The organism is Streptomyces sp. NPDC030893 (genome assembly GCF_055571535.1).
In genome coordinates, this window is sequence record NZ_JBVIFC010000021.1 from 1 (window position 1) to 102,355 (window position 102,355).

Below are 102,355 nucleotides of genomic sequence, written 5' to 3' on the forward strand. Positions count from 1 at the left end.
GCCGGGACGGATCCCCCCCCCCCCCCCCCCTTCTCTCCCCCCCCCCCCCCCCCCCCCCCCCCCCCCCCCCCCCCCCCCCCCCCCCCCCCACACCGGTGGGGCGTCGGGACAGCACAGGACCCCGGAACCGGCGCAGGGGTCCCGGGGCCCGGTCAGGGAGCGGGGCCGTGGCCGGACCCGCGCGGTGCTCAGACGCGGCGCAGTACGGCCACCACCTTGCCGAGAATGGTCGCGTCGTCGCCGGGGATCGGCTCGTAGGCGGCGTTGTGCGGCAGCAGCCACACATGGCCGTCCTCGCGCTTGAAGCGCTTGACCGTCGCCTCGCCGTCGAGCATCGCCGCCACGATGTCGCCGTTCTCCGCGACCGGCTGGCGGCGGACCGTGACCCAGTCACCGTCGCAGATCGCGGCCTCGATCATGGAGTCGCCGACGACCTTCAGCACGAACAGCTCACCGTCACCGACGAGCTGCCGGGGCAGGGGGAAGACGTCCTCGACGGACTCCTCGGCGAGGATCGGGCCACCGGCGGCGATACGGCCGACCAGCGGCACGTAGGACGCGGCCGGCTTGCCGGCGGTGTCGGTGGGCTGCACCGAGGCGGCCTGGTCGGAGCCGCGCACCTCGTACGCCCGGGGGCGGTGCGGGTCGCGGCGCAGGAAGCCCTTGCGCTCGAGCGCCATGAGCTGGTGGGCCACCGAGGAGGTGCTGGAGAGGCCGACCGCCTGGCCGATCTCGCGCATCGACGGCGGGTACCCCCGTCGCTGCACCGAGTCCCTGATGACCTCGATCACCCGGCGCTGGCGGTCGGTGAGTCCCGAGCTGTCCGCCCGGATGCCGGGAGGTCGGCCCGGCAGGGAGCGCTTGGGCCCCTCGGGATTCGTGGCTTCGTTCATCGCGTGCACCGGCTCGAGCCGGCCCGGGGAGCGGTCCTGGGCGGTGATGGCGGCACTGTCTGCGGTGGTGGTCACGTCGGCCCCTCTCGATGGTCTCCCTGCAGCACAACGGTAGTAGCTTTCGAAAGGTTGCGCCAAACACACGTTCGAGTGAAAAATCGCGAATTGCGGTACGCGATCTCTCGGCGCGGTGTATTGGTCGCCCCGCTCCCGGCCGGACAAACGGGCTTATTGTTGTACTCTTCACCGCCGAGGTGATGACCTCCCGGGGTGCCGGGCCCAGTCTGCCATCGGGTGTCGCTCCGGGCGGGAAGCGGCCCCCGCTCTCTTCCCGAGTCGCACACCTCCTCCTCCCCGGGGGCGCGGGATCTTCCCCTCGCAGGGCGCCCCGCCCCGTTGTCCACGCGACACGCGTGCAGGGCATGAATGTATGAGCCAATCCCCACATGTAGTGGTTGGATTGCGACGGCAGCCCAGAAGTTGTGGTCCCCCGGGTCTTCGCACCCTCCGCGATCGCCTATGCTGGTGCTGCTTCGTGAGGCCCCTGAGGCCCAGCGAGGCCGTTGAGTCTGCTGTGAGGAGGGTTGGGAATTCATGCACTGCCCCTTCTGCAGGCACCCCGACAGCCGAGTCGTCGACAGCCGTACGACCGACGACGGCACGTCGATCCGCAGGCGCCGCCAGTGTCCGGACTGCTCCCGTCGTTTCACGACCGTGGAGACGTGTTCGCTCATGGTGGTCAAGCGGTCCGGAGTCACCGAGCCGTTCAGCCGCACCAAGATCATCAATGGTGTGCGCAAGGCCTGCCAGGGGCGGCCCGTCACCGAGGACGCCCTCGCCCAGCTCGGCCAGCGGGTCGAGGAGGCGGTGCGGGCCACCGGAAGCGCCGAGCTGACCACCCACGACGTGGGGCTGGCCATACTCGGCCCGTTGCAGGAACTCGACCTCGTCGCCTATCTGCGGTTCGCGTCCGTCTACCGGGCGTTCGACTCGCTCGAGGACTTCGAGGCCGCGATCGCGGAACTCCGGCAGGCGGAACGGCCCGCCGAGGGCGACGGGGACGGCGACGGGGCCGTTCCGGGGAGCCAGGAAGACGACGGCGGGCCCGGAGGGACTGCCCAGGTCCCCCAGCCCGCCCCCGCCGCCGGCTGACCGGCGGGCCGGCCCCGGACGCCGGAAGGCGGGGACCGGCCGGGCGGCGGCGATGAGAAGACCTGTTGCGGGCAGGCGAGTGGGTGCCCGCAGCACCAGACAGAACACCGTGCCACGGGAACAATCGGGGCACTTCAGGGCGTTTTTGCCCGTACAGGGAGGCGGCATGACAGAGACGGCGAGCGGTCCGGCACGGAGTTCCCGAGCCAAGAGCAACAAGGCCGGCAAGGGACTGCGTGTCGAGCGCATTCACACCACCCCTGGAGTCCACCCCTACGACGAGGTGGCCTGGGAGCGCCGTGACGTCGTGATGACCAACTGGCGCGACGGCTCGGTCAACTTCGAGCAGCGCGGCGTGGAGTTCCCCGACTTCTGGTCGGTGAACGCGGTCAACATCGTCACCAGCAAGTACTTCCGCGGTGCCGTGGGCACCCCGCAGCGCGAGACCGGCCTCAAGCAGCTGATCGACCGGATCGTGAAGACGTACCGGAAGGCCGGTGAGGACCACAAGTACTTCGCCTCGCCCGCCGACGCCGAGATCTTCGAGCACGAGCTGGCGTACGCCCTCCTGCACCAGATCTTCAGCTTCAACAGCCCCGTCTGGTTCAACGTGGGCACGCCCCAGCCGCAGCAGGTCTCCGCCTGCTTCATCCTGTCCGTCGACGACTCCATGGAGTCGATCCTCGACTGGTACAAGGAAGAGGGCATGATCTTCAAGGGCGGCTCCGGTGCCGGCCTGAACCTCTCCCGGATCCGCTCCTCCAAGGAGCTCCTCTCCTCCGGCGGCAACGCCTCCGGCCCGGTCTCCTTCATGCGCGGAGCCGACGCCTCCGCCGGAACGATCAAGTCCGGTGGCGCCACCCGCCGCGCCGCCAAGATGGTCGTCCTCGACGTGGACCACCCGGACATCGAGGGGTTCATCGAGACCAAGGTCAAGGAAGAGGAGAAGATCCGCGTCCTGCGCGACGCGGGCTACGACATGGACCTGGGCGGCGACGACATCGCCTCCGTCCAGTACCAGAACGCCAACAACTCGGTCCGCGTCAACGACGAGTTCATGCGGGCGGTCGAGGAGGGCGGCAAGTTCGGCCTGCGCGCCCGGATGACCGGCGAGGTCATCGAGGAGGTCGACGCCAAGGCGCTCTTCCGCAAGATCGCCGAGGCCGCGTGGGCGTGCGCCGACCCGGGCATCCAGTACGACGGCGTCATCAACAACTGGCACACCTGCCCCGAGTCCGGCCGGATCACCGCGTCGAACCCGTGCAGCGAGTACATGCACCTGGACAACACGTCCTGCAACCTGGCCTCGCTGAACCTGATGAAGTTCCTCAAGGACGACGGCCGGGGCAACCAGTCCTTCGAGACCGAGCGGTTCCAGAAGGTCGTCGAGCTGGTCATCACCGCGATGGACATCTCGATCTGCTTCGCGGACTTCCCGACCCAGAAGATCGGCGAGAACACCCGCGCCTTCCGCCAGCTCGGCATCGGCTACGCCAACCTCGGCGCCCTGCTGATGGCGACCGGCCACGCCTACGACTCCGACGGCGGCCGCGCCCTCGCCGGTGCCATCACCTCCCTGATGACCGGCACGGCGTACCGGCGCTCCGCCGAACTCGCCGCGATCGTGGGCCCGTACGACGGCTACGCCCGCAACGCCGACGCACACAAGCGCGTCATGAAGCAGCACGCCGACGCCAACGGCACGGCCGTGCGCATGGACGACCTGGACACCCCGGTGTGGGCCGCCGCCACCGAGGCCTGGCAGGACGTGGTCCGCCTCGGCGACAAGAACGGCTTCCGCAACGCCCAGGCGTCCGTGCTCGCCCCGACCGGCACCATCGGTCTGGCGATGTCCTGCGACACCACCGGTGTCGAGCCGGACCTGGCGCTGGTCAAGTTCAAGAAGCTGGTCGGCGGCGGCTCGATGCAGATCGTCAACGGCACCGTCCCGCAGGCCCTGCGCCGCCTGGGCTACCAGGAGGAGCAGATCGAGGCGATCGTCGCCCACATCGCCGACCACGGCAACGTGATCGACGCCCCCGGTCTCAAGCAGGAGCACTACGAGGTGTTCGACTGCGCCATGGGCGAGCGGGCCATCTCCCCGATGGGCCACGTCCGCATGATGGCCGCGATCCAGCCCTGGATCTCCGGTGCCATCTCCAAGACGGTCAACATGCCGGAGTCGGCGACCGTCGAGGAGGTCGAGGAGATCTACTTCGAGGCCTGGAAGCTCGGCGTCAAGGCGCTGGCGATCTACCGCGACAACTGCAAGGTCGGCCAGCCGCTCTCCGCGAAGACCAAGGAGAAGGAGAAGGCCGAGGTCACGGAGAAGGCCGAGGAGACGATCCGCGCCGCGGTCGAGAAGGTGGTCGAGTACCGCCCGGTCCGCAAGCGGCTCCCCAAGGGCCGTCCCGGCATCACCACCTCCTTCACGGTCGGTGGCGCCGAGGGTTACATGACCGCCAATTCCTACCCGGACGACGGTCTCGGCGAGGTCTTCCTGAAGATGTCGAAGCAGGGCTCCACCCTCGCGGGCATGATGGACGCCTTCTCCATCGCCGTCTCCGTGGGCCTCCAGTACGGCGTGCCGCTGGAGACGTACGTCTCGAAGTTCACCAACATGCGCTTCGAGCCGGCCGGTATGACGGACGACCCGGACGTGCGGATGGCGCAGTCGATCGTCGACTACATCTTCCGCCGCCTGGCGCTGGACTTCCTGCCCTTCGAGACGCGTTCCGCACTCGGCATCCACTCCGCCGAGGAGCGTCAGCGTCACCTGGAGACCGGTTCGTACGAGCCGTCCGACGAGGAGCTCGACGTCGAGGGCCTGGCCCAGTCGGCGCCGCTGGCCCAGGAACTGAAGGCGGTCGCCGCGCCGAAGGCCGAGGCCGAGCCGGCCAAGCCCGCGCCCAAGCAGGCCCACACCAGCGCCGAGCTGGTCGAGATGCAGCTGGGCATCCAGGCGGACGCCCCGCTGTGCTTCTCCTGCGGTACGAAGATGCAGCGGGCCGGTTCCTGCTACATCTGCGAGGGCTGCGGCTCGACGAGCGGCTGCAGCTGACACCGGTCACAGCCCGGGCGTGATGTCGCCCGGCCAGGGCGGTGGGGCCGGTTTCCGGCGCCACCGCCCTCGGCGTATCCGCGCTGCCGGGCGGTCGCGTGCGCCCAGCCGGGGAGACCGAGAGGCTTGTCGCGGAGGGGGCGGCGGTGGCAGGATTCCGGCCATGATCAAAAGAATCGAGTCCGCCACCCACCGGTGAGCGGCACGCCCGGGACCGGACTGTCCGATACCCGCACCCCCTTGTTCCTGCACGCCCTCCGGCTGCACCGTCTGACGCCGGACGAGCCCCTCTTCCGCGGCGGAGAGCCCTTCCCCGGCACGGAGCGGCGCCGACAGCGGACGCGGCCGTCCGACCTGGACCGCGGAAGCGTCGAGGCCGCCGGGATCCTCGCCGACTTTTTCCTCGACGCCCGCATGCCGCCCCATCGGCTGGCCCTCGCGCTCCGCGACGTCCCGTCGCACTCCCGGCACGACGAGCGCATCGCGGCCGTCGCCCGCGGAGCACCGGCGGCCAGGGCCCGGGAAACCGGACGGTGGCTGGTCAGACACGGGACCGACCTCGCTCCGGTGGCCGTCGGGCTCGCGCTGCTCGCCGAGACCGCCACGGCGGGTGACATTCCCCGGATCCAGACCATCGGCCTCCTGTCGAACGCCTTCGGACCTCTGGCGGTACGCGCCCTGGACCGCCTGCCGGGTGGGGTCGAGGCACTGATCTGGCTCGCCGACCGGGTCACCGCCTGGGGACGCGTCCACGCGGTGGACGCGCTCATCCGGCACGTGGACGACCACCCGGCCGTCCGGCCGTGGCTGCTGCGCGGAGCCGTGGACGGCGATCATCTCAACGGCTACTTCGCCGCCCAGGTCGCGCGCGTCACCCTCCTCCACGAGGTCATCGGGTGGTGCGGGGACGACGCCGAGGTCGTGGACCACACGGGCCGCATCCTCCACGTCATGAAGTACTGCGAGGGAATGGGCACTTCTCTGCGCCACTACCCGCACGCGCTCACGGTGCTGGAGGCCCACGCCGGCCACATCGCGAAGCTGGGGCCGACAGCCGGGCGCTACTTCGCGGCGGCGAGCGTCGCCCAGTACCTGACCGCTCAGGCACCTGCCTGGTCCGACGACGCCGAGGACAAGCGGCGTTGGGACGCGGTCCGGACGTCGTATCTGACCCTGGTCGACCGTGCGGACTGGTGCCGGACCGCGCGGGAGGGCCTGGCGGCCGGGGACTGGCGGATGACGTGGCTCGCGGAGTCCATGGCACCGGAACTCGACCTGCGCGCCTTCCGCGACGAAGGGCCGAACGCCTGAGGGCGGTGGCACCGGAACGCCGGTGCCACCCCCGGCGTTCCACGGTGCCGGGCCCCGCGCGGAGTCCGCCTCGTCAGCCCGGGCGCCGGGCACCCATCGCGCGGGTGAAGTCCGCGGGGTCGCCCTCGAAGCCGTGGACCCCGGGCCGGAACTCCCACGGGCCCGTTCCCTCGCGGACAAACTCCGCGACCGTCGCGGCCGTGGCCCCCGGGACGCCGCCGAAGTCGTCCTCGACCAAAACGGTGTATCCCTCACGGATGCGCAGACCGGGGTTGCGCACCCCGGAGAAGGTCCGCCGCGACCGGTGCTGCTGGATGACCACACCGACCACCACGCGCGCGTACCGCTCGTCGAGGCGGGCCAGTTCCAGCGTCATCACCTCGTCGTGACCGAAGCCCTTGCCGTCCTTGCTGTCCCGGTTGAGGATGATGGTGCCGTCGGGGGAACGGCTGTCGAAGTGCACCAGATACGCGGGATCACCGTGCGGGTCACCCGCCGGATAGGGCGCGGCGACGAGGTCCAGGTCGGTGGAGGGTTCACCCGAAGGACTCGGGTCCCACCTCAGTGCGATCTCGACCTTGCCGAAGCCCTTGCTGAGGCCGTTCACCAGTCTTCCCCTTCCCGTGACCGTCCTGCCCGAGTCACCCCAACTGCCGGACGTTCGTGGCAGGTTGTCCATCCTGCCACGTGCGCGGTGACGGAGGCCGGGAAGCAGTCCCCGTGAGAGTGACCGACGCCACGCTCCGGGGCCTTACGATGGCGCGGTGCTGGTCAAGTGGATTCGCTGCACCGTGGTGGACCGCCGCGGGTTCGAGCGGGGGCAGCGGAAGTGGGCGGGGCTTCTGGGGGAGCCGGGGTTTCGGGGGCAGGGCGGGGGCTGGAGCAGGGGGCGGTCCGACGTGGCGCACATCTTCTCCTTCTGGGAGAGCCGCGCCTTCTACGACTCCTTCATGGCGCGCTCCCACGACCGGCTGGCCTCCACCCAGTCGGGCACTTTCAAGGACGCCCAGGTCAGGCTCTTCGATCACCGTTTCGACGTGAAGACCGGGTTCGAGCCGCGCTTCACCGACGCCGACCTGCTCAGAGTGGCCCTGTGCCGGGTCCACGAGGAGCGGGCGGAGCACTTCGTCCTGATGCAGGAGAAGGTCTGGAACCCGGCGATGGCCGGCTCGCCGGGCATGGTCCGGGGGCTGTTCGGCGAGGCGCCCGGGAGCGAGTTCCTGGTGCTGTCGATGTGGCGTTCGGCCGCCGAGCACGGCAAGTACCGCACCGAGCGGGTGGAGCGGCTCGCCCTGCGGGCACAGACGGAGGCCGACGTCGCGGCCCTGGCGGGGGACATCGTCGACATGGAAGCGGCCTGGACGGTCTGAGCCGCGAAGCGTGTGCGTGCGGTGCGGGACCTGTGTGACGTACGCCGTATGGTGCCCGCACGAGTGCCCGTTCGGACGTCACCCGATCTAGGGTCTTGGCATGGCACGACCACGGCGCATCGTCCTTGTCCGGCACGGCGAATCAACGGGCAATGTCGACGACTCCGTCTACGAGCGCGAACCCGACCACGCCCTGGCCCTGACCGAACGGGGCCGGCGGCAGGCGGAGGAGACGGGGCAGCGGCTGCGGAAACTGTTCGGCCACGAGCGCGTCAGCGTCTACGTCTCGCCGTACCGCCGGACGCACCAGACGCTGAGCGCCTTCGGGTTCGACCCGGGGCTGATACGCGTGCGCGAGGAACCGAGGCTGCGCGAGCAGGACTGGGGCAACTGGCAGGACCGCGAGGACGTACGGCTGCAGAAGGCCTACCGGGACGCGTACGGGCACTTCTACTACCGCTTCGCCCAGGGCGAGTCCGGAGCCGACGTCTACGACCGGGTCGGCGGCTTCCTGGAGAGCCTCTTCCGCAGCTTCGAGGCCCCCGACCATCCGCCGAACGTCCTGATCGTCACGCACGGGCTGGCCATGCGGCTGTTCTGCATGCGGTGGTTCCACTGGTCCGTGGCGGAGTTCGAGTCGCTGTCGAACCCGGGGAACGCCGAGATGCGGATGCTCGTTCTGGGGGAGAACGGCAAGTACACTCTCGACCGGCCCTTCGAACGCTGGCGCGAACCGGAACCGTACGGGATCACCGGATAGACAGGGGGTCACGGATAGAGTGGCAGGGCGATGACCGCTGATTCCTCTTCCGCCGGGCGCCTGGAGCGCGCCCTGGCCTGCCTGCGCGGACTGTCCGTGGGCGACGCGCTCGGCTCCCAGTTCTTCGTACCGGTGAACTATCCGCTGCTCAAGCGCCGCGAGCTGCCCCCGGGGCCGTGGCAGTGGACGGACGACACGGAGATGGCCTGTTCCGTCGTCGCCGTCCTGGCCGCGCACCACCGGATCGACCAGGACGCCCTCGCACGTTCCTTCGCCGATCATCACGACTTCGACCGGGGGTACGGGCCCGCGGTCAACCGGCTGTTGCGCCTGGTCCGCGAGGGCGGGGACTGGCGCGAGCTCTCCGCCGCGCTCTTCAACGGGCAGGGGTCCTGGGGCAACGGCGCGGCGATGCGGATCGCGCCGCTGGGCGCCTGGTACGCGGACGACCCGGAGCAGGCCACCCACCAGGCCGAGATCTCCGCCTACCCCACCCATCAGCATCGCGAGGCCGTGGTCGGGGCCATGGCCGTCGCCGCGGCCGCCGCGCTCGCCGCCGCCCCGGGCGGGCCGCCCGGCGCGGGCGCCCTCCTCGACGGTGTCATCGGGCTGGTGCCCGCGCGGAGCGCCGTCGGCGCGGGGCTGCGCCGGGCTCGCGACATGCTCGACTACGGCGACGCGGCGACCGTCGCGGCCGTGCTCGGCTGCGGACGGCGTACGACGGCGCATGACACCGTGCCCTTCGCGCTCTGGTCGGCCGCCCGTTCCCTCGGGGACTACGAGCGGGCCTTCTGGACGACCGCGCAGGTCGGCGGGGACGTCGACACGACGTGTGCGATCGTCGGCGGGGTGGTCGCCGCGGAGAAGGCCGGAGCGCCGCCCGCCGAGTGGGCCGAACAGGTCGAGCCACTGCCCGAGTGGCTGCGGGTCACCGACTGAGACCACGGGGACGGCCGGTCACCCCTCGTGGGTTCCGGGTCCGGGTCGCTGTGGTTCAGAACTCTCCGTGCATCTCGGGAACTCTCCGTGACCGGCCGCTCGTTGTCGGGACAACCACTGTGTGAGGCATGAGGCCCGACGGGTTCGGGCGCCGCGTCCGCCGTGGGTGCCGTGCGGGTGTCGTCGGGTCGGGGAGAGGGGGCGGTAGCCGTGACGACGGGTACGTGGCTTGCGGTGCTGCTCGCTCTCGTGGCCGTGGCGCGGTGCCTCGCGGTCCGGCCCGGCGTTCTCCGGCCCACCCCCGTGGTGTCGGTCGGAGAGCCGCCGGGCCGGACCCGCGGGACCCCTGGCTCAGCCCATGCCGGGTCCGGCCGATCCGGACAGGGCCTCCAGGTCGCTCTTGCGGACCCGGATGACCAGCCACGCGGTGGCCACGGCGAGGACGGCCATCGCGGCGGCCGGGATGAAGGCCGTGGAGATGCCCTCCGCGAGCACCTCGTGCCCCCAGGGCGCGGGCAACTGCTGCGTCCGGGCGAACTCCGCCTTCTGTTCGGCCGTCGCGTCGGCGAGGAAGGACGGGACCTGCTTGTCCGCCTCGTCCCTGCTCGCCGTGCCGAACACCGTCGTCAGGAGGGCCAGGCCCACCGACCCGCCCACCTGCTGGGTGGCGTTCAGGAGCCCGGACGCCGCGCCGGCCTCGTGCTGGGCGACTCCGGAGACGGCGGTGAGGGTCAGCGTCACGAAGTTCAGGCCCATACCGAAGCCGAAGACCAGCATCGGGCCCAGGATGCCGGTGACATAGGAGCTGTCCGAGCTGATCAGCGTCTGCCAGGCCAGACCGGTCGCGGCGAGCGCCGAACCGACCAGCATGAACGGCTTGGGGCCGAACACGGGGAGGAACCGCTGCGACAGACCGGCCCCGAGCGCGATCACGACCGTCACCGGCAGGAAGGCGAGACCGGCCTCGATCGGGGTGTATCCGAGGACGTTCTGTACGAAGAGGACGATGTAGAAGAACATGCCGAACATGGCCGCGGCCAGGCTGAGCATGATCACATACGTGCCCGCGCGGTTGCGGTCGGTGAACATCCGCAGCGGGGTGATCGGTTCCCTGGCCCGGGACTCGATCAGTGCGAAGGCCACCAGCAGTACGACGGCGGCCGCGAAGGAGCCGATGGTCAGGCCGTCCCGCCAGCCTTCCTCCGCCGCGCGGATGAAGCCGTAGACGAGGGAGGCCATACCGGCCGTCGAGGTCACCGCGCCCGCGATGTCGAAGCGGCCGGTGTGGCGCTCGGACTCGTTGATGTACATCGGTGTGAGGACGGCGATCAGCAGGCCGATCGGCACGTTGACGAAGAGCACCCACCGCCAGTCGAGCCACTCGGTGAGCATGCCGCCGGCGAGCAGGCCGATGGCGCCACCACCCGCGGAGACGGCGGCGAAGACGCCGAAGGCCCGATTGCGCTCGGGTCCTTCCGGGAACGTGGTGGTGATGAGCGCCAGCGACGTGGGCGATGCGATGGCACCGCCCACACCCTGCAGTACGCGCGCCGCGAGCAGTTGCCACGGCTCCTGGGCGAACCCGCCGAGCAGCGAGGCGAGGGTGAACAGCAGGATGCCGCTCATGAAGACACGGCGGCGGCCGAGGATGTCGCCCGCGCGGCCGCCGAGCAGGAGCAGACCGCCGAAGGTCAGGGTGTAGGCGCTGACCACCCAGGTGAGGTCGGTGGTGCTGAACTGGAGAGCGTTCTGAATGTGCGGCAGCGCGATGTTCACAATCGTCGCGTCGAGTACCACCATGAGTTGGCAGGCCGCGATGACGGTGAGCGCGATGCCGGGGCGCCCGCCCCGGCGGGCCGCACCTGGCTTCTGGTCCTGAATCAAAGGAGAGGTTGTCACTATGGGTCCCCCACGAGTGCGTCAGTGAACGCTCGCGTTCACTGTTGCGTCAACGGTAGGAGTCCCCGACAGTGAACGCAAGCGTTCACTTATGGAGTTGTCGCTCGGCGCGTCCCCCTCAGTCGCCGTGCGGTATTCACTTCATCCCCGAATGCCCGTTTCCGCTGCTCGTTGGAGAGAGTCAGATGGTTACTTCGAGCTGGGCGGCGGCCCAGGCTCAGACGGCCGCCTCCCGTCGCCGGGGCGCCGTGCTGGAACGCGCGATCCTCGATGCCGCGCTGGAACAGCTCAGCACGGTCGGCTGGAACGGCCTGACGATGGAAGGCGTCGCCACCGCCGCCCAGACCGGCAAGGCCGCCGTCTACCGGCGCTGGCCCTCCAAGGAGGACCTGGTCGCGGACGCCCTGCGGTCCGGGCTGCCGCAGGTCGAGGCCGTGCCCGACCTCGGGAGCGTGCGCGAGGACCTGCTGGACCTGTGCCGGCGGGCGCGCGACGCGATGTTCTCGCCCTCCGGGTTCGCGGTGCGCTCGGTGATTTACGAATGCGACAGCACGCAGGCCGAACGCTTCCACGCCGTCATCTTCGACGGAGTCGTGGAGCCGACCATCAGAATGCTGCGCGAGGTCATCGAGCGCGGAATCCAGCGGGGCGAGGTGCGTCCGGACGCGGCCAACGGCTATGTCTTCGACGCCGTCCCGGCGATGATGATGTACCGGTCGAAGATGTGCGGCAGCGAACTGGCCGACGTCGATCTGGAGGAGATGATCGACCAGTTGATGGTTCCGCTGCTGCGGCACACGGGCGCGTGATCCGCGCGCCGCGCGGATGCCGGCGCCACTCGGGGACCGGGGTGTCGCGCCGCCTGGCGCACGGCGTACGCTAAGGGCGCCATGCCGTACGAACCACCCACCCACACCGTCGAGCGCTCTCTCCGCGCCACGACCGGGGCGAAGGTCATTGCAGGTGTCGACGAGGTGGGTCGCGGCGCGTGGGCCGGTCCCGTCACCGTCTGCGCGGCGATCACCGGACTGCGCCGGCCTCCGCTGGGGCTCACCGACTCCAAGCTCCTCACCGTCAAGCGGCGCACCGAGCTCGCGGAGACACTGCGGACCTGGGTGACCTCGTACGCCCTGGGGCACGCGTCCCCGGAGGAGATCGACGAGCGGGGGATGACCGCGGCGCTGCGGCTGGCGGCGGTGCGCGCGCTGGACGCGCTGCCGGTCCGGCCCGACGCGGTGATCCTCGACGGCAAGCACGACTATCTCGGGTCGCCCTGGCAGGTCCGTACGGTCATCAAGGGCGACCAGTCCTGCGTCGCGGTCGCCGCCGCCTCGGTGATCGCCAAGGTTCAGCGCGACAAAATGATGGCCGAACTGGGCCTCGACCATGCAGACTTCGGTTTTGCGGACAACGCCGGGTATCCGTCACCCGTGCACAAGGCCGCACTGGAGGTCCGGGGACCCACTCCGTACCACCGGTTGTCGTGGGCGTATCTTGATGCGCTGCCCCAGTGGCGGCACCTCAAGAAGGTCCGCAGCTGGGTGGACGGGCCCGTTCCGGAGATCGAGGGCCAGCTCGGCTTCGACTTCTGACCGGCCACTCGTACTCATGTGCCCACCCGGCGGCGCGTGCCGTACCAACGTTTGATAAAAATCAGCTCATGCCTCTCATTCCCGAGGAGCCTCAGATTCACGAGAGTGCCCAGGGTCCCCGCGCCACGCCGGCCAGCGGCCGCACCGCGCCGACCCCCCGCCCCGTACCCGGTCCCCGCCCCGCGGCTCCGTCGCGTCCCGGTCGTCCCGGCCCTCCGCGGCCCGCGCCGCCGGCACAGCGGACGTCGCGTGATGCGGCACCCGCGGCGAAGCCGGCCCCCGCGGCCAGGCCCGCCCCCGCCGCGGCCGCCCCGCAGCTCCAGCTGATCCCGGCCTCGGCCCAGGGGGCGCTCGACGCCGCCGAGGAGGCCGTGGACCTGCTGCTGGACGCGGGACGCGCCCCCGGCGACGTACTGGTGATCACCACCGGTGAGCCGCACCCGTGGGCCACCCACGAACTGTCCTTCGGCGAAGCGTCCTACTGGGCCCAGCACGACGCCGGCGACGATGTCTTCTACACCGACGCCCGGGCCGCGGACCGTGCCGGAGCGCGGCCGGTCGTCGTGGTCGCCGTCAACGGCGGTCCGGAGGCCGCGGCCGCCTCGGCCCTGTCGGCGGCCCACACCCGGGCCGGCGCCCTGCTGATCGTCTGCGGAGACCCGCAGCAGATCAACTCGGTGCTCGGCACGGAGCTCTGACCCGGCGCCACCGCGCTCGGCCGGAAGCCCGGCAGGTGACGCGAACGCCGCGGCGGCGGCGTTCGCACGGCCGTCGCCCCGGCATGCCCGGGGCAGGGCGTGAAGTCCCCGTCGTCTCCGGCGGCCGGGTGCGGACATGCCGTCCGGCCCCGGCCGTACGGGCCGTCCGGACGGTGTCCGCGTGACGTCAGCGTGCCGCCGCGCGGCGCAGCACCTCCGAGGCGGCACCGCCGGTGCGCGGTATTCGGGGCGGTGCCTCGGACATGGCGAACGGCTCCGGTGCCGAGCCCGCGCTGGGGTGGCGGCCGCCACGCCCTTCGCCGAGCACCTGCCAGCCGTCACGGGTCAGCGTGATGTAGGCCCCGCAGCGCAGCCCGTGCAGCGTGCAGGCGTCCCGCAGCCCCCACATCCACGCACCGTCCTCCTGTGTCCAACGGGCGTCGCCGTCACGGCAGTAGAGCAGCACCGCGGTGCGCACCGGGGTGCGGCGGCGCAGGTCGTGCGGGATGACCCGGCGCAGCTGGGCCAGCAGCACGTTGCGGAACATCCAGCCGTCCGCGGAGGCGGCGCGGCGGGTGAACGAGGCGCTCGCCCGCAGGCGTTCGTCCGGGTCCAGCACGGCGACCACCGCGGTCGCCGGACCGGGTCGATGCCGGGCGTGCAGTCCACTGACGACCTCACGCGGACTGCGCAGCAGCGGGATTCCCGCGGCGGCCCACTCCGCAGGCTCGAGCACACGGGTGGCGGAAGCGGCGGACGTCGACAGCGATGCCGCCGAGGACGGAGCGAATCCGAAGGTCACGGTCCTCCCTTCGGCTACGCCCGGACTGCGGGCGGGGTCGGATTCGGGGAGCGCGCACGCAACGGAGCCCTACCTGATCGGCGGGCGGGCCGTGCGGGTGCGGACTTCAATTCTTCCTGTCGAACTGGGATGCGGCAACGAGCAATTGGCGGAGCGGACCGGTATCAGGTGTTCCACGGCTAATATCCCCACCCGCGGGGTGCGGCGAACCTTCAGCCCTGTACGGCCAGCACCAGCGGCAGTACGCCCTGTGCACCGGCACGCCGCAGCAGACGCGCCGCGACCGCGAGGGTCCAGCCCGTCTCCGTGTAGTCGTCGACCAGAAGCACCGGCCCAGGCGCCTGGGCGAGCGCGGCCGCGAGGTCGGGCGGCACGGTGAGCGCCCCGTCCAGGACCTTCAGACGCTGGGCACTGTTGCTCCGCGGGGCGGGGCGCGCCTCACCCGTGCAGGCCACCGCCCCCAGCAGCGGCAGCCGGCCGACCTCCGCGATGCGCGCCCCCAGCGAGTGGACCAGCCGGGGCCGGCTGCGCGAGGCGAGGGTCACCACCCCCACCGGCCGGGGCTGGGCGTCCGCCGCCCCCGCCGCCCATCCGCCGGGCCCCTTGGCCCAGTCGGCCAGTACGCCCACCACGGCCCGGGCGACATCGTCCGGCACCGGTCCGTCCGGCGCGTGGGGCGCGAACATCGGCCGCAGCCGGTTGCCCCAGCCGATGTCGGACAGCCGGCCCAGCGCCCTGCCCTGCGCGGCCTGTTCCCCGGCCGGGATGCGGCCCTTGAGGTCCATGCCGATCGCCGGCAGCCCGGTGGGCCACATCCGCCGGGGCTCCACCTCGACGCCCGCCCGGCCGAGGTCCACGCGGGCGGCATCGAGCGCGGCCGCCGAGGCGTCGGCGGTGTAACGCGCACCGGCGCAGTTGTCGCAGCGGCCGCAGGGTTTGGCGCCCTCGTCGTCCAGCTGGCGCTGCAGGAACTCCATCCGGCAGTCCGTGGTCGTCGCGTAGGCGCGCATCGCCTGCTGTTCGGCCTTGCGCTGGCGGGCCACCCACGCGTACCGCTCGGCGTCGTACGTCCACGGCTGCCCCGTGGCGATCCAGCCGCCCTTGACCCGCTTCACCGCCCCGTCCACGTCGAGCACCTTGAGCATGGTCTCCAGCCGGGAGCGGCGCAGTTCGACCAGCGGCTCGAGGGCCGGCAGGGAGACGGGCCGCTCCGAGGCCGCCAGGACGTCGAGCGTGCGGCGCACCAGGTCCTCCGAGGGGAAGGCGAGCGACGCGAAGTACTCCCAGATCGCCTCGTCCTCCTTCCCCGGCAGGAGCAGCACCTCGGCATGCCGGACACCGCGGCCGGCGCGGCCCACCTGCTGGTAGTAGGAGATGGGGGAGGACGGCGAGCCGAGATGGACCACGAAGCCCAGGTCGGGCTTGTCGAAGCCCATGCCGAGGGCGGAGGTGGCGACCAGGGCCTTCACCTTGTTGGCCAGCAGGTCCTCCTCGGCCTGCTGCCGTTCCGCGTTCTCCGTACGGCCGGTGTACGAGGCGACGGTGTGACCGCGCTGCCGCAGGAAGGCGGTGACCTCCTCGGCGGCGGCCACGGTCAGTGTGTAGACGATCCCCGAGCCCGGGAGGTCGTGCAGGTGGTCGGCGAGCCAGGCCATCCGGTGCGCGGCGTCCGGCAGGGCCAGCACGCTCAGGCTCAGGCTCTCCCGGTCCAGCGGCCCCCGCAGCACCAGCGCGTCCGACGAGCCACCCGTACCGAGCTGCTCCGCCACGTCGGCGGTGACGCGCGCGTTGGCGGTGGCGGTGGTGGCGAGCACGGGTACGCCGTCGGGGAGGTCGGTGAGCATCGTGCGCAGCCGGCGGTAGTCCGGGCGGAAGTCGTGCCCCCAGTCGGAGATGCAGTGCGCCTCGTCGACCACCAGGAGCCCGGTCGCGGCGGAGAGTCTGGGCAGGACCTGGTCACGGAAGTCCGGGTTGTTCAGCCGCTCCGGGCTCACCAGCAGCACGTCCACGTCGCCCGCGGCGATCTCGCCCTGGATGGAGTCCCATTCCTCGCTGTTGGAGGAGTTGATGGTCCGGGCGCGGATACCTGCCCTGGCCGCGGCCTCCACCTGGTTGCGCATCAGGGCCAGGAGGGGAGAGACGATCACGGTGGGGCCGCTGCCCCGCGCCCGCAGCAGCGACGTGGCCACGAAGTAGACCGCGGACTTGCCCCAGCCCGTGCGCTGCACGACCAGGGCCCGGCGCTTGTCGGCGACCAGCGCCTCGATCGCACGCCACTGGTCCTCGCGCAGCCGGGCCTCGCCCGAGGGGTCCCCGACGAGACGGGCGAGGACCGCGTCGGCGTCCGCCCGGAGATCCGCGTTGTTCGTGTGCTCCATGGGTTCCATACAACAGGACGGCACCGACATCCGGGCGGCGCGCCTGTGGATACGGGCGCGAGGCGCCCCTGGGAAGGGATGGGTGGCATGTCCCTGATGCCACTTATCCACAGGGAGAACCGGAATGTGGCGATCTGCGAGATCGTCTTGGCATGACGAACCACAGCGAGACCACCGGATCCCCCGAGAACAGCGACCTCCCGCAGCGCGAGGGACACCGGCACGCCGGCCTTCCGTCGCGGGACCGGCCCGCGGACCGCCCCGGAGCCACCGGCCCTGAGGCGGACGGCGGCGGGCGGCGGGAGCGCACACCCTTCCCGGAGGACTTCGCCTGCACCGCCTACGACAGCCACGGCGACGAGCAGCAGGTCACCCTGCGCACTCCCGCCGAACTCGCCGACGCCCTGCCCTACCTGCTCGGCTACCGCCCCGAGGACAGCATCGTGCTGGTCGCCCTGCACGACACGGAAGGGCGAGGCCGGTTCGGTGGCCGCGCCCGGCTCGGCATCCCCGGCGACGCGGACGACTGGCCCTCCGCCGCCCGCCGGCTGGCCCAGGGCCTGGTGACGGGCAGTGAGCGCCGAGGCACCCGGCCCGGGCAGATGGTGGTCTTCCTCTGCCAGGAACCGGGCCGGGGCGAATCGGGCCGGCAGGTCAAGGAGCGGCTGGGCCCGCTCGCCCACACCCTCCGCCTGGCGTGCGGTGCCCTGGACGTCCCGGTGGTGGAGGCGCTCTGCGTGTCGGACGGCCGTTTCTGGTCGTACTGCTGTGACGACGAGGGCTGCTGTCCGGCCGAGGGGACCCCGATGGGCCTGCCCGGCACCTCGGTGCTGGCCGCCGCAGCGACCTACGCAGGGCTCCAGATCCGCGGCACCCTGAGCGAACTGCGGGCCAGGTTCCTGCCCTGGGAGAACTCCGCCGCACTCGAACAGCAGAAGTCCCTGGACGCCGCCGGTATGGTGCTGGTCCCCAGGATCCTCGACGAGGCGAGCCGCCTGGAGGTGGCCGGGGAGACCCTGACCCTGGCCGAGCGGATCATGAACCGCCTCGCCGGCGCCCCGCCCGCACCCGGCGTGCTCCCGGCGGACCTGCGGGACGACGACCTGATCGGCCACGACGAAGCGGCCGCACTGATTCTCGGCCTGCAGGACCGCACGACCCGCGACCGTGCGGCGGAGTGGATGGAGGGCGCCGAGGCGGGCCCCGCCCTGCGCCTGTGGCGCGCCCTGGCCCGCCGGTGTGTCGGACCGTACGGCGAGCACGCCGCGGCGCCCCTCACGCTGGCCGGGTGGGTCGCCTGGTCCACCGGTGACGAACTGGAGGCCAGGGAGGCACTCGCCATGGCCCTCGGCGCCGACCCCGACTACCTCTTCGCCCGTCTGCTGCACCAGGCGTGCAACGAGGGCCTCGACCCGGAGTCGGTCCGCCGCTGCCTGCGCACGGAGCGCGCGGAGCGTGGGCCGAGCGCGCCCGGGGGGCCGGCCGGGTCGACGGGCCCGGCGGAAAGGGGCGACCACGAACCCGTGAAACCCGCACCCGCTGGTCCCGGCCCCGGCGCGGGTGTGCCTCCCTCGCCTCGCCGGTACCGCGCGCGTGGGTCCGGTGCCGGCGGTGGTTCACCTCGTCGGGCGCGTGCGCAGGGCGGCGGGCCGAGCGGGCGGCTCCCGCGTCCGCGAGCCGCGGTGGACAGGACACGTCCGGGCGGAGGCGCGGCGGCCGGCGTGCGCCCGGGCGGCGCGGACACGCACGGGGCCCGTCCCGGTGGCGCGCGTCCGGGCCCGGCGGCTCCGGGCGCCTGCGGACGGGGCGGTGTCCGGCCCGACGGCGCGCGGACCGGTCGTCGGGGCGATGACGGGGAGGAGTGACATCACGTTCGGGTCCGGGCCGCCCCGCCTGCGGGCGCACGCGGCGTCCTCACCCACCCCGGGGGACGGTGGGCGGACGTCATCCGGGCCCGCTCGGGGGCGGCTTCCGCCCGGCAGGGGAGCCCGGCCGGCCCCGGGACACCGGACGCCGCTTCGCGCGGTCCGGCCCTGCCGCCGACCGCCTCCGTCCGCCGACCACCGCGTCGGGGTCCGCCCCGACGTTCCGGCCGGAAAGGCCGCGCTGCAAACCGGTGGGCGGCGCTCCGCCGGGCGAGATCGTTCCCACGGGACCGCACGGCATGGGCCCCGCGCCGTACGGCCACGTACGACGCGGTTCCGCCGAAGTCCGGGAAGCAGCCGAAGCGCTCACACCACGGCCGTGACCTGCGACCGCGCGACGGTACCGGTGGCAGGAAGGCCCGTGAGCGGTGGCTGCCCGCCCGGGGTGCGGAGCCGTGCGGAACGGAAGTGGATCAGCCACCGATACGACCGGCGAAGGGAGTGTTTATCGTCAGGCAGACGACTATGATCGCCGCATGCCCTACGACCCGTCAGCCTTCCCGCCCTTCGCCGTCACCGTGGACCTGGTCGTGCTGACCGTGCGCCGCCACTCCCTGTGCGCACTGGCGGTACGCAGGGGCGAACCGCCGTTCCAGGGCCGCTGGGCGCTGCCCGGAGGGTTCGTACGGGACGACGAGGACCTGGCGCGGGCGGCGGCGCGCGAGCTGGCCGAGGAGACGGGGCTGCGCGTGCACGACCCGGCCGTCCCCGCCCAGGACAACGGCGCTCACCTGGAGCAGCTCGCCACCTACGGCGATCCCGAGCGCGACCCCCGGATGCGTGTCGTCAGCGTGGCGCACCTCGCCCTGGCTCCCGACCTGCCCGCGCCCCGGGCCGGGGGCGACGCCAGCAACGCGCGCTGGGCGCCCGTGGAGGAGCTGCTGCTGCAGGGCGGCTACGGCAGGGACGGAGAGCCGGTCGCGCCGCTCGCCTTCGACCACGCCCAGATCCTGTCGGACGGGGTGGAGCGCGCCCGTTCCAAGATCGAGTACTCCTCGCTGGCGACGGCCTTCTGCCCTCCCGAGTTCACCGTCGGCGAGCTGCGCCGGGTCTACGAGGCGGTCTGGGGCGTGGCACTCGACCCGCGCAACTTCCATCGCAAGGTGACCGGCACCCCCGGCTTCCTGGTCCCCACCGGCGGCACCACCACCCGGCAGGGCGGTCGCCCCGCCCAGCTCTTCCGGGCCGGCGGAGCCACCCTGCTCAACCCGCCGATGCTGCGACCCGAGGTCTGAACCAGGGGGCGCCCGGGACGCCCGGCGCGGCCGGCCGACCGGCCAACGGGCCCGGGAGGACGCGGGTCTCCCTCCGCAGCAAGCCGCGCGATGCCCGAAAAACCCGATATGGCACGCTATCTTGCATCGCGTGATCCAGGCCATCGGACTGACCAGCAGCCCCCGCACAGAGCGTCCGCCCGCCGTCGAGGACGTCTCCTTCGAGGCGCACGCGGGCCGCGTCACCGCGTTGCTCGGAGCGCCGGGATCCGGCAAGACGGCGGCGCTCGGGCTCATGCTCGAACTCCAACGCGGCCGTGGCGTCACCTACTTCAGAGGCCGCCCCCTGCACCGCATCCCCCACCCCGCACACGAAGTCGGTGTGCTGCTGGGCGACGTACCCGGGCACCCCGCCCGCACCGTACGCGGACATCTGCGCATGCTCTGCGCCGCCTCCGGCGTACCGGGGCGCCGGGCCGACGAAGTCCTCGAAGCGGTGGGGCTCGTGAGCCTGCGCGACGAACGCCTCGGCACCCTCTCGCGCGGCATGGACCGCCGCCTGGGGCTGGCCTGCGCGCTGCTGCCGGACCCGCACACACTCGTGCTGGACGACCCCGCACGGGGACTGTCCGCCGGGGAGCGGCGCTGGCTGCACGGCATGCTCCGGGCCCACGCGGCCCAGGGCGGCACCGTGCTGTGCACGACGGCGGACCCCAAGGAGGCCGCACGGACCGCGGACCACGTGGTCACACTGGAGGGCGGAAGGCTCGTCGCCGACCAGGAGGCCAGGGAGTTCGCACGCACCCGGCTGCGCCCCCGTGTCGCCGTGCGCAGCCCGCACGCCGCGCGGCTCTCCGCACTGCTCACGCAGGAGGCCCGCTCCGCCCAGCGCTCCGTCGAGGTGGTGCGGGAGGGCGGCAACCGCCTGTGCGTCTACGGCAGTACCTGCGCGGACGTCGGCGAGACGGCGTTCCGCAACGGCATCGTCGTGCACCAACTGGCCGACGAGGTCGGCGACATGGGCCCCGGCGCCGGGGCGGACGAGAACGCCGCGGGCGCCCGGGAGGCCGCAGCCGGGGACCGGCGGCCCCCGCCCGCCGCCGCTCCGGCCGTCACGGCGTCCCTCACACCGGTGCCCGAGGACCGCAACCCCCCGGAGGGGACCGGGACCGAGGACGCCGGACCCCACCGGGAAGGAGGCTCGCGACGGGCCGGCCGCACGCCCCGCGCCGACCGCGCGGTCCCCGCCGGGGACGGCCTGCCGCCCCCCATCTCCGTCCGCCCCGCCCCCCGTCCGCTGCGCCCCGTCCGCTACGAGATCCGCCGTGCCACCGGCGTGCGCACGGGGTTCCTCGTCGGGGCCGGCGTGCTCGTCGTGTCCGCGCTCACCGCCGTACTGCTGGCGCGCGTCGGGCACACCCCGCAGCCGCGCCTGCTGGCCGCCTGGCCGAGGGAGCTGCCGCTGCCGCCGGCGGCCCTCGGCGCCGGACTGCTCGGCGCGCTCGCCTTCGGGGACGAGTTCCGCCACCCCGCGCTGGCCGCCGACCGCGGCACCGTGCCCCGGAGGCTGGGCCTGCTGACCGCGAAACTCCTCGTCGCCTCGGCCACCGCGCTGGTGCTGGCCGTCCTGACCGTCGGCTGCGACGCCGAGCTGCTCTACCTCGTATACGGACCGGAGGTCGTGGAGGTTCCCGCCGACTGGCTCCCGCTGAGCGCGGGTTGGCTCGCACTGGTGACGGGCTGCGCCTGCGCCGGCGTACTGGCGGCGGGTGTCTTCCGGTCCACCACCGCCGGGATCGCCGCGGTCGTCGCCGTGCCCCTCCTCGTCGTCCCCCTCGTGCACAAGGTGCTGGACGGGCCGTCGGTGCGCACCCCGGCCCTGTTCTCGGAGCGGCTGCGCGAGGGCGTGCCGCTCCGGTGGCCGTTCGGGGGCGAGCGGTACCTGGACGCGGTGCTGCGTCTGGTCGCCCAACCCGTGGGCGGGGCACTGACGTTGTCACTGGCCGTGCTGCTCTGCGCGTATCTGTTCACCGGGCTGCGGAGCCGCGTCCGATGATGACCGCCCACGAACACATCGGCCCGTCTCTGCCCACAACTCCCCTCAGGAAGCCCATTTCTTTCCGATAAGGCGTCAATTGCGACGGGGTGAGCGATCACCCTTTCGTGTGCTTTTCACCAAAGACCTCAAGGGAGTTGGAAGCGACGCCGACAAAGGATCCGTGAGTACCCTTGCGCACACCATGATGACCGCCGCCCGCTCCGCAGACTCCGGCCTCGCGAACCCGGGCGAACTCGACCGCTACCCCTACGGCGAGGCGCCCGCCGCCGACCGCGTCGGGGCCCCCGTCTGGGAGGGTCCGGACCCGGAGCTCGGCCGTGTGGGCCGCCGCGCCGCGGGCAGCCGCGGACGCGGGCTGCACGGCCAACTCGTCCAGCAGTTGGGGCAGATGATCGTCTCCGGGGACCTGGGCGCCGACCGCCCGCTGGTGCCGGAGGAGATCGGCCAGCGCTTCGAGGTCTCCCGCACCGTCGTCCGCGAGTCGCTCCGGGTCCTGGAGGCCAAGGGCCTGGTCAGCGCCCGGCCGAACGTCGGCACGCGCGTGCGCCCCGTCAGCGACTGGAACCTCCTCGATCCGGACATCATCGAGTGGCGGGCCTTCGGGCCCCAGCGGGACGACCAGCGCCGTGAGCTCAGCGAGCTGCGCTGGACGATCGAGCCGCTCGCCGCACGCCTGGCGGCCGGCCACGGGCGGGAGGAGGTCCAGCAGCGCCTCTCCGACATGGTGGAGATCATGGGGCACGCGATGGGGCAGGGCGACGCGCTGACGTTCGCCCGCGCCGACTCCGAGTTCCACTCCCTGCTGATCCAGGTCGCGGGCAACCGCATGCTGGAGCACCTCTCCGGGATCGTGTCCGCCGCACTGCAGGTCTCGGGCGGCCCGGTCACGGGCTGTGAGCGGCCGAACGAGACCTCGCTGGGGCACCACGCGCGCATCGTCGACGCCCTCGGCAGTGGCGACGGGGCCGCCGCCGAGGCCGCCATGCGGCAGCTCCTCACCGTCCATCCCGAGGTGGAACGCGTGGTGCCCGCTCCCCGCGAGCACTGACCGCGTCTCCACGGACGGCGCGGTGCGGCATGCCATCCCCCTCCTGTGGCAGCGCCTCACCGGTGAGCCGTCCCCCGTCGGACCCTGTGGGATCGTCGGCCGATCCCACAGGGTCCGACGGCGAGAAGGGCACGCGTCAGCCCCGGAGAGACGACCTCCTCGCCCCCCGGTGAACGTGTTTGTCCTCGCCTGTCGCCTTTTGATCGCTTACGGGGTGTGACTCGGGCCACGCGAATTGGGCGTAACGCTCCTGGGGAGAACGCGATGACCTAAGAGGTGACAGCCGCGGAGGGAATACGGACGCCAGACATGGCGCTGTGCATCTTCCCGGCTCGCGCCCGCACCGCCGGCCCATCCCCAAGCCGGTGGTCGGCTCCTGTCCGTCGTGGACGGGGCCGGAAGCCGTTTATCAACGTTCCGAGAGGTTGTTCGTGTCGGCCAGCACATCCCGTACGCTCCCGCCGGAGATCGCCGAGTCCGTCTCTGTCATGGCTCTCATTGAGCGGGGAAAGGCTGAGGGGCAGATCGCCGGCGATGACGTGCGTCGGGCCTTCGAAGCTGACCAGATTCCGGCCACTCAGTGGAAGAACGTACTGCGCAGCCTCAACCAGATCCTCGAGGAAGAGGGTGTGACGCTGATGGTCAGTGCCGCAGAGCCGAAGCGCACCCGCAAGAGCGTCGCAGCGAAGAGTCCCGCCAAGCGCACCGCCACCAAGACGGTCGCGGCCAAGACGGCGACCGCACGCAAGACGACCGCCACCGCCACACCGGCGGCGCCCGCCGCCGAGTCCGCCGCCGAGGAGGAGGCACCCGCCAAGAAGGCGGCTGCCAAGAAGACCACCGCCAAGAAGGCGACCGCGAAGAAGGCCACGGCCAAGAAGACGGCCGCCAAGAAGACCGCGGCCAAGAAGGACGACGCCGAGCTCGCCGACGAGGAGGTCCTCGAGGAGACCAAGGCGGCGGATGAGCCCGAGGGCGCCGAGAACGCCGGCTTCGTGCTCTCCGACGAGGACGAGGACGACGCGCCGGCCCAGCAGGTCGCCGCCGCCGGCGCCACCGCCGACCCGGTCAAGGACTACCTCAAGCAGATCGGCAAGGTCCCCCTGCTCAACGCCGAGCAGGAGGTCGAGCTCGCCAAGCGCATCGAGGCGGGCCTGTTCGCCGAGGACAAGCTGGCCAACGCCGACAAGCTGGCGCCGAAGCTCAAGCGCGAGCTGGAGATCATCGCCGAGGACGGCCGCCGCGCCAAGAACCACCTGCTGGAGGCCAACCTCCGTCTGGTGGTCTCCCTGGCCAAGCGCTACACCGGCCGCGGCATGCTCTTCCTGGACCTCATCCAGGAGGGCAACCTCGGTCTGATCCGCGCGGTGGAGAAGTTCGACTACACCAAGGGCTACAAGTTCTCCACGTACGCGACCTGGTGGATCCGTCAGGCGATCACCCGCGCGATGGCCGACCAGGCCCGCACCATCCGCATCCCGGTGCACATGGTCGAGGTCATCAACAAGCTCGCGCGCGTGCAGCGCCAGATGCTCCAGGACCTGGGCCGCGAGCCCACCCCGGAGGAGCTGGCCAAGGAACTCGACATGACCCCGGAGAAGGTCATCGAGGTCCAGAAGTACGGCCGCGAGCCCATCTCGCTGCACACCCCGCTGGGCGAGGACGGCGACAGCGAGTTCGGTGACCTCATCGAGGACTCCGAGGCGGTCGTCCCGGCCGACGCGGTCAGCTTCACGCTGCTCCAGGAGCAGCTGCACTCGGTCCTGGACACCCTGTCCGAGCGTGAGGCGGGCGTCGTCTCCATGCGCTTCGGTCTCACCGACGGTCAGCCGAAGACCCTCGACGAGATCGGCAAGGTGTACGGCGTCACGCGCGAGCGCATCCGCCAGATCGAGTCCAAGACGATGTCGAAGCTGCGCCACCCCTCGCGCTCGCAGGTGCTGCGCGACTACCTCGACTAGTCCGGGACCGCCCGCGGCGCTCCGCCGCCGCGCCGCGTCCGCGAAGGCCCGGCTCCCGCCTCGGGAGCCGGGCCTTCGCGCTGCCGCGCGGGTGCGCGCCCCCGCGAGGTCGATCACTCTGGGTGCTTCAGGATCACCCCAGTGTAAGGAGCGTGCATGCGACGTCGTCTTGCCCGGGCCCTGGCCCGGCCGCTGGCCCTCGCGGCCATGGGGACCGTCATACCGCTGGCCTCGGCCCTTCCGGCGGCCGCCGACAGCATCGTCGTCGGCGGCTTCCCCGTCGATGTCTCGCAGAGTCCGTGGACGGTGGCGCTGTCCAGCCGTGACCGGTTCGGGGGTACGCGGGCGGGACAGTTCTGCGGGGGTGTGGCGGTCGGACGGACCACCGTGCTCACCGCCGCCCACTGCATGGAGAAGGAGGTGCTGGGAGCGCCACCGGAGCGGGTGCGCGACCTCAGGGTGATCACCGGGCGTACGGAGCTGCTCTCGAAGAACGGCAAGGAGATCGCCGTGCGCGACACCTGGGTGAACCCGGGCTACGACGGCGCCACCGGTTCCGGCGACTTCGCCGTGCTCAGCCTGGCCGAGCCGCTGCCGACGGGCTCGGTCATAGGCATGGCCGGGGCGGGAGACCCCGCCTACCGCGCCGGTACTCCGGCCACGGTCTACGGGTGGGGGGACACCACGGGGTCCGGTGCGTACGCCGGCAGTCTGCGAGCGGCCCGCGTGCGGGTGCAGCCGGACGCGCAGTGCGAGCGCGCGTATCCGGGCGGCTCCGAGGGCACCTACCGCGCCGAGACGATGCTGTGCGCGGGAGAGGCGGCCGGGGGGCCCGACGCCTGTCAGGGGGACAGCGGCGGACCGCTGGTGGCACAGGGACGGCTGATAGGGCTCGTCTCCTGGGGCGCCGGCTGCGGCTGGGCGGGCAGCCCGGGGGTCTACACGCGCGTCTCCGACGTTCTGCGCACCCTCGGGTGGCCACACGCCTCAGCGGGGCGGAAGGGCGCCTGAGGGGCCCTGAGCAGCCTCGCACGAGGCCGGGCACGCGAGACGGGCGACCGCCTCCGCAGCGGAGGCGGTCGCCCGTCTCGCCGGCCTGTGCCGGTCTGCTCGTCGTCGGACGTGAGGCGTCAGCGCTCTTCGTCGGGAGTGCTCGCCGGAGCGGTCAGCCGCTCCGTCTCGTCCTGTATCTCAGCGGCGATCTTCTTGAGTTCCGGCTCGAACTTGCGGCCGTGGTGGGCGCAGAAGAGCAGTTCTCCGCCGCTCAGCAGGACGACGCGCAGGTATGCCTGGGCGCCGCAGCGGTCGCAGCGATCGGCGGCCGTCAGCGGGCTCGCGGGGGTCAGAACAGTAGTCACGTCGCCTCTTCTCTAGCTCGACGAGCTGTCGTACCAGGGTCAACATCCAACCAGCCCCAAAACGTTCCCGCTCGTGGCTTTTCCTCGAAAAAATCTTTCCGAGGCGGTCGGCTGCTGCCGGTTGGCGGCGAATGTGCCGTAGTGCGTGTCTGATGTGTCGTACGGATTCGCGTTCGTATCGGTGGTCGGCCCTCCCGGCTGGCTTGCCGGTTGTTCATGAGGACGTGCCCGGAGCCTAAATGGTTCATGCCTCGAAGGGAACGTGATGTGTGCTTCACTCCATCGAGGGATCGAACAGGTATGCGACCCTCGACTAGGGTGTGAAGGGGACGAGGGTGGCGTTACAACGGCTCTACCAGGCCTCGGTACCCTCTCACCGGTGACTCAGGCCCTGCCCTTACCCGTGAGGGCCCCATCTGAAATTCAGCGAGGAGCGAACCGCGTGACCGCCGAGACGTCCGTGCCGTCCACAGCGCTGCTGGCAGGAGCAGACCGGGACGGTTCCAACTACACCGCGCGGCACCTGCTCGTCCTCGAGGGGCTCGAGGCCGTGCGGAAGCGCCCCGGCATGTACATCGGATCCACGGACAGCCGTGGTCTGATGCACTGCCTCTGGGAGATCATCGACAACTCCGTCGACGAGGCCCTCGGAGGCTACTGCGACCACATCGAGGTGGTCCTCCACGACGACGGCTCGGTGGAGGTCCGGGACAACGGCCGGGGCATCCCGGTCGACGTCGAGCCCAAGACCGGCCTCTCCGGGGTCGAGGTCGTCATGACCAAGCTGCACGCCGGCGGGAAGTTCGGCGGCGGCTCGTACGCCGCCTCCGGCGGTCTGCACGGCGTCGGCGCCTCCGTCGTCAACGCGCTCTCCGCGCGGCTCGACGTGGAGGTGGACCGCGGCGGGCACACCCACGCGATCAGCTTCCGCCGAGGCGTCCCCGGCGCCTTCGCCGCCGTGGGCCCGGACGCGAAGTTCGAGCCCGGGAGCGGACTGCGCAAGGCCAGGAAGATCCCCAAGACCCGCAGCGGCACACGCGTGCGCTACTGGGCCGACCGCCAGATCTTCCTCAAGGACGCCAAGCTCGCCCTGGAAACGCTGCACCAGCGTGCCCGCCAGACCGCGTTCCTGGTGCCCGGCCTGACCATCGTGGTTCGTGACGAGTACGGGCTCGGCGAGGGCGGCAGCAAGGGCGAGGAGTCCTTCCGCTTCGACGGCGGCATCAGCGAGTTCTGCGAGTTCCTCGCCGCCGACCGGCCCGTCTGCGACACGCTCCGCTTCACCGGTCAGGGCACCTTCAAGGAGACCGTCCCGGTCCTCGACGAGCGCGGCCAGATGACGCCCACCGAGGTCACCCGCGAGCTCGGCGTCGACGTCGCGATGCGCTGGGGGACGGGCTACGACACCACGCTCAGGTCGTTCGTCAACATCATCGCCACCCCCAAGGGCGGCACCCATGTCGCCGGCTTCGAGCAGGCCGTCGCCAGGACGATGAACGAGGTGCTGCGCACCAAGAAGATGCTGCGCGTGGCCGAGGACGACATCGTCAAGGACGACGCCCTCGAGGGCCTCACCGCGGTGGTCACGGTCCGGCTGGCCGAGCCGCAGTTCGAGGGCCAGACCAAGGAGGTCCTGGGCACCTCGGCGGCCCGCCGCATCGTGAACACCGTGATCTCCAGGGAACTCAAGGCGTTCCTGACCTCCACCAAGCGCGACGCGGCCCAGCAGGCCCGCGTCGTCATGGAGAAGGCCGTCGCCGCGGCCCGGACCCGGATCGCGGCCCGCCAGCACAAGGACGCGCAGCGCCGCAAGACGGCCCTGGAGTCCTCGTCGCTGCCCGCGAAGCTCGCCGACTGCCGCAGCGACGACGTCGACCGCAGCGAGCTGTTCATCGTCGAGGGGGACTCCGCCCTCGGCACCGCGAAGCTCGCCCGCAACTCCGAGTTCCAGGCGCTCCTGCCGATCCGCGGAAAGATCCTCAACGTCCAGAAGTCCTCCGTGACGGACATGCTGAAGAACGCCGAGTGCGGTGCGATCATCCAGGTCATAGGAGCCGGCTCGGGCCGGACCTTCGACATCGACACCGCCCGCTACGGCAAGATCATCATGATGACCGACGCCGATGTCGACGGCTCCCACATCCGCACGCTGCTCCTGACGCTCTTCCACCGCTACATGCGGCCCATGGTCGAGGCCGGGCGGGTCTTCGCCGCGGTGCCGCCGCTGCACCGCATCGAGCTGATCCAGCCCAAGAAGGGCCAGGACAAGTACGTCTACACGTACTCGGACCGGGAACTGCGCGACAGGCTCATGGAGTTCCAGAGCAAGAACATCCGCTACAAGGACTCGATCCAGCGCTACAAGGGTCTCGGTGAGATGGACGCCGACCAGCTGGCCGAGACCACCATGGACCCGCGCCACCGCACCCTGCGCCGGATCAACCTCACCGATCTGGAGGCCGCCGAGCAGGTCTTCGACCTCCTCATGGGCAACGACGTCGCCCCGCGCAAGGAGTTCATCTCCAGCTCCGCCGCGACGCTGGACCGCTCCCGCATCGACGCCTAGCCCACGCCCCACGCCCCACGCCCCACGCCCCGCGCATAGCCGCCGCGCGGGGCGTGCGCACGGCGCAGTCACCTGATGGGGTGAAGGGGAACGGGAAGAAGAGTCGGGGATCTTCCCGTTCTGTCCATCCTTGGGCATGCAGCCAAGCAATTCGGGGGACGTCGGCTACGACGATCCCTGGTACGACGCCCTGGCCTCGGGCTGGGGCGAGTCCGCCGAGGCGGCGGTGGAGCCGGCGCGACGCGAGCGGGACTCCGTGCCGGCCGCCGACGTGTACCTCGAAGTACAGCGCAGCGCGGCCTTCCAGGAGGTGCGCGGCAGGTACCGGCGGTTCGCGGTCCCGGCGACCGCCGCCTTCCTCGTCTGGTACGTGGCGTACGTCGTGACCGCCACGACCGCGCCGGGCCTGATGGCACGGCCCGTCGCGGGCGCGGTGAACCTGGGAATGCTGGCGGGACTCGGCCAGTTCCTCACCACCTTCCTGCTCACCTGGGCCTATGTGCGCCACGCGCGGCTGCGCAGGGACCGCGCGGCGCTGGAACTGCGCTGGGACACCCAGGAACTGACGCGGGGCGGAGGCGGTCCGTCATGACGGCCGATCACCAGACGACGGCGCTGCTGCTGTTCAGCGTGTTCGTCGCGGTCACCCTGGCCATCACCACCTGGGTGAGCCGCCACCGGCAGGGCTCGGCCGAGGAGTTCTACGCGGGCGGACGGCTCTTCTCGCCGATGGAGAATGGTTTTGCCATCGCGGGCGACTACATGTCGGCCGCCTCCTTCCTCGGCATCTCCGGACTCATCTGCCTCGTCGGTTACGACGGGATGCTCTACTCGGTGGGCTTCCTGGTGGCCTGGCTGGTGGTCCTCTTCCTGGTCGCGGAACTGGTCCGCAACTGCGGGCGGTTCACCCTCGCCGACGTGGTCGCGACGCGCATGCGGGAGCGGCCGGTGCGGATCGCGGCGGGAACCTCCTCGGTCACCGTGTCCGTTCTCTACCTGGTGGCGCAGATGGTGGGCGCGGGCAGCCTGGTCGCGCTGCTGCTCGGCGGCACCGGCGAGGCCGCGCAGTCCTGGACGGTCGTCGGCGTCGGCGTCCTCATGGTGATCTACGTGTCGTTGGGAGGGATGCGGGCCACCACCTGGATCCAGATCGTCAAGGCTGTCCTGCTGCTCGGCGGCACCGTGGCGCTGACCGTCCTGGTCCTGCTGCGGTTCCACGGCGACATCAACCGCCTGCTGCACACGGCGGCCGAACGCAGCGGCCACGGGGAGGCGTTCCTGGCGCCCGGGCTCGGCTACGGCGCCGACTGGACCGCGCGGCTGGACTTCATCAGTCTGGGCCTCGCCCTGGTGCTCGGCACGGCGGGGCTGCCGCACATCCTGTCCCGCTTCTACACGGTGCCCACCGCGCGGGCGGCACGGCGGTCGGTGGTCTGGGCGATCGGACTCATCGGCGGGTTCTACCTGATGACGATCGTGCTGGGCTTCGGCGCCGCCGCCCTCGTCGGACCGGACACCGTCCGTGCCTCCAACGCGTCCGGGAACACCGCGGTCCCGCTGCTCGCGCTCGACCTCGGCGGCGGCGCCGGCACCACGGGCGGCACGGTCCTGTTCGCGGTCGTCGCCGCGATCGCCTTCGCCACGATCCTCGCGGTGGTCGCCGGCATCACGCTCGCCTCGTCCGCGTCCGTCGCCCACGACCTGTACGCCTCCCTGCGGCGCCGGCGCGGAAAGCCGTACAGCGAGGTGGCCGTGGCCCGGGTCGCCGCGGTGGGCATCGGCCTGTTCGCGATCGCCCTCGGGCTCCTGGCCCGCGACCTCAACGTCGCGTTCCTCGTGGGCCTCGCCTTCGCGGTCGCCGCCTCGGCCAACCTGCCTGTGCTGCTCTACTCGCTGTTCTGGCGCGGCTTCACCACCCGCGGTGCCGTGTGGTCCGTCTACGGAGGTCTGGTCCCGGCCGTGGCGCTGGTGCTGCTCTCGCCCGTGGTGTCCGGCAGCCCCGGATCCCTCTTCCCCGGCGCCGACTTCCAGCTCTTCCCGCTGCAGAACCCGGGGCTGGTCTCCATACCGCTGGGCTTCCTCGCGGGCTGGCTCGGCACGGTCACCTCGGCCGAGGTCCCCGACGAGGCCCGGCACGCGGAGACCGAGGTGCGGTCACTGACCGGTGCGGGGGCGGTGTAGGCATCCGGCGGAGACGGAAGGGGCCGGTATCCGTATGGGAAGGGGGCACGGTTCCTTCCCCCGCCCCCATGGGCCGTGCCCTCAGGCGCGGGTCGCCCACACATAGCGGTGCTCCGGGCGGCCCGCGTCGCCGTACTTCAGGGTCAGTGTGGCCCGTCCCGTGCGTTCCAGGAGCTTCAGGTAGCGCTGGGCGGTCTGGCGGCTCACCCCCGTGCGCTCGGCGATCTCCTGGGCCGACAGCGGCCCGCCGGCGTCCCTCAGGGACTGCCGCACCAGCTCCGCGGTGGTGGGGGAGTGCCCCTTGGGCAACTGCGGCTCGGAGGGCGCCGACAGCGCGCCGAAGATGCGGTCCACCTCCGCCTGCTCCGCCTCGCCGCCGCCGTCGAGCGTACGGCGCAGTTCCGCGTACGCCTCCAGCCTGGCGCGCAGTCCGGCGAAGGCGAACGGCTTGACCAGGTACTGCAGGGCGCCCTGGCGCATCGCCGCCTGCACGGTGGCCACGTCACGGGCCGCCGTCACCATGATCACGTCGGTCTGGAGGCCCCGCCGCCGCATCTCCCGGACGACCTCGAGCCCGGTCTCGTCGGGCAGGTAGTGGTCCATGAGGACCAGATCCGGCCGCGGCGGCGTCTCCAGCCGGGCGAGTGCCTCCGCCGCGCTGTGCGCCTGCCCGGTGACGTGGAATCCGGGCACCTTCCCGACGTAGGCCGCGTTGACCCGCGCGACCCGGACGTCGTCGTCCACCACCAGGACCTCGATCATCACGCCTCCTCCCCGGTGGCCCCGCGGCCCGGCGCCCCGGTGAGCGCGGGCTCCGCGCCCGGCTCGGTCAGGGCCTCGGGCAGGACGACGGTGAACTCCGCGCCTCCGCCACGCGCCTCGCCCACGCGTGCGCTGCCCCCCTGCCGTTCGGCGAGGGTGCGCACCAGGGACAGTCCGATGCCCCGTTCGCGGTGGGCCGGCGGTTCCTTGGTGGACCAGCCCTCCGTGAAGATCAGTTCCCGCTGCTCCGGGGGGATCCCGGGTCCGGTGTCGCGCACCACCAGCACCGCCGTACGGCCCTCGGCGCGCAGTTCGACCTCCACGCGCGCGTGCGGTGTCCCGGCGACGGCGTCCAGGGCGTTGTCCACCAGGTTGCCGACCACGGTGACGAGACCCCGGGGGTCGATCAGCCGGTCCGGCAGCCGGGTCCGGTCCGAGACCCACAGGGCCACTCCGCGCTCGGCCGCGACCGTCGCCTTGCCCACCAGCACCGCCGCGAGCAGCGGGTCCCGGATCTTCTCGGTGACCTGTTCCGAGGTGGCCCGGTGATCACCGACGACCTCGCCGACGAACTCCACCGCGTCGTCGTACATCTCCAGCTCCAGCAGCCCCAGCAGGGTGTGCATGCGGTTCGCGTGCTCGTGGTCCTGGGCGCGCAGCGCGTCGATCAGCCCGCGCGTGGAGTCCAGCTCCCGGCCGAGCCGGTCCAGCTCCGTGCGGTCACGCAGCGTGGCCACGGCCCCGCCGTCGTCCGTGGGCATCCGGTTGGCGACCAGGACCCGCCGGCCGCGGACCGTGAGCAGGTCGGTGCCGGTCACCCGCCCGGCCAGCACGTCGCAGGTGCGGCCCGCGCCGAGCGCCTCGTCCGGGGAGCGGCCGACGGCCTCCTCGCCGACCCCCAGCAGGCGCTGCGCCTCGTCGTTGACCAGGCGGATACGGCCGCCGCGGTCCAGGGCCACGACACCCTCCCGGATGCCGTGCAGCATGGCCTCGCGCTCCGCGAGCAGCGCCGCGATGTCGGAGAAGGCCAGGTCACGGGTCTGCCGCTGCACCCGGCGGGAGATGAGCCAGGCGGCGAGCGCGCCCACGGCCAGGGCGCCGCCCGCATGGGCGAACAGTCCCGGGATCGCGTGGATCAGCCGGGCCCGCACGCTGTCGTAGGCGATGCCGACGGAGACCGCCCCGACGATCTCGCCGTCTCCGTCACGCAGCGGTACCTTGCCCCGCGCGGAGCGCCCCAGGGTGCCGTCGTCGATCTCCATGACCTCGTGCCCGGCCAGCGCCTCGCCGGGATCGGTGGACACCAGGCCGCCGATCCGCTCCGGATCGGTGTGCGACCAGCGCACGCCCCGCACGTCCAGCACCACGACGTACTCGGCGCCGGTCGCCTCGCGGATCCGTTCCGCCTCCCGCTGCACCGGCCCGTCCGGCGACGGCTCGGTGCTCCGCACGTCGTCCGCGATCCGTGTCTGCTGGGCGGTGGTCTGCGCGATCGCGAGCGCGCGGCGCATCGCCTGGTCGTCCAGCTGCTCGCCGAGGGGCGCGAGGAACAGCCCGGTGGCGAGCACCGCGACTCCCGCGGCGATCGCCAGTTGCATCAGCAGGACCTGCGAGAACACCCGTCGCGGCAGGCCGAGGCGCAGGCGGCGCGCGGAGGGAGAGGGACTCATGCCCCCGACGGTACGCGGGCGGCCGCGGGGCGCCGCCGGGGTGTGGCGGGGATCTCCCGGTTCCCGGGGACCGTCAGCTCGCCAGCGCGGCCACGGTCACCTCGCGGACGTCCACGACGTCCATCCGCGCGGGGGAGCCGAGCACGGACCCGCAGCTCTCCGGACGCGGCGGCAGGGAGGCGCCCTGGGCGACCTCCACCCGCCAGCGCCGCCCGTCCGCGTGGGCGACGGTCACCGCCCAGCGGGGCGCTCCGCCGTCCGTCGTGACGACGGTCAGGGCCCCGGCGGCGTATTCGCCCACCGCGCGCCGGACGGCCAGCTCGGCCGCCTGGCCGGGCCGCTCCCAGGCGGAACGGCCCCGGCACCCCTCGACGACGATCCGGCCCTCGTGAGCGCCGTGCAGCACCTCCTTGACGGCGTGTGCCTCCGCCCGGCCGTACGCGTAGCCGTGGGGCAGTACGAGCACCGTGGGCGAGAAGCGGTGACCGCCGAGGTGGGTGACCTCCCAGACGCCCTCGACCCCGGACGCGGCCAGCTCCGCCGCCAGGGGCCGGCCGAGCAGGGCGCAGCAGCGGTCGCGCTTGCCGTTGGTGCACACCAGGGCGAGCGGGTCGCCCTCGTGCGGCACTCCGCCGAGCGCCGCGTCGAACGTCCCGGGCTCGCCCCCGCCCAGCGCGGCGAAGTCCAGATCGAGCAGCCGTTCGGGGTCCGTGACCGTGGCGGCGCGCAGCCATACGTTCCCCGGAACGGTGTGGGCCGCGTACACCTGGCGCAGGGCGGGCATCCGGCAGTCCGCGTGCCGCCCGGCACGGCGGATGAGCGCGATCCGCACCCCGGTGTCCTTCGCGGCGGCCTCCAGGGCCCGGCCGAGCGCGGGATCGAGATGACTCGACGTGAGCGCCTTGGCACCCCAGGGGCCGGGCTGCTCCAGCAGCAGCCAGGTCCTCGCGGTGGCCGCGGTCCCCGCCACCGGCTCGTCGAGCTCGCGGGAGACGGTCGAGCACGTGCTACTCACAGAGGTGAGCCTAACCTGACTTGCCGCAGGGCTGCCTGTCGGCCCGCCCGTGTCCCGCTCCCCGGCGGACGGCCGGCTGCGCCCCGGCGCACGACGGGGCACGGCGGGCGCCCGCCGCGGGACGTCCCGGGCCCTCACCGCCGTACGACGGGCGCGCGGTGCCGCATGGTCGCGGAACCGAACGGGTAAGTCCCGCCCGGCAGGGCTTCTGCGAGGACGGCCGGGGGGACCGTATGGGAGTCGGCAGCTTGCTCGGCACCGCCGATCGGTACACCTGGAGGGCGCGCATCCGCCCCGTCGCGCTCACGCTGCTGCCGCTGGCCCTGCCCGCCGCGGCCGTCGCCCCCGACTGGTCGGGCGGCGGCGGGGTGTGGGCGCTGGTGCTGAGCGTCGTGGTGCTGCTGCTCGCGGAACCCCTGGGCCGCGCCCGGGGCAAGCGGATCGAGCAGGCGCTGTTCGCCGGCTGGGGCGGCAGACCCACCGTCCAGCTGCTGCGCTGGCGCGGCCCCATGAACCGGACCCAGCTCGTCTACCTGCGCGGCCGGGTGCAGGAGATCGTGGGCACCTCCCTGCCGCTCCCCACCGAGCAGGAGGAACGCGACGACCCGGCCGGGGCCGACGAGATCTACGAGACCGCGGGCACCGTCCTGCGCGCCCGTGCCCGGGCCCTGACCGGCACGGGGCTGCTCGCCGAGCACAACTGCGAGTACGGATTCCGGCGCAACGCCCTCGGTCTGCGCGGCTGGGCGCTGCTCACCGCCGTTCTCGGCACGGCGGGACTCGTCTGCGCGATGGTGTGGATGGGCGGGGCCGCCCCCGGACGGATCGCGCTGTGGGCGGCGCTCGTGGCCGCGGACCTGTGGCTGATCACGTTCTGGTACGCGACCGTGCGGCCGGGCTGGGTGGAGTCCGCCGCGTGGGAGTACGCGCGGCAGCTCTACGAGACGGTGAACATACCCGACGCCGGACCCACGGCCGCCGCCCCCTGATCCCGTTCACCCCAGGAGCGACATGACGACCCCCCTCCGGCTCCGGCAACTCCTCGCCGCGGTCGACCTCACCGGCCCCCACGGCGTCGGGGAGGCGCTGCGGCTCGTCGAGGAGCTCTGCGCCGCGGTGGACGCCGGCGACCTCGGGGAAGCGCCCGGACCCGAGGCCCGCGACGGCGCACTGCGCACCCTGTGCGCCCTCCTGGAGCACCCGTTGCCCGCGTACGAGAGGGCGCTGGTGACCGAGTTCTCCGTGGACGAACTGCTCAGGCGCCACGACGAGCGGCACGCGCCGGAGGATCTGGTGACGGCGCTGCACCTCCGGCGGCGGGCGGCCGGATCCGCCGGCCCGGAAGAGGCCTGCGCGGCCTGGTTCAACCTCGCGTCGCTGGCGATGGAGGCATGGGACCGGACCGGTCGGGAGGAACATCTCGCCGAGGCCGGGACGGCACTGGCGGCGGCCGCCGGCCACGCGGCCACCGGCGTGGAGCGGGCCCTGGTCGCCGGCGCACGCGGGAACCTGTGCTCCCTGCTCCACCAGGTGCGCCCCGACCCGGCCCGCCTGCGGGAGGCGATCGACGCCTTCACCGTGACCGCCGCATGCGAGGACCCCGCCGTCGCCGCGAAGGGACAGGCGTCGCTCGCCGCCGCCCACCTCGAGCTCCACCGCGCCTCCGGCGACGGCGGCGACCACGGTCTGGTGGAGGCCGAGCGGCTGGCCCGGCAGGCGCTGGACGATCCCACGACGCCACCCACCACCTGGCGGCGCGAACTCCTCGTACGCGTCCTGCGCGAGCGCTGCGCGCGGGACGGCGACCGAGCCCGGCTGGACGAGGCGTGGCAGCGGATCTCCGCCCTGCTGGAGGAGGCGGGCGAGGACCCGCAGGCGCGCGCGGCCCTGGTGGGAACGGCCGCTTCCGTGGCTCACCTGCGCTACCTCACCCACCATGACCGTGCCGTGCTGGCGGAGACGATCGACCTCGCCGAGGAGGCCCTGGGCGTGGAGGACGGCGCTCACCGCCCCGACCCGCAGGCGCGGGCGGTCCTGGCCAACGAGGTCTGTCTGCTGCTCACCGAGAGGTTCACCCTCGACGGCGACCGGCAGGACCTCGACCGGGCGGTCGACACGGCCCGGCGCAGCCTGGACGACCGACTGCCGCCGGGCATCGGACTGGGCCTGCGCACCAACCTCGCGGGCGCCCTCTACCGGCGGTACGAGTCCTACGGGGAGATCGAGGACCTGGAACGGGGCATCGCCCTCATGCGGGGCGTGACGAGCCGCGCGTCCGGTGCCCCGGACCGGGCCGACGCACTCACCACCCTGGCCCTGTTCCTCGACGAGAAGGGCCGCCTGACCGGTGACGACGACGACTTCCGTGAGGCCCTCGCCCATATCGACGAGGCGATCGCCCTGACCCCCGGTCCCTCCTCCGACCGGGCGGGCTCCCTCATCGACAAGGCGACGGTGATCGGCGACCGGGCCGAGTCCCGCGCGGCCCGCACCGGCCGGGCCGAACCGCCGCTCGACGACATGATCGCCCTGCTCGACGAGGCGAGACGACAGGCCCCCGAGGGCTCCGCCGTACGGGCGCGCGCGGCCCATCTGCTCGGCTCCCGCCTCGCGCGGCGTGCCGGGCTGCACGAGCTGGCCGCCGTCCCCGACGCGACCCTTTCGCCCTCCACGCTCGGTGCCGCCGAGGCGGCCGACCTGCGCGTCGCCTTCGAACGGTGGAACGAGACGCTGTCGCTGGACGAGCCGTTCGTGACCGTCGAGACGGGCCAGGAACTCGGCAACGCCGCCTTCTCGCTGGGGGAGTGGGGCACGGCGGCCCTCGGTTTCCGGGCGGCCCTGGGCGCGGCGGACGAACTGACCGACCGCCGAACCCTCGACGCGGACCGACGGCTGGCCCGGTTCCCCGTGCAAGGCGTGGCCGCGGCCTGCGCCCTGTCCGAGCTGAGGGCCGGATCCGCCCGCGAGGCGGTGCTGCGCCTGGAGGAGGGCGCCGCCACCCTGTCGGCCCGCTCACTGGGCGGACGCGCCCGGCCGACCGGGTACGACGACGTCGTCGCGGCGGCGGAGCTGCTGGGCGGACCGCTCGTCTACTGGGCGGCCACCCTGGCGGGCGGGTTCGCCGTCGTGGTCCGGCCCGACGGCAGTACCGACGCGCACGAACTGCCGGAGGCCACCAGCGTGCGGGCCGAGTCCCGGCTCGACGCCCTCAGAACGGCTTTCACCCGGTACCGCGGGCCGGACGAGCGCGTGCTGGCGGACTGGGACTCGGCCGTGCGGGACGTACTGGCGTGGACGTGGGACGCCATGGTCGCCCCGGTGGCGGACGCCCTCGGGGACGCCCCCACCGTGGGACTCGTACCGGTCGGCCGTCTCGCCTCCCTGCCGCTGGCCGCCGCGGGCGCGGCCCCGGCCGGGTCCCTGCTGTCCAGAACGCTGCCCAGGCTGCTGCCCGCCGCCCGCGCCGTCCGGCCCCCGACGCCCTGGCCGGAGGCTCCCGGCGTCGTCGTGGGCGTCGACCCGGGCGAGGGCGGGCGCAGACTGCCGTACGCCGCTGCGGAGGCCGGTCTGGTCGCCGACTGCTACACACGCGTACGGCACGTTTCGGTCCCCCGCCCGGAGGAACCCGCTGCACGCCGGGAGGGGCGGCGGGTGCTGCGTGCCCGGGGCACGGCCAGCGGCGCGGGATCGCCGGGCTCCGCGGCCGAGGACTGGGCGGAGGTGTTCGGCGGTGCCGAGATCGCCCACGTGATCTGCCACTACGACCTCGATCCCGAACGGCCCTTCGACTCCGTGCTGCGCTTCGGCGACGGTGTCCGGGTGGCCGACCTCCTGCGGCAACGCCTGCCCGGCGCCCCGCACCTCGTGCTCAGCGCCTGCGACACCGGACTCGGCGGCATCCGGCTGCCCGACGAGGCGCTCGGGCTCGGCACCGCGCTGCTCGCCGCCGGGGCGCGGTCCGCCGTCGCCGCGCTGTGGCCGCTGGACGACGAGCTCGCCGCCGGTTTCATGGCCGCCTACCACCGCCGACTGGCCACCGGCACCGACCCGGCGGAGGCACTCGCCGCCACCCAGCGGGAAGCCGCCGCCGAGGGACCGGCGGTGGTGTGGCCGGGCCTGGTCCACCTGGGCTGAGACACCCGGTGCGCCGATCGCGGTCCGCGGCCGAGGAGCAGCGGGACGCCGGGGCCCGGGCCCGTACGGCGGCCCGTGACCGGCGGACGGACGGGGGCTGTCGGCCGGTCACGGGACCCGGCGGACGCTGCCGGGGCCGACCGCCAGGGCGATGCCCTGGGTGCCGCGCGGCGGATACCGTGCGCGGAAGCCCAACTCCTGCTGGAGGAAGGCGTCGTCGTACCGCTCGGTGCTGGGGACGCGGTGGTTGAACCACAGCGTGGGCCACCGGGCCGCGAGGGCGAGACGGGACATGGCCCGCAGGCTCGGGTGCACGCCCTCGCCGGGCCGGTACCTCGCCTCCGCGCCCCGGACCCGCGGTCCGCCGTCGGTGCTGATCAGCCACTGGTCGCAGTCCAGCAGCGACAGCAGCTCCGGACTGGTGTTGTGCGCGCTGCCGTGGTGCGCCACCTTGCACAGGTCGACGCGGAACCGGCCGTCCGGAGCGAGCCGTCTCAGCGAACCGGCCAGCACCTCCGCGTGGGCGTCACCGGTGAACAGCACCCGGGTGCCGTCGAGCGTGTGCTCGGCGCAGAACGCGATGCTCGAACCGTTGCCGGCTCCCCTGTCCGGGCTGTACTCGCCGGCCAGCCGCCGCCACGGGATCTCCTCGTCCGTCCTCTCGGGGCCCAGGAGGTCCGAGGCCGCCGCGGCCGGCGCCTTCCGCCGTCTCGCGTCCCGGGCGTCCCAGTCGCGGCGCAGAGCGGTCAGACCGTCCCGGGTGGGGGAGAGCAGGGTGAGGGTGAGGCCCGGCAGCTCGATCACCGGCAGCGGTCCGTGCCCGTCCGGGGGGACGACCAGCGGACCTCCCCCGACCGCCGCGTTCCACGGCGTATCGTGCCGTGCCAGCAGCTCCGTCAGCCGCTCCGCCCGGAGCGGCCCGAGCAGATCGGGCGGCAGCAGGTGCCGGTGGCCGTTGAACCAGACGTCGCGGGTGCTGAACCCGGGCTGCGGCGCGCCCAGCAGACCGACGAGCCCGCCGAGGTGATCGTCGTCGAAGTGCGTGCAGACCACCAGTTCGAAGTCCCGCAGCTCCGGGGGCTGACGCCTGATCCGCTCGGTGAGTGCCGGGCCCGCGCCGACCGTGCCGCCGTCCACGAGCATCCGCCGCTGCCGGGCACCGTCGTGCCACTCCACCCACAGACAGTCACCCGACCGGGCCGGCAGGGCCTCCACGGTGATCATGTCGTCGCCTCCCAGTCGGTGTCGCCGAACCCCACCAGCGCGAGCACGCACGCGTCCCCGCGCGTCAGCAGCTTCCGCCGGGATCTCATCAGCGCCAGACCCAGCGGCGACCCCGCGGACCCGGCCGCCGCGGCCCGCAGCTCCGCCAGCAGCCGGACCCCGACGGGCACGATGTGCCGCCCTCGCACCGGGACCGCGGTGGCGACGACGCCGGGCGCGCCGTCGGCGAGCAGCGCCCCGGACGCGTCGGAGAACGGCGTGGCCCCGCCCGCGGTCGCACACCCGAGCAGGAGGACCAGGGGCTGCGGCCGGTCGTCCCGACCGAAGAGGAACTCCAGCCCGTCCCTGATGTCGACGGTGTCGCCCTCGGCGAGGCTGAGTTCCGTCACGCCGTCGTCCTCCTGGGTGTGCGGGAAGAGGAGCACCGCGCCCGGCGGTGTGCCGTTCTCGCGCAGGCGGGTCACGAGCGCCTCGAGCCCCGCCCAGTCGTCCGCCAGCCGCACGGCCTCGGACCACTGCGCCGTCAGGGCGGCGGCCGCGGCGGTCCACGCCCGGACGTCGTTGTGGTCGGCCCGCTCCGCGGCCGCCGCGCACACCCGCGTGAGCGGCACGGAGTGCCGGCCGGGGGCGGGATTGACGGCCAGGGCGTACCCGGAGCCGTCCGATCCGCGGACGATGTGACGCTCGATCACCTTCGAGGCGCCCCAGAACCCGAAGGGGCACACGGTCGACGGATCGTCCCGCCGCGGGCAGCCCGCGCAGTCCGCGGCGTTCACGAGCGCGGGGGCATCGGGGCACAGTCGCGGGGAGCGCCCGCGGCCGGCGTCCAGCTCGCGGTCGTACACGAACTCCAGGGGGAGGATCATGTCCGTCCCGGCCGAGGACACCGTGATGCTCCGCGCCTCCCGCAGGGTCCGGACCCAGCCGTCGCCGTTCCAGTCCCGCACGCCGAACAGCGTCCTGCCCAGCCGCCGGCCACTGCGTGCCAGATCCGTCATCAGCTCGCCGAAACCGGGGCTCTCGTAGCCGTCGAAGTCGTCGAAGCCGTCGGGGTCGTCGACGAGGCGTTTCAGGCGTCTGAGCAGCGTGCGCAGGGTCCGCCGCGGGTCGGGGACGCTGCCGCGCCCGATGAACCAGGGGGTGCTGGTGGTGACGACCGTGCGGCCGTCCGCCGCCCGGTCCAGGAGGACGGCGGCGTCGTGGGGTTCCGCCAGGTCCAGGTCGTCGGTGGCGGCCCGGGGCACGGAGTCGACGCGGAACACCGGTGCCTCCCGCGCCCCCACCCGCCCGGTCAGCAGCCCGGACTGCAGCAGACGCGACCGGTGGGCGACCGCGATCCTGATCCGGATCGCGGCCCCGTCGGCACCCGCCTTGAACCGCAGGAGCACGGCGGTGCTGTCGTCGTCGTCCGTCAGGACGATCGTCCCCATGACGGAACGGGAGCCGGACCCCGAACCGAGGTCCGAGGCGATGACGGTCAGGTCGTGGGACGGACCCGGCGGCAAGGCGTCGGCGGGAAACCGCGGCTGCCCGGAACCGGCCCGGAGGCCGGCGACGAGACGCACCTTGACGTGGAAGTCGTCGTACGGCCTGGTCACCCCGTAAGGGCCGCTTCCGTCCGGTCCCGTGACACCGGCCCACAGGAACCGGGTCGGGAGGGTCCGGGCCCGGTGGGCCGACGCCCGCAGGTCGGCGGCCGTCTCCGGGAGCGGCCCGTCCGGGCCGGCCGGCGAGCCGCCCCGCAGCATGCGGCCGACCCGGGCCTCGGCGGCGGGCGGGAGGGCGTCGCGCGGGAAGGCGGCGAGGACCGGGCGTATCCGGGTGGAGTCGAGGAAGCGCGGGTCCGCCGCGACGACGGGCGCGAACGCCGCACAGGCCCGGGCGGCACCGTACAGGGCGATGTCCAGCGGCAGGTCCTGGGCGAGGCCGTCGAGGAGGGCCTCCAGCCAGCGCCGGGCCGACGGGCCGCAGTGGGCCCGGGCGGCCACGGCGGACCGGTGCCGGACGGCCAGTGAGCGCATCTCCTCGACGGTGGGCACCGGCCCGGGCGACTCGCTCACCACGACCACCGCGGTGGCGGGCGGCCCGTCGGGCGGGGCGGCCGGGCCGTCGTCCGGGGCGTGGGGGAGCAGCAGCAGCGACGGGCGGTTCCAGCGCCCCGTGACGGCGACCGGGGTGATCAGCTCCGATCTGGCCCCGGCAGCGGCGAGCAGCCCCCGCCGCGGTTCCGCGGCCCCGCCCGGGCCGGGTGCCACCGCGAGCCGCACCGGCCAGCTCCACCGGTGCGGTGCCGACGGGTCCGCCCGCAACGTGTGCACGACGGAGGCGACATGGGTGCCGAGCGAGAGCAGCGCCGCCGTCTCCGTGCCCGGGCCGGCCGCCGTCGCCGTGTCTCCGAGCAGCAGCCGGACGCCGGGCCCGACCCTGAGCTGCCAGGCGTCGGCCGCCCCGAACAGGTGGGCCGAGCCGGACGGCCCGGCGAGCCACGGCAGCGGATCGCTCCAGGGGACCAGGGGAGGGACGGCACCGTCGAGGAAACTCGGACGGGCCGCGAGCCGCCCGGCCTCCCGCAGTCCCCTGCCGACATCGTCCCGGCCCAGTCCGAGCGCCGCGGCGATCCCCGCCGTGAGGAGCGTGTCCGTGAGGTGCTGGCCGCCGGCGTAGGGTCCGAGCTCCTCGGCCACGGTGAGCGACGCCCGTTCGAGGAGCCCTCCCGGCTCCGCCACCGAGACCAGGGCCCGGGCCACGGCCGGCCACGCGGGCCCGTCGTCGTCGCGCCGGCCCGTACCGGCGGCGTCCAGCAGGGCCGCGAACGACGGGAGTTCGGTGGCGAGGGCCAGTAACCCCTGTCCGACCCGCTCCTGTTCGGCGCCGTCGCCGTCCGCGTCCGCCAGCGCCCGGACGCCGGCCGCCCAACAGGCCCTCGCCCGCGGCCAGTCGGATCCGGCCGCCAGGGGCAGCAGCGGCCAGAGCCCGGCGAGTCGTGCCGCGGCGCGGCGTGTGGTCATGGGCAGCCCTCACTCGTCGACGGAGGCGGGAACGCCGGGGAAAGCCGTCGTCGCGGGCCGCTCCGGAAACCTACACTCGCGCCTGTGGACACACCCTCTGCGACCGCGGACGGCGAAGAACACGTGCGAGCCTTGGTGCTGCGCTACGAACAGCTGCAGCGGGACCTCGACGACCGCATCGACGACGAGGACAAGGTAGCGAACCTGGAGGACGAAGCGGTACGGATCGGCCGGGAACTGCTGTCGCACGACCTCGCCACCGACACCCTCCGACATGTGCAGGTCTGTCTGGCCGTCGATCTAGTCCGGCGCTTCCGCCGCCGCGGGACGTCCGCGCTCGCCGACCTGGAGGACGCGATCGAACTGGGCCGCGCCCGGGTGCGGGCCGGTGACGAACGCTCCTGGGTCAGTGACCGGGTCAACCTCGCGAGCGCGCTGCTCACTTCGTGGGAGGAGCGGGAGCGCGCCGACCACCTCCAGGAGTGCCTCGACCTGCTCGAACCCGCCCTGGCCGACGAGGCGGTCGGGGAGGAGGGGCGGGCGCTGATCGCCGCCAACCTCGCGACCGTGTACGCCAAGCGCTTCGCCTTCCGGCGCGACCCGGCCGATCTCGAGCGCGCGATCGCGACGTACCGGATCGTCCTGGACACCGCGGGGCAGGACGACGCCGCCGGCACCCGGGCCAACCTCGCCCTCGCACTGCTCGACGCCCACCGGAACGGTCTCGGCCCACCCGGCTGCCTCGACGAGGCGGTCCGGCTGATGGCGGACGGGCCGGGCGCGCCGCTGCGTGCCCGGTCCGAGGCGAACTGGTGGGATACCCTCGCCCAGGTGCGGCTCGCGCAGTTCGAACGGGACGGTGTCGCGGGGCACTTGGAGGAGGCGGGCGCCGCGATGGCCCGGGCGCTCGCCCTGCTGCCGGCCGACCACCCCGGCCGGGCCGGCTACCTCGGCACGGCGGCGGTACTGGACTTCGCGCACTTCGAACACCGCGGCGGGCGCGGCCGGTTGGACAGCGCGATCGCCCGGGCCCTGGAAGCGCGGACCGGAGCCGGCCCGAGCCCCCAGGACCTCGCGGTCCTCGCCAACCAGATCTGCCTCACCGTGACCGAGCGGTTCGACCACGACGGCAACCGGGACGACCTCGACCAGGCCGTCTACCTGGCCCGCGAGGTGCTGGCCACCGGCACCCGGCTCGACATCGAACTGGCGCTGCGGGTCAACCTGGCCCACGCCCTGCACCGGCGCTTCGAGCTGACCGGTGAGCGCGAGGACCTGACGGACGGCATCACCTGCGTGCTCCCGGTCCTGGCCGAGCGGCGCGAGCCCTCACCGGCCCGGGCCACCGCCCTCGCCGCGCTGGCCGGCCTGTACGAGACGAAAGCCCTGACCCTGTGGCAGGACGGCCGGACCGCCCTCGCCCGCTCCGATCTCGATCAGGCGGTGCGGTACACGGGCGAGGCCCTGGCGACGCTCCCGGACGGATCCCCCGACACGGTGATCCACCTGGCGAGCCTGGCCAACCTGCTGTCCTCCCGGGCGTCGCTGACGGACTCCGCCGAGGACTTCGAGGCGGCGCTCGACCACTACGAACGCGTCCTGGAGCGCGCCGAGGAGGGCTCACCCGCCCACGCCCGCATCGCCTACACCCTCGGCAACCACTACGCCGCCCGGGGCGAACGGACCGGTCCGCCCGGCCATCTCGCCGATCTCCAGCGGGCCTGCGACCTGTGGGACGAGGCGCTGGCCGCGGAACAGCCCTTCGTGTCCCAGTTCGCCGGACAGCGACTCGGCGACCTGGCCTTCCAGTTCCACCTGTGGGACAAGTGCGAACTGGCCCTCACCCACTCCCTGGACGCGGCCCGTACCCTCACGACGCTGCGTCCCCGGCGCCAGGACCGGGAACGGGCACGGCTCGCGGTGCAGGGGGTGGCGGCCATGGCCGCCGTGGCCGCGGTACGCGCAGGGGCGCCGGAACGGGCCGTCGTCCACCTGGAGCAGGGTGCGGCCACGCTGCTCGCCGAGGCGGCGGGGCGCCCCGCGGAACGCGTCGCGTTCGACGACGTCGTCGCGGCCGCCCGGGAACTGGGCGGTCCGCTGGTGTACTGGGCGGCCACCTACGGCGGCGGGGCGGCCCTGATCGTCACGGAGGACGGGACGGTGACACCCGTCGGACTCGCGGTGACCACCGAGGAGGTCGACGAGGTCCTCGACGAGCTGCGCGGGGTGTTCACGACGGACGGGACGGCCGGCTCCCCGGCGGATCCGGACGCCCAGCTGGAGCACTGGAACCGGGCGGTCGGGACGGTCATGGCATGGACGTGGCGCACCCTGGTCGCGGACGTCGTGGAGGTGCTGGACCGCGCGGGCGCGCTGGACGGCGCGCGCACCGTGGGTCTGGTCCCGGTCGGCCGCCTCGCCGCGCTGCCCCTGACGGTCGCCCACGACCCGCGGGGCCGGGGCCTCTTCGAACGGGCCGTCCCCTGCCTCCTGCCGAACGGCCGGTCGATCGGTCCCGCGGAGCCGTGGCCGTCGGAGCCGCGGGCGGCCGTCGTCTGCGACGCGGGCGAGGGCACGGACCATCTGCCCGCCGTGGCCTCCGAGGCACGCCGCGTGGCCTCCTGCTACGCCCGGGCCGAGCGGCACGTCGTCACATCGGCCGGCTCCGCGCGTCAGGGGCGTGCTCTGCGCCGTACGAAGGTCCGGGCGGAGGTCCGGGCGGAGGCCCGGGCGGCGGGCACCGAGCGGCCCGCCGCCGGGCACCCGGACGGCGAGACCGCCCGCTTCCTCGCCCGGCTGGAGGACGTGGACGTGGCGCACCTGGCCTGCCACTTCACGATCGACTTCGAGGAGCCGCTGGCCTCGGTCCTGCGCTTCGGTACGGGCATTCCGCTGGCCGGACTGCTGGGCAGGACCCTGCCGTCCCGGGTGCATGTGGTGCTCGGTGTCTGCGACGCGGCGCTGACCGGCACCCGGCTGCCCGACGAGGCGATCGGCCCGGCCCCGCTGCTGCTCGCGGCCGGCACCCGTTCCGTGCTGGCCGCGCTGTGGCCCGTCGACGACGAGACGGCGCCCGAGCTGATGGCCGACTACCACCGGCGCCTCGCGCGCGGGGTGCCACCGGCCACGGCGCTGGCCGAGACCCAGCGACACGTCCGCGCGTCCCTGCCCCTGGCCCTGTGGGCGTCCTTCGTCCACACGGGACGATGACCGCACGCCGGCCCCGGCCGGCGCGGCGCGGCAAAAGGGGCGCGTGCTACGAGCGTGGCATCGCGAGGGGCGGTCCGGGGCGCGTCTACGATGACGCCCGCGGCGGGCGTCGGCGCCCGCGCCTCGACGAGCAGAGGAAATTCACCAGTGAGTCAGATCATCCGCCGTCTCGGTGTCGCTCCGTGCCATCGAGGCAGTACCGGTGGGGGAACGTGCCCCGACATCTTCGAGCTGGCTGACGGGAACTTCGCCGTCATCGGCACGGATGCCACCGACTCACTGGATTCCCAACTCCCCGAGGACGCCGCGCGTGCCGACTACGAACGCATCGTCGTGATCACCAGGGAGACCCTGGTGAAGGCCAAGGCGGACATCCCTGACGTCTGATCACGCGTCGAGCGGCGGGTCCCCGACCACCCACCACTCGTCGGTGTCGGCCTCGTCGAGTTGCAGCAGCAGGTCGTCGATCAGCAGGCCGAGCTCCGCTTCCTCCGTCTCCGTCAGGCTCGCGCGCTGTTGCCGGGTCGCGTACCAGTACTCCCTGACGATCGGATTCTGGAACATGCCCCGGGCGTGTTTGAAGAACTCGTCCCTCGTGAGATTGCCGATGCGGTAGTAGCAGAGCAGGTTGGTGTACAGGGCGTTGGCGAAGAGGTACTGGCGACGCTTCTGCACGGTGACCGGCACCTCGAAGATGTCCAGCACCTCGGTGAGCTCGGGGTTGTCCATTGCCTTGCTCAGCAGCTCCCAGTGCTGGCGCTGCTGCAGGGCCAGATTGGCCTGCCGCTGAGTGAGCGCGCGCTGCTCCAGGTGCTCCAGCCGCTCGTTGATCATGTCCAGGGTGTGCCGTTGTGCCGCCATGGCGACGAAGGCGCCGGCCGCCACGCCGAGGCACGCCGCGACCGCGGAGCGGAGCCCCCGTATTCCACTGTTCTTTGTGGCCATGTCCATTCCCCCCGATCGGGCCGCCGTCCGCCGGTAGTCGGGATGCGGGTCGACTGCGGGGAACCGGCGAGCGGTGGGCGGCGCATACCCCCTTCCAGGGTGCCGAGCGGCTCTGATCGGCGGGAAGGCGGAGAGCAGGCGCACAGAGTGAAGTGAGGGTCGCACAAACCGGCGCCTTGCCCAACGTCTGCCCCGCCCGTGCTGCTAACAATCGTTCACTTCGCGGCTGTTCTCCCTGCTCGTATCCTGGTGCGTCAGTCGGTTCCCGGGCGTGCGCGCGGACACGAGCCGGGGTACGCCCAGGAGTGAGAGGGGTCGCGTGGTGGTGCGGAGCGGCGGGCGGCAGATTCCGGTGGTGGTGCTGGCCGGATTCCTCGGCTCGGGGAAGACCACGCTGCTCAATCACCTCCTCCACCACAGCGGCGGCAGCCGTATCGCGGCGGTCGTGAACGACTTCGGGGCCATCGAGATCGACGCCATGGCCGTGGCCGGGGCGCTCGGGGACTCGACGGTCTCGCTCGGCAACGGGTGTCTGTGCTGCGCGGTCGACGGCAGTGAGCTGGATGCCTACCTCGAGCGGCTCGCCCGGCCCGAGGCGCGTGTCGACGTGATCGTCATCGAGGCCAGCGGGCTCGCCGAACCGCAGGAGCTCGTGCGCATGGTGCTCGCCAGCGAGCTGCCGGGGATCGTCTACGGAGGGCTCGTCGAGGTCGTGGACGCCGCCGAGTTCGACACCACCCGGGCCGCGCATCCCGAGATCGACCGGCACCTCGCACTCGCCGATCTGGTCGTCGTCAACAAGGTCGACCGGGCCGCGGACACCGAGCGGGTGCTGGGGCTCGTGCGCTCGCTCGTCGACCGCGCGGCCGTGGTACCCGCCACCCACGGCCGCGTCGATCCCGAGTTCCTCTTCGACTGCCGGCCGAGCGAGGAGCGCGTCGGGCAGCTCTCGTTCGACGATCTGCACCGCTCCGACCACTCCGGGCATCTGCACGCCGCGTACGACAGCGTCTCCTTCGCCTCCGGGCGCCCGATGGACCCACGGCGGCTGATCCGGTTCCTGGACAGCCGGCCCGAGGGGCTGTACCGGATCAAGGGGTACGTCGACTTCGGGCCGTACGACACCGGCAACCGGTACGCCGTGCACGCCGTGGGACGGTTTCTGCGGTTCCACCCCGAGCCCTGGGCGGCCGGCGCGGAGCGTCTGACGCAGCTGGTCCTCATCGGCACGGGCATCGACGCCCCCGCCCTCCGCGGGGAGCTGGAGGCCTGCGTGGGGGACGACACCCCACACGCCGACGAACGGGGCATGTGGGGCGTCCTGCGCTATGTGCCGGGAGCCGGGGAGGACCCGGCGGCGTAACTACACCGGGCCCGCCACCACCGACACCGTCTTCGCCAGGGAGACGCCCGAGCCGTCGCGGCGCGGGTCGGGCTCGGGGAGGTCCACCGCGGCGCCGTTCTTCTGCGCGGCACGGGCCGGCGCCGGGCCCGCCCAGGCCACGGACAGGCAGTCCTCGCCCTTCAGGAACCGCTGGCAGCGCACACCGCCGGTGGCCCGCCCCTTGCGCGGGTACTGGTCGAACGGGGTGAGTTTGGCCGTCGTCTGGACGGAGTCGTCCAGCGTGCCGCGCGAACCCGCGACCGTGAAGACCACCGCGTCCACCGCCGGATCGACCGCCGTGAAACTGATGACCTTCGCACCCTCGGTCAGCTTGATCCCCGCCATACCGCCCGCGGGGCGGCCCTGCGGGCGGACCTGAGCCGCCGGATAGCGCAGCAGCTGCGCGTCGTCGCTGATGAAGACCAGGTCCTCGTCGCCGGTGCGCAGCTCGATCCCGCCGACGATCCGGTCGCCCTCCCTGAGCGTGATGACCTCCAGCTCCTCCTTGTTGGAGGGGTAGTCGGGCACCACGCGCTTGACCACGCCCTGTTCCGTACCGAGCGCCAGGCCCGGTGACGACTCGTCCAGCGTGGTCAGGCACACCACCTGCTCGTCGTCCTCCAGGGACACGAACTCCGCCACCGGGGCCCCGCCCGACAGGTTCGGCGTCGGCATGGTCTCCGGGAGCTGCGGCAGGTCCACGACGTTCAGCCGGAGCAGACGTCCCGACGAGGTGACGACCCCGATCTCACCGCGGGCCGTCGCCGGCGCCGCCGAGACGATCACGTCGTGCTTGACCCGCTTGCCGCCGGTGGCAAGCGGCTCGTCGTTCGCCGTACGGGCGAGCAGGCCCGTGGAGGACAGCAGGACACGGCACGGGTCGTCCGCCACCTGCAGCGGTACGGCGGCGGCCGGGGCGCCGGCCGACTCCAGCAGGAGCGTACGCCGGTCGTTGCCGAACTTCTTGGCCACCGCGGCCAGTTCGGCGGAGACCAGCTTGCGCAGCTCGGCGTCCGAGTCGAGGATTCGGGTCAGTTCCTCGATCTCCTCGTTCAGCCGGTCCTTCTCGGCCTCCAGCTCGATCCGGTCGTACTTGGTGAGGCGGCGCAGCGGCGTGTCCAGGATGTACTGGGTCTGCACGTCGCTGAGGGAGAAGCGCTCCATCAGACGCTGCTTGGCCTGCGCCGAGTTCTCACTGGAGCGGATGAGACGGATGACCTCGTCGATGTCCACCAGCGCCGTGAGCAGACCCTCGACGAGGTGGAGGCGGTCGCGCCGCTTGCCGCGGCGGAACTCCGAACGCCGGCGCACGACGTCGAACCGGTGGTCGAGGTAGACCTCCAGGAGTTCCTTGAGGCCGAGGGTGAGCGGCTGGCCGTCCACCAGGGCCACGTTGTTGATACCGAAGGACTCCTCCATCGGCGTCAGCTTGTACAGCTGCTCCAGTACCGCCTCCGGCACGAAGCCGTTCTTGATCTCGATGACCAGGCGCAGCCCGTGCTCGCGGTCGGTGAGGTCCTTGACGTCGGCGATGCCCTGGAGCTTCTTCGACCCGACCAGGTCCTTGATCTTGCCGATCACCTTCTCCGGACCGACCGTGAACGGCAGTTCGGTGACGACCAGGCCCTTGCGGCGGGCCGTCACGTCCTCCACGGTGACCGTCGCGCGGATCTTGAACGTGCCGCGGCCCGTCTCGTAGGCGTCCCGGACGCCGGAGAGGCCGACGATCCGGCCGCCGGTGGGCAGGTCGGGGCCGGGGACGTGCTTCATCAGGGCGTCGAGATCGGCGCCCGGGTGCCGGATCAGGTGCCGCGCGGCCGCGATCACCTCGCGCAGGTTGTGCGGCGGCATGTTGGTGGCCATACCGACGGCGATCCCCGACGCGCCGTTGACCAGCAGGTTCGGGAACGCGGCGGGCAGCGCCACCGGCTCCTGCTCCTGGCCGTCGTAGTTGGGCGTGAAGTCGACCGTGTCCTCGTCGATGGACTCGGTCATCAGACTGGTGGCCTCGGCCATCCGGCACTCGGTGTACCGCATCGCCGCGGGCGGGTCGTCGTTGCCCAGCGAGCCGAAGTTGCCGTGGCCGTCGACCAGGGGGACGCGCATCGAGAACGACTGCGCCATGCGCACCAGGGCGTCGTAGATCGACGCGTCGCCGTGGGGGTGCAGCTTGCCCATGACCTCGCCGACGACACGGGCGCACTTCACGTAGCCGCGCTCGCGGCGCAGCCCCATCTCGTTCATCTGGTAGACGATGCGGCGGTGCACGGGCTTCAGGCCGTCCCGCGCGTCCGGCAGGGCGCGGGAGTAGATGACGGAGTAGGCGTACTCGAGGAAGGAGCCCTGCATCTCGTCGACGACGTCGATGTCGAGGATCTTCTCCTCGTACGAGTCGTCGGGCGGCGGGGTCTTCGTGCTGCGGCGGGCCATCGCTGCCGGCTCCTTGCTGAGCGTGGGACGGGATCTGACGCGGACCATTGTGGACCGTCGCACTGACAGACGGGACCAGGGTCCCGGGTCCGGGGGGTCGGTGGGGGTGGGTGAGCAGGGTACGCGGCGGGTGTGCTGGGCTGCACTGCGCGCGGGCTGTCCGGTCACCGGCGGTGGTGTGGGCCGGGGGTTTGTCACGCGGCCCGGCGTTTGCGGGGTGCCGTCGCGCCCACCCGTGCCGCCCCAGCGGCACGACTGCCCGCGGGAGCGGTGGCGCGGCTGCGCGCGGGTGCGGAGGCGCGGCTGCGGTGGCGCGGCTGTCCGCGGGTGCGGGAGTGGAGGCGGGGCTGGCCGTGGGGCGTTGCGGCATTCTCGCTCTCGGCGTAGCCCACCCCCGGCGGGAACTTCTCCGGCCGTCCGCGCGCTTGCATACAGTGGCAGGACCGGCAGAAACGGCGGAAACGACGACCGCCTCCGCGATCGAAGGGACGTACATGCCCATGGGTCACACGGCCACAGCCCAGGCAGGCTCCGGCGGCCTGACAGCGACCGAGCACCGCCTGGCCAACGGCCTGCGCGTGGTGCTCTCCGAGGACCACCTGACCCCGGTCGCCGCGGTGTGTCTCTGGTACGACGTGGGCTCACGCCACGAAGTCAAGGGACGTACCGGTCTGGCTCACCTTTTCGAGCACCTGATGTTCCAGGGCTCCGCCCAGGTGAAGGGCAACGGTCACTTCGAGCTGGTCCAGGGCGCCGGCGGCTCCCTCAACGGCACCACCAGCTTCGAGCGGACCAACTACTTCGAGACGATGCCCGCCCACCAGCTGGAGCTCGCCCTCTGGCTGGAGGCCGACCGCATGGGCTCCCTGCTGACCGCCCTGGACGACGAGTCCATGGAGAACCAGCGGGACGTCGTCAAGAACGAGCGCCGCCAGCGCTACGACAACGTCCCCTACGGCACGGCCTTCGAGAAGCTGACCGCCCTCGCCTACCCGGAGGGCCACCCGTACCACCACACGCCCATCGGCTCGATGGCGGACCTGGACGCGGCCACCCTGGAGGACGCCCGCCAGTTCTTCCGTACGTACTACGCGCCGAACAACGCCGTGCTCTCCGTCGTCGGCGACATCGACCCGGAGCAGACGCTCGCGTGGATCGAGAAGTACTTCGGCTCCATCCCGTCCCACGACGGCAAGCCCGCCCCGCGCGACGGCTCGCTGCCCGACGTCATGGGCGAGCAGCTGCGCGAGGTCGTGGAGGAGGAGGTCCCCGCGCGTGCGCTGATGGCCGCCTACCGGCTGCCGGAGGACGGCACGCGCGCGTGCGACGCCGTCGACGTGGCGCTCACCATCCTCGGCGGCGGCGAGTCCTCGCGGATCTACAACCGTCTCGTACGACGCGACCGCACGGCGGTGGCCGCCGGGTTCGGCCTGCTGCGGCTGGCCGGGGCGCCGTCCCTGGGCTGGCTGGACGTGAAGACGTCCGGCGACGTCGAGGTGCCGGTCATCGAGTCCGCCATCGACGAGGAGCTCGCCCGGTTCGCCGAGCAGGGCCCGACGGACGAGGAAATGGAGCGCGCGCAGGCCCAGTTGGAGCGCGAGTGGCTCGACCGGCTCGGCACGGTCGCGGGCCGTGCCGACGAACTGTGCCGGTACGCCGTGCTGTTCGGCGACCCGCAGCTCGCCCTGACCGCCGTCCAGCGCGTCCTGGAGGTGACGGCGCAGGAGGTGCAGGAGGTCGCCAAGAGCCGGCTGCGCCCCGACAACCGCGCGGTGCTCGTCTACGAGCCCGTCGCCCCCGAGGCCGACGCGGCCGCCGGCACCGACGAGAACGAGGAGGCGGCGAAGTGACCGAGCTCGCCACCATGGACTTCCACCCGCAGCCGCAGGCCGGCGAGGCCAAGCCCTGGGCGTTCCCGGCCCCCGAGCGCGGCTCGCTCGACAACGGCCTGACGGTCCTGCGCTGCCACCGCCCCGGCCAGCAGGTCGTCGCCGTCGAGGTGCTGCTCGACGCGCCCCTGGAGGCGGAACCGGCCGGCCTCGACGGGGTCGCCACGATCATGGCGCGGGCCTTCTCCGAGGGCACCGACAAGCACTCCGCGGAGGAGTTCGCCGCCGAACTGGAGCGCTGCGGTGCCACCCTGGACGCGCACGCCGACCACCCCGGTGTCCGGCTCAGCCTGGAGGTCCCGGCCTCCCGGCTGCCCAAGGGACTCGGGCTGCTCGCCGACGCCCTGAGGGCGCCGGCGTTCGCCGACAGCGAGATCGAGCGGCTCGTCCGCAACCGCCTCGACGAGATCCCGCACGAGCTGGCGAACCCCTCCCGCCGCGCGGCGAAGGAGCTCTCCAAGGAGCTGTTCCCGGCGAGTTCGCGCATGTCGCGCCCGCGCCAGGGCACCGAGGAGACCGTCGCCGGCATCGACTCCGCGGCCGTCCGCGCCTTCCACGAGAAGCACGTGCGTCCCGCCACGGCCACCGCCGTGGTCGTCGGCGACCTCACCGGTGTCGACCTCGACGAGCTGCTCGGCGACACGCTGGGCGCCTGGACGGGCTCCTCGGCCGAGCCGCGGCCCGTTCCGCCCGTGGTGGCCGACGACACCGGCCGCGTCGTGATCGTCGACCGCCCCGGCGCCGTCCAGACGCAGCTGCTGATCGGCCGCGTCGGCCCGGACCGGCACGACCGCGTGTGGCCCGCGCAGGTGCTCGGCACCTACTGCCTCGGCGGCACCCTCACCTCCCGCCTGGACCGCGTCCTGCGCGAGGAGAAGGGATACACCTACGGCGTACGCTCCTTCGGACAGGTCCTCAGGTCCGCACCGGACGGCACGGGCGCGGCGATGCTGGCCATCAGCGGCTCCGTCGACACCCCGAACACCGGTCCGGCCCTCGACGACCTGTGGAAGGTGCTGCGCACGCTCGCCGCCGACGGGCTCACCGACGCCGAACGGGACGTCGCCGTGCAGAACCTGGTGGGTGTGGCGCCGCTCAAGTACGAGACCGCCGCGGCCGTCGCGAGCACCCTGGCCGACCAGGTCGAGCAGCACCTGCCGGACCACTACCAGGCCGACCTGTACCGGCAGTTGGCCGCGACCGGCACCGTGGAGGCCACGGCGGCGGTCGTGAGCGCCTTCCCGGTGGACCGCCTCGTGACCGTCCTCGTCGGTGACGCGGCACAGATCAAGGCACCCGTGGAGGCCCTCGGTATCGGCGAAGTCACCGTGGTGGCGGCCGAGTAGCGAGGCACCCGCGTGCGGGCCCTGGTGACCGGCAGGTCACCAGGGCCCGCTTGTGCCCGAATTGGGTCGGAGGTTGCCTGTCTGCCCTGTGGGATGCGCTACAAAAACCGTGATCGGTTTGAGGATCGGGGGACGTCCCGCTTAGCTTCGTGCGGGCTGTTCGTCGGGCAGTGCGCCGCACCCGCGGCACCGGACAGCCATCGCCGAGTCCCCGTACGGCGCGAGCCAGGGGAGCCGGGGACCCACATGAGTCCCTGGGGTGAATCGGACGCCCGCGCGTGTCGCGAGGGGGTCCGTAGGAGACCTTCCTGCTCCGAACCCGTCAGCTAACCCGGTAGGCGAGAGGGAAGGAAAGGACCAGCCTGTACATGGCGTTCACCCGCGCCCCGGGCAAGCACCGTCGTCCCGGCCGGATGCAGCGCGGCACCGTCCGCGCGGCGGGCGTCGCGGCGCTCACCGGCACCGGCGTCGTCGGCTCCCTCGCGGCTCCCGCGCTCGCCGCCGAGCCCGCCGCCGCGCAGACCGGCCTCACCCCCGTGGTCACCCTGGGCGACGAGGTCGCCGACCGCGTCGACGCCCAGGCCGCCGCCCAGCACGAGGCCGCGCGCGAGGCGGCCGAGTCCGCCGCACGCAAGGCCGCCGAGGCGGAAGCGCGCGAGAAGGCGGCCAAGGCCGCCGAGGAGGCCCGCGCGGAGAAGGAGCGCGCCGCGCGCGAGGCCGAGCGCATCCGCCTCAACACCTTCGTCTCCCCGATCCCCGGCTCGTACGTGTCGACCGGCTACAAGAGCGGCGGCGCCGTCTGGTCCTCCGGCAGCCACACCGGTGTCGACTTCCACGCCGCGAGCGGCACCCCCGTCCAGTCGGTCGGCATGGGCACCGTCGTCGAGGCCGGCTGGGGCGGCGCGTACGGCAACCAGGTCGTCATCAGGATGAACGACGGCACCTACACCCAGTACGGCCACCTGTCGTCCATCGCCGTCTCGGCGGGCCAGCAGGTCACCGCGGGCCAGCAGATCGGCCTCTCCGGCGCGACCGGCAACGTCACGGGCGCGCACCTGCACTTCGAGGCCCGTACGGGCGCCGACTACGGCTCCGACCTCGACCCCGTCGCCTACCTCCGCGCGCACGGTGTGAACCTCTGAGACGCACGCGTCCCGCGCCACCCGCGTTTCCCGAATGCCCCGGCTCCCGAGCCGGGGCATTCGGCGTTTCAGGACGCCGTCGTCCAAAAATCACACATGGATTCCGGATCGCCGTCGGAAATTCCCGCGGATTGCCATAGAGTCACTGAGCGGACGTCAATCGTCGGCGTTTCACGGGGATTGATCCGGAGGTCGGTCATGCGCATTCCCGCGCACGCGGTGTGTACGGCGATCCGGGACGACATCATCGCGGGCGTCCATGAACGCGGCGGCCGGCTCACCGAGGAGGTCCTCGCCCGGAGATACGGCGTCTCCCGCGTTCCCGTCCGGGAGGCGCTGCGCACGCTGGAGGCGGAGGGCTTCGTCGTCACCCGCCGGCACGCGGGCGCGTGCGTCGCGGAACCCACCGAGCGGGAGGCCGCCGACCTGCTGGAGACACACGTGCTCCTCGAGCCGCTCTGCGCCTCCCGCGCGGCCCAGCGCCGCACGGAGGCCCATCTGAAGGTGCTGCGCGGCCTGGTCCGGCTGGGGCAGGAGCGTGCCCGGCAGGGCAACAGCGAGGACCTGCGCTCGCTGAGCGGCTGGTTCCACGAGACGCTCGCCCAGGCCTGCGGCAGCCCGGCGCTGACGTCGATGCTGACCCAGCTGCGGTACAAGATCGCCTGGATGTACGCCGCCGAGGGGCCCTCCGACCCGGTCGAGTACTGGGCGGAGCACGGCGCGATCACGGACGCGGTGGCACGCGGCGACGGCGAGCGCGCGCGGTCCGTCACGGCACTGCACACCGAACGCGCGAGCGCCGCGCACCGCCTGCGCTTCGGCTCCGGTGCCGGCCGCGCCGGCCTCGCGGACCGTGTGAGGAACGCGCAACATCCCGTAAACATGCCGAGTCTGCGCCCTTAACGCGGGTGCCGTATACAAAGAGGGCGTCATTCCCGGGGGCTATTCCCCGCTGCCCGTAAAAAGGGGGAATTCGGGAAAGCGAAAGGCCCGCCCGGTGGTCCGGGCGGGCCTTTCCGAGTGCGGTGGGCGACCCTGAAATGAGCGGTCCCGCATTCGTGAACGGCTCAGACGGTCTCGGGAAGCTCCTCGAGGCCCTCGGAGACCAGCTTCGCCAGACGGTCCAGGGCGGCGTCCGCCCCTTCGGCGTCGGAAGCGAGGACGATCTCCTCGCCGCCCTGGGCGCCCAGGCCCAGAACGGCCAGCATGGAGGCCGCGTTGACGGGGTCGCCCCCGGCCTTGGCGATCGTCACCGGGACGCCTGCGGCCGTGGCGGCTCGGACGAAGATGGAGGCGGGGCGGGCGTGGAGACCCTCGGCCCAGCCGACGTTGACGCGGCGCTCAGCCATGTGTTGCTGCCCTTCACTGTTCAGGGTTGTCTAGACCAGTTTCCCACATCGTGAGGCGATGCCCGGGAGCGGCATCACCGCCCGCTCCCGGAGGGCGGCGGGACCGCGGCCTCGGCCCCGCTGTCGTCCACCACAGACTGCCTCGCGCCCCTCTCGCACGCGAGCCGTACTCTGGGGCCCATGCAGATCTCGTCGGACCGGCACGAGTATCCCGCCCACTGGGAAGCCGACGTGGTGCTGCGCGACGGCGGCACCGCGCGCATCCGCCCCATCACCGTCGATGACGCCGAGCGCCTGGTCAGCTTCTACGAGCAGGTGTCGGACGAGTCGAAGTACTACCGCTTCTTCGCGCCCTACCCGCGCCTGTCCGCCAAGGACGTCCACCGCTTCACGCACCACGACTTCGTGGACCGGGTGGGACTCGCGGCCACCATCGGCGGCGAGTTCATCGCCACCGTACGCTACGACCGGATCGGGCCCGACGGGACGCCCGCGTCCCAGCCCGCCGACGAGGCCGAGGTGGCCTTCCTCGTGCAGGACGCCCACCAGGGCCGGGGCGTCGCCTCCGCCCTCCTCGAACACATCGGAGCCGTCGCGCGGGAGCGCGGTATCCGCAGGTTCGCCGCCGAGGTGCTGCCCGCCAACACCAAGATGATCAAGGTGTTCACCGACGCCGGGTACACCCAGAAGCGCAGCTTCGAGGACGGCGTCGTCCGCCTGGAGTTCGGCCTCGAACCCACCGACCGCTCCATGGCCGTGCAGCACGCGCGCGAACAGCGCGCGGAGGCGCGGTCGGTGCAGCGGCTGCTCGCCCCCGGCTCGGTCGCCGTCGTCGGCGCCGGACGCACCCCCGGCGGTGTGGGCCGCAGCATCCTCGACAACATCAGGGACGCCGGTTTCACCGGACGCCTCTACGCGGTCAACAAGGCGTTCGAGGAGGACCGCGAGGAACTCGACCAGGTGGCCGCGTACCGGTCCGTGCGCGCCATCGACGGTCCCGTCGACCTCGCGGTCGTCGCGGTGCCCGCCGAGCACGTCCCCGAGGTGGTCGCCGAGTGCGGCGAGCACGGAGTGCAGGGGCTCGTCGTCGTCTCCGCCGGCTACGCCGAGTCCGGCCCCGACGGCCGCGAACGCCAGCGCGCCCTCGTACGGCAGGCACGCTCGTACGGCATGCGGATCATCGGACCGAACGCGTTCGGCGTCATCAACACCTCCCCGGACGTGCGGCTGAACGCCTCGCTCGCCCCCGAGTCGCCCCGCGCGGGCCGGATCGGACTGTTCGCCCAGTCCGGCGCGATCGGCGTCGCCCTGCTCTCGCGCCTGCACCGGCGCGGCGGCGGCGTCACCGGGGTCACCGGCGTCTCCACCTTCGTCTCCTCGGGCAACCGGGCCGACGTGTCCGGCAACGACGTCCTGCAGTACTGGTACGAGGACCCCGACACCGACGTCGCCCTGATGTACCTGGAGTCCATCGGCAACCCCCGCAAGTTCACCCGCCTCGCGCGGCGCACCGCGGCGGCGAAGCCGCTCGTCGTGGTCCAGGGCGCACGCCACGGCGCCGGGCCCCGGGGGCACGCCGTACGGGCGACCCGGCTGCCCCACGAGACGGTGTCCGCGCTACTGCGGCAGGCCGGGGTGATCCGCGTGGACACCATCACCGAACTGGTCGACGCGGGCCTGCTGCTCGCCCGCCAGCCCCTGCCCGCCGGACCCCGGGTGGCGATCCTCGGCAACTCCGAGTCCTTGGGCCTGCTCACCTACGAGGCCTGCCTCGCCGAGGGGTTGCGCCCGCACCCCCCGCTGGACCTCACCACGGCGGCCTCGGCGGCGGAGTTCCACGCGGCGCTCTCCCACGCGCTGGCCGACGACACCAGCGACGCGGTCGTCGTGACCGCGATCCCGGCGGTGGGGGAGGGCTCGGTGGGCGACGCGGCCCTGGCGGAGGCCCTGCGCTCGGCCGCCGCCGCTGCCCCGACCAAGCCGGTCCTCGTGGTCCACGTCGAACTCGGCGGCCTCGCGGAGGCGCTGTCGGCCGCGACCAGCACGGCACCCCAGCCGGCGACCGCCCCTGCGCCCCGCCCACCGGCCGCTCCGGCACCGCCGCAGCCTGCCGCACCGCAGCCTGCCGCACCGCAGCCCGCGCCCCCGACCGCCGGCGGCCCCCCGGACCGCGCCCCCGACCCGTTCGACGCCGGCCCGCCCGCCCCCGCCACATCACCCGCCGCACCCCCCGAGGGTGCTCACCTCATCCCCGCCTACCCCGCCTCCGAACGCGCCGTCCGGGCGCTCGCCCAGGCCATCGCGTACGCGCAGTGGCGGCGCGAGGCCGCCGAACCCGGCAAGGTGCCCGAGTACGAGAACGTCGACGAACGGGCCGCCGCCGCGCTCATCGACGGGCTGCTCTCCCGCGGAGAGGGCCTCACCCTCGGCAGCGAGGACACCTGCGACCTGCTCGGCACGTACGGCATCCGCGTGTACCGGGCCCTGCCCGCCCCCACCCCCGACGCCGCCGCCGAGGCCGCGCGCACCCTCGGCTACCCCGTGGTCCTCAAGGCCACCGCCCCCCACCTCAGGCACCGAGCCGACCTGGGCGGCGTCCGCCTGGACCTGGTGGACGAAGAACAACTGCGCCGGGCGTACGACGAGTTGACGGAGCTGTTCGGAGCCCCGGCGGAACTGCGCCCGGTGGTGCAGCGCATGGCACCGCGCGGTGTCGACACCCTCGTCCGCGCGGTCATCGACCCCGCCGCCGGGGCCGTGCTGTCCTTCGGCCTCGCCGGGGCACCCTCGCAGCTGCTCGGGGACATGGCGCACCGCCTGATCCCGGTCACCGACCGGGACGCGACCTCACTGGTGCGATCGATCCGGACCGCGCCCCTCCTCTTCGGCTGGCGCGGCTCCGCGCCCGTGGACACCCCCGCCCTCGAGGAGCTGATGCTGAGGGTGTCGCGGCTGGTCCACGACCATCCCGAAGTGGTCGCCGTCACACTGGAGCCGGTCGTCGTCGCCCCGCACGGCGTCAGCGTCCTCGGCGCCTCCGTACGCCTGGCCCCGCCACCGGCCCGCGACGACCTCGGCCCGCGCACCCTCCCGGCGTACTGAGGGCGCCCGGGAGGCGGACCGCGGTGAGCGGTGCCTCGCAGTCGGCGGCCACCCTTAGGATGGGCGTCATGGCCAAGACCAGTACGACGACCCAGGGGCTGCGGGCGGCGATCGAGCGCAGCGGCTACTACCCGGCCCTCGTGGCCGAGGCGGTGGAGGCCGCCGTGGGCGGCGAGCCCGTCCGGTCGTACCTGGTCCACCAGGAGACGACGTTCGACCAGAACGAGGTGCGGCGGCACGTGACCGTGCTAGTCCTCACCGGCAACCGCTTCATCGTCAGTCACACCGACGAGCAGGCCGCCGACAGCACCTCCCCGACGCCGTACGCCACCACGTCGACGGAATCGGTCAAGCTCGGCCGGATCTCGTCCATCGTGGTCAGCCGCGTGGTCGCCAACCCGGAGTCGTACAAGCCGGGCACCCTGCCGCGCGAGATCGTGCTCACCATCGGCTGGGGAGCCGTCTCCCGCCTCGACCTGGAGCCGGCCGCCTGCGGCGACCCCAACTGCGAGGCCGACCACGGCTACACGGGCAGCTCCACCGCCGACGACCTGAGCCTGCGCGTCAGCGAGGCCGGCGACGGACCGGAGACGGTGCGCCAGGCGCTCGTCTTCGCGCAGGCCCTCTCCGAGGCGACCGCGGACACCCCCCGATAATGGCGCAGTCCGCCGTCTGGGACCCCCACCCGGAACCGCTCCCCCTCGACTCCGCCCCCGTGCCCGAGTACGGCACCGGTTCGCTCGCCGACCTGCTGCCCACGCTCGCCGCGGGCCTCGGCGTCCCCGGCATGACCGCCGGCATCCGTGAGCTGACCCCCGCCGACCGGAACTGCGTGTTCCTGATCGACGGCCTCGGCTGGGAGCAACTGCGCGCGCACCCGGAGGACGCCCCCTTCCTGACCTCGCTGCTCGACAGCTCGCGCGGCGGCACCGGCCGCCCGATCACCGCGGGCTACCCGGCGACCACCGCGACCTCCCTCGCCTCCGTCGGCACCGGCCTGCCGCCCGGCGCCCACGGCCTGCCCGGCTACACCGTGCGCGACCCGGACACCGGCGAGCTGATGAACCAGCTGCGCTGGCACCCCTGGACCCCGCCCGGCGCCTGGCAGCCGTACCCCACCGTCTTCGAACTGGCCCACCGCGCGGGTGTGCACGCCGCGCAGGTGTCCTCACCGACCTTCGAGAACACCCCGCTGACCAAGGTCGCGCTCAGCGGCGGCACCTTCCACGGCCGGCTCACCGGCGAGGAGCGCATGGACCTCGCCGCCGCCCAGCTGGCCGGCGCCGACCGCGCCCTCGTCTACACGTACTACGCCGAGGTCGACGGCGCGGGCCACCGCTACGGCGTCGACTCCGACACCTGGCGCGGCCAGCTCGGCCACGTCGACCGGCTCGCCCAGCGCCTCGCCGAACAGCTGCCACCGCGCAGCGCCCTCTACGTCACCGCCGACCACGGCATGATCGACGTCCCCTTCGACGAGGACCACCGCATCGACTTCGACGAGGACTGGGAGCTGAAGGCGGGCGTCGCCCTCCTCGGCGGCGAGGGCCGCGCCCGGCACGTGTACGCGGTCCCCGGCGCGGCGAACGACGTACTGACCTGCTGGCGCGAGGTGCTCGGCGAGCGGTTCTGGGTGGCCTCGCGCGACGAGGCGATCGCCGCCGGCTGGTTCGGGCCGGCGGTCGACGAGCGCGTGTACCTCCGCATCGGCGACGTGGTCGCCGCCGCGCGGGACGACGTCCTGCTCATCGCCTCCGAGCGGGAGCCGAGGGAGTCGGCGATGGCCGGCAACCACGGCTCGATGACCCCTGCCGAACAGCTCGTCCCCCTGCTCGAAGTACGCTCCTGAGGCTCCGCCCGTGACCGCCCCGCCGAAAGGTTCCCGACCCTCCATGCCCGAGCTGGTGTTCTTCTCCGGAACGATGGACTGCGGGAAGTCGACGCTGGCTCTCCAGATCGAGCACAACCGTTCGGCACGCGGCCTGGTCGGCATGATCTTCACCCGCAACGACCGGGCCGGCGAGGGCAAGCTCTCCTCCCGCCTGGGCCTGGTCACGGACGCGGTGGAGGTCGGCGAGGGCGCGGACCTGTACGCCCACCTCGTCGACCACCTCTCACAGGGCCGGCGCGCGGACTACGTCATCGCCGACGAGGCGCAGTTCCTCGCACCGGAACAGATAGACCAGCTCGCCCGCGTGGTGGACGACCTCGAACTCGACGTCTACGCCTTCGGCATCACCACCGACTTCCGCTCCAAGCTCTTCCCCGGCTCCCAGCGCCTGGTCGAACTCGCCGACCGCGTCGAGGTGCTCCAGGTCGAGGCCCTGTGCTGGTGCGGCGCCCGTGCCACGCACAACGCCCGTACGGTCGGCGGCGTCATGGTCGTCGAGGGCGCCCAGGTGGTCGTCGGCGACGTCACCGGCTCGGTCGACGAGATCGGCTACGAGGTCCTGTGCCGCCGCCACCACCGCCGCCGCATGACCGCGGCGACGTCCCGCGCGGCGGCCCTGTCACCGGACGTCCTGCCGGTGTCGACCACCTGACCGCTCCCGCTCAGCCGATACGGACTCCCGCGCCGCTGACCCGAACCCGCCGGTCACCCGCGCGCAGCGCCACGGTGAACTCGCCGGGTCGGCCCAGGTCCTCGGCGATCTCCTCGACGTACGGCACTGGTGAGTGTGGCCCTGAGGGTCGCACCCTCCTCGGCCACCTCCACCGGCACGGCACCGGCGCGCGCTTGCCGGTTCCCTCCGGCGCCGCGGTCGGGAACGCGGACTCCGACTAGCCGAGCCCGTCCGGTGCAGCGGGCACAACGAGGGCCCTGCCCGACCGGGGCCCGGGTCGGCAGGGCCCTCGTGGCCGTACGAGCGTCGGACGTGCCGCTCCGAGGAGGCCGGCCCGACGAGATCCGTCCCGGCGGCGGACGGCCCGGCCACCGGGGCCTGACGGGTGCGGACCGAACCGGTCACGCGCCGTCACTCACGCGCGTGCCGCGGGCCAGGGGAGACGGGGTCCTCCAGCGCGGACCGGAGCGTCGTCAGCCTCCTGTGCAACTCGGGGTCGTGAGCCGGCTGCGGGGTCCGCAGCGGGCGGGGGAGCGCCGAGCGAAGGCCGGGGGAACCCGGCAGGTCCGTGCGGGCCGCGCCGGCCAGGACGTGCAGGAAGGCCCCGGCCCGCGCGCCGTCGGCGGGGGCGGGCACGGTGGGTCCGCCGAGGACGTTCCAGGAGAGCAGACGGCGTACGCCCAGCACGGCAGGCCACAGCCGGTCCGCGGTGCCGGTCGTCCGGATCTCCTCCGCGGGCACCGCGGCGTGCATGGTCCACAGGTCCGCCATGCGCTGCCAAGCCGCCCCCTCGGACACGGCCTGGACCGTCCCGGTCCGCAGGCGTTCCCCCACCGCCTCGCCCGCCGCCCCGACGGCCGGGGAGACGGCGGCGCACACGCGGCGCAGCGGCACCCCGCGCACCAGCAGGGCGGCCGTCATGCCCAGGCACATGCCGAGGGTGAGGTCGAGCAGCCGGTACGCGGAGAGCGCTCCCAGGCCCGGACCGGAGGCCCACGCGGCGTTGACGAGCAGCAGGGCGACCGGGGTGTTCAGCAGGGTGCGCGCGAGCAGACTCCGGGCGGGCAGGGCCCGCGAGACCGCGTGGACCACCGTCGCCAGGACCACGGTCGCCCACACACCGGGCCGGTAGACCTGGGCGACCAGCACCGTGATCACCACGCCGGCGAGGGTCCCGGTGAACCGTGCGCCGACCCGTTGGGAGGGCTGCTGACCCGGCCCGCCCTGGAGCGCCGCCGCCGCTCCCACCGCCACCCACGCCGGATGCATGAGGGGAAGCGCCCAGCCCAGGACGGTGCCCACCGCGACGGCGACCCCGACCCGCAGGGCGACGGTCGGTGCCGGGGAGGCCGCGGACAGCGCGAACCGCAGTTCGTCGGCCAGGCTCTTGCGCGGCGGCAGGGGAAGAGGCCAGAGGGAGTCCAGCGGCTCCGGCGGCCGGCCGTCCGCGGGCGCCGGCGGTCCGGTTTCCGCACCCGCGGCGACGGCCCGGTCCGGCGGGGTCCGCCCGGCCTTCACCTCCGTCGCCGCCTCCCGCAGCGGGCCGGCCCGTCCGGCCGGCACCGGCTCACCGCCCCGTTCCGTCGTGCTCTGCACCGCGTCGAGCACGTACTCCAGCCGGAGCATCAGTCCGTGGAGCACCAGCCGCCGGGGGGCGGGCGCCGTGTGTCCGCCGCGCCGGCCGTCGTCGAGCGCCGACCACGCCGCGTGCACGGCCGTGTAGGCGCTCACCCGGGCCGCCGTGAGGTCCGCCGCGGGCTTCCCCGCGGCGTCGGCGAAGGCCGCGACCGACCGGAACGCGCCCGCGACCGCGGTTTCCTCGGGCTCGTACGGGCGCCGCAGCCGGCCCGACATGGCGGCCAGCCACGACGCGGACACGCCGATGGCGAAGCAGCCCGCCCGGGCGCCCGTCTCCGCGAGGTCCACCGGCGGCAGGAAGGCGGCCAGCGCGGTGACCAGGACGATGAAGTAGCTGCCCGGGCCGCTCAGATGCAGCGTCCGTACGACCAGGGTGGCCGTGACCGAGACGACGGTGAGCACGGCCGTCATCGCCCACACGTCCCCCGCCGCCAGCGAACCCGCGGTGAAGGCCAGGACGAAGCCCGCGGCCAGCAGGCCGAGGACCGGACCGCGCCGGGGGTAGGGGTCCCGGGCGCCGTAGGCGTCGATGTAGCAGCCCAGCGCCGCGAAGACGCCCTTGTCGGCGCCGGCGACCGCCGTGACGGCGGCGAAGCAGAGCCCGAAGGTCAGCGCCGACCTGACGGCACGCCACCGGTCGAGCGCGGGTATCGCGAGGTGCGGCCGGTGCGCCGTCCGGGTGAGCGCCGTTCTCACCACAGGGCCCGGGCGACACCCGCGCCCGCGAACGACAGGCCGAGTCCGACGGCGACCGTCACCAGCAGATACCCCGCGGCCCCGGCGGTCCGGCGGGCACTCGACATGGTCAGGAGCTCGTTGGAGAACGTGGACCAGGTGGACAGGGCGCCGCAGAAGCCCACCGAGAGCAGCGCCTGCCCGGTCGAGCCGAGCGCGCCCTCGGTGCCGGCCTCGACCAGGAAGCCCAGGAGCAGTGCCGCCGCCATGTTGGCGAGGAAGGTGCCCCAGTGGAACGTGGACGGCAGGCGCGTGCGGGCCGCCTCACCGATCAGATAGCGGGCCGGGGCGCCGAGCGCGCCCCCGGCGAGGACCAGCAGCCACTCACCCATCAGGAGGTCCTCCCCGATCCGGTCTCCCCGTGCCGGCGAGGCGTCAGGACGGCCCGCGTCAGCGCCACGCCGAGGACCACCCCGGCCAGGGCCGCGGCCACGGTCAGGACGAGGTAGCCGACCGCGGTGGCCGGCTGGTCGTTCTCGAACAGCCTGCGGACGTCGTCCGTGTACGACGAGAACGTGGTGAAGCCGCCCAGGACGCCCGTGCCCAGCAGGGGGTTCAGCAGCCGGGGGGCGCCGGTGAAGCGCTCCTTCAGCGCCACGGTCAGCACGCCCATGAGGAAGCAGCCGACGGCGTTGACCAGCAGGGTCGTCCAGGGGAAGGCGGCCTCTCCGGTCCGCCAGACGGCGTGGGCGTCGCTGCCGTTGGGCCACACGCGCGACGCGCCGTAGCGCAGGAGGGCGCCCACGGCCCCGCCGACCGCCACGACCGCGACCACGGGCCACCGTGCGCCGGACGTGTGGTCCGGATGCGGATGGAGATGCATGTCACTGAGAAGGTGCATATCGTCACATTAAGTCCCGAATGTCCTCCGGTTCTCACCGAACCCGTTCCTGCCCCTCCCCGGCGAAGGAGTATGTGTGGCTGCAGCACGGCTCACTACGGCTGACGGCTCCGTCTCCTCCCAGAGCACCCTCAAGGACACGGCGCTCGGCGCCCTGCGCGGTGTGGGTCAGGTCGACTTCCAGGCCGGCGTCGCGACCTCGCTGGTCATCCTGGCGGCCCTGTGGGTGGAGAGCTGGGAGATGGGGCTCTTCGCCACCATCGGCGCGGTGGTGTCCACCCTCACCGCGCGCCTCCTGGCCGTCCCGCACACCACCCTGACCCAAGGGCTGATGACCTACTGCGGCGTGCTCGGCAGCATCGCCATGGTGGTCTACCTCGGCAACCACCCGTCGACGTACGTCCTGGCGGTGGCCGCCGCCGTCATGTGCACCCTGGTCACCGCGACCCTCAACCACCTGCTCCAGCCCTTCGGCCTGCGGGCGTTCACCGGACCCTTCTGCCTCGTCGCCCTCGTGATGGTCCTCGGGGCCCCCTCGTACGAGCGCGTCTGGCACGGGACGCCGGAGACGGCCGTCACCCCGGCGACCCCCAAGAGCCCCGTCGTCGACTGGACCGACCTCTGGCAGGGCTTCTTCGCGAACGTCTCCCAGATCTTCTTCGCCGGTACCTGGTACGTCGGACTCATCATGCTGGTCGGGCTCTTCCTGGCCGGCTGGAAGGTCGGCGTGTTCGCCGTGGTGGGCAGCGTCGTCGGCCTGCTCACGGCGTGGGCTCTCGGCGCGCCCGCCGTCCTGATCGGCGAGGGGATCTACGGCTACAACGCCGTCCTGACGAGCCTGGCGTTCGGCGTCGTCCTGCTGCGTCCCACCGCGTGGAACCACGCCTTCACCGTGGTGGCGGCCGCCGCCACCACGGCCCTCACGGCCTCCCTGTCGGTGTTCTTCGAGACCTTCGGCAGCCACACCTTCACCTGGCCGTTCAACATCACCACCTGGGCGCTGCTGGCGGCCGTGCCCCTGCTGCCCCGCATCACCCCGCTCGCCGACGACCCCTGAGGCCCGCTCCGCCCCCCGAGCAGGCCGGCACCCGTTCCCCGAGGAAGGCGCTCCACCGATGAACCTGGCCCCCCGAGAGATCGACAAACTGCTCGTGTACGTCGTGGCCGACCTGGCCCGCAGACGCCGTGAACGCGGGCTGAAGCTCAACTACAGCGAGTCGGTGGCGCTCATCACCGAGGCCATCCTGGAGGCGGCCAGGGACGGCAAGAGCGTCGCCGACTGCATGGAGCTCGGCCGGAACGTGGTCGACGAGGGCAGCACCATGCCCGGCGTGCGGGAGATGCTGCCGCTGCTCCAGGTGGAGGCGACGTTCGACGACGGCAACAAACTCGTCTCCTGCCACGACCCGGTCGGCGGCTGACCGTGTCCCCGGCCACGGTGGTCGCGGTCGGCGGCCACGAGAGCGACGGCGGGCGGGCCCTGCGCGGTCTGCTGGGCCCGCGGGCCGCGTGTGTGGCGGGCGGGCGTGAGCTGCTGCGGTGCGTCGGCGCCGCGCGGGCCCGGGGCGAGTCCGTCTGCGTGGTGCCGATGACCCTGGGCAGGGACCCGGAACTGGTCGCCGACGCCGCCCGTACCCTGCTGGCCCTCTCCGCCGCGGACCGCGCCGGGACCGTACTGGCCGAGCCCTTCGGCACCGCGGACCACCTGATCGGCTGGCTCCGCGCGGCGGCCACCCGGGTGGCCGGGGACAAGGCACTGCTGGTCACCGCCCCGTCGGGCGACCCGTTCGTCGACGCGGACCTGTTCCGCATCGTGCGTCTCGTACGGCAGTTCGGCAGGCACCGCACGGTCGAGGTCGCGCTGAGCGGAGGCGATCCGGACGTGGCCGAGGGCCTGCGGCGCTGCCGCGCCCTCGGTGCGCGCGATGTCGTGCTGCTCTCGGCCGCCTGGGTGACGCCGGTGGTTCCCGGCCCCGAACCCTGCGAGTGGGGCGGACCGCTGCTTCCGGCACCCGCCGTGGCGGGCGTCCTCGACGCACGGGTACGGCAGGCCTGGCGGCGGTACGACGAACTCGGCGACGACGGCCTCTCCCGCGGCCTCGCGGCGGCCCACACCCACGGCCACGCCCACAGCCACGGCCCGGGCGCGCACGACCACGCCCACGGCCCGGGCGCGCACGACCACGGCCACGGTCCCGGCACGCACGACCACGCCCACGGCCCCGGCACGCATACCCACCCCCGCACCCCCGCCCGCGCCCCGGCGACCGACGCGCACGTGCCCGCCCACGAGACGCACACCGACCCCCACGCCCACCCCCACCCGCCGGACGGCGCCGCACCCGCGCACCGCGGCCACCGTGCCCCGGACGGCCCCCCGCACCCCCACCGGGGCGCCGGCCCGCACGTCCTCCCTTCTCACAGGAGCCTTCGATGACGCTTCCCCCGCGCTACCAGTACGGTGACGGACCGATCGAGCTGAACGCCGGCCGGCGGACCGTCAAGGTCACCGTCCGCAACACCGGCGACCGGGCGGTCCAGGTCGGTTCGGACTACCACTTCTTCGAGGTGAACTCCGCCCTCGAGTTCGACCGCGACATCACGCTCGGCATGCACCTCAACATCGCCGCCGGCACCGCCGTCCGCTTCGAGCCCGGCGGCACCCACGAGGTGGAGCTGTGCACCTACGCCGGCACCGGACGCCTCCACGGCTTCAGCGGCCTCCTCAACGGCAGCGTCAAGTCGCACCCCGCGCGGGTCGAGGCCGTCAGCCGGGCACTGCAGCGCGGCTTCCGCGGCGTGGGCACCGAGAACGGAGCCGGCAAGACCGGCGGCAAGAAGGCCGGTTCCGACAAGGCTGATTCCGCGCAGGGCTCGAAGAAGAAGGGATCCCACTGACATGCCCACCCTCTCCCACAAGCAGTACGCCGCTCTGTTCGGCCCGACGGTGGGCGACCGCTTCCGGCTGGCCGACACCAATCTCGTCGTCGAGGTCGAGAAGGACTTCCGCGAGGGCTCGTACGGCGACGAGGTGGTCTACGGCGGCGGCAAGACCATGCGTGACGGCATGGCCTCCGACCCCCAGGCCACCGCCGCACAGGGCGCCCTCGACCTGGTGATCACCAACGTCGTGGTCATGGACCCGGTGGTCGGCGTGGTCAAGTGCGACATCGGCGTCAAGGACGGCTTCATCGCCGGTATCGGCAAGGCCGGCAACCCGCAGACCCAGGACGCCGTCGACCCCCGGCTCGTGGTCGGCACCGGTACGGAGGTCATCGCGGGCGAGCACCTGATCGCGACGGCCGGGGCCATGGACTCGCACGTGCACCTCATCACCCCCCAGCAGTGCGAACAGGCCCTCAGCAACGGCATCACCACGCTGTTCGGCGGCGGCACCGGACCGACGGACGGCAGCAACGGCACCACCTGCACCCCCGGCCCCTTCAACCTCGCCTGCATCCTCCAGGCCGCCGAGGACCTGCCGGTGAACCTCGGCATCATGGGCAAGGGCAACGGCAGCCTGCCCGGCGCGCTGGACGAGCAGATCGAGGCCGGCGCCGCCGCCCTCAAGGTCCACGAGGACTGGGGTTCCACGCCCGCCGTCATCGACAACGCGCTGGCCGTAGCCGACCGGCACGACGTCCAGGTCGCGATCCACACCGACACCCTCAACGAGGGCGGCTTCTTCGAGGACACCCGTTCCGCGATCGACGGCCGCACGATCCACACCTTCCACAGCGAGGGCGCGGGCGGCGGCCACGCCCCCGACATCCTGCGGGTCACCGGCGAGCCGAACGTCCTGCCGTCCTCCACCAACCCCACGCTGCCCTACACCAAGAACTCCGTGGACGAGCTGCTGGACATGGTGATGGTGTGCCACCACCTCAGCCACGACATCCCCGAGGACGTGGCGTTCGCGGACAGCAGGGTGCGCGCGGAGACCATCGCGGCCGAGACGGTCCTGCACGACCGGGGCATCATCAGCATGATCTCGTCCGACTCCCAGGCCATGGGCCGCATCGGCGAGTCCGTCACCCGCGCCTTCCAGATCGCACACGTGTGCAAGGAGGCCTTCGGTCCGCTGCCCGAGGACTCCGAACGCAACGACAACCAGCGCGTCCTGCGCTTCCTCGCCAAGGTGACCATCAACCCCGCCGTCGCCAGCGGTGTCTCGGACTACGTCGGCTCGATCGAGACGGGCAAGCTCGCGGACATCGTCCTGTGGCCCATGCACTCCTTCGGGGCCAAACCGAAGATGGTCATCAAGGGCGGCATCATCTCCTGGGCGCAGATGGGAGACCCCAACGCCTCGCTGCCCACCCCGCAACCCGTCTACTACCGCCCGTCGTTCGGCCACTACGGGCGCGCCATGCAGGCCACGCACGTCACCTTCATGTCGCAGGCCGGCATCGCGGCCGGGGTGCCGGAGCGGCTCGGCCTGGAGCGGACGGTGCTCCCGGTGCGCAAGACCCGCACCATCGGCAAGCACAACATGGTCCGCAACGACGTCGTACCGGAGATCGAAGTCGACCCGGAGACGTACAAGGTCACCGTCGACGGCGAGGTCGTGACCATCGACCCTGCCCAGAGCCTGCCGCTCAACCAGCTGTTCTTCCTGGCCTGAGCGCATGTACCACGACGAGAACGCCGTGCCGGGCGGGCCCGCCCGGCACGCGGCGGCACCGGACACGGACCTCGGGCACCTCCTGGTCGGCCTCCAGCTCACCGACTCGGCGTTCCCCAGCGGCTTCTACACGCTGTCCCACGGCCTGGAGGGGTACGTACAGGAGGGAGCCGTCGACCGCGACTCCCTCCCGGCGCTCCTGCACGACCTGCTCCGGCACGGCGTCGGCCCGTCCGACGCCACCGGGCTGGCCCTGGCGCACCGGGCCGCCGCGGCGGACGACTGGGCGGCGGTGGCCGCGACGGACCGGCGGCTGTACGCCACGAAGCTCAACCGGGAGATGCGGCAGGCCGCCACCCGCACCGGACGCCAGCTGCTGGACCTCGCCGCCGAGGTGTTCGGCGACGCCCGGATCGCCGGCTACCACCGGACGGTGACGGCCCGGCAGGCACCGGGCACCCAGGCCGTCGCCGCGGGCGTGGTGTACGCGGCGGCCGGGGTGCCCGTGCGGCAGGCGGTGGCCGCCGACCTGTTCGCGTTCTGCGCGAGCTTCGCGGGCGCCGCGCTGAGACTGCGGCTGACCGACCACCGCCTCGCCCAGGTCCTGCTGCGCCGGGCGGCCCCGGTCATCGAGGAGACCACCCACCAGGCGCTGGCCCGGGACTTCGACGACCTCGGGGCGACCACCTTCGCCGCGGACGTCATGTCCGCCCGTCACGAGCGGGCCGAGGCCCGCCTGTTCGCCAGCTGAACAGCCGACCACCCGTCATCCGGAGGAAGAAATCATGCGAGACAACGTCCTGCGCGTCGGAATCGGCGGCCCCGTCGGATCGGGCAAGACCGCCCTCATCGAGGCGCTCGTCCCCGTCCTGATCGAGCAGGGCCGCCGGCCCGCCGTGATCACCAACGACATCTACACCCAGGAGGACGCCCAGCACGTCCGCCGCACGCTCGACGGCGTCCTGGAGGGCGACCGCGTCGTGGGCGTGGAGACGGGCGCCTGCCCGCACACCGCCGTGCGCGACGACCCCACGATGAACCTCGCCGCGGGCGCCGAGATGCTCGAACGCTGCCCCGACGTCGACGTCCTCCTCTACGAGAGCGGCGGCGACAACCTGACCCTCACCTTCAGCCCGGCCCTGGTCGACGTGTTCGTCTTCGTCCTGGACACCGCCGAGGGGGAGAAGATGCCGCGCAAGCGGGGGCCCGGCATCACCGACTCGGACCTGCTGGTCATCAACAAGATCGACATCGCGCAGTACGTGCGGACCGACATCGGCGTGATGGAGTCCGACGCCCACCGCGTGCGCGGCGACGGCCCGGTGGTGCTGACCGACTGCCTGACCGGCAAGGGCGTCGACGAGGTCGCCGCCTTCCTGGAGTCACGGCGCAAGGTGCTGGTCTGACGTGCCGGCCGTCCGCGACCGGCTCGCGCCGGACCACTACGAGCCGGTCCGGCTCCCGCCCGAACTGTCGGCGTACTCGGCGGTGCCGGCCACCCTCCGTCCCGGCGCCGCCGCCAAGGTGGGCATCCTCGACCTCGGCTTCGCCCTGCGCGGCGACCGGACGGAACTCGTCGAGCGGTACCAGAAGTCCCCCCTGGAGATCATGCGGCCGCTCTACGTCGATCCGGAACTGCCCGGCATGGCGTGCACCTATGTGATGGCCACCGGCGGCGGCATCGCCCAGGCGGACCGCTACCGCCAGGACTTCCGCTGCGGCCCGGGCACCCAGGCCCTGTTCACCACGCAGGCGGCCACCAAGGTCTACCGGATGGAGGACGACTACGCGACGCAGCGGATCCACCTCACCCTGGACGACGGCGCCTACGCCGAGTACCTGCCGGACCCGCTGATCCCGTTCGCGGGCGCCCGCTTCCACCAGAGCGCGGAGCTGACCGTCCACGAGAACGCCACCGTGGTCTACGCGGAGACGGTCACGGCCGGCCGGATCGCCCGCGGTGAGCGGCACGCCTACACCGTCCTCGGCAGCGACCTGGAGATCCGCCGCCCCGACGGGACCCTGCTGGCGGTGGACACCCTGCGGCTGCGGCCGGACCGCGACGGCGGGGTCGACGGGCCGGGCGTCTTCGCCGGGCACGACCACGTCGCCTCGCTGTTCGTGGTCAGCGGCCGCCGCCCGGCCCCCGAGCTCGCCGACACCCTGCACCGGGCGCTGACCGGCCACGACGTGCTGCACGGGGCGAGCGTGCTGCCGGACGACTGCGGCGCGTGGGTGCGCGTCCTCGGCCACGAGCAGCCCCGTGTCGCCGACGCCGTACGCGCCGCGTGGGACGCCGTACGCCGGCTGCTCATCGGTCATCCCGCCCCCGACCTGCGTAAACCGTAGCGCGCCTCCGACGCGACCAGGAGACCATGCCGTGATCACCGCACCCGCCCCCATGCCGCCCGCCTACGACTCCGGCGACACCGCCTGGATGCTGGCCGCGGCCGCCATGGTGCTGCTGATGACCCCCGCCCTCGCCTTCTTCTACGGCGGCATGGTCCGCACCAAGCACATCCTGGTGATGCTCAAGATGAGCTTCGCCTCGCTGTGCTTCGTGACCATCGTCTGGTACATGGTCGGGTACTCGCTCGCCTTCGGCCCGGACGTCGGCGGCGCCGGGCTCATCGGCAACCTCGACCACGCCTTCCTGCGCGGCATCGAGCCGAACACCCTGACCGGCTCCATCCCCACCTACGTGTACGCCACCTTCCAGATGGGCTTCGCCATCATCACGGTGGCCCTGATCAGCGGTTCCATCGCCGGACGGGCCACGATGAGGGGGTGGCTGGTCTTCTCGGTGCTCTGGCTGCTGATCGTGTACGTGCCCCTCGCGCACTGGGTCTTCGACGCCGACAGCGGCTGGATCACCAAGCACCTGGGCGCGCTGGACTTCGCGGGCGGGCTGCCGGTGGAACTCAACTCCGGTATCGCGGGCCTGGCCGCGGCCCTGGTGATCAGGGGCCCGGCGGACTTCCGGCGCAAGGAGCCGCGGCCCAACAACATCCCCCTGGTCATGATCGGCGTGGCGCTGCTGTGGTTCGGCTGGCTGGCCTTCAACGCCGGTTCGGCCGTGCGCGACACCGGCACCGCCGCCACGGCGTTCATCAACACCCAGCTCGGCGCGGCCGGCGCGATGGTCACCTGGCCGCTGGTGGAGTACTGGCGGACCCGGCGGGTCACCATGATGGGCGTCGGGTCGGCGGCCGTGGCCGGCATGGTCGCCATCACCCCGGCGTGCGGTGAGATCGACCCCACCGGCGCCCTGGTGACCGGGCTCGTGGCCGGCTTGGTCTGCGCCTACGCCATCACCCTCAAGTACCGCCTGAACGTCGACGACACGCTGGACGTGGTCGGCGTCCACGGCGCGGGCGGCCTCGTCGGGCTGATCATGGTCGGCCTCTTCGCCACGGCCCAGATCAGCGGCAAGGAGGGCCTCTTCTACGGGGGCGGCGGCTCCCTGCTCTGGCGGCAGATCGTCGCCATCCTCGCCGTGGCCGCGTACTCGTTCGTCCTGACCTGGATCATCGCCAAGGTCGTCGACGTCGTCGTCGGCTTCGCCGACAAGGAGACGTACGCCGCCGTACCGGGCGAGGACGAGGAACGCGCCTACGACCTGCGCACCGCCGAACGCCTGGACGCCCTGACCGGCGCCGGCCGGGGCACCGACAAGGACTCCCTCGCCGACATCCAGCGCCTCCTGCGGGACAACCGGGAGGGCTAGGCCCTGGCGGCACGGAACCCCGGTGACCGGCGCGGGAGGCGTCGGTCACCGGGGCGGGTGTGCGGGTGGGGCGTGCTGCCGTCAGGCCGCCGCGGCGGCCTCCTCGATGTCCCGGTGCAGATGGTCCATCAGCTCGCCGATCTCACCGGCCTCCGGGGACGAGGCGGCGGCCTGCCCCACCCATCGCGTCGCCGCGAGAGCGAGCCGCGTGGCGTCCTGCGTCCGCCGGTCGAAGAGCAGCTCGTCGATGTGGTACGAGATGTCGCCCAGCGTCTCCGTGCCGGTCCCGGGCGGCAGTACGCCTTCCAGCCCGGCGGGGGAGGGGCCCTCGGTCCGTGACGCGCGCAGGGCCTCGACGAGCGCGGCGTCGTCGCTGTACCGGTCGAGCGTGCTCATCAGGACGAACAGACGTGCGGTCAGGCGGGGAAGGCCCGGGTGGCGGTCCAGCCACTCCATCAGGCCGCGCTCGCCGCCGAGGCGTTCGGCGACCTCGTTCACCCGCTCCTTGGCCCGGGGGCCCAGGGACCAGCCCAGTGGGAGGACCTCGGCGATCTCCTGGGCCAGCCGGGGCTCCTCCGCGGGGTCGAGCACCCCTTCGGCGAAGCCGAGCGCCTTCTCCTCGTCCAGGCCGAACGCGTCGGGACCGACACGCTCCCGTGTGCGGCGTGCGGCGCCGGGGCGCCGGCGCAGCAGTTCACCGGTGAGCTTGCTGAGCGGCTTGTCGTGCACGGATCCTCCCAGTGGGCCGTCGGACGGAGCGGCGGCGGTTCCCGGCACGCCCGTCGCCGGCGATGGCACCCCCACTGTGCCGCCGCCCGCGTGCGGGTGCGCGTCCGGTGGCCCAGTCGGGCGACGGCCCGTCAGGGCAGCGCACGCCTACGCGTCCCCGCCGCCCGGTGGCCGGAGGGTCCCCTGCGCCAGCGCGAACCGTGCCCCCTCCGGGTCCGCCACCAGGGCGACGCGGCCGTGGTCGCCGTCGTGGGGTGGGCCGAGGACCAGGCCGCCCAGCCGGCCGACCCGGTCCACCGCGTCGTCGAGGTCGCGGACGTCGAAGTACGTCAGCCAGTGCGGCCCACGGTCGCGGGGCACGGCGTCCCCCAGGCCGTGGACGGCGGCGACGGGGCGGCCGTCCAGGCGCAGGGTGACGTGGTCGCGGTCGGCGGAGACGGCGCGCTCCTCCTCGTAGTCGAACACGGTCCCGTAGAACTTGGCCACATGGGCGGACTCGTAGGTCGTCAGCTCGTTCCAGACGGGGGTGCCGGGGGTGCCGGTGGCCGCGGGGCCGGTGTGCGCGGGCGGCTGCCAGATGCCGAAGACGGCGCCGCAGGGGTCGGAGCCGATCGCCAGGCGTCCGGCGTCGGCGGCGTCCAGCGGGCCCACCCCGATCGTGCCGCCGCGGGAGCGCACCGCGTCGGCCGTGGCGTCCACGTCGTCCGAGGCGAAGTAGGGCGTCCAGGCGATGGGCAGATGGCGGTCCGGGGGCAGCACGCCGATGCCGGCCACCGGGTGGCCGTCCAGTAAGGCACGTACGTAAGGACCCAGTTGCTCGGGTCCCGGGCGGAACTCCCAGCCGAACAGCGCCCCGTAGAACTCCTCCGTCGCCTCCAGTCCGTGCACCATCAGACTCACCCAGCAGGGTGTGCCGGGTGCGTGCCGGGCGGGCGCCTCACCGTTCGGGCGGGCGTTCCCCCATGCGTCGGTCATCGTCGCTCTCTTCTCGGCCGCCCGTGGCGCCGGCCGTGGTCGTCCCGCCCCTGTGAGGGGCGCGTCCCGTCCGCTCGGCGGATCGTTCCCGCACCGATGCCGACACGGTATGTGCCCGGTCCCGCACGCCTCGTGACCGTTCCTGTCCGGCCGAGCAGAGTAGCCGGACCGGGCCGACTCGGCCACCCCGTGCGCGAGGATGGTGACCATGAACGCCATCATCTCCGCATCCGAACTCGCGAGCGAACTGGCGGGCGGGAAACCGCCGGTGCTGCTCGACGTCCGCTGGCAGCTCAGCACGGCCCGGGCGACCGGTGAACCGCCGTTCGAGGGACGGGCCGCGTACACGGCCGGACACCTCCCCGGCGCCGTCTTCGTCGACCTGGACGAGGAGTTGGCGTCCGCGCCGGGAGGGCGGGGGCGTCATCCGCTGCCGGACCTCGCGGTGTTCGGCGCCGCGATGCGGCGGGCGGGCGTGTCGTCCGCGACGCCGGTCGTCGTGTACGACGGGGGCATGGGCTGGGGCGCCGCCCGCGCGTGGTGGCTGCTGCGCTGGACGGGTCACCCGGACGTGCGGGTCCTCGACGGCGGGTTGCCGTCCTGGGAGGGCCCGCTGGAGACCACGGTGCCGCGGCCGGCCGAGGGCGACTTCGTGCCGGCGCCGGGGGAGGAGGGGCTGCTGGACGCCGACGCCGCGGCGGCGCTGGCGCGTTCGGGAGTGCTGCTGGACGCCCGCGCGGGGGAGCGGTACCGCGGTGAGGTGGAGCCGATCGACCGGGTCGGCGGGCACATCCCGGGCGCCGTCTCGGCGCCCACCACGGAGAACGTCGGCCCCGACGGCCGCTTCCTGCCGGCCGCCGACCTGGACGCCCGCTTCAAGAACCTGGGCGTGTCGGCGTCGGCGCCGGTCGGCGTGTACTGCGGCTCTGGCGTCTCCGGCGCCCACGAGGTGCTGGCGCTGGCGATCGCGGGCATCCCCGCGGCGCTGTACGTCGGCTCCTGGTCGGAATGGTCCGCGGACCCGGAGCGGCCGGTCGCGCTGGGCCCCGACCCGCAGTAGCCGGGAGGGCCAAGCCCCCGCACACCGAACCGCGAACAGCCCGCCCGAGGAGCCCTCTCGGCCGTCAGCGCCCCGTCCCGGGGCGCTTCCTCGGGGCTCGGGGCCGTCCGAGGACAAGGCCCGTCCAGGGCCGAGGGGGGCCGGGGCGCGGCCCCGGGGACGGGAAAGGGGCGGCGGGGGCGAAGGAAACTCGGCTCGACGCAGCGGAAGGCGCACCCGCCCTCCGGCCCCGAACGGCCTACTCCTGCTTCTTCCGCCGCGTCCCGAACACGATCTCGTCCCAGCTCGGCACCGCCGCCCGGCGGCCCGGGCGGACACCGTCCGCCTCGGCCTGACGGTCGGTCGAGCCGATGAGACGGTCCCGGTGGCTGCCGACGGAACGCGGCATCAGGACGTCCGCGTAGGCGGAACCCGCCGAGGCCGCGGGGGCCGGCGGCTCCTCCGCCTCGGGCTCGGACTCCGGCTCCTCGGCAGCCGGCTCCGGCGCGCGCTCCGGCACCACCAGATCGCCCCGGAAGCTCGGCACCGCCTCCAGCAGGCTGGTCAGCGAGTCCCGTTCACCGGAGGCCGACGCGGACGCCGTCGCCGCCGTGGACTCCTCGGCCGGCTCGGACGCCTGCGCGGGCAGGCTCGGCCGCTCCCGGTCACCGGGCCGGTCCAGCGGCCGGTCGCGCGGCAGCCGCGCGATGCGCGGGACGAACGGGAAGCTGGGCTCGGGCGCGGCCAGGTCGTCGGACTCGCCGATCAGCGAGCGCGCCTCGTCGTCGACGGCCTGGACGAGCCGCCGGGGCGGGTCGTACGTCCAGCTCGCCGAGTGCGGTTCGCCCGCGACCCGGTAGACCAGCAGCACCTCCCACGTGCCGTCGTCGCGGCGCCAGGAGTCCCACTGGACGGTGTCCTTCTCCGCGCCGCGCAGCAGCAGCCGCTCCTGCACGGCCTCCCCGAGCGGCGGACCGGAGTTCTCACCGGGGCGGCGGACGGGGGTCTTGCGGGCACGCTCGGCCATGAACGCGCGCTCGGCGAGGACGGGGCCCTCGAAGCGGCGTACGCGGTCCACGGGGATGCCGGCCATCTGGGCGACCTCTTCCGCGGTCGCGCCGGCCCTTATACGTGCCTGGATGTCACGGGGGCGGAGATGGCTCTCCACCTCGATCTCGATCTGGCCGAGGCGCGGACGGTCGCCGCGCACGGCGGCCCGGAGCCGCTCGTCGATCGGAAGCGTGTACTCCGTGCTGTCCGCAGCCTTCAGCACCAGCCGTGTGCCGTCATTCGAGACGGCCACGACACGCAGTTCGGGCATGGGGACCTCCCGGGTGGTGCCTGCCGACGTCACGTGCGTCGCTGCTTCCGCTAGTCGAGTGTGGCCTGCCCGGGTGCAGCCTGCCACAACCTTGCCGAGTTGCCCGGCGTGTCGGGCGCGGGCCCTGGATCGCCGTTATGGCACGGTTACCTATTCGCAACGCTGAGTGACCAACTGCGTCACCGTGTGCAACTAGCCCCCTCCCGGCGGTCCTCATGGTCCCGGGCACCCTGACGGGAGACCGGACCCAGGGCTCGCAACAGTACTCCATTTGGGCCACGTGCGTGGATGGGCACGCCGCCCCATGCATCCTCTATGCCCCCAGGATCCTCCGCAAGTGGTCGTTGCGGAACCGGCGTTCCGGATCCAACCGGTCCCGGAGCGCCGTGAATTCACCGAACCGCGGATACACCCGGGAGAAGTACTCGGCGTCCCGTGTGTGGATCTTCCCCCAGTGCGGCCGCCCCTCGTGCGCGGTGAACACGCGTTCGGCGGCGGTGAAATACCCCTGATAGGGGGTCCCCTTGAACATGTGGACGGCGATGTACGCGGTGTCACGGCCGGACGCCGTGGACAGGGTGATGTCGTCGGCCGGCGCCGTGCGCACCTCGACCGGGAAGCTGATCCGCAGGCGCGAGCGGTCGATCATGGCCTTCAGCTCGCGCAACGTCTCCACCAGGGCCTCGCGCGGAACGGCGTACTCCATTTCCACGAAACGCACCCGGCGCGGCGAGGTGAACACCTTGTAGGGAATGTCGGTGTAGGTCCGCGCGGAGAGCCCCGTGCTGCAGATCCGCGCGATGGCCGGAATGCTCGGCGGCGCCGCGCGGCCGACCCAGTTGGCCACCCGGAAGACCCCGTTGGAGAGGAACTCGTCCTCGAACCAGCCCTTGAGCCGGGGCACCGGTCTTTCCGGGCCCGCGCTGCGATTGTTCCGCTTGGTGTTGGTGTTACCGGTGTGCGGAAACCAGTAGAACTCGAAGTGCTCGTTCTCGGCATGCAGTTGGTCGAACTCGGCGCAGACCCGGTCGAAGGACATCGGCTCCTCACGGGCGGTGAGCAGAAAGACCGGCTCCACGGCGAACGTGACCGCGGTGACGACGCCGAGGGCACCGAGACCGATCCGCGCGGCCGCGAAGACGTCCGGGTTCTCCTTCTCGGAACACGTGAGCACCGAACCGTCGGCGGTGACCAGTTCCAGGCCCTTGATCTGCGCGGCGATGGAGCCGGAGTCGCGGCCCGTGCCGTGCGTGCCGGTGCTGGTCGCCCCGGAGACCGTCTGCTCCATGATGTCGCCCATGTTGGTCAGCGACAGCCCCTCCCGCGCGAGAGCCACGTTGAGCCTCTTGAGCGGGGTGCCGGCCTCGACCGTGACCGTGCCGGCCGCCCGGTCGACGTCCCGTATGCCGGTCAGCAGATGGGGGCGGATCAGCACCCCGTCGGTGGCGGCTATGGACGTGAAGGAGTGCCCGCTGCCGACCGGCTTCACCGGCAGACCGTCCTCGGCGGCCCGGCGCACGACGGCGGCCAGCTCGTCGACCGAGGCGGGCGCGACCTCCCGCGCGGGGCGGGCGGAGACGGTTCCCCCCCAGTTACGCCATGTGCCGTTCCTCGCGCTCGCTGTGCTGACCAACGGAACCTCCCCGACCCGCGGCCGGCCGCTTGAGCCGGCGGAACCCGAGGAAACCGACCGCGACCGCGACGGCACCGGCCACCGCCGGAACCCCGTACCCGGCGCGCGCCCCGGCCGCGTCGATCACCCAGCCGGCCACGGCGGAGCCCGCCGCGACCCCGACCGCGAGCCCCGTGCTCACCCAGGTCATGCCCTCGGTGAGCTGCGCGCGTGGTACGTGCTCTTCGATGAGGGACATCGTCGTGATCATCGTCGGCGCGATGGACAGACCCGCAACGAACAGCGCCACGGCCAGAAACGGCAAGTTTCCGACCAGTAGGAGTGGGATCATACTCACGGCCATCGCGCAGACACCCAGCAGCCAACGACGCTCCGGCGCCCCCGCGAAGTGCAGCAGCCCGAACACCAGCCCGGCCACGCACGAGCCCAGCGCGTACACGGCCAGCACCACACTGGCCGCGGTCTTGTTCCCCTGCTCCTCGGCGAAGGCCACGGTGACCACGTCCACCGCGCCGAAGATCGTCCCCGTCGCCACGAACGTCACGACCAGGACCTGAAGCCCCACGGACCGCAGCGCCGTGCCACCGCCCCGGTGCTCGCGCGGATGCGGCTCGGGCTCGGTGGCGCGCTGCGAGGTCAGCCAGAACACACCGGCCGCCAGGAAGCAGGCCGCGAGCAGCGGACCGGCCTCCGGGAACCAGGCCGTGGACAGCCCGATGGAGACGATCGGCCCGAAGATGAAGCAGACCTCGTCCACCACCGACTCGAAGGAGTACGCGGTGTGCAGCTTCGGGGTGCCCCGGTACAGGGCGGCCCAGCGGGCCCGGACCATCGCGCCCACGCTCGGCACGCAGCCGATGCCGACGCACGCGACGAACAGCACCCACTCCGGCCACGTGTAGTGCGCGGCGAACAGCAGCACCGTCGCCGCCGTCAGGGAGATCAGGGTCGCCGGGCGCAGCACCCGCCGCTGCCCGTACCGGTCCACCAGACGCGAGACCTGCGGACCCGCCACCGCCGCCGAGAGCGCGATCGTGGCCGACAGGGCGCCGGCCAGTCCGTACCGCCCGGTCAGCTGGGAGATCATCGTCACCACGCCGATGCCCATCATGGACAGCGGCATCCGGCCGAGGAACCCCGCGGCGGAGAAGGCCTTGCTGCCGGGCGCGGCGAACAGGGCGCGATAGGGGCTGGGCACGGGCGCTCCGGAGGGATCAGTAAGGTGCGACCACAGTCGATACAGATTACTGCCCGGGTCACTCCAATGCACCACCGATTTCCGCGCCACGCACCCTGCCACCCCCCGCCCTGTCCCGGCTGTCGGTGCCGGGTGGCAGGATCGAGGCATGCGTGACGTGCTCGATGCCAACCCCTATGACGCCCTGCTCCTGCTCTCCTTCGGCGGCCCCGAAGGCCCGGACGAGGTGGTCCCGTTCCTGGAGAACGTGACCCGCGGGCGCGGTATCCCCAAGGAACGCCTCGAGGAAGTCGGGCAGCACTACTTCCTCTTCGGCGGGGTCAGCCCCATCAACGACCAGAACCGCGCCCTGCTGGACGCGCTGCGCAAGGACTTCGCCGGGCACGGCCTGGACCTGCCGGTCTACTGGGGCAACCGCAACTGGGCGCCCTACCTCACCGACACCCTGCGCGAGATGGTCCAGGACGGCCGCCGCCGCATCCTCGTCCTCGCCACCAGCGCCTACGCCTCGTACTCCGGCTGCCGCCAGTACCGCGAGAACCTCGCCGACAGCCTCGCGGCCCTGGAGGCGGAGGGCCTGGAACTGCCGAGGATCGACAAGCTGCGGCACTACTTCAACCACCCCGGCTTCCTCGAACCCATGATCGACGGGGTGGTCCGCTCGCTCGCCGACCTCCCGGAGGACGTCCGGGACGGCGCCCACATCGCCTTCTGCACCCACTCCATCCCGGACAGCGCCGCGGACACCTCCGGCCCCGTGGAGGAGCACGGGGACGGCGGGGCGTACGTGGCCCAGCACCTGGACGTGGCCCGGCTGATCGCCGACGCGGTCCGGGAGCGCACCGGCGTCGACCACCCCTGGCAGCTCGTCTACCAGTCCCGCTCGGGCGCCCCGCACATCCCCTGGCTGGAGCCCGACATCTGCGACCACCTCGAGGAGCGGCACGCGGCCGGGGTGCCGGCCGTGGTGATGGCCCCCATCGGCTTCGTCTCCGACCACATGGAGGTCCTCTACGACCTCGACACGGAGGCCATGGCCAAGGCCGGGGAGCTGGGTCTGCCGGCGCGCCGTTCGGCGACCGTCGGCGCCGACCCGCGGTTCGCCGCCGCGATCCGCGATCTGATCGTGGAGCGCGCGGCGACCGAGCGCGGGCAGGACGTCACACCGTGCGCCCTGGGCGCCCTTGGGGCGAGCCACAACCTCTGCCCCGTCGGCTGCTGCCCGGCCCGCGCCCCGCACCCCGCCGCGGCAGGTGCCGACAGCCCCTACGCGTGAGGAGCCCCGTGACCGACCCCCTGCACGCGGAACTGCTGGAACTGGCCCGGGCGGCGGCCCGCCGCGCGGGCGAGCTCCTGCGGGACGGCCGCCCGGCCGACCTCGCGGTCGCGGCGACCAAGTCCAGCCCGATCGACGTCGTCACCGAGATGGACATCGCGGCGGAGAAGCTGATCACCACGATGATCGCCGAGCGCCGCCCGGAGGACGGCTTCCTCGGTGAGGAGGGCGCCTCCACCGAGGGCAGCAGCGGCGTCCGCTGGGTGATCGACCCCCTCGACGGCACGGTGAACTACCTGTACGGCCTGCCCACCTGGGCCGTGTCCATCGCCGCCGAGCAGGACGGCGAGACCGTGGTGGGGGCCGTGGTGGCCCCCATGCGCGGCGAGGCGTACCACGCGGTGCGCGGCGGCGGGGCGTACGCCACGGGGGCGTGGGAGGGCGAGCGCGAGCTGAGGTGCCGGCCCTCGCCGCCCCTGGACCAGGCCCTGGTCTCGACCGGCTTCAACTACGTCACCGAGGTCCGCGCCCACCAGGCCGACGTGGCGCGGCGGCTGATCCCCCTGCTGCGGGACATCCGCCGTGGCGGTTCGGCCGCGATCGACCTGTGCGACGTCGCGGCGGGCCGCCTCGACGGCTACTACGAGCGCGGGCTGCACCCCTGGGACCTCGCCGCCGGCGACCTGATCGCCCGGGAGGCGGGCGCGCTCACCGGCGGCCGCCCCGGGGCCGGCCCCGCGTACGACCTGACGGTCGCCGCCAGTCCGGGCGTCTTCGGACCCCTCCAGCGGCTCCTGGAGGACTTCGGAGCCTGGCACGACTGAGCGGGACGGTCCCCGCGCCCTTCGGGGCGCGGGGACGCACACGAACGGGCCCCGGCGCTGGATTCGCCGGGGCCCGCTCGCGTACGAGCCGATCAGACGCTGTACGCGCCGACCTCCACGCCGTGTTCGGCGGCAAGGCGACGCAGGTCGTCGAGTTCGCCCTGCTCCACTTCGACGAGGAAGTCGTCGCCCTCGTCGCGAGCCCGCGTGAGATCGGACTCGGTCGCCCTTATGCGCTGCAGAAGTCCTGCGGTGAATGCGTCCATGCTGCGCCCCCTCGTCCTGGGTCGGTGGGTCGGTGGCACGGGGGTGTGCCGTTGGGAAGGGACGATCACGTCCGAAGCGGATGCCCGGCGCCACCCGGCCGGGCGGCCGCGGTGCCGGACATCCACGCCCCGCTCTGCGGAAGCGGACTGCGTCGCACCGCATGGTGGTGCGGTACATGCAGAGCGTGATCGCGGGATGTAAACCCGTCCTCCCCAAGCTCTCTTCCGCGGAAACCTCGGCGCGCGAGAAAATCTCGTACCCCCGGCCCGTTCGCCCGGACGTTCCCCCGTGGCCCCGCCGCCCGTCACCGGCCGTTCTCCCGCCTTACAGCCGACTTACGGCCGAAAAGGGCAGGATGGAGGCAACACACCCACCAGCACCCCCGCCCGCGTGCGCCCCGAGGCGCTGCGCGGGCGCGGGACATGAGGAAGGACAAGCGACGTGCGCGTACTCGTCGTCGAGGACGAGCAGCTGCTCGCCGATGCGGTGGCCACCGGACTGCGCCGGGAGGCCATGGCCGTCGACGTCGTGTACGACGGTGCGGCCGCCCTGGAGCGCATCGGAGTCAACGACTACGACGTGGTCGTCCTCGACCGCGACCTCCCGCTCGTCCACGGCGACGACGTCTGCCGCAGGATCGTCGAGCTCGGCATGCCCACGCGCGTGCTGATGCTCACCGCGTCCGGCGACGTCAGCGACCGGGTCGAGGGCCTGGAGATCGGCGCCGACGACTATCTGCCCAAGCCCTTCGCCTTCAGCGAGCTGATCGCGCGCGTGCGCGCCCTCGGACGGCGCACCAGCGTGCCGCTGCCGCCCGTGCTGGAGCGCGCCGGGATCAAGCTCGACCCCAACCGCCGCGAGGTCTTCCGCGACGGCAAGGAGGTCCAGCTGGCGCCCAAGGAGTTCGCCGTGCTGGAGGTGCTGATGCGCAGCGAGGGGGCGGTGGTCTCCGCCGAGCAGCTGCTGGAGAAGGCGTGGGACGAGAACACGGACCCGTTCACCAACGTGGTGCGGGTGACCGTGATGACCCTGCGCCGCAAGCTGGGCGAGCCGCCGGTCATCGTGACCGTCCCCGGCTCGGGCTACCGGATCTGATCGCCATGGCCGCCACCCCCACGCCGGCCTCCCCGCAGGCCCCCCCGAAGCCCACCTGGGACCCCCGCAGGCCGGTACCGCCCTTCCCCTGGCTGCGCCCGACCATCCGGATACGGCTCACCCTGCTCTACGGCGGCATGTTCCTGATCGCCGGGATCATGCTGCTGTCGATCATCTACCTGCTCGCCGCGAACGCGCTCAACGTGGGCAGCGACCTGCCCTTCCGGATCCTCTCGGGGCAGGTCTCCAGCGACCTGTGCAACCTGCGCAGCGCCGAGCTGCCCGCGGACGAGCTCAACCGGGCGCTCAACGACTGCGTCAACGAGCAGCGCCAGCACGCCCTGGACGACCTGCTCAGCCGCTCGCTGCTCGCCCTGCTCGGACTCGCGGTCATCGCCTTCGCCTTCGGTTACGCCATGGCCGGCCGGGTCCTGTCGCCGCTGGGCCGGATCACCCGCACCGCCCGCGCGGTGGCCGGTTCGGACCTGTCCCGCCGGATCGAGCTGGACGGCCCGGACGACGAGCTGAAGGAGCTGGCCGACACCTTCGACGACATGCTGGAGCGGCTCCAGCGGGCGTTCACGGCCCAGCAGCGCTTCGTCGGCAACGCCTCGCACGAGCTGCGCACCCCGCTGGCGATCAACCGCACCCTGCTCGAGGTGCACCTCTCCGACCCGGAGGCGCCGGTGGAGCTCCAGCAGCTGGGCAAGACGCTGCTGGCCACCAACGAGCGCAGCGAACAGCTCGTCGAGGGCCTGCTGCTGCTCGCCCGCAGCGACAACCAGATCGTCGAGCGGGGGCCCGTGGACCTCGCCGAGGTCGCCGGCCAGGCCATCGACCAGGTGCACGCCGAGGCGGAGGCCCGGCACGTGGTGATCCGGGGCGAGCGCCGGCCCGCGGTCGTCCAGGGCAACGGCGTGCTGCTGGAGCGGATCGCCCTGAACCTGGTGCAGAACGCCGTGCGCTACAACGTGCCCGAGGACGGCTGGGTCGAGGTCACCACCGAGGTCCAGCACGGCCAGGCGGTCCTCGTCGTGTCCAACACCGGCCCGGTCGTCCCGGCGTACGAGATCGACAACCTCTTCGAGCCGTTCCGCCGGCTGCGCACCGAGCGCACCGGCAGCGACAAGGGTGTCGGACTCGGCCTGTCCATCGTGCGGTCGGTCGCCCGGGCGCACGGCGGACACATCTACGCACAGCCGCGGGAGGGAGGCGGGCTCGTGATGCGCGTCACCCTCCCGATCTGACATCATGCCCCCGACACAACGGGGTGTTCGCTTTGCGCGGAATTTTCGGGACGCGTGTCCGGGATGCCCATGTGTGATCGATCACAGGGGCGTTTTCCCGTACTTCCACTCTCCGTGATCATGTATCGCGTCGGAAGGTCGGGAAAGTCCCGGTTTTCGGGGGCCCTGATCACGGGAAGTACACGGTGAGGCGCCTTTGATGTGCGGCGTCGGGACCGTGTACGGTCCCCATCGCCATCCAAGCCGATCACTCGTGAGCGATCCGTTTGGGTGTCGATTGAGTAACAGACCTTGATGTGAGGCAAAATCTCCGCCTCAGGTCGGGCACAAGTCCGGCCTCTCACGCGTTACGTGCGCTGGAGACACCGCATACACCCAGAGGGGGAGAGCGACTATGGCAACCGACTACGACACTCCACGCAAGACCGACGACGACGTCGACTCGGACAGCCTGGAGGAACTGAAGGCCCGGCGGAACGACAAGTCCGCCTCGGCCGTGGACGTCGACGAATTCGAGGCCGCCGAAGGCCTCGAGCTGCCCGGGGCGGACCTCTCGAACGAGGAGCTGGCCGTCCGGGTCCTGCCCAAGCAGCAGGACGAGTTCACGTGCATGAGCTGCTTCCTGGTCCACCACCGCAGCCAGCTGGCCCGCGAGAAGAACGGCCAGCCGATCTGCCGCGACTGCGACTGAGGCGGGGTCGGCCGTGACCGGCTCGACCCCTCCGCGGAAGCGCCGCTTCTTCCCGAAGGGAGCGGACAAAGGGCCCCGGCAGGGCCCGCAGCACGACACGCGTGACCAAGAGCGAGGCTCAACCGGTTCCGGGGCGGCCTCGCTCGAAGCGGCATCCGGCCGGGGTGACCTCCCGGCGTCCCTGGAGGTCACCGCGCCGGTGGCGCACAGGCGGGCCGCCGCGTTCCGTGAGAAGGCCCGGGAAGGCGCCCGCAAGGGCGGTGCCCGCGCCCGCGCGGGGCTGGCGCACCTGGCGGACCGGATCATCGAGATCGCCCCGCGTGTGCCCGTACGCGACCTCGCGACGCTGCGCCGGCAGTTCCCCGGGCTCGGACCCGAGGAGCTCGCGGACAAGCTGGTGGCGGGTGCCGCGAAGGCCACCGCGACGGTCGGGGCCGGGGTCGGCGCGGCGGCGATGATGCCCGTACCGCCCGCGATGCCGACGGAACTGGCCGCGGAGATCACCGGCGTCGCCGCGATCGAACTCAAGCTGATCGCCGAACTCCACGAGGTCTACGGCGTACGGCCGCCCGGCGGGCCGGCCCAGCGCAGCACCGTGTACCTGAACTCCTGGTCGGAGGAGCGCGGAGTCGAGGCCACCAAGCCGTCGACCGTGAGCGCGGCGTTGAACAGCCGGATGAAGCGCGAGCTGCGCCAGCGGATCATGAAGCGGACGGTTCGTAATCTGCCGAACCTGATGCCGTTCCTGGTCGGGGCGGCGGTGGGGGCGGTCATGAACCGCAGGGACACGAGGAAGCTTGCGGCGCGTATCCGGGAGGATCTGCGGAGGATCCAGGTGCCGTGGGACGCGTTGGCGGCGCTGCCCGCCCTGGAGCAGCCCGAGGACGTCCTCAGGGAACTGGGCGGTCCCCAGACCCCCTGAAGCCGCCTCCCGTGCCGGCGCCCCCCCCAGGGGCGCGGGGAACTGCGCGACGGTGGTGCCTCTCCGGTACCTCACCAGCCGGCGGAAGAACAGCTCACCCAGGGGCGCGGGGAACTGCGCGACGGGCGTGCGGCTCCGGTGCCGCGCCGACCGGCGTGAGGTGCGCCTACCTCGCCGCTCGCAGCGCCTGCGCCAGCCGTTCCGGTTCGCGGGTCGACAGGAAGACGTAGGGAGTCGGGTCCTCGGGGTCGGTGATCTCCGCGCGGACCGCGCCCGGGATGTACGCCCGCAGCAGCATGAAGCAGCGCGGGTCCGCCTTGTGGGTCCGCCAGGCCCGCGCCTCCTCGGCGTCCAGGATCTCCGCCTCGCCCAGCGCCGACAGCGGGATCTTCGCCTCGCCCGCGATCAGATGACCGCCCACGACCCGGATGCGCACCGAACCGTACGAGCTGGCCACGACCGCCGCGGCGGCGGTGCCGCCGGCCAGGCCGCCGAGCATCGGCAGCGTGCCGAACGGCAGCAGGATCAGCGCCATGGAGACCCCCGTCAGGATGCAGAGCACCCACCAGGAGCGGGGGGCGGTGAGGCGTTCTTCGTACGGAGTGGCGGAGAGCTGCATGGATCCAAGCTTGGCACGGTGTCGGGAGGCATCTCACGCGCGGGTAAGGTCTGCGCCTGTGAGTGGTACTTCCGCAGCTCTTCAGCCTCCCGCCGACGCCGTGCAACCGGTGCGTCACCCGGACGCCCCCGCCCCCGGCGAGCTCCTCGGCGCCCACTACGGCCAGTGCTTCGGCTGTGGCGACGGGCAGCCCCACGGACTGCACCTGGAGGCCCGCGCCGGCGAAGGCGTGACGATCACCGCCGAGTTCACCGTGCAGGCCGCCCACCAGGGCGCCCCGGGACTGGCACACGGCGGGGTGCTCGCCGCCGCCCTGGACGAGACGCTCGGCTCCCTCAACTGGCTGCTGCGCACCATCGCGGTGACCGGCAGGCTGGAGACGGACTTCGTCCGGCCCGTGCCGGTCGGCACCGTGCTGTACCTGTCGGCGGAGGTGACGGCGGTGGCCGGCCGGAAGATCTACGGCACCGCCACCGGACGCATCGGCGGTCCCGAGGGACCCGTCGCGGTCCGTGCCGACGCGCTGTTCATCGAGGTCAAGGTGGACCACTTCGTCGACCACGGCCGCGAGGAGGAGATCCGGGCCGCGATGAGCGACCCCGACCAGGTCCGCCGCGCGCGTGCCTTCGAGGTGAACCCGTGAGCGGGCCCCGCCCCGGCGCGCTGGAGGTTCTGCTCCGCCGCGTCGACCCCGACGTACCGCTTCCGGCGTACGAGCACCCGGGCGACGCGGGGGCCGATCTGCGGACCACCGAGGCCTGCGAACTGGCCCCCGGGGAACGGGCCGTACTGCCCACCGGGGTGTCTGTGGCGCTGCCCGAGGGGTACGCGGCCTTCGTGCACCCGCGATCCGGTCTTGCCGCCCGCTGCGGCGTCGCCCTGGTGAATGCCCCGGGGACGGTTGATGCCGGGTACCGTGGGGAGATCAAGGTGATCGTGGTGAATCTCGACCCGCGCGAGTCCGTGCGGTTCGAGCGCTTCGACCGGATTGCCCAACTGGTCGTCCAGCAGGTCGAGAGGGTCCGCTTCGTGTCGGTCGCGGAGCTTCCCCCCTCGGCCCGGGCCGAGGGGGGCTTCGGGTCCACCGGCGGCCATGCCGCGGTGGAAGAAGGTAAGAGCGGCACAAGCGTTCAGGCCGCCGTGGGCGGTACAGCGGGTGGGAATCGATACGCTTCGGTCGTATCCGACCGGGAAGGACAGTGACGTGTTCGGACGTCGCAAGAAGAACGATGCCGCCGACGGTGCGGCCGGCGAGGCCGAGCAGGTCGTCGACGCGGAGGCGGGCGGCGAGGAGGCCGAGCGGCTGAGGCTCGAGCCGGCGCCGCGGCCCGACGGGCCGTGGGACAGCACCGAGGTGCGCGAACCCGGAGAGGGCCGGGTCGACCTGGGCGGGCTGTTCGTGCCCGGCGTCGACGGAATGGAGCTGCGGGTGGAGGTCGCCGGCGACGCGATCGTCGCGGCCACCGTCGTGCTGCGCGACAGCGCCATCCAGCTTCAGGCCTTCGCCGCGCCCAAGCGCGAGGGCATCTGGGGCGAGGTGCGCGAGGAGATCGCCTCCGGCATCACCCAGCAGGGCGGCATCATCGACGAGGTCGAGGGCCCGCTGGGCTGGGAGCTGCGTGCCCAGGTGCCGGTGCAGCTGCCGGACGGCACCGGCGGCTACCAGGTCGTGCGGTTCGTCGGTGTGGACGGCCCCCGCTGGTTCCTGCGCGGAGTCATCTCCGGTCAGGGCGCGGTGCAGCCGCAGGCCGCCGGGCTGCTCGAGCAGATCTTCCGGGACACGGTCGTGGTCCGCGGCGAGGGCCCGATGGCACCGCGCGACCCGATCGTGCTCAAGCTGCCGAACGACGCGCAGATGGTCCCCGAGAACGTGCAGCAGGAGGAGGGCGGCTCCCGCTTCGCCGGCGGCATGGGCCAGCTCCAGCGCGGACCGGAGATCACCGAGGTCCGCTAGCCGGCGCCCCGCGAACGGCCCGGTTCAGCCGGAGCCGGCCAGGGCCGCGTCCCCGCACGGGGAGGCGGCCCTTTCACGTGCCACGTGCACACGTGCACTCGTGTACTCGTGCATGGACGACCCCGGGCGGACGTCGTACGGGTCCGGTCCACTGCCCCGGCTCCGCGGTGGCCCGCACACGGACGGGCGTGCGCGGTGCACGTCCCGTCCCGCCGCAGCGCCCGCCCACCCGGTCCACCCCGCCCACCCGTCCCCCCGTCCCCGGCCATTGATCGACCAGGTGCCGGGCAGGGATACTGGCGCCCGGTCCACGGGGAGGGCAGCCGATGAGTCAGGTGGTCACCGAGACCATGGTGCGCGTCGAGGACGTGCACAAGTCGTACGGCACCGGAGCCGCCGCCGTCCACGCGCTGCGCGGCGTCTCCCTCGACGTCCCGCGCGGCGAACTCGTCGCCCTGAAGGGACGCTCGGGATCGGGCAAGACCACGCTGCTGAACATCGTCGGCGGCCTCGACGCCCCCGACCGGGGCCGGGTCCACGTCGACGGGCGCGACCTCGCGGAGCTGGACGAGAACGGGCTGCTCGCCCTGCGCCGGGACCGGATCGGCTTCGTCTTCCAGTCCTTCGGCCTGCTCCCGATCCTCACCGCCGCCGAGAACGTCGGCGTCCCGCTGCGGCTGCGCCGCGCCGACCCGCGCGAGCGCGAGGAGCGCGTCGAACTGCTGCTGTCCCTCGTCGGCCTCGCCGACCACGCGGCACAGCGGCCCGGCGAGCTGTCCGGCGGCCAGCAGCAGCGGGTCGCCATCGCCCGGGCCCTCGCCAACAGCCCCTCCCTCCTCATCGCCGACGAGCCGACCGGCCAGCTCGACGCCGAGACCGGGCACGCCGTCATGGAGCTGCTCCGCGCGGTCGTCCACAGCGAGCACGTCACCGCGCTCGTCGCCACGCACGACGCCACCCTGCTCGACCTCGCCGACCGCGTGCTGGAGCTGAGCGACGGAGAGATCGTCGAACCCTGAGCCCGGCCGGGCCGGCCGGGCCCCGGCGCCCGCCCCGCGGGCAGGGCCCGGGACAATGAGGGCATGGGACGTGGCAGGCTTCGGATCCACCTCGGCGCGGCACCGGGCGTGGGCAAGACCTACGCGATGCTCGCCGAGGCACACCGGCGCGCGGAGCGCGGCACCGACTGCGTGATCGCCTTCGCGCAGCCGCACGGCAGGCCGCGCACCGAGGCGCTGCTGGAGGGCCTGGAACGGATCCCGTACGTGGAGAATGGGCCCGGCGGGGCGGCCGTCGCGGAGATGGACCTCGACGCCGTCCTGGCCCGCCGCCCCCAGGTGGCCCTGGTCGACGAACTCGCCCACACCAACGCCCCCGGCTCCCGCAACGCCAAGCGCTGGCAGGACGTCGAGGAACTGCTGGCCGCCGGGATCGACGTGCTCTCCACCGTCAACATCCAGCACCTGGAGTCGCTGGGCGACGTCGTGGAGTCGATCACCGGCGTACGGGAGCCGGAGACCGTACCGGACGAGGTGGTGCGGCGGGCCGACCAGGTCGAGCTGGTCGACATGACCCCCGAGGCGCTGCGCCGCCGCATGGCGCACGGCAACATCCACCAGCCGGACGAGGTCGACGCCGCGCTGTCGAACTACTTCCGCCCCGGCAACCTCACCGCGCTCAGGGAACTCGCCCTGCTGTGGGTGGCCGACCGGGTCGACGAACACCTCCAGCGCTACCGCAGCGAACACCGGGTCTCGGCGATCTGGGGCTCGCGCGAGCGGATCGTCGTCGGCCTGACCGGCGGACCCGAGGGCCGCACCCTGATCCGGCGCGCCGCGCGGCTGGCGGAGAAGGGCGCCGGCGGCGAACTGCTCGCCGTGTACATCTCCCGCAGCGACGGGCTCACCGCCGCCTCGCCCAAGGAACTCGCCGAGCAGCGCACCCTCGTGGAGGACCTCGGCGGCAGCTTCCACCACGTCGTCGGCGACGACATACCGGTCGCCCTGCTCGCCTTCGCGCGCGGCGCCAACGCCACCCAGCTCGTCCTCGGCTCCTCGCGCCGCAAGGCCTGGCGGTACGTCTTCGGCCCCGGCGTCGGCGCGACCGTCGCCCGGGACTCCGGACCCGACCTGGACGTGCACATCGTCACCCACGAGGAGGCCGCCAAGGGCCGCGGACTGCCCGGCGCCCGGGGTGCCCGGCTCGGGCGCTCCCGGCTGGCCTGGGGCTGGGCGGTCGGCGCGGGCGGCCCCGCCACGCTGGCGGTGCTGCTCAGCGCCGTGGACCTGGGACTCGCCAACGACATGCTGCTGTTCCTGACGCTGACGGTGGCGGCGGCCCTGCTCGGCGGGCTGTGGCCGGCGCTCGCCTCGGCGGCGGCCGGCTCCCTGCTGCTGAACTACTTCCACACCCCGCCCCTGCACACCTGGAGCATCGCCGACCCGAAGAACATCATCGCCATCGTGATCTTCGTCGGGGTCGGCGCCTCGGTGGCGTCCGTGGTCGATCTCGCGGCCCGGCGCACCCACCAGGCGGCCCGGCTGCGCGCCGAGTCGGAGATCCTCTCCTTCCTCGCCGGCAACGTACTGCGCGGCGAGACCGGCCTGGAGGACCTGCTGGAGCGGGTCCGGGAGACCTTCGGCATGGAGTCGGCCGCCCTGCTCGAACGCGCGGGCGACGTCGAACCCTGGACCTGCGCGGGCCACGCGGGCCGGGGACGGCCGGTGGAACGGCCCGAGCAGGCGGACGTGGAGGTACCGGTCGGCGACCACATGGCGCTGGCGCTCACCGGCCGGGTGCCGCCCGCCGAGGACCGCAGGGTCCTCGGCGCCTTCGCCGCGCAGGCCGCCGTCGTCCTGGACCGCCGCCGGCTGCGCGAGCAGGCCGACCGGGCCCTCGCCCTCGCCGAGGGCAACCGCATCCGCACCGCCCTGCTGGCCGCCGTGAGCCACGACCTGCGCACCCCGCTCGCCGGGATCAAGGCGGCCGTCACCTCGCTGCGCTCCGCGGACGTCGAGTGGTCGCCCGAGGACCGGGCCGAACTGCTGGAGGGCATCGAGGACGGCGCCGACCGCCTGGACCACCTGGTGGGCAACCTGCTCGACATGTCCCGGCTGCGCACCGGCACGGTCACCCCCCTGATCCGCGAGATCGACCTGGACGAGGTGGTGCCGATGGCGCTCGGCGGGGTGCCCGAGACCGGCGTCGCCCTGGACATACCCGAGGCCCTGCCCATGGTCGCCGTCGATCCGGGACTGCTGGAGCGGGCGATGGCCAACGTGATCGAGAACGCCGTCAAGTACAGCCCCGCGGGACTGCCCGTCCTGGTGGCCGCCAGCGCCCTCGCCGACCGGGTCGAGGTACGGGTCGTCGACCGCGGCCCCGGCGTCCCCGACGAGGCCAAGGACCGTATCTTTGAACCCTTCCAGCGGCACGGCGACGCCCCGCGCGGCGCCGGTGTCGGCCTCGGCCTGGCCGTCGCCCGCGGCTTCGCCGAGGCCATGGGCGGCACCCTGAACGCCGAGGACACCCCCGGTGGCGGTCTCACCATGGCGCTCACCCTGCGCGCCGCGGGAACGCACCGCGAACCCGTACCGGACGGGCAGACCGCACCACCCGCAGAACCGGAAAGGCAGCTCTCATGACCCGTGTGCTGGTGGTCGACGACGACCCGGCCATCGTGCGCGCCCTCGTGATCAACCTCAAGGCCCGCTCCTACGAGGTCGACTCCGCCCAGGACGGCACGGCGGCCCTCCGCGCGGCCGCCGCGCACCAACCCGACGTGGTCGTCCTCGACCTGGGCCTGCCCGACATGGACGGCGTCGAGGTGATCAGGCAGCTGCGCGGCTGGACCCGGGTGCCGATCCTGGTGCTGTCCGCGCGGCACGCCTCCGACGAGAAGGTCCAGGCACTGGACGCGGGCGCCGACGACTACGTCACCAAGCCCTTCGGCATGGACGAGCTCCTGGCCCGGCTGCGGGCCGCCGTGCGCCGCGCGGAGCCCGCCGGCGACGCGGGGGACGCGGTGGTGCAGACCGCCGCGTTCACCGTCGACCTGGCCGCCAAGAAGGTCAACCGCGAGGGCAGGGACGTACGGCTCACCCCCACCGAATGGCATCTGCTGGAGGTGCTGGTGCGGGCCGGCGGGCGGCTGGTGGGGCAGAAACAGCTGCTGCGGGAGGTGTGGGGGCCGTCGTACGGGACGGAGACCAACTACCTCCGCGTGTACATGGCGCAGCTGCGGCGGAAGCTGGAGGCGGATCCGTCACATCCGCGGCACCTCATCACCGAGCCGGGCATGGGCTACCGCTTCGAGAAGTGAAGGAGTGAGGGCTGCCGGGGCAGCGTGCCCTGACGGCCGACGGACGGCCGGCGGCGGCCGGTTCGGGCCGGGGAAGCAGGGGGTACGTAACCGTCAGTGCACCCCGGTACGCTTCAGATATGAGTGCTGTTCCTCGTCCCGAGAAGCCGGCAGGCCGGTTCCGGCGCATGCTCGACCGGCTCTCCTCGTCTCAGGAGGACCTGGAGTCCGAGGAGCTGCGTGAGGACGCCGAGACCGCCGGCTGTACGCGGATAGGCGACTGCCAGGACCGGCAGATCGTGACGGTTACTGGTACCTTGCGCACGGTCACGCTGCGGCCGCGCGCGGGAGTGCCGGCCCTGGAGGCCGAGCTGTTCGACGGCTCCGCCGCGCTGGACGTGGTGTGGCTCGGACGGCGCTCCATCGTGGGGATCGAGCCGGGCCGCAGGCTGATCGCATCGGGCCGGATCTCGATGAGCCGGGGCCGCCGCGTGCTGTTCAATCCGAAATACGAACTGAGACCCCTCGGACGGGAGTAGCCGGTGACGTCACTCGACAAGCCGACAACCGAAGACACATCCGCGGACGACGCCCGGGCGGTGACGGAGGCCGCCCTGTTCGAGGCGTTCGGCGGGGTGCGGGGCATGGTCGAGACGGTGCTGCCCGGGCTCCTCTTCGTCAGCATCTACACGGTCAACAAGGACCTGCACATGTCGGCGATCGCGGCGCTCGCCGTGGCGCTGGTGATGGTCGTGGTCCGGCTGGCCCGCAAGGACACCGTCAAGCACGCCTTCAGCGGTGTCTTCGGCGTGGCCTTCGGTGTGGTCTTCGCGATGATGACCGGCAACGCCAAGGACTTCTACCTGCCGGGCATGCTCTACACGCTGGGCCTGGCGCTGGCGTACATCGTCACGGCGATGGCGGGTGTCCCGCTGATCGGTCTGATGCTGGGCCCGGTCTTCCGGGAGAACCTCTCCTGGCGGACCCGCAACCCCGGACGGAAGAAGGCATACACCAAGGCCAGCTGGGCCTGGGGGCTGATCCTGCTCGGCAAGAGCGCGATCCTCTTCCCGCTGTACTGGTGGGCGGACACCACCCAGCTGGGCTGGGTGCTGGTCGCGCTGAAGATCCCGCCGTTCCTGCTCGCGGTGTATCTGACCTGGGTGTTCCTGGCGAAGGCGCCCCCGCCGATCGACGTGTTCGCCGAGATGGAGGCGGAGGAACGCGCGGAGGAGGAGCGCAAGGCCGCCGCCGCGCGGGAGGACGGCGGGACCACGACGGCCGGCCGTCACCGCCGAGAGTCCTAGTCCGCACGGAAGAGGGGGGCGCCCGGAGATCTCCGGGCGCCCCCCTCTTCTCGCCTTACGCCTCCTTACGCCTCCTTGCGGACCGAGAGCAGGTCCTCCAACTGCTCCTCGCGCGCCTGCGCGGCCACGAAGAGGAGTTCGTCGCCGGCCTCCAGGGAGTCCTCACGGGTCGGCGTCAGGACGCGGGTGCCGCGGATGATGGTCACCAGCGAGGTGTCCTGCGGCCACTCGACGTCCCCGACCTGGGTGCCGGCCAGCGCCGACTCCTCCGGCAGGGTCAGCTCCACCAGGTTGGCGTCACCGTGGCTGAAGCGCAGCAGCCGGACCAGGTCGCCGACGCTCACCGCCTCCTCCACCAGGGCCGACATCAGCCGCGGGGTGGAGACGGCGACGTCCACCCCCCAGGACTCGTTGAACAGCCACTCGTTCTTCGGGTTGTTCACCCGGGCGACGACCCGCGGAACGCCGTACTCGGTCTTGGCCAGCAGGGAGACGACCAGGTTGACCTTGTCGTCGCCCGTCGCGGCGATGACGACGTTGCAGCGCTGGAGCGCCGCCTCGTCCAGTGACGTGATCTCGCAGGCGTCGGCGAGCAGCCACTCCGCCATCGGGACCCGCTCGACCGAGATGGCGGTCGGCGCCTTGTCGATCAGCAGGACCTCGTGGCCGTTCTCCAGCAGCTCGCCCGCGATCGAGCGGCCGACCGCGCCGGCTCCGGCAATGGCGACCCTCATCAGTGACCGCCCTCCTCTTCGGGCCCCTTGGCGAACGCCGCCTCGACCCGGTCGATCTCATCGGTGCGCATCATCACGTGCACCAGGTCCCCCTCCTGCAGCACGGTCTGCGAGCTGGGCAGGATGGCCTCGCCGAGCCGGGTCAGGAAGGCCACCCGCACCCCCGTGTGGTCCTGCAGTCTGCTGATCCGGTGCCCCACCCAGGCCGTGGAGGTGTGCACCTCGGCGAGCTGGACGCCGCCGGTGGGGTCGCGCCACAGCGGTTCGGCGCCCGACGGCAGCAGCCGGCGCAGCATCTGGTCGGCCGTCCAGCGCACGGTCGCCACCGTGGGGATGCCGAGGCGCTGGTAGACCTCCGCGCGGCGGGGGTCGTAGATACGGGCGGCCACGTTCTCGATGCCGAACATCTCGCGGGCCACCCGCGCGGCGATGATGTTGGAGTTGTCGCCGCTGGAGACGGCGGCGAAGGCGCCCGCGTCCTCGATGCCCGCCTCGCGCAGGGTGTCCTGGTCGAAGCCGACGCCGGTGACCCGGCGGCCGCCGAACGTGGAGCCCAGCCGGCGGAAGGCGGTGGGGTCCTGGTCGATCACGGCGACCGTGTGGCCCTGTTCCTCCAGGGTCTGGGCCAAGGCGGAACCAACCCGTCCGCAGCCCATGATGACAATATGCATCGCGTCACACCGCGCTTCCTGCAGGCCCTTCGACCTTCATGACCTTCGTGCTCATGTCTCTCTTTCGGCTCGCCCGGCGGGACAACGCGGCCCACGAGCGGGCCGCCGGGCAACATCATGCCGGGGGAGGGCGGCCCCGACGCCCTCCGGGGTCGGGCCGTGCCGGGTCCAACGTATCCGCAGCCGCCCGGTCCGCCTCCGAGCGGTCAGCGACGCGTGATGCTGCGCACGCTCGCCACGGTGAGGATGCCGAGCACGACGAGCGCGGCCGCGGCGCCGATCAGTTCTGCGGTCGCGTGCATGGGACCTCCACGGGACGTGGCGACTACGGCCGAGTGGCTAGTCATATAGGCATGAAACTCTTGCGACCTGCGGAATCCGCGCCCCGGCCGCCGGTGATTTCACCCGGAGGGCAGACGGCGTAAGGACGCCGTATGGATTGGGGTGGTGGGTGGGTCGCACCCGGTGCGACGGCTTACGATCCTCAGTTGTGTCCAAACTGACCGACGTGCCCAAACGTATTCTCATCGGGCGCGCACTGCGCAGCGACCGGCTCGGGGAAACGCTTCTGCCCAAGCGCGTTGCCCTCCCCGTCTTCGCCTCCGACCCGCTGTCCTCCGTGGCCTACGCCCCCGGCGAGGTACTGCTGGTCCTGTCCATCGCGGGCCTGTCGGCGTACCACTTCAGCCCCTGGATCGCCGTGGCGGTCGTCGTGCTGATGTTCACCGTGGTCACCTCCTACCGCCAGAACGTCCGCGAGTACCCGAGCGGCGGCGGCGACTACGAGGTCGCCACCACCAACCTCGGTCCCAGGGCCGGCCTCACCGTCGCCAGCGCCCTGCTGGTCGACTACGTCCTCACGGTCGCCGTGTCGATCTCCGCGGGCATCGAGAACCTGGGCTCGGCGGTCCCGTTCATCGTCGAGAACAAGGTGGCCTGCGCGATCGGTGTGATCGTGCTGCTGACGCTGATGAACCTGCGCGGGGTCAGGGAGTCGGGCACGCTCTTCGCGATCCCCACGTACATCTTCGTCACCGGCGTCTTCCTCATGCTCGCGTGGGGCGCCTTCCGCGCGGTCGTGCTCGGCGACGAGATGCGGGCACCGACCGCCGACTTCGAGATCAAACCCGAACACCCCGGCCTCGCCGGCTTCGCCCTGCTCTTCCTGATGCTGCGCGCCTTCTCCTCCGGCTGCGCCGCGCTCACCGGGGTGGAGGCGATCTCCAACGGCGTCCCCGCCTTCCGCAAGCCCAAGTCGCGCAACGCCGCGACCACGCTCGCCATGATGGGCCTGCTCGCCGTCACCATGTTCTGCGGGATCATCGCGCTGGCCTCCGCCACCGACGTCCGCATGGCGGAGAACCCGGCCACGGACCTGATCCACGACGGTGTGCCGCTCGGCCCCGACTACGTCCAGGACCCGGTGATCTCGCAGGTCGCCGAGGCCGTCTTCGGCCACGGCAGCCTCCTGTTCATGATCCTCGCCGCCGCCACCGCGCTGGTGCTGTTCCTCGCCGCGAACACCGCCTACAACGGCTTCCCGCTGCTCGGCTCGATCCTCGCCCAGGACCGCTACCTCCCCCGCCAGCTGCACACGCGCGGCGACCGCCTCGCCTTCTCCAACGGCATCGTGCTGCTCGCGGGCGCCGCCGGACTGCTGGTGTGGATCTACGGCGCCGACTCCACGCGGCTGATCCAGCTCTACATCGTCGGCGTCTTCGTCTCCTTCACGCTCAGCCAGACCGGCATGGTCCGGCACTGGAACCGCCTGCTGGCCACCGAGAAGGACCGGACCAAGCGCCGTCAGATGATCCGCTCCCGGGCCATCAACACCTTCGGCGCCTTCTTCACCGGCCTGGTCCTGGTCGTCGTACTCGTCACCAAGTTCACCCACGGCGCCTGGGTCGCGCTGCTCGGCATGTGCATCTTCTACGCGACCATGACGGCCATCCGCAGGCACTACGACCGCGTCGCCGAGGAGATCGCGGCCCCGGACGCCCCGACCGACGACAGCGTGCGGCCCTCCCGGGTCCACTCCGTCGTCCTCATCTCCAAGATCCACCGCCCCGCGCTGCGCGCGCTCGCCTACGCCAGGCTGCTGCGCTCCGACACCCTGGAGGCGCTCACCGTCAACGTGGACCCGGACGAGACCAGGGCCCTGCGCGACGAATGGGAACGACGCGGCATCGACGTACCCCTCAAGGTGCTCGACTCCCCGTACCGCGAGGTCACCCGCCCGGTGATCGAGTACGTCAAGAGCGTGCGCAAGGAGGCACCGCGCGACGTGGTGTCCGTCATCATCCCCGAGTACGTGGTCGGCCACTGGTACGAGCACCTGCTGCACAACCAGAGCGCGCTGCGCCTCAAGGGCCGGCTGCTGTTCACCCCGGGCGTGATGGTGACCTCGGTGCCCTACCAGCTGGAATCCTCCGAGGCCGCCAAGAAGCGGGCCCGCAGGCGCCAGGACTGGGCCGCCCCCGGCTCGGTGCGCCGGGGCCCCAAGGAGCGGGCGAAGGACTCCTCCCCGCACACGTAGACTGGTGGGCTGTTGTTCCCCCGGGCCCACGGGCCCCGGGGGCCCGCCCGTTCCCGATGTTGTGGAGTCACCCCGCCATGCAGGCAGAACCGAGGAAATCACTGGTGGGGGAGGAGTACGAGGTCGAGGTCGGCCCCGTCGCCCACGGCGGCCACTGCATCGCCCGTACGTCCGAGGGCCAGGTCCTCTTCGTCCGGCACGCCCTGCCCGGTGAACGGGTCGTCGCGCAGGTCACCGAGGGCGAGGAGGGGGCCCGCTTCCTCCGCGCGGACGCGGTGCGGGTGCTGGACGCCTCCAAGGACCGCATCGACGCCCCCTGCCCGTTCGCGGGCCCCGGCCGCTGCGGCGGCTGCGACTGGCAGCACGCCAAGCCCGGCGCCCAGCGGCGCCTCAAGGGCGAGGTCGTCGCCGAGCAGCTCCGGCGCCTCGCCGGGCTCACCCCGGAGGAGGCCGGCTGGGACGGCACCGTGATGCCGGCCGAGGGCGACAAGGTCCCGGCCGGCCAGGTCCCGGCGTGGCGCACGCGCGTGCAGTACGCCGTGACCGCCGACGGCCGCGCGGGGCTGCGCCGGCACCGCTCGCACGAGGTGGAGCCGATCGACCACTGCATGATCGCCGCGGAGGGTGTCAGCGAGCTGGGCATCGAGAAGCGCGACTGGACCGGCATGGACTCCGTCGAGGCGATCGCGGCCACCGGCTCCCAGGACCGCCAGGTCGTCCTGACCCCCAAGCCGGGCGCCCGCCTGCCCCTGGTCGAGCTCGACCGCCCCGTCTCGGTCATGCGCATCGACGAGCGCTCCGGACAGCTCCACCGCGTCCACGGCCGCCCCTTCGTCCGCGAACGCGCCGACGGCCGCACCCACCGCGTCGCCGGCGGCGGCTTCTGGCAGGTCCACCCGAAGGCCGCCGACACCCTCGTCACCGCCGTCATGCAGGGCCTGCTGCCCCGCAAGGGCGACATGGCCCTCGACCTCTACTGCGGCGTCGGCCTCTTCGCGGGCGCCCTCGCCGACCGGGTCGGCGACGCGGGCGCGGTCCTCGGCATCGAGTCCGGCAAGCGCGCGGTCGAGGACGCCCGCCACAACCTCGCGGACTTCCCCCGCGTCCGCATCGAACAGGGCAAGGTCGAATCGGTCCTGCCCCGCACCGGCATCACCGAGGTCGACCTCGTCGTCCTCGACCCGCCCCGCGCGGGCGCCGGCCGCAAGACGGTCGAACACCTGTCGTCCCTCGGCGCCCGCAGGATCGCCTACGTCGCCTGCGACCCGGCGGCACTCGCCCGCGACCTGGCGTACTTCCGGGACGGGGGGTACCGGGTACGGACGCTGCGGGTGTTCGATCTGTTCCCGATGACCCACCATGTGGAGTGTGTCGCCATCCTTGAACCGGCCGCAAAGGGCTCCTGACCTGCGGTTTTGTCCGTGCGCATTATGTGCGTTGTGTGCGTTACGGGCGATATCTTGACGCTGAAATGACGCTCGTGACGCTCATTTGACGCTCGTTCTGATGGGGAGTCAGTTGGTTCTTCCTGCGGTGGCGGTGGGCCGGAGTCCTCCTGCGGAGGTGAGGGCACGAACGACCCGCAACTCTTATCCGGCCACTGTCCAGTGCACGCTCAGGAGCAGTTGCTTGCCCAGAGGTGCTTCGGTGTCGTGCCGGCGCATCTTCATCTCGCCGTAGTGGAAATCCGACGAGCCTGGCTCGTTTTTGCCATCTTCCAACGCTTACTGACCCTCAAAGCGTGGTGTCGTAGGGGCTGACGCCTCGTGATCCCTGCGGTATGCCGACTGCATGAGGTATGCGCAAGGGGGCGGACTGACCGGTGAACGGCGGGTCTTCCGCGAAAAGTTGAGGATGGAGGCGGCCGAGCGGTTCGCCCAGGGCGATGAGAACTCGGTCATCGCGCACGACCTGCGGGTCAGCGTCCGATCGGTTCAGCGCTGGCGCAGAGCCTGGTCGCAGAACGGGCCCCGGGCCCTGGCCTCCAAAGGTCCGGCGTCACTGCCGCTGCTCAGTGACGAACTGTTCGCCGTGCTCGAGCGGGAACTGGCCAAGGGGCCGGTGGCACACGGCTGGCCGGACCAGACCTGGACCCTGTCGCGGATCAAGACGCTGATCGGGCGCCGGTTCCACAAGAGCTACACCGTGCAAGGGGTGGCCGCCCTGCTCAAGCGGCACGGCTGGAGCTGCCAGGTCCCCGCCCGCCGGGCACTCGAGCGGGACGAGGCGGCGGTGGCCGGCTGGGTGAAGGAGACCTGGCCGAGCGTGGAAGAACCGTGGCGGCGCTCGACGCCTGGCTCGTCTTCGAGGACGAAGCCGGATTCTCGATGACGCCGCCGACCACCCGCACCTGGTCCCGCCGCGGCCACACCCCCGTGATCCGCGTCCGGGGCCGCTCCCGCCGCCGCTTATCGGTGGCCGCCCTGGCCTGCTACAAGTCCGGCGAACCCTCCCGGCTGATCTACCGGCCCTGCCCGGACGCCCGGCCCGACGGGCGCAAGAGCTTCTCCTGGAAGGACTACCGCGACCTGATCCAGACCGCCCACCAGCAGCTCGGCGGCCCGATCGTGCTGGTCTGGGACAACTTGAACACTCATCTGACAGCCGGCATGCGCCGTTACATCGCCGACCGCGACTGGCTCACCGTCTTCCAACTGCCGCCCTACGCACCCAACCTCAACCCAGTCGAGGGCATCTGGTCCGTCCTACGACGCACCACCACGGCCAATCGTGCCTTCGCCGACCCTGACGATCTGATCACCGCCGTCCGGCGCGGCCTACGCCAGCTCCAGTACCGCCCCGGCGTCCTCGACGGCTGCCTTACCGGCACCGGCCTCCGGCGCCAGCCACCATGACGACATCACGCATTCAAGGTCAGTAGCAGCATCAACTCGTGAAGTTCGCGCCGGCCCCGCGAGACTGCTGCCACCTCCGCCGGGTACACCGCCACAATCTCGAAGGCACGCCTCCGATCCGCGATCGGCACGGTTTCGAAGGGGGCACTGGGATGGGGACCCAGGGTCTTTGAGAAGTCTCGAGGTGGGCGGTTTGCCTGCTGAGCTCCGGATGTGACGATTTGTCGCCTTCTGCCCGTGGCATGCCCTGGACGTA

Annotated in this window: 84 protein-coding genes, 1 pseudogene and 1 riboswitch; of the genes and pseudogenes, 58 read left to right on the forward strand and 27 right to left on the reverse strand. The window is 72.7% G+C overall.

The genetic code is table 11. The features are described from left to right. Positions 1-188: 188 nt before the first annotated feature. Complete coding sequence (gene lexA, locus ACZ434_RS29210; protein ID WP_468461054.1) at positions 189-968, reverse strand: transcriptional repressor LexA; 780 nt, start codon at positions 966-968, stop codon at positions 189-191. Positions 969-1,487: 519 nt separating this feature from the next. On the opposite strand from lexA, the gene nrdR reads away from it, so the two are divergent. The 3 genes from nrdR to ACZ434_RS29225 all read left to right on the forward strand — a co-directional run bounded on the left by nrdR (position 1,488) and on the right by ACZ434_RS29225 (position 6,417). Further along, entirely contained in the window at positions 1,488-2,045 is a 558-nt protein-coding gene (gene nrdR, locus ACZ434_RS29215) for a transcriptional regulator NrdR (protein ID WP_468461056.1), read from the forward strand. Between the two features lie 166 nt (positions 2,046-2,211). Further along, on the forward strand, positions 2,212-5,106 hold the full coding sequence (locus tag ACZ434_RS29220; protein ID WP_468461058.1) for a vitamin B12-dependent ribonucleotide reductase: 2,895 nt from the start codon (positions 2,212-2,214) through the stop codon (positions 5,104-5,106). 240 nt (positions 5,107-5,346) lie between these two features. Beyond that, positions 5,347-6,417 (forward strand): hypothetical protein, encoded by a 1,071-nt coding sequence (locus tag ACZ434_RS29225; protein ID WP_468461060.1) that lies wholly within the window; start codon positions 5,347-5,349, stop codon positions 6,415-6,417. A 73-nt stretch (positions 6,418-6,490) separates the two neighbouring features. On the opposite strand, the gene ACZ434_RS29230 is transcribed toward ACZ434_RS29225, so the two are convergent. After that, positions 6,491-7,024 carry a TerD family protein gene (locus ACZ434_RS29230; RefSeq protein WP_468461062.1) on the reverse strand — a complete coding sequence of 178 codons (534 nt, stop codon included), beginning with the start codon at positions 7,022-7,024 and terminating at the stop codon, positions 6,491-6,493. A 157-nt stretch (positions 7,025-7,181) separates the two neighbouring features. Here ACZ434_RS29230 and ACZ434_RS29235 point away from each other — a divergent pair, with 157 nt between their 5' ends. The 3 genes from ACZ434_RS29235 (at position 7,182) to ACZ434_RS29245 (ending at position 9,486) form a co-directional block, all read left to right on the forward strand. After that, on the forward strand, positions 7,182-7,787 hold the full coding sequence (locus ACZ434_RS29235) for a YdbC family protein (RefSeq protein WP_468461064.1): 606 nt from the start codon (positions 7,182-7,184) through the stop codon (positions 7,785-7,787). Between the two features lie 100 nt (positions 7,788-7,887). Next, positions 7,888-8,547 (forward strand): histidine phosphatase family protein, encoded by a 660-nt coding sequence (locus ACZ434_RS29240; protein WP_468461066.1) that lies wholly within the window; start codon positions 7,888-7,890, stop codon positions 8,545-8,547. A gap of 30 nt (positions 8,548-8,577) precedes the next feature. Beyond that, a complete protein-coding gene (locus ACZ434_RS29245; RefSeq protein WP_468461068.1) occupies positions 8,578-9,486 on the forward strand; it encodes an ADP-ribosylglycohydrolase family protein in 909 nt (302 codons plus the stop codon). A 351-nt stretch (positions 9,487-9,837) separates the two neighbouring features. On the opposite strand, the gene ACZ434_RS29250 is transcribed toward ACZ434_RS29245, so the two are convergent. Beyond that, positions 9,838-11,385 (reverse strand): MFS transporter, encoded by a 1,548-nt coding sequence (locus ACZ434_RS29250; RefSeq protein ID WP_468461070.1) that lies wholly within the window; start codon positions 11,383-11,385, stop codon positions 9,838-9,840. Between the two features lie 185 nt (positions 11,386-11,570). On the opposite strand from ACZ434_RS29250, the gene ACZ434_RS29255 reads away from it, so the two are divergent. The 3 genes from ACZ434_RS29255 (at position 11,571) to ACZ434_RS29265 (ending at position 13,675) form a co-directional block, all read left to right on the forward strand. Next, complete coding sequence (locus ACZ434_RS29255; protein WP_468461072.1) at positions 11,571-12,194, forward strand: TetR/AcrR family transcriptional regulator; 624 nt, start codon at positions 11,571-11,573, stop codon at positions 12,192-12,194. 81 nt (positions 12,195-12,275) lie between these two features. After that, on the forward strand, positions 12,276-12,977 hold the full coding sequence (locus ACZ434_RS29260) for a ribonuclease HII (RefSeq protein WP_468461074.1): 702 nt from the start codon (positions 12,276-12,278) through the stop codon (positions 12,975-12,977). 68 nt (positions 12,978-13,045) lie between these two features. Further along, positions 13,046-13,675: a hypothetical protein gene (locus ACZ434_RS29265; RefSeq protein WP_468461076.1), complete on the forward strand. Its 630-nt coding sequence runs from the start codon at positions 13,046-13,048 to the stop codon at positions 13,673-13,675. A gap of 187 nt (positions 13,676-13,862) precedes the next feature. Here the strand turns inward: ACZ434_RS29265 and ACZ434_RS29270 are convergent, their stop codons facing one another. Together ACZ434_RS29270 and ACZ434_RS29275 are read right to left on the reverse strand one after the other, a co-directional pair. Continuing rightward, a complete protein-coding gene (locus ACZ434_RS29270) occupies positions 13,863-14,477 on the reverse strand; it encodes a hypothetical protein (RefSeq protein WP_468461078.1) in 615 nt (204 codons plus the stop codon). 212 nt (positions 14,478-14,689) lie between these two features. After that, the gene (locus ACZ434_RS29275; RefSeq protein ID WP_468461080.1) at positions 14,690-16,855 is read right to left on the reverse strand and encodes a RecQ family ATP-dependent DNA helicase; all 2,166 of its coding nucleotides are present in this window, start codon (positions 16,853-16,855) and stop codon (positions 14,690-14,692) included. Between the two features lie 152 nt (positions 16,856-17,007). Here ACZ434_RS29275 and ACZ434_RS29280 point away from each other — a divergent pair, with 152 nt between their 5' ends. From ACZ434_RS29280 to ACZ434_RS29305, 6 genes are all read left to right on the forward strand, one after another. After that, entirely contained in the window at positions 17,008-18,720 is a 1,713-nt protein-coding gene (locus ACZ434_RS29280; RefSeq protein ID WP_468461082.1) for a DUF4192 domain-containing protein, read from the forward strand. Positions 18,721-19,256: 536 nt separating this feature from the next. Then, positions 19,257-20,015, forward strand: a complete 759-nt coding sequence (locus ACZ434_RS29285; RefSeq protein ID WP_468461084.1) for an NUDIX hydrolase — start codon at positions 19,257-19,259, stop codon at positions 20,013-20,015. A 130-nt stretch (positions 20,016-20,145) separates the two neighbouring features. Next, positions 20,146-22,050, forward strand: a complete 1,905-nt coding sequence (locus tag ACZ434_RS29290) for an ABC transporter ATP-binding protein (RefSeq protein WP_468461086.1) — start codon at positions 20,146-20,148, stop codon at positions 22,048-22,050. Positions 22,051-22,213: 163 nt separating this feature from the next. Further along, positions 22,214-23,101, forward strand: a complete 888-nt coding sequence (locus ACZ434_RS29295) for a FadR/GntR family transcriptional regulator (RefSeq protein ID WP_468461088.1) — start codon at positions 22,214-22,216, stop codon at positions 23,099-23,101. Between the two features lie 431 nt (positions 23,102-23,532). Next, entirely contained in the window at positions 23,533-25,062 is a 1,530-nt protein-coding gene (locus tag ACZ434_RS29300; protein ID WP_468461090.1) for an RNA polymerase sigma factor, read from the forward strand. A 156-nt stretch (positions 25,063-25,218) separates the two neighbouring features. Next, a complete protein-coding gene (locus tag ACZ434_RS29305) occupies positions 25,219-26,073 on the forward strand; it encodes a S1 family peptidase (protein WP_468461092.1) in 855 nt (284 codons plus the stop codon). A 119-nt stretch (positions 26,074-26,192) separates the two neighbouring features. Here the strand turns inward: ACZ434_RS29305 and ACZ434_RS29310 are convergent, their stop codons facing one another. Further along, the gene (locus ACZ434_RS29310; protein WP_189558042.1) at positions 26,193-26,420 is read right to left on the reverse strand and encodes a DUF7455 domain-containing protein; all 228 of its coding nucleotides are present in this window, start codon (positions 26,418-26,420) and stop codon (positions 26,193-26,195) included. 442 nt (positions 26,421-26,862) lie between these two features. Here ACZ434_RS29310 and ACZ434_RS29315 point away from each other — a divergent pair, with 442 nt between their 5' ends. From ACZ434_RS29315 to ACZ434_RS29325, 3 genes are all read left to right on the forward strand, one after another. Next, on the forward strand, positions 26,863-28,986 hold the full coding sequence (locus ACZ434_RS29315) for a DNA gyrase/topoisomerase IV subunit B (protein ID WP_468461095.1): 2,124 nt from the start codon (positions 26,863-26,865) through the stop codon (positions 28,984-28,986). Positions 28,987-29,122: 136 nt separating this feature from the next. Next, positions 29,123-29,578: a DUF485 domain-containing protein gene (locus tag ACZ434_RS29320; RefSeq protein ID WP_468461097.1), complete on the forward strand. Its 456-nt coding sequence runs from the start codon at positions 29,123-29,125 to the stop codon at positions 29,576-29,578. Then, positions 29,575-31,167 carry a solute symporter family protein gene (locus tag ACZ434_RS29325; protein WP_468461099.1) on the forward strand — a complete coding sequence of 531 codons (1,593 nt, stop codon included), beginning with the start codon at positions 29,575-29,577 and terminating at the stop codon, positions 31,165-31,167. Before ACZ434_RS29320 ends, ACZ434_RS29325 begins: the two co-directional genes overlap by 4 nt. A gap of 81 nt (positions 31,168-31,248) precedes the next feature. Here the strand turns inward: ACZ434_RS29325 and ACZ434_RS29330 are convergent, their stop codons facing one another. The 3 genes from ACZ434_RS29330 to ACZ434_RS29340 all read right to left on the reverse strand — a co-directional run bounded on the left by ACZ434_RS29330 (position 31,249) and on the right by ACZ434_RS29340 (position 34,614). Then, positions 31,249-31,929, reverse strand: a complete 681-nt coding sequence (locus ACZ434_RS29330; protein WP_468461101.1) for a response regulator — start codon at positions 31,927-31,929, stop codon at positions 31,249-31,251. Further along, a complete protein-coding gene (locus ACZ434_RS29335; RefSeq protein ID WP_468461103.1) occupies positions 31,929-33,599 on the reverse strand; it encodes a sensor histidine kinase in 1,671 nt (556 codons plus the stop codon). The genes ACZ434_RS29330 and ACZ434_RS29335 overlap by 1 nt, the downstream gene beginning before the upstream one ends. A 73-nt stretch (positions 33,600-33,672) precedes the next feature. Continuing rightward, complete coding sequence (locus ACZ434_RS29340; RefSeq protein ID WP_468461105.1) at positions 33,673-34,614, reverse strand: sucrase ferredoxin; 942 nt, start codon at positions 34,612-34,614, stop codon at positions 33,673-33,675. 233 nt (positions 34,615-34,847) lie between these two features. Between ACZ434_RS29340 and ACZ434_RS29345 the strand changes: the two genes are divergently transcribed. Both ACZ434_RS29345 and ACZ434_RS29350 read left to right on the forward strand, forming a co-directional pair. Beyond that, on the forward strand, positions 34,848-35,603 hold the full coding sequence (locus ACZ434_RS29345; RefSeq protein WP_468461107.1) for a hypothetical protein: 756 nt from the start codon (positions 34,848-34,850) through the stop codon (positions 35,601-35,603). A gap of 22 nt (positions 35,604-35,625) precedes the next feature. Continuing rightward, positions 35,626-38,748: a CHAT domain-containing protein gene (locus ACZ434_RS29350; RefSeq protein WP_468461111.1), complete on the forward strand. Its 3,123-nt coding sequence runs from the start codon at positions 35,626-35,628 to the stop codon at positions 38,746-38,748. Positions 38,749-38,856: 108 nt separating this feature from the next. Here the strand turns inward: ACZ434_RS29350 and ACZ434_RS29355 are convergent, their stop codons facing one another. Then, complete coding sequence (locus tag ACZ434_RS29355; protein ID WP_468461113.1) at positions 38,857-39,972, reverse strand: MBL fold metallo-hydrolase; 1,116 nt, start codon at positions 39,970-39,972, stop codon at positions 38,857-38,859. Continuing rightward, a complete protein-coding gene (locus ACZ434_RS29360; protein WP_468461115.1) occupies positions 39,969-42,980 on the reverse strand; it encodes a hypothetical protein in 3,012 nt (1,003 codons plus the stop codon). The genes ACZ434_RS29355 and ACZ434_RS29360 overlap by 4 nt, the downstream gene beginning before the upstream one ends. A gap of 84 nt (positions 42,981-43,064) precedes the next feature. On the opposite strand from ACZ434_RS29360, the gene ACZ434_RS29365 reads away from it, so the two are divergent. Continuing rightward, positions 43,065-46,190, forward strand: coding sequence for a CHAT domain-containing protein (locus ACZ434_RS29365; protein WP_468461117.1), 3,126 nt, complete (start codon positions 43,065-43,067; stop codon positions 46,188-46,190). A gap of 147 nt (positions 46,191-46,337) precedes the next feature. Beyond that, positions 46,338-46,577 (forward strand): hypothetical protein, encoded by a 240-nt coding sequence (locus ACZ434_RS29370; RefSeq protein ID WP_468461119.1) that lies wholly within the window; start codon positions 46,338-46,340, stop codon positions 46,575-46,577. On the opposite strand, the gene ACZ434_RS29375 is transcribed toward ACZ434_RS29370, so the two are convergent. After that, complete coding sequence (locus tag ACZ434_RS29375) at positions 46,578-47,135, reverse strand: DUF6082 family protein (protein ID WP_468461121.1); 558 nt, start codon at positions 47,133-47,135, stop codon at positions 46,578-46,580. 319 nt (positions 47,136-47,454) lie between these two features. Between ACZ434_RS29375 and ACZ434_RS29380 the strand changes: the two genes are divergently transcribed. Next, positions 47,455-48,498 carry a CobW family GTP-binding protein gene (locus ACZ434_RS29380; RefSeq protein ID WP_468461123.1) on the forward strand — a complete coding sequence of 348 codons (1,044 nt, stop codon included), beginning with the start codon at positions 47,455-47,457 and terminating at the stop codon, positions 48,496-48,498. On the opposite strand, the gene ACZ434_RS29385 is transcribed toward ACZ434_RS29380, so the two are convergent. Next, positions 48,499-50,949: a DNA gyrase/topoisomerase IV subunit A gene (locus tag ACZ434_RS29385; protein ID WP_468461125.1), complete on the reverse strand. Its 2,451-nt coding sequence runs from the start codon at positions 50,947-50,949 to the stop codon at positions 48,499-48,501. It abuts the gene before it with no gap. 494 nt (positions 50,950-51,443) lie between these two features. Here ACZ434_RS29385 and ACZ434_RS29390 point away from each other — a divergent pair, with 494 nt between their 5' ends. The 4 genes from ACZ434_RS29390 (at position 51,444) to ACZ434_RS29405 (ending at position 56,229) form a co-directional block, all read left to right on the forward strand. Beyond that, positions 51,444-52,799, forward strand: coding sequence for a M16 family metallopeptidase (locus ACZ434_RS29390; RefSeq protein ID WP_468461127.1), 1,356 nt, complete (start codon positions 51,444-51,446; stop codon positions 52,797-52,799). Beyond that, positions 52,796-54,184 carry a M16 family metallopeptidase gene (locus ACZ434_RS29395; RefSeq protein ID WP_468461129.1) on the forward strand — a complete coding sequence of 463 codons (1,389 nt, stop codon included), beginning with the start codon at positions 52,796-52,798 and terminating at the stop codon, positions 54,182-54,184. The genes ACZ434_RS29390 and ACZ434_RS29395 overlap by 4 nt, the downstream gene beginning before the upstream one ends. 191 nt (positions 54,185-54,375) lie before the next feature. Continuing rightward, a riboswitch (cyclic di-AMP (ydaO/yuaA leader) is annotated at positions 54,376-54,540 on the forward strand. Between the two features lie 12 nt (positions 54,541-54,552). Further along, complete coding sequence (locus ACZ434_RS29400; RefSeq protein WP_468461131.1) at positions 54,553-55,326, forward strand: M23 family metallopeptidase; 774 nt, start codon at positions 54,553-54,555, stop codon at positions 55,324-55,326. A gap of 198 nt (positions 55,327-55,524) precedes the next feature. Beyond that, positions 55,525-56,229, forward strand: a complete 705-nt coding sequence (locus tag ACZ434_RS29405; protein WP_468461132.1) for a GntR family transcriptional regulator — start codon at positions 55,525-55,527, stop codon at positions 56,227-56,229. A gap of 164 nt (positions 56,230-56,393) precedes the next feature. On the opposite strand, the gene ACZ434_RS29410 is transcribed toward ACZ434_RS29405, so the two are convergent. Next, entirely contained in the window at positions 56,394-56,675 is a 282-nt protein-coding gene (locus ACZ434_RS29410; RefSeq protein ID WP_053637259.1) for an HPr family phosphocarrier protein, read from the reverse strand. 180 nt (positions 56,676-56,855) lie between these two features. Here ACZ434_RS29410 and ACZ434_RS29415 point away from each other — a divergent pair, with 180 nt between their 5' ends. From ACZ434_RS29415 to ACZ434_RS29430, 4 genes are all read left to right on the forward strand, one after another. Continuing rightward, a complete protein-coding gene (locus tag ACZ434_RS29415; RefSeq protein WP_468461135.1) occupies positions 56,856-59,777 on the forward strand; it encodes a bifunctional acetate--CoA ligase family protein/GNAT family N-acetyltransferase in 2,922 nt (973 codons plus the stop codon). Positions 59,778-59,845: 68 nt separating this feature from the next. After that, positions 59,846-60,433: a DUF5998 family protein gene (locus ACZ434_RS29420; RefSeq protein WP_468461137.1), complete on the forward strand. Its 588-nt coding sequence runs from the start codon at positions 59,846-59,848 to the stop codon at positions 60,431-60,433. Continuing rightward, positions 60,433-61,626 carry an alkaline phosphatase family protein gene (locus ACZ434_RS29425; protein WP_468461139.1) on the forward strand — a complete coding sequence of 398 codons (1,194 nt, stop codon included), beginning with the start codon at positions 60,433-60,435 and terminating at the stop codon, positions 61,624-61,626. The genes ACZ434_RS29420 and ACZ434_RS29425 overlap by 1 nt, the downstream gene beginning before the upstream one ends. A 43-nt stretch (positions 61,627-61,669) precedes the next feature. Further along, entirely contained in the window at positions 61,670-62,320 is a 651-nt protein-coding gene (locus tag ACZ434_RS29430) for a thymidine kinase (protein WP_468461141.1), read from the forward strand. A 10-nt stretch (positions 62,321-62,330) separates the two neighbouring features. On the opposite strand, the pseudogene ACZ434_RS29435 reads toward ACZ434_RS29430, so the two are convergent. The 4 genes and pseudogenes from ACZ434_RS29435 to ACZ434_RS29450 form a co-directional block, all read right to left on the reverse strand. Continuing rightward, positions 62,331-62,423: pseudogene (locus ACZ434_RS29435) on the reverse strand (phenazine biosynthesis protein PhzF); the annotation flags it as partial. A 329-nt stretch (positions 62,424-62,752) separates the two neighbouring features. Continuing rightward, positions 62,753-64,675: an FUSC family protein gene (locus ACZ434_RS29440; RefSeq protein WP_468461143.1), complete on the reverse strand. Its 1,923-nt coding sequence runs from the start codon at positions 64,673-64,675 to the stop codon at positions 62,753-62,755. Next, the gene (locus ACZ434_RS29445; protein ID WP_468461145.1) at positions 64,672-65,046 is read right to left on the reverse strand and encodes a fluoride efflux transporter FluC; all 375 of its coding nucleotides are present in this window, start codon (positions 65,044-65,046) and stop codon (positions 64,672-64,674) included. The genes ACZ434_RS29440 and ACZ434_RS29445 overlap by 4 nt, the downstream gene beginning before the upstream one ends. Beyond that, entirely contained in the window at positions 65,046-65,555 is a 510-nt protein-coding gene (locus tag ACZ434_RS29450; RefSeq protein WP_468461147.1) for a fluoride efflux transporter FluC, read from the reverse strand. Before ACZ434_RS29450 ends, ACZ434_RS29445 begins: the two co-directional genes overlap by 1 nt. A 76-nt stretch (positions 65,556-65,631) precedes the next feature. Here ACZ434_RS29450 and ACZ434_RS29455 point away from each other — a divergent pair, with 76 nt between their 5' ends. From ACZ434_RS29455 to ACZ434_RS29495, 9 genes are read left to right on the forward strand one after another with little or no spacing between them, the layout of a single operon-like run. Continuing rightward, positions 65,632-66,612, forward strand: coding sequence for an urea transporter (locus ACZ434_RS29455; RefSeq protein WP_468461149.1), 981 nt, complete (start codon positions 65,632-65,634; stop codon positions 66,610-66,612). A 58-nt stretch (positions 66,613-66,670) separates the two neighbouring features. After that, entirely contained in the window at positions 66,671-66,976 is a 306-nt protein-coding gene (locus ACZ434_RS29460) for an urease subunit gamma (RefSeq protein WP_468461151.1), read from the forward strand. A 2-nt stretch (positions 66,977-66,978) separates the two neighbouring features. After that, a complete protein-coding gene (locus ACZ434_RS29465) occupies positions 66,979-67,992 on the forward strand; it encodes a sirohydrochlorin chelatase (protein ID WP_468461153.1) in 1,014 nt (337 codons plus the stop codon). Next, positions 67,989-68,453 (forward strand): urease subunit beta, encoded by a 465-nt coding sequence (locus ACZ434_RS29470; RefSeq protein WP_468461155.1) that lies wholly within the window; start codon positions 67,989-67,991, stop codon positions 68,451-68,453. Before ACZ434_RS29465 ends, ACZ434_RS29470 begins: the two co-directional genes overlap by 4 nt. Position 68,454: 1 nt before the next feature. Then, positions 68,455-70,179, forward strand: a complete 1,725-nt coding sequence (gene ureC, locus ACZ434_RS29475; protein ID WP_468461157.1) for an urease subunit alpha — start codon at positions 68,455-68,457, stop codon at positions 70,177-70,179. Between the two features lie 4 nt (positions 70,180-70,183). After that, a complete protein-coding gene (locus ACZ434_RS29480) occupies positions 70,184-70,930 on the forward strand; it encodes an urease accessory protein UreF (RefSeq protein ID WP_468461159.1) in 747 nt (248 codons plus the stop codon). 34 nt (positions 70,931-70,964) lie between these two features. Then, complete coding sequence (gene ureG, locus ACZ434_RS29485; protein WP_468461161.1) at positions 70,965-71,585, forward strand: urease accessory protein UreG; 621 nt, start codon at positions 70,965-70,967, stop codon at positions 71,583-71,585. A 1-nt stretch (position 71,586) separates the two neighbouring features. Next, positions 71,587-72,528, forward strand: coding sequence for an urease accessory protein UreD (locus ACZ434_RS29490; protein ID WP_468461163.1), 942 nt, complete (start codon positions 71,587-71,589; stop codon positions 72,526-72,528). A 31-nt stretch (positions 72,529-72,559) separates the two neighbouring features. Next, complete coding sequence (locus ACZ434_RS29495; protein WP_468461165.1) at positions 72,560-73,906, forward strand: ammonium transporter; 1,347 nt, start codon at positions 72,560-72,562, stop codon at positions 73,904-73,906. A gap of 81 nt (positions 73,907-73,987) precedes the next feature. On the opposite strand, the gene ACZ434_RS29500 is transcribed toward ACZ434_RS29495, so the two are convergent. Together ACZ434_RS29500 and ACZ434_RS29505 are read right to left on the reverse strand one after the other, a co-directional pair. Beyond that, the gene (locus tag ACZ434_RS29500) at positions 73,988-74,635 is read right to left on the reverse strand and encodes a hypothetical protein (protein ID WP_468461167.1); all 648 of its coding nucleotides are present in this window, start codon (positions 74,633-74,635) and stop codon (positions 73,988-73,990) included. 147 nt (positions 74,636-74,782) lie between these two features. After that, complete coding sequence (locus tag ACZ434_RS29505) at positions 74,783-75,610, reverse strand: VOC family protein (RefSeq protein ID WP_468461169.1); 828 nt, start codon at positions 75,608-75,610, stop codon at positions 74,783-74,785. Between the two features lie 208 nt (positions 75,611-75,818). Here ACZ434_RS29505 and ACZ434_RS29510 point away from each other — a divergent pair, with 208 nt between their 5' ends. Beyond that, entirely contained in the window at positions 75,819-76,670 is an 852-nt protein-coding gene (locus tag ACZ434_RS29510; protein ID WP_468461171.1) for a sulfurtransferase, read from the forward strand. A gap of 238 nt (positions 76,671-76,908) precedes the next feature. On the opposite strand, the gene sepH is transcribed toward ACZ434_RS29510, so the two are convergent. From sepH to ACZ434_RS29525, 3 genes are all read right to left on the reverse strand, one after another. Next, on the reverse strand, positions 76,909-77,970 hold the full coding sequence (sepH, locus tag ACZ434_RS29515) for a septation protein SepH (protein WP_468461173.1): 1,062 nt from the start codon (positions 77,968-77,970) through the stop codon (positions 76,909-76,911). A 313-nt stretch (positions 77,971-78,283) separates the two neighbouring features. Further along, positions 78,284-79,603 carry a D-arabinono-1,4-lactone oxidase gene (locus ACZ434_RS29520; protein ID WP_468461175.1) on the reverse strand — a complete coding sequence of 440 codons (1,320 nt, stop codon included), beginning with the start codon at positions 79,601-79,603 and terminating at the stop codon, positions 78,284-78,286. Beyond that, complete coding sequence (locus tag ACZ434_RS29525; protein WP_468461177.1) at positions 79,563-80,801, reverse strand: MFS transporter; 1,239 nt, start codon at positions 80,799-80,801, stop codon at positions 79,563-79,565. Before ACZ434_RS29525 ends, ACZ434_RS29520 begins: the two co-directional genes overlap by 41 nt. Positions 80,802-80,949: 148 nt before the next feature. On the opposite strand from ACZ434_RS29525, the gene ACZ434_RS29530 reads away from it, so the two are divergent. Further along, positions 80,950-82,077: a ferrochelatase gene (locus ACZ434_RS29530; protein ID WP_468461179.1), complete on the forward strand. Its 1,128-nt coding sequence runs from the start codon at positions 80,950-80,952 to the stop codon at positions 82,075-82,077. Positions 82,078-82,085: 8 nt separating this feature from the next. Next, complete coding sequence (locus tag ACZ434_RS29535) at positions 82,086-82,901, forward strand: inositol monophosphatase family protein (RefSeq protein ID WP_468461181.1); 816 nt, start codon at positions 82,086-82,088, stop codon at positions 82,899-82,901. A 92-nt stretch (positions 82,902-82,993) separates the two neighbouring features. On the opposite strand, the gene ACZ434_RS29540 is transcribed toward ACZ434_RS29535, so the two are convergent. Beyond that, positions 82,994-83,167, reverse strand: coding sequence for a hypothetical protein (locus tag ACZ434_RS29540; protein ID WP_015657365.1), 174 nt, complete (start codon positions 83,165-83,167; stop codon positions 82,994-82,996). A 442-nt stretch (positions 83,168-83,609) separates the two neighbouring features. On the opposite strand from ACZ434_RS29540, the gene ACZ434_RS29545 reads away from it, so the two are divergent. From ACZ434_RS29545 to ACZ434_RS29560, 4 genes are all read left to right on the forward strand, one after another. Beyond that, positions 83,610-84,263: a response regulator transcription factor gene (locus tag ACZ434_RS29545; protein WP_007387794.1), complete on the forward strand. Its 654-nt coding sequence runs from the start codon at positions 83,610-83,612 to the stop codon at positions 84,261-84,263. A gap of 5 nt (positions 84,264-84,268) precedes the next feature. Next, a complete protein-coding gene (locus ACZ434_RS29550; RefSeq protein ID WP_468461183.1) occupies positions 84,269-85,510 on the forward strand; it encodes a sensor histidine kinase in 1,242 nt (413 codons plus the stop codon). 394 nt (positions 85,511-85,904) lie between these two features. Beyond that, positions 85,905-86,201 (forward strand): DUF4193 domain-containing protein, encoded by a 297-nt coding sequence (locus ACZ434_RS29555; protein WP_003993510.1) that lies wholly within the window; start codon positions 85,905-85,907, stop codon positions 86,199-86,201. Between the two features lie 13 nt (positions 86,202-86,214). After that, a complete protein-coding gene (locus ACZ434_RS29560) occupies positions 86,215-87,123 on the forward strand; it encodes a hypothetical protein (protein WP_468461185.1) in 909 nt (302 codons plus the stop codon). Between the two features lie 166 nt (positions 87,124-87,289). On the opposite strand, the gene ACZ434_RS29565 is transcribed toward ACZ434_RS29560, so the two are convergent. Next, positions 87,290-87,742, reverse strand: coding sequence for a DUF3093 domain-containing protein (locus ACZ434_RS29565; protein ID WP_468461187.1), 453 nt, complete (start codon positions 87,740-87,742; stop codon positions 87,290-87,292). A gap of 58 nt (positions 87,743-87,800) precedes the next feature. Between ACZ434_RS29565 and ACZ434_RS29570 the strand changes: the two genes are divergently transcribed. The 8 genes from ACZ434_RS29570 (at position 87,801) to ACZ434_RS29605 (ending at position 95,303) form a co-directional block, all read left to right on the forward strand. After that, positions 87,801-88,385, forward strand: a complete 585-nt coding sequence (locus tag ACZ434_RS29570; RefSeq protein WP_468461189.1) for a PaaI family thioesterase — start codon at positions 87,801-87,803, stop codon at positions 88,383-88,385. Then, positions 88,382-88,945, forward strand: a complete 564-nt coding sequence (gene dut, locus ACZ434_RS29575; RefSeq protein WP_468461191.1) for a dUTP diphosphatase — start codon at positions 88,382-88,384, stop codon at positions 88,943-88,945. Before ACZ434_RS29570 ends, dut begins: the two co-directional genes overlap by 4 nt. A 1-nt stretch (position 88,946) precedes the next feature. Beyond that, positions 88,947-89,696: a DUF3710 domain-containing protein gene (locus tag ACZ434_RS29580; protein ID WP_468461193.1), complete on the forward strand. Its 750-nt coding sequence runs from the start codon at positions 88,947-88,949 to the stop codon at positions 89,694-89,696. 326 nt (positions 89,697-90,022) lie between these two features. Then, positions 90,023-90,715: an ABC transporter ATP-binding protein gene (locus ACZ434_RS29585; RefSeq protein WP_468461195.1), complete on the forward strand. Its 693-nt coding sequence runs from the start codon at positions 90,023-90,025 to the stop codon at positions 90,713-90,715. Positions 90,716-90,778: 63 nt separating this feature from the next. Continuing rightward, a complete protein-coding gene (locus ACZ434_RS29590) occupies positions 90,779-93,340 on the forward strand; it encodes a DUF4118 domain-containing protein (protein WP_468461197.1) in 2,562 nt (853 codons plus the stop codon). After that, the gene (locus ACZ434_RS29595; protein WP_468461199.1) at positions 93,337-94,017 is read left to right on the forward strand and encodes a response regulator; all 681 of its coding nucleotides are present in this window, start codon (positions 93,337-93,339) and stop codon (positions 94,015-94,017) included. Before ACZ434_RS29590 ends, ACZ434_RS29595 begins: the two co-directional genes overlap by 4 nt. A gap of 119 nt (positions 94,018-94,136) precedes the next feature. Then, the gene (locus tag ACZ434_RS29600; protein WP_078903143.1) at positions 94,137-94,535 is read left to right on the forward strand and encodes an OB-fold nucleic acid binding domain-containing protein; all 399 of its coding nucleotides are present in this window, start codon (positions 94,137-94,139) and stop codon (positions 94,533-94,535) included. A 3-nt stretch (positions 94,536-94,538) separates the two neighbouring features. After that, complete coding sequence (locus ACZ434_RS29605; protein ID WP_468461202.1) at positions 94,539-95,303, forward strand: DUF3159 domain-containing protein; 765 nt, start codon at positions 94,539-94,541, stop codon at positions 95,301-95,303. 65 nt (positions 95,304-95,368) lie between these two features. Here the strand turns inward: ACZ434_RS29605 and ACZ434_RS29610 are convergent, their stop codons facing one another. Beyond that, entirely contained in the window at positions 95,369-96,037 is a 669-nt protein-coding gene (locus ACZ434_RS29610; RefSeq protein ID WP_468461204.1) for a potassium channel family protein, read from the reverse strand. Further along, positions 96,037-96,708, reverse strand: coding sequence for a potassium channel family protein (locus ACZ434_RS29615; RefSeq protein WP_468461206.1), 672 nt, complete (start codon positions 96,706-96,708; stop codon positions 96,037-96,039). The genes ACZ434_RS29610 and ACZ434_RS29615 overlap by 1 nt, the downstream gene beginning before the upstream one ends. A gap of 490 nt (positions 96,709-97,198) precedes the next feature. Here ACZ434_RS29615 and ACZ434_RS29620 point away from each other — a divergent pair, with 490 nt between their 5' ends. The 3 genes from ACZ434_RS29620 to ACZ434_RS29630 all read left to right on the forward strand — a co-directional run bounded on the left by ACZ434_RS29620 (position 97,199) and on the right by ACZ434_RS29630 (position 102,099). Beyond that, a complete protein-coding gene (locus tag ACZ434_RS29620; RefSeq protein ID WP_468461208.1) occupies positions 97,199-99,244 on the forward strand; it encodes an APC family permease in 2,046 nt (681 codons plus the stop codon). 77 nt (positions 99,245-99,321) lie between these two features. After that, complete coding sequence (locus ACZ434_RS29625) at positions 99,322-100,650, forward strand: class I SAM-dependent RNA methyltransferase (RefSeq protein ID WP_468461210.1); 1,329 nt, start codon at positions 99,322-99,324, stop codon at positions 100,648-100,650. Positions 100,651-101,035: 385 nt separating this feature from the next. Beyond that, positions 101,036-102,099 (forward strand): IS630 family transposase gene (locus ACZ434_RS29630; protein ID WP_468461212.1). Its coding sequence is split into 2 segments (ribosomal slippage): positions 101,036-101,479 and positions 101,482-102,099, totalling 1,062 coding nucleotides; the frame shifts between segments, so codons are not numbered across the junction. The last annotated feature ends 256 nt before the right edge of the window (positions 102,100-102,355 follow it).

Coding starts and splice junctions, on each gene's coding strand:
- nrdR (WP_468461056.1), top strand. CDS start 1,488: ATGCACTGCCCCTTCTGCAGGCACCCCGACAGCCGAGTCGTCGACAGC.
- ACZ434_RS29220 (WP_468461058.1), top strand. CDS start 2,212: ATGACAGAGACGGCGAGCGGTCCGGCACGGAGTTCCCGAGCCAAGAGC.
- ACZ434_RS29240 (WP_468461066.1), top strand. CDS start 7,888: ATGGCACGACCACGGCGCATCGTCCTTGTCCGGCACGGCGAATCAACG.
- ACZ434_RS29245 (WP_468461068.1), top strand. CDS start 8,578: ATGACCGCTGATTCCTCTTCCGCCGGGCGCCTGGAGCGCGCCCTGGCC.
- ACZ434_RS29255 (WP_468461072.1), top strand. CDS start 11,571: ATGGTTACTTCGAGCTGGGCGGCGGCCCAGGCTCAGACGGCCGCCTCC.
- ACZ434_RS29260 (WP_468461074.1), top strand. CDS start 12,276: ATGCCGTACGAACCACCCACCCACACCGTCGAGCGCTCTCTCCGCGCC.
- ACZ434_RS29265 (WP_468461076.1), top strand. CDS start 13,046: ATGCCTCTCATTCCCGAGGAGCCTCAGATTCACGAGAGTGCCCAGGGT.
- ACZ434_RS29275 (WP_468461080.1), bottom strand. CDS start 16,855: ATGGAGCACACGAACAACGCGGATCTCCGGGCGGACGCCGACGCGGTC.
- ACZ434_RS29280 (WP_468461082.1), top strand. CDS start 17,008: ATGACGAACCACAGCGAGACCACCGGATCCCCCGAGAACAGCGACCTC.
- ACZ434_RS29285 (WP_468461084.1), top strand. CDS start 19,257: ATGCCCTACGACCCGTCAGCCTTCCCGCCCTTCGCCGTCACCGTGGAC.
- ACZ434_RS29305 (WP_468461092.1), top strand. CDS start 25,219: ATGCGACGTCGTCTTGCCCGGGCCCTGGCCCGGCCGCTGGCCCTCGCG.
- ACZ434_RS29320 (WP_468461097.1), top strand. CDS start 29,123: ATGCAGCCAAGCAATTCGGGGGACGTCGGCTACGACGATCCCTGGTAC.
- ACZ434_RS29325 (WP_468461099.1), top strand. CDS start 29,575: ATGACGGCCGATCACCAGACGACGGCGCTGCTGCTGTTCAGCGTGTTC.
- ACZ434_RS29330 (WP_468461101.1), bottom strand. CDS start 31,929: ATGATCGAGGTCCTGGTGGTGGACGACGACGTCCGGGTCGCGCGGGTC.
- ACZ434_RS29335 (WP_468461103.1), bottom strand. CDS start 33,599: ATGAGTCCCTCTCCCTCCGCGCGCCGCCTGCGCCTCGGCCTGCCGCGA.
- ACZ434_RS29345 (WP_468461107.1), top strand. CDS start 34,848: ATGGGAGTCGGCAGCTTGCTCGGCACCGCCGATCGGTACACCTGGAGG.
- ACZ434_RS29350 (WP_468461111.1), top strand. CDS start 35,626: ATGACGACCCCCCTCCGGCTCCGGCAACTCCTCGCCGCGGTCGACCTC.
- ACZ434_RS29355 (WP_468461113.1), bottom strand. CDS start 39,972: ATGATCACCGTGGAGGCCCTGCCGGCCCGGTCGGGTGACTGTCTGTGG.
- ACZ434_RS29360 (WP_468461115.1), bottom strand. CDS start 42,980: ATGACCACACGCCGCGCCGCGGCACGACTCGCCGGGCTCTGGCCGCTG.
- ACZ434_RS29375 (WP_468461121.1), bottom strand. CDS start 47,135: ATGGCCACAAAGAACAGTGGAATACGGGGGCTCCGCTCCGCGGTCGCG.
- ACZ434_RS29385 (WP_468461125.1), bottom strand. CDS start 50,949: ATGGCCCGCCGCAGCACGAAGACCCCGCCGCCCGACGACTCGTACGAG.
- ACZ434_RS29390 (WP_468461127.1), top strand. CDS start 51,444: ATGCCCATGGGTCACACGGCCACAGCCCAGGCAGGCTCCGGCGGCCTG.
- ACZ434_RS29400 (WP_468461131.1), top strand. CDS start 54,553: ATGGCGTTCACCCGCGCCCCGGGCAAGCACCGTCGTCCCGGCCGGATG.
- ACZ434_RS29405 (WP_468461132.1), top strand. CDS start 55,525: ATGCGCATTCCCGCGCACGCGGTGTGTACGGCGATCCGGGACGACATC.
- ACZ434_RS29410 (WP_053637259.1), bottom strand. CDS start 56,675: ATGGCTGAGCGCCGCGTCAACGTCGGCTGGGCCGAGGGTCTCCACGCC.
- ACZ434_RS29415 (WP_468461135.1), top strand. CDS start 56,856: ATGCAGATCTCGTCGGACCGGCACGAGTATCCCGCCCACTGGGAAGCC.
- ACZ434_RS29420 (WP_468461137.1), top strand. CDS start 59,846: ATGGCCAAGACCAGTACGACGACCCAGGGGCTGCGGGCGGCGATCGAG.
- ACZ434_RS29425 (WP_468461139.1), top strand. CDS start 60,433: ATGGCGCAGTCCGCCGTCTGGGACCCCCACCCGGAACCGCTCCCCCTC.
- ACZ434_RS29430 (WP_468461141.1), top strand. CDS start 61,670: ATGCCCGAGCTGGTGTTCTTCTCCGGAACGATGGACTGCGGGAAGTCG.
- ACZ434_RS29445 (WP_468461145.1), bottom strand. CDS start 65,046: ATGGGTGAGTGGCTGCTGGTCCTCGCCGGGGGCGCGCTCGGCGCCCCG.
- ACZ434_RS29450 (WP_468461147.1), bottom strand. CDS start 65,555: ATGCACCTTCTCAGTGACATGCATCTCCATCCGCATCCGGACCACACG.
- ACZ434_RS29460 (WP_468461151.1), top strand. CDS start 66,671: ATGAACCTGGCCCCCCGAGAGATCGACAAACTGCTCGTGTACGTCGTG.
- ACZ434_RS29470 (WP_468461155.1), top strand. CDS start 67,989: ATGACGCTTCCCCCGCGCTACCAGTACGGTGACGGACCGATCGAGCTG.
- ureC (WP_468461157.1), top strand. CDS start 68,455: ATGCCCACCCTCTCCCACAAGCAGTACGCCGCTCTGTTCGGCCCGACG.
- ACZ434_RS29480 (WP_468461159.1), top strand. CDS start 70,184: ATGTACCACGACGAGAACGCCGTGCCGGGCGGGCCCGCCCGGCACGCG.
- ureG (WP_468461161.1), top strand. CDS start 70,965: ATGCGAGACAACGTCCTGCGCGTCGGAATCGGCGGCCCCGTCGGATCG.
- ACZ434_RS29505 (WP_468461169.1), bottom strand. CDS start 75,610: ATGACCGACGCATGGGGGAACGCCCGCCCGAACGGTGAGGCGCCCGCC.
- ACZ434_RS29510 (WP_468461171.1), top strand. CDS start 75,819: ATGAACGCCATCATCTCCGCATCCGAACTCGCGAGCGAACTGGCGGGC.
- sepH (WP_468461173.1), bottom strand. CDS start 77,970: ATGCCCGAACTGCGTGTCGTGGCCGTCTCGAATGACGGCACACGGCTG.
- ACZ434_RS29530 (WP_468461179.1), top strand. CDS start 80,950: ATGCGTGACGTGCTCGATGCCAACCCCTATGACGCCCTGCTCCTGCTC.
- ACZ434_RS29540 (WP_015657365.1), bottom strand. CDS start 83,167: ATGGACGCATTCACCGCAGGACTTCTGCAGCGCATAAGGGCGACCGAG.
- ACZ434_RS29550 (WP_468461183.1), top strand. CDS start 84,269: ATGGCCGCCACCCCCACGCCGGCCTCCCCGCAGGCCCCCCCGAAGCCC.
- ACZ434_RS29555 (WP_003993510.1), top strand. CDS start 85,905: ATGGCAACCGACTACGACACTCCACGCAAGACCGACGACGACGTCGAC.
- ACZ434_RS29565 (WP_468461187.1), bottom strand. CDS start 87,742: ATGCAGCTCTCCGCCACTCCGTACGAAGAACGCCTCACCGCCCCCCGC.
- ACZ434_RS29585 (WP_468461195.1), top strand. CDS start 90,023: ATGAGTCAGGTGGTCACCGAGACCATGGTGCGCGTCGAGGACGTGCAC.
- ACZ434_RS29590 (WP_468461197.1), top strand. CDS start 90,779: ATGGGACGTGGCAGGCTTCGGATCCACCTCGGCGCGGCACCGGGCGTG.
- ACZ434_RS29595 (WP_468461199.1), top strand. CDS start 93,337: ATGACCCGTGTGCTGGTGGTCGACGACGACCCGGCCATCGTGCGCGCC.
- ACZ434_RS29600 (WP_078903143.1), top strand. CDS start 94,137: ATGAGTGCTGTTCCTCGTCCCGAGAAGCCGGCAGGCCGGTTCCGGCGC.
- ACZ434_RS29610 (WP_468461204.1), bottom strand. CDS start 96,037: ATGAGGGTCGCCATTGCCGGAGCCGGCGCGGTCGGCCGCTCGATCGCG.
- ACZ434_RS29615 (WP_468461206.1), bottom strand. CDS start 96,708: ATGCATATTGTCATCATGGGCTGCGGACGGGTTGGTTCCGCCTTGGCC.
- ACZ434_RS29625 (WP_468461210.1), top strand. CDS start 99,322: ATGCAGGCAGAACCGAGGAAATCACTGGTGGGGGAGGAGTACGAGGTC.